General features: G+C 69.4%; 90 protein-coding genes and 1 tRNA gene. 21 read left to right on the top strand and 70 right to left on the bottom strand.

Annotation, left to right across the window (positions count from 1 at the left end; translation table 11 throughout):
* Nucleotides 1-144: 144 nt before the first annotated feature.
* Complete coding sequence (locus ACFQ91_RS10805) at nucleotides 145-1254, bottom strand: ferrochelatase (RefSeq protein WP_198498980.1); 1110 nt, start codon at nucleotides 1252-1254, stop codon at nucleotides 145-147.
* Between the two features lie 191 nt (nucleotides 1255-1445).
* Between ACFQ91_RS10805 and sepH the strand changes: the two genes are divergently transcribed.
* Nucleotides 1446-2582, top strand: coding sequence for a septation protein SepH (gene sepH / locus ACFQ91_RS10810; protein WP_198498981.1), 1137 nt, complete (start codon nucleotides 1446-1448; stop codon nucleotides 2580-2582).
* On the opposite strand, the gene cydC is transcribed toward sepH, so the two are convergent.
* Genes cydC through ACFQ91_RS10825 form a run of 3 tightly spaced genes read right to left on the bottom strand, consistent with a single transcriptional unit; the run spans nucleotide 2557 to nucleotide 8566 of the window.
* Nucleotides 2557-5961, bottom strand: coding sequence for a thiol reductant ABC exporter subunit CydC (gene cydC / locus ACFQ91_RS10815; RefSeq protein ID WP_198498982.1), 3405 nt, complete (start codon nucleotides 5959-5961; stop codon nucleotides 2557-2559). The two genes, sepH and cydC, sit on opposite strands and share 26 nt — an antisense overlap.
* On the bottom strand, nucleotides 5958-6980 hold the full coding sequence (gene cydB / locus ACFQ91_RS10820; protein ID WP_198498983.1) for a cytochrome d ubiquinol oxidase subunit II: 1023 nt from the start codon (nucleotides 6978-6980) through the stop codon (nucleotides 5958-5960). Before cydB ends, cydC begins: the two co-directional genes overlap by 4 nt.
* 14 nt (nucleotides 6981-6994) lie before the next feature.
* Nucleotides 6995-8566 (bottom strand): cytochrome ubiquinol oxidase subunit I, encoded by a 1572-nt coding sequence (locus ACFQ91_RS10825; protein WP_376872212.1) that lies wholly within the window; start codon nucleotides 8564-8566, stop codon nucleotides 6995-6997.
* Nucleotides 8567-8837: 271 nt separating this feature from the next.
* On the opposite strand from ACFQ91_RS10825, the gene ACFQ91_RS10830 reads away from it, so the two are divergent.
* Nucleotides 8838-9200, top strand: a complete 363-nt coding sequence (locus ACFQ91_RS10830; protein ID WP_198498984.1) for a BlaI/MecI/CopY family transcriptional regulator — start codon at nucleotides 8838-8840, stop codon at nucleotides 9198-9200.
* A 19-nt stretch (nucleotides 9201-9219) separates the two neighbouring features.
* Nucleotides 9220-10113: a M56 family metallopeptidase gene (locus ACFQ91_RS10835; protein ID WP_198498985.1), complete on the top strand. Its 894-nt coding sequence runs from the start codon at nucleotides 9220-9222 to the stop codon at nucleotides 10111-10113.
* Nucleotides 10114-10230: 117 nt separating this feature from the next.
* Here the strand turns inward: ACFQ91_RS10835 and ACFQ91_RS10840 are convergent, their stop codons facing one another.
* Nucleotides 10231-12342 carry a type IIA DNA topoisomerase subunit B gene (locus ACFQ91_RS10840; protein WP_198498986.1) on the bottom strand — a complete coding sequence of 704 codons (2112 nt, stop codon included), beginning with the start codon at nucleotides 12340-12342 and terminating at the stop codon, nucleotides 10231-10233.
* A gap of 97 nt (nucleotides 12343-12439) precedes the next feature.
* On the opposite strand from ACFQ91_RS10840, the gene ACFQ91_RS10845 reads away from it, so the two are divergent.
* Entirely contained in the window at nucleotides 12440-13276 is an 837-nt protein-coding gene (locus tag ACFQ91_RS10845; RefSeq protein ID WP_198498987.1) for an N-acetylmuramoyl-L-alanine amidase, read from the top strand.
* Nucleotides 13277-13364: 88 nt separating this feature from the next.
* On the opposite strand, the gene ACFQ91_RS10850 is transcribed toward ACFQ91_RS10845, so the two are convergent.
* Both ACFQ91_RS10850 and ACFQ91_RS10855 read right to left on the bottom strand, forming a co-directional pair.
* Entirely contained in the window at nucleotides 13365-14912 is a 1548-nt protein-coding gene (locus tag ACFQ91_RS10850) for an RNA polymerase sigma factor (RefSeq protein WP_344250651.1), read from the bottom strand.
* A gap of 750 nt (nucleotides 14913-15662) precedes the next feature.
* Entirely contained in the window at nucleotides 15663-16853 is a 1191-nt protein-coding gene (locus ACFQ91_RS10855) for a DUF4192 family protein (RefSeq protein ID WP_198498989.1), read from the bottom strand.
* 163 nt (nucleotides 16854-17016) lie between these two features.
* Between ACFQ91_RS10855 and ACFQ91_RS10860 the strand changes: the two genes are divergently transcribed.
* Both ACFQ91_RS10860 and ACFQ91_RS10865 read left to right on the top strand, forming a co-directional pair.
* On the top strand, nucleotides 17017-17808 hold the full coding sequence (locus tag ACFQ91_RS10860) for a spermidine synthase (protein ID WP_198498990.1): 792 nt from the start codon (nucleotides 17017-17019) through the stop codon (nucleotides 17806-17808).
* Nucleotides 17809-18040: 232 nt separating this feature from the next.
* On the top strand, nucleotides 18041-20251 hold the full coding sequence (locus ACFQ91_RS10865; RefSeq protein ID WP_198498991.1) for a UvrD-helicase domain-containing protein: 2211 nt from the start codon (nucleotides 18041-18043) through the stop codon (nucleotides 20249-20251).
* A 555-nt stretch (nucleotides 20252-20806) separates the two neighbouring features.
* Here ACFQ91_RS10865 and nrdR read toward each other — a convergent pair.
* From nrdR to mraZ, 22 genes are all read right to left on the bottom strand, one after another.
* On the bottom strand, nucleotides 20807-21304 hold the full coding sequence (gene nrdR, locus ACFQ91_RS10870; RefSeq protein ID WP_137826380.1) for a transcriptional regulator NrdR: 498 nt from the start codon (nucleotides 21302-21304) through the stop codon (nucleotides 20807-20809).
* 1 nt (nucleotide 21305) lies between these two features.
* Nucleotides 21306-22610, bottom strand: a complete 1305-nt coding sequence (gene hisD / locus ACFQ91_RS10875; RefSeq protein WP_376872227.1) for a histidinol dehydrogenase — start codon at nucleotides 22608-22610, stop codon at nucleotides 21306-21308.
* Nucleotides 22611-22650: 40 nt separating this feature from the next.
* Nucleotides 22651-26160, bottom strand: coding sequence for a DNA polymerase III subunit alpha (dnaE, locus tag ACFQ91_RS10880; protein ID WP_232623912.1), 3510 nt, complete (start codon nucleotides 26158-26160; stop codon nucleotides 22651-22653).
* Nucleotides 26161-26274: 114 nt separating this feature from the next.
* A complete protein-coding gene (locus tag ACFQ91_RS10885; RefSeq protein WP_198498994.1) occupies nucleotides 26275-27198 on the bottom strand; it encodes an RluA family pseudouridine synthase in 924 nt (307 codons plus the stop codon).
* Complete coding sequence (locus ACFQ91_RS10890; protein WP_198498995.1) at nucleotides 27191-27727, bottom strand: signal peptidase II; 537 nt, start codon at nucleotides 27725-27727, stop codon at nucleotides 27191-27193. Before ACFQ91_RS10890 ends, ACFQ91_RS10885 begins: the two co-directional genes overlap by 8 nt.
* A 217-nt stretch (nucleotides 27728-27944) precedes the next feature.
* Entirely contained in the window at nucleotides 27945-28748 is an 804-nt protein-coding gene (locus ACFQ91_RS10895; RefSeq protein ID WP_198498996.1) for a DivIVA domain-containing protein, read from the bottom strand.
* Nucleotides 28749-28951: 203 nt separating this feature from the next.
* Nucleotides 28952-29251, bottom strand: coding sequence for a YggT family protein (locus ACFQ91_RS10900; protein ID WP_137826374.1), 300 nt, complete (start codon nucleotides 29249-29251; stop codon nucleotides 28952-28954).
* An 89-nt stretch (nucleotides 29252-29340) separates the two neighbouring features.
* Nucleotides 29341-29859, bottom strand: a complete 519-nt coding sequence (locus ACFQ91_RS10905) for a cell division protein SepF (RefSeq protein ID WP_198498997.1) — start codon at nucleotides 29857-29859, stop codon at nucleotides 29341-29343.
* A gap of 116 nt (nucleotides 29860-29975) precedes the next feature.
* Nucleotides 29976-30707, bottom strand: a complete 732-nt coding sequence (gene pgeF, locus ACFQ91_RS10910; RefSeq protein ID WP_198498998.1) for a peptidoglycan editing factor PgeF — start codon at nucleotides 30705-30707, stop codon at nucleotides 29976-29978.
* Nucleotides 30708-30710: 3 nt separating this feature from the next.
* A complete protein-coding gene (ftsZ, locus tag ACFQ91_RS10915) occupies nucleotides 30711-31901 on the bottom strand; it encodes a cell division protein FtsZ (RefSeq protein WP_198498999.1) in 1191 nt (396 codons plus the stop codon).
* A 165-nt stretch (nucleotides 31902-32066) separates the two neighbouring features.
* On the bottom strand, nucleotides 32067-32813 hold the full coding sequence (locus ACFQ91_RS10920; RefSeq protein ID WP_198499000.1) for a cell division protein FtsQ/DivIB: 747 nt from the start codon (nucleotides 32811-32813) through the stop codon (nucleotides 32067-32069).
* Between the two features lie 5 nt (nucleotides 32814-32818).
* Complete coding sequence (gene murC, locus ACFQ91_RS10925) at nucleotides 32819-34219, bottom strand: UDP-N-acetylmuramate--L-alanine ligase (RefSeq protein WP_198499001.1); 1401 nt, start codon at nucleotides 34217-34219, stop codon at nucleotides 32819-32821.
* A 2-nt stretch (nucleotides 34220-34221) separates the two neighbouring features.
* Nucleotides 34222-35325: a glycosyltransferase gene (locus tag ACFQ91_RS10930; protein ID WP_198499002.1), complete on the bottom strand. Its 1104-nt coding sequence runs from the start codon at nucleotides 35323-35325 to the stop codon at nucleotides 34222-34224.
* Nucleotide 35326: 1 nt separating this feature from the next.
* A complete protein-coding gene (gene ftsW, locus ACFQ91_RS10935) occupies nucleotides 35327-36940 on the bottom strand; it encodes a putative lipid II flippase FtsW (RefSeq protein WP_198499003.1) in 1614 nt (537 codons plus the stop codon).
* Nucleotide 36941: 1 nt separating this feature from the next.
* The gene (murD, locus tag ACFQ91_RS10940; RefSeq protein WP_198499004.1) at nucleotides 36942-38477 is read right to left on the bottom strand and encodes a UDP-N-acetylmuramoyl-L-alanine--D-glutamate ligase; all 1536 of its coding nucleotides are present in this window, start codon (nucleotides 38475-38477) and stop codon (nucleotides 36942-36944) included.
* The gene (gene mraY / locus ACFQ91_RS10945; RefSeq protein ID WP_198499005.1) at nucleotides 38467-39558 is read right to left on the bottom strand and encodes a phospho-N-acetylmuramoyl-pentapeptide-transferase; all 1092 of its coding nucleotides are present in this window, start codon (nucleotides 39556-39558) and stop codon (nucleotides 38467-38469) included. Before mraY ends, murD begins: the two co-directional genes overlap by 11 nt.
* On the bottom strand, nucleotides 39555-41021 hold the full coding sequence (gene murF, locus ACFQ91_RS10950) for a UDP-N-acetylmuramoyl-tripeptide--D-alanyl-D-alanine ligase (protein ID WP_198499006.1): 1467 nt from the start codon (nucleotides 41019-41021) through the stop codon (nucleotides 39555-39557). The genes mraY and murF overlap by 4 nt, the downstream gene beginning before the upstream one ends.
* Nucleotide 41022: 1 nt before the next feature.
* Complete coding sequence (locus ACFQ91_RS10955; RefSeq protein WP_198499007.1) at nucleotides 41023-42564, bottom strand: UDP-N-acetylmuramoyl-L-alanyl-D-glutamate--2,6-diaminopimelate ligase; 1542 nt, start codon at nucleotides 42562-42564, stop codon at nucleotides 41023-41025.
* Nucleotides 42561-44327, bottom strand: coding sequence for a penicillin-binding protein 2 (locus tag ACFQ91_RS10960; protein WP_198499008.1), 1767 nt, complete (start codon nucleotides 44325-44327; stop codon nucleotides 42561-42563). The genes ACFQ91_RS10955 and ACFQ91_RS10960 overlap by 4 nt, the downstream gene beginning before the upstream one ends.
* A gap of 62 nt (nucleotides 44328-44389) precedes the next feature.
* Nucleotides 44390-44932 carry a hypothetical protein gene (locus tag ACFQ91_RS10965; protein ID WP_232623619.1) on the bottom strand — a complete coding sequence of 181 codons (543 nt, stop codon included), beginning with the start codon at nucleotides 44930-44932 and terminating at the stop codon, nucleotides 44390-44392.
* Entirely contained in the window at nucleotides 44929-45891 is a 963-nt protein-coding gene (rsmH, locus tag ACFQ91_RS10970) for a 16S rRNA (cytosine(1402)-N(4))-methyltransferase RsmH (protein WP_198499009.1), read from the bottom strand. The genes ACFQ91_RS10965 and rsmH overlap by 4 nt, the downstream gene beginning before the upstream one ends.
* Nucleotides 45892-46096: 205 nt before the next feature.
* Nucleotides 46097-46528 carry a division/cell wall cluster transcriptional repressor MraZ gene (mraZ, locus tag ACFQ91_RS10975; protein WP_040342214.1) on the bottom strand — a complete coding sequence of 144 codons (432 nt, stop codon included), beginning with the start codon at nucleotides 46526-46528 and terminating at the stop codon, nucleotides 46097-46099.
* A gap of 397 nt (nucleotides 46529-46925) precedes the next feature.
* On the opposite strand from mraZ, the gene ACFQ91_RS10980 reads away from it, so the two are divergent.
* Genes ACFQ91_RS10980 through ACFQ91_RS10990 form a run of 3 tightly spaced genes read left to right on the top strand, consistent with a single transcriptional unit; the run spans nucleotide 46926 to nucleotide 51638 of the window.
* Nucleotides 46926-47915 carry a MoxR family ATPase gene (locus ACFQ91_RS10980; protein ID WP_198499010.1) on the top strand — a complete coding sequence of 330 codons (990 nt, stop codon included), beginning with the start codon at nucleotides 46926-46928 and terminating at the stop codon, nucleotides 47913-47915.
* 4 nt (nucleotides 47916-47919) lie between these two features.
* Nucleotides 47920-49068, top strand: coding sequence for a DUF58 domain-containing protein (locus ACFQ91_RS10985; RefSeq protein WP_198499011.1), 1149 nt, complete (start codon nucleotides 47920-47922; stop codon nucleotides 49066-49068).
* Nucleotides 49065-51638, top strand: coding sequence for a DUF3488 and transglutaminase-like domain-containing protein (locus ACFQ91_RS10990; RefSeq protein ID WP_232623620.1), 2574 nt, complete (start codon nucleotides 49065-49067; stop codon nucleotides 51636-51638). The genes ACFQ91_RS10985 and ACFQ91_RS10990 overlap by 4 nt, the downstream gene beginning before the upstream one ends.
* Before the next feature lie 816 nt (nucleotides 51639-52454).
* Here the strand turns inward: ACFQ91_RS10990 and ACFQ91_RS10995 are convergent.
* Nucleotides 52455-52868 (bottom strand): DUF3040 domain-containing protein, encoded by a 414-nt coding sequence (locus ACFQ91_RS10995; RefSeq protein ID WP_198499012.1) that lies wholly within the window; start codon nucleotides 52866-52868, stop codon nucleotides 52455-52457.
* A gap of 295 nt (nucleotides 52869-53163) precedes the next feature.
* Nucleotides 53164-54399, bottom strand: coding sequence for a DNA polymerase IV (dinB, locus tag ACFQ91_RS11000; RefSeq protein ID WP_198499013.1), 1236 nt, complete (start codon nucleotides 54397-54399; stop codon nucleotides 53164-53166).
* Nucleotides 54400-54457: 58 nt separating this feature from the next.
* Here dinB and ACFQ91_RS11005 point away from each other — a divergent pair, with 58 nt between their 5' ends.
* Entirely contained in the window at nucleotides 54458-54976 is a 519-nt protein-coding gene (locus ACFQ91_RS11005; RefSeq protein ID WP_232623621.1) for a hypothetical protein, read from the top strand.
* A complete protein-coding gene (locus ACFQ91_RS11010) occupies nucleotides 54973-56151 on the top strand; it encodes a polyprenyl synthetase family protein (RefSeq protein WP_198499014.1) in 1179 nt (392 codons plus the stop codon). The genes ACFQ91_RS11005 and ACFQ91_RS11010 overlap by 4 nt, the downstream gene beginning before the upstream one ends.
* A gap of 5 nt (nucleotides 56152-56156) precedes the next feature.
* On the opposite strand, the gene ACFQ91_RS11015 is transcribed toward ACFQ91_RS11010, so the two are convergent.
* Nucleotides 56157-56507: an Rv2175c family DNA-binding protein gene (locus ACFQ91_RS11015; RefSeq protein WP_137826473.1), complete on the bottom strand. Its 351-nt coding sequence runs from the start codon at nucleotides 56505-56507 to the stop codon at nucleotides 56157-56159.
* A 128-nt stretch (nucleotides 56508-56635) separates the two neighbouring features.
* On the opposite strand from ACFQ91_RS11015, the gene ACFQ91_RS11020 reads away from it, so the two are divergent.
* The gene (locus tag ACFQ91_RS11020; RefSeq protein WP_232623622.1) at nucleotides 56636-57751 is read left to right on the top strand and encodes a LysM peptidoglycan-binding domain-containing protein; all 1116 of its coding nucleotides are present in this window, start codon (nucleotides 56636-56638) and stop codon (nucleotides 57749-57751) included.
* Nucleotides 57748-59967: a PASTA domain-containing protein gene (locus ACFQ91_RS11025; RefSeq protein ID WP_198499015.1), complete on the top strand. Its 2220-nt coding sequence runs from the start codon at nucleotides 57748-57750 to the stop codon at nucleotides 59965-59967. The genes ACFQ91_RS11020 and ACFQ91_RS11025 overlap by 4 nt, the downstream gene beginning before the upstream one ends.
* A 154-nt stretch (nucleotides 59968-60121) precedes the next feature.
* On the opposite strand, the gene ACFQ91_RS11030 is transcribed toward ACFQ91_RS11025, so the two are convergent.
* The 4 genes from ACFQ91_RS11030 to gcvH are packed head-to-tail and all read right to left on the bottom strand — an operon-like array spanning nucleotide 60122 to nucleotide 63269.
* Nucleotides 60122-61516, bottom strand: coding sequence for a class II 3-deoxy-7-phosphoheptulonate synthase (locus ACFQ91_RS11030; RefSeq protein WP_198499016.1), 1395 nt, complete (start codon nucleotides 61514-61516; stop codon nucleotides 60122-60124).
* 13 nt (nucleotides 61517-61529) lie between these two features.
* Nucleotides 61530-61982 (bottom strand): bifunctional nuclease family protein, encoded by a 453-nt coding sequence (locus ACFQ91_RS11035; RefSeq protein WP_232623623.1) that lies wholly within the window; start codon nucleotides 61980-61982, stop codon nucleotides 61530-61532.
* A gap of 40 nt (nucleotides 61983-62022) precedes the next feature.
* Nucleotides 62023-62865 carry an FHA domain-containing protein gene (locus ACFQ91_RS11040; protein WP_332839526.1) on the bottom strand — a complete coding sequence of 281 codons (843 nt, stop codon included), beginning with the start codon at nucleotides 62863-62865 and terminating at the stop codon, nucleotides 62023-62025.
* Nucleotides 62865-63269: a glycine cleavage system protein GcvH gene (gcvH, locus tag ACFQ91_RS11045; protein ID WP_198499018.1), complete on the bottom strand. Its 405-nt coding sequence runs from the start codon at nucleotides 63267-63269 to the stop codon at nucleotides 62865-62867. Before gcvH ends, ACFQ91_RS11040 begins: the two co-directional genes overlap by 1 nt.
* 232 nt (nucleotides 63270-63501) lie before the next feature.
* On the opposite strand from gcvH, the gene ACFQ91_RS11050 reads away from it, so the two are divergent.
* Nucleotides 63502-63575: transfer RNA gene (locus ACFQ91_RS11050), tRNA-Pro, on the top strand.
* Nucleotides 63576-63757: 182 nt separating this feature from the next.
* Here the strand turns inward: ACFQ91_RS11050 and ACFQ91_RS11055 are convergent.
* Nucleotides 63758-64960, bottom strand: coding sequence for an MFS transporter (locus ACFQ91_RS11055; protein WP_198499019.1), 1203 nt, complete (start codon nucleotides 64958-64960; stop codon nucleotides 63758-63760).
* Between the two features lie 338 nt (nucleotides 64961-65298).
* Here ACFQ91_RS11055 and ACFQ91_RS11060 point away from each other — a divergent pair, with 338 nt between their 5' ends.
* Entirely contained in the window at nucleotides 65299-66720 is a 1422-nt protein-coding gene (locus tag ACFQ91_RS11060; RefSeq protein ID WP_198500992.1) for a sugar porter family MFS transporter, read from the top strand.
* An 82-nt stretch (nucleotides 66721-66802) separates the two neighbouring features.
* Here the strand turns inward: ACFQ91_RS11060 and ACFQ91_RS11065 are convergent, their stop codons facing one another.
* Together ACFQ91_RS11065 and ACFQ91_RS11070 are read right to left on the bottom strand one after the other, a co-directional pair.
* Nucleotides 66803-67486: a DedA family protein gene (locus ACFQ91_RS11065; protein ID WP_198499020.1), complete on the bottom strand. Its 684-nt coding sequence runs from the start codon at nucleotides 67484-67486 to the stop codon at nucleotides 66803-66805.
* A 119-nt stretch (nucleotides 67487-67605) separates the two neighbouring features.
* A complete protein-coding gene (locus tag ACFQ91_RS11070; RefSeq protein WP_198499021.1) occupies nucleotides 67606-68820 on the bottom strand; it encodes an amidohydrolase family protein in 1215 nt (404 codons plus the stop codon).
* A 199-nt stretch (nucleotides 68821-69019) separates the two neighbouring features.
* Here ACFQ91_RS11070 and ACFQ91_RS11075 point away from each other — a divergent pair, with 199 nt between their 5' ends.
* Both ACFQ91_RS11075 and ACFQ91_RS11080 read left to right on the top strand, forming a co-directional pair.
* Nucleotides 69020-72955: a Pls/PosA family non-ribosomal peptide synthetase gene (locus ACFQ91_RS11075; RefSeq protein WP_198499022.1), complete on the top strand. Its 3936-nt coding sequence runs from the start codon at nucleotides 69020-69022 to the stop codon at nucleotides 72953-72955.
* Nucleotides 72903-74273: a M1 family metallopeptidase gene (locus tag ACFQ91_RS11080; RefSeq protein WP_232623624.1), complete on the top strand. Its 1371-nt coding sequence runs from the start codon at nucleotides 72903-72905 to the stop codon at nucleotides 74271-74273. Before ACFQ91_RS11075 ends, ACFQ91_RS11080 begins: the two co-directional genes overlap by 53 nt.
* Here ACFQ91_RS11080 and ACFQ91_RS11085 read toward each other — a convergent pair.
* From ACFQ91_RS11085 to ACFQ91_RS11220, 28 genes are all read right to left on the bottom strand, one after another.
* The gene (locus tag ACFQ91_RS11085; RefSeq protein WP_198499023.1) at nucleotides 74244-74948 is read right to left on the bottom strand and encodes a GNAT family N-acetyltransferase; all 705 of its coding nucleotides are present in this window, start codon (nucleotides 74946-74948) and stop codon (nucleotides 74244-74246) included. The genes ACFQ91_RS11080 and ACFQ91_RS11085 overlap by 30 nt on opposite strands.
* A complete protein-coding gene (locus tag ACFQ91_RS11090) occupies nucleotides 74945-76261 on the bottom strand; it encodes an MATE family efflux transporter (RefSeq protein ID WP_198499024.1) in 1317 nt (438 codons plus the stop codon). The genes ACFQ91_RS11085 and ACFQ91_RS11090 overlap by 4 nt, the downstream gene beginning before the upstream one ends.
* Nucleotides 76262-76311: 50 nt before the next feature.
* Nucleotides 76312-77511, bottom strand: a complete 1200-nt coding sequence (locus ACFQ91_RS11095) for an acetyl-CoA C-acyltransferase (RefSeq protein WP_137826483.1) — start codon at nucleotides 77509-77511, stop codon at nucleotides 76312-76314.
* A gap of 90 nt (nucleotides 77512-77601) precedes the next feature.
* Nucleotides 77602-78345, bottom strand: a complete 744-nt coding sequence (locus ACFQ91_RS11100; RefSeq protein ID WP_198499025.1) for an SDR family oxidoreductase — start codon at nucleotides 78343-78345, stop codon at nucleotides 77602-77604.
* A gap of 590 nt (nucleotides 78346-78935) precedes the next feature.
* A complete protein-coding gene (locus ACFQ91_RS11105) occupies nucleotides 78936-79562 on the bottom strand; it encodes an L-threonylcarbamoyladenylate synthase (RefSeq protein ID WP_198499026.1) in 627 nt (208 codons plus the stop codon).
* A gap of 279 nt (nucleotides 79563-79841) precedes the next feature.
* Nucleotides 79842-81047 carry an AI-2E family transporter gene (locus tag ACFQ91_RS11110; RefSeq protein ID WP_198499027.1) on the bottom strand — a complete coding sequence of 402 codons (1206 nt, stop codon included), beginning with the start codon at nucleotides 81045-81047 and terminating at the stop codon, nucleotides 79842-79844.
* Nucleotides 81048-82559 carry a ribosome biogenesis GTPase Der gene (der, locus tag ACFQ91_RS11115; RefSeq protein ID WP_198499028.1) on the bottom strand — a complete coding sequence of 504 codons (1512 nt, stop codon included), beginning with the start codon at nucleotides 82557-82559 and terminating at the stop codon, nucleotides 81048-81050.
* Complete coding sequence (cmk, locus tag ACFQ91_RS11120) at nucleotides 82556-83215, bottom strand: (d)CMP kinase (RefSeq protein WP_198499029.1); 660 nt, start codon at nucleotides 83213-83215, stop codon at nucleotides 82556-82558. Before cmk ends, der begins: the two co-directional genes overlap by 4 nt.
* A complete protein-coding gene (locus ACFQ91_RS11125; protein ID WP_198499030.1) occupies nucleotides 83212-84309 on the bottom strand; it encodes a prephenate dehydrogenase in 1098 nt (365 codons plus the stop codon). The genes cmk and ACFQ91_RS11125 overlap by 4 nt, the downstream gene beginning before the upstream one ends.
* Nucleotides 84306-85154: a pseudouridine synthase gene (locus ACFQ91_RS11130; RefSeq protein ID WP_198499031.1), complete on the bottom strand. Its 849-nt coding sequence runs from the start codon at nucleotides 85152-85154 to the stop codon at nucleotides 84306-84308. The genes ACFQ91_RS11125 and ACFQ91_RS11130 overlap by 4 nt, the downstream gene beginning before the upstream one ends.
* A gap of 9 nt (nucleotides 85155-85163) precedes the next feature.
* Nucleotides 85164-85775: an SMC-Scp complex subunit ScpB gene (scpB, locus tag ACFQ91_RS11135; protein WP_198499032.1), complete on the bottom strand. Its 612-nt coding sequence runs from the start codon at nucleotides 85773-85775 to the stop codon at nucleotides 85164-85166.
* Nucleotides 85772-86644, bottom strand: a complete 873-nt coding sequence (locus ACFQ91_RS11140) for a ScpA family protein (RefSeq protein WP_232623626.1) — start codon at nucleotides 86642-86644, stop codon at nucleotides 85772-85774. Before ACFQ91_RS11140 ends, scpB begins: the two co-directional genes overlap by 4 nt.
* Nucleotides 86645-86727: 83 nt before the next feature.
* Entirely contained in the window at nucleotides 86728-87585 is an 858-nt protein-coding gene (locus ACFQ91_RS11145; RefSeq protein WP_198499033.1) for a ParA family protein, read from the bottom strand.
* A 40-nt stretch (nucleotides 87586-87625) separates the two neighbouring features.
* Nucleotides 87626-88573 (bottom strand): site-specific tyrosine recombinase XerD, encoded by a 948-nt coding sequence (xerD, locus tag ACFQ91_RS11150; RefSeq protein WP_198499034.1) that lies wholly within the window; start codon nucleotides 88571-88573, stop codon nucleotides 87626-87628.
* Nucleotides 88574-88579: 6 nt separating this feature from the next.
* Nucleotides 88580-89296 (bottom strand): NUDIX hydrolase, encoded by a 717-nt coding sequence (locus ACFQ91_RS11155; RefSeq protein ID WP_198499035.1) that lies wholly within the window; start codon nucleotides 89294-89296, stop codon nucleotides 88580-88582.
* Between the two features lie 12 nt (nucleotides 89297-89308).
* Complete coding sequence (locus ACFQ91_RS11160; protein WP_198499036.1) at nucleotides 89309-90988, bottom strand: CTP synthase; 1680 nt, start codon at nucleotides 90986-90988, stop codon at nucleotides 89309-89311.
* Nucleotides 90985-92133, bottom strand: coding sequence for a group 1 glycosyl transferase (locus tag ACFQ91_RS11165; RefSeq protein WP_198499037.1), 1149 nt, complete (start codon nucleotides 92131-92133; stop codon nucleotides 90985-90987). Before ACFQ91_RS11165 ends, ACFQ91_RS11160 begins: the two co-directional genes overlap by 4 nt.
* A 19-nt stretch (nucleotides 92134-92152) precedes the next feature.
* Nucleotides 92153-93307: a glycosyltransferase family 4 protein gene (locus tag ACFQ91_RS11170; protein WP_198499038.1), complete on the bottom strand. Its 1155-nt coding sequence runs from the start codon at nucleotides 93305-93307 to the stop codon at nucleotides 92153-92155.
* On the bottom strand, nucleotides 93304-95046 hold the full coding sequence (murJ, locus tag ACFQ91_RS11175) for a murein biosynthesis integral membrane protein MurJ (protein ID WP_198499039.1): 1743 nt from the start codon (nucleotides 95044-95046) through the stop codon (nucleotides 93304-93306). The genes ACFQ91_RS11170 and murJ overlap by 4 nt, the downstream gene beginning before the upstream one ends.
* The gene (locus tag ACFQ91_RS11180; RefSeq protein ID WP_198499040.1) at nucleotides 95043-95930 is read right to left on the bottom strand and encodes a hypothetical protein; all 888 of its coding nucleotides are present in this window, start codon (nucleotides 95928-95930) and stop codon (nucleotides 95043-95045) included. The genes murJ and ACFQ91_RS11180 overlap by 4 nt, the downstream gene beginning before the upstream one ends.
* A gap of 1 nt (nucleotide 95931) precedes the next feature.
* Nucleotides 95932-96882: a copper transporter gene (locus ACFQ91_RS11185; protein WP_198499041.1), complete on the bottom strand. Its 951-nt coding sequence runs from the start codon at nucleotides 96880-96882 to the stop codon at nucleotides 95932-95934.
* Nucleotides 96879-98129: a putative cytokinetic ring protein SteA gene (gene steA, locus ACFQ91_RS11190; protein WP_198499042.1), complete on the bottom strand. Its 1251-nt coding sequence runs from the start codon at nucleotides 98127-98129 to the stop codon at nucleotides 96879-96881. Before steA ends, ACFQ91_RS11185 begins: the two co-directional genes overlap by 4 nt.
* 15 nt (nucleotides 98130-98144) lie before the next feature.
* A complete protein-coding gene (gene recN, locus ACFQ91_RS11195) occupies nucleotides 98145-99848 on the bottom strand; it encodes a DNA repair protein RecN (protein ID WP_198499043.1) in 1704 nt (567 codons plus the stop codon).
* Nucleotide 99849: 1 nt separating this feature from the next.
* Nucleotides 99850-100791 (bottom strand): NAD kinase, encoded by a 942-nt coding sequence (locus ACFQ91_RS11200; RefSeq protein ID WP_198499044.1) that lies wholly within the window; start codon nucleotides 100789-100791, stop codon nucleotides 99850-99852.
* Entirely contained in the window at nucleotides 100788-101591 is an 804-nt protein-coding gene (locus tag ACFQ91_RS11205; protein WP_198499045.1) for a TlyA family RNA methyltransferase, read from the bottom strand. The genes ACFQ91_RS11200 and ACFQ91_RS11205 overlap by 4 nt, the downstream gene beginning before the upstream one ends.
* Complete coding sequence (locus ACFQ91_RS11210; RefSeq protein ID WP_198499046.1) at nucleotides 101588-101839, bottom strand: hypothetical protein; 252 nt, start codon at nucleotides 101837-101839, stop codon at nucleotides 101588-101590. The genes ACFQ91_RS11205 and ACFQ91_RS11210 overlap by 4 nt, the downstream gene beginning before the upstream one ends.
* Complete coding sequence (locus tag ACFQ91_RS11215; protein ID WP_198499047.1) at nucleotides 101832-102938, bottom strand: HAD-IIA family hydrolase; 1107 nt, start codon at nucleotides 102936-102938, stop codon at nucleotides 101832-101834. Before ACFQ91_RS11215 ends, ACFQ91_RS11210 begins: the two co-directional genes overlap by 8 nt.
* A complete protein-coding gene (locus ACFQ91_RS11220; RefSeq protein ID WP_198499048.1) occupies nucleotides 102935-103879 on the bottom strand; it encodes a hypothetical protein in 945 nt (314 codons plus the stop codon). The genes ACFQ91_RS11215 and ACFQ91_RS11220 overlap by 4 nt, the downstream gene beginning before the upstream one ends.
* 12 nt (nucleotides 103880-103891) lie before the next feature.
* Here ACFQ91_RS11220 and ACFQ91_RS11225 point away from each other — a divergent pair, with 12 nt between their 5' ends.
* The 3 genes from ACFQ91_RS11225 (at nucleotide 103892) to ACFQ91_RS11235 (ending at nucleotide 108607) form a co-directional block, all read left to right on the top strand.
* Nucleotides 103892-105142, top strand: coding sequence for a hypothetical protein (locus tag ACFQ91_RS11225; protein WP_198499049.1), 1251 nt, complete (start codon nucleotides 103892-103894; stop codon nucleotides 105140-105142).
* 406 nt (nucleotides 105143-105548) lie between these two features.
* Complete coding sequence (locus tag ACFQ91_RS11230) at nucleotides 105549-107033, top strand: aldehyde dehydrogenase family protein (RefSeq protein ID WP_198499050.1); 1485 nt, start codon at nucleotides 105549-105551, stop codon at nucleotides 107031-107033.
* Nucleotides 107030-108607 carry a GMC family oxidoreductase gene (locus ACFQ91_RS11235; protein ID WP_198499051.1) on the top strand — a complete coding sequence of 526 codons (1578 nt, stop codon included), beginning with the start codon at nucleotides 107030-107032 and terminating at the stop codon, nucleotides 108605-108607. Before ACFQ91_RS11230 ends, ACFQ91_RS11235 begins: the two co-directional genes overlap by 4 nt.
* 390 nt (nucleotides 108608-108997) lie before the next feature.
* On the opposite strand, the gene ACFQ91_RS11240 is transcribed toward ACFQ91_RS11235, so the two are convergent.
* Entirely contained in the window at nucleotides 108998-110791 is a 1794-nt protein-coding gene (locus ACFQ91_RS11240) for a BCCT family transporter (RefSeq protein ID WP_198499052.1), read from the bottom strand.
* Between the two features lie 325 nt (nucleotides 110792-111116).
* On the opposite strand from ACFQ91_RS11240, the gene ACFQ91_RS11245 reads away from it, so the two are divergent.
* Complete coding sequence (locus tag ACFQ91_RS11245) at nucleotides 111117-111968, top strand: IclR family transcriptional regulator (RefSeq protein WP_198499053.1); 852 nt, start codon at nucleotides 111117-111119, stop codon at nucleotides 111966-111968.
* Here ACFQ91_RS11245 and ACFQ91_RS11250 read toward each other — a convergent pair.
* Entirely contained in the window at nucleotides 111880-112935 is a 1056-nt protein-coding gene (locus ACFQ91_RS11250) for an amidohydrolase family protein (RefSeq protein WP_198499054.1), read from the bottom strand. The two genes, ACFQ91_RS11245 and ACFQ91_RS11250, sit on opposite strands and share 89 nt — an antisense overlap.
* A 68-nt stretch (nucleotides 112936-113003) precedes the next feature.
* Nucleotides 113004-114251, bottom strand: coding sequence for an MFS transporter (locus ACFQ91_RS11255; protein WP_198499055.1), 1248 nt, complete (start codon nucleotides 114249-114251; stop codon nucleotides 113004-113006).
* Nucleotides 114252-114627 lie beyond the last annotated feature (376 nt).

Genomic DNA, 114627 nt, shown 5'->3' on the forward strand with positions numbered 1-114627 from the left:
CCAGCCGGCACCCCCCCAACCCCACACAAGCGGCCCCCCGCCCCCCCGCCCCCACCCACCCACCCCACCCACACACCGCGGGCCCCCCTCCCGAAGCGCTTCGGGAGGGGCCGCGTCCGTGTGTGCAGGGCTGCTGCGCCGGGCTTACACCGAGGGCCAGTTCGGCAGGGTCGGGCGCTCGACCCGGCCCCGGCAGCAGTCGATGCTGCACGCCCCGCTGCCGGGGGTCAGCGCGCGTGTGCCGGGGATCGCCGGCGTCTCCGGGGTCTGCCCGGACAGCTGTGCGAGGCGCTCCTCGACGAGGTCGACGAGGCCTGCGACGAACGTCGGGTGCGTGCCGACGGTGGCCACCCGGGTGAACGCGAGGCCGAGCTCCTCCGCCGTCTCCTTCGCCTCGGTGTCGAGGTCGAAGGCAACCTCCATGTGGTCGGAGATGAAGCCGATCGGGGCGAGGACGACACCGGTGACGCCCTCGGCGGCGAGCTCTTCCATGCGGTCGTTGACGTCGGGTTCGAGCCACGGCACGTGCGGTGCACCCGAGCGGGAGCAGTAGACGAGCTCCGCGGGCAGCCGGTCCGCCTCGGTGAGGCCGCCGAGGAGGAACTCCATGAGCTCCTCATGCTGGGCCTGGTAGCCCACGGTCGCCACCGCCGAGGCCTCCTGCATGACGTCGGGGATCGAATGCGTGACGAAGAGGATCCGGTGACGGGCCGGGTCGAGGGCGCCGACCTGGGCCCGGAAGTCGTCGAGCCCCTCGCGCAGCAGCGTCGCGCACGCCTCGGCGTAGCCGGGATGGTTGAAGAACTGGCGGACCTTGTCGAAGCTCACCTCGATGCCCTCGTCGGCGAGTCCTGCGACCGTGCCGGCGAAGTCCTCACGGTACTGCCGGCACGAGGAGTAGGAGGAGTACGCCGAGGTGTCGATCGCGAGGAAGCGGGAGCGTCCGGCCGCCGCCTCGGTGCGGGCGACATCGGTGAGGTAGGGCTCCCAGTTGCGGTTGCCCCACACGAGCGGGAGGTCGAGGCCGCGCCGCTCGAGCTCGGCGCGCAGGGCCGCCAGCAGCGCCTTGTTCTGGTCGTTGATCGGGGACTTGCCGCCGAATCCGTAGTAGTGCTCCCCGACCTCCTCGAGGCGCTCGTCGGGGATGCCGCGCCCCGCAGTGACGTTCTTGAGGAACGGAACGACCTCCTCGGGCGATTCCGGTCCGCCGAAGGACATGAGGACAAGGGTGTCAATGGGGGCTGTCGTATTCACGTCAGAGATTTTACAGCGTGTAGAGATCGCTCGCCCGTTGTCCGCACCCTGAGCACGTTCGACTCACTTTCGCCGCCCACCGCTGCCCGCGCGTGCCCCGGCCTGCCGAATTCGCGACTCGCGAGCAAATCTGCGGGGCTGAGCGGTGCGGTCGTGACACGATTCTTCATGAGAAGCGATAAAGGAGCGAAATGCGTGAACTCATCTTGCACGGGGTCGATGCCGACGGCACTCATCTGCTCCTCGGCGATGACTCCGGGGCACAGTATCGACTGAAGCTCGACGAGTCCCTCTATGCGGCTGTGCGCAAGGACAGGGCCGTCGTGCGCTCCGACTCCCCCATCCGCCCGCGCGACATCCAGGCGATGATCCGCGGCGGGATGAGCGCCGAGGAGGTCATCGCGGCCACCGGCGCCGACCCCGACCAGGTGCGCACGTACGAGCGCCCGGCCCTGGCCGAACGCGCCCACATGGCGCACACCGCGAGCCGGCACCCCATCTATTCCGATCACGACCCCAACGGCGACCCGACCCCGCTCGTCGAACTCAGCCAGACCCGTCTGGCGATGCGCGACGTCGACATCGAGACGATGGACTGGGACGCGTGGAAGCAGCAGGACGGCAACTGGTACATCGAACTCAGCTTCATCGCCGCCGACCGCAAGCGCACCGCCGGGTGGAACTACTACCGCGGGTCGCTCACGGCCCTCGACGATGAGGCGAAGTGGCTCGCGGACTCCGGTCCCACGGACACCGGTCCGATCCCCGGCTACAGCTCGAGCCGTCGCACCACCGAGGAGATCGACACCCCTGACCCGCAGGCTTCGGCGCCGGAGCGGCCGGCCGAGCAGCCCGCGACGCTCGGCGATCACCAGGCCGAGACCGGGCGGATCCTCGAGAACCTCCGTCGTCGCCGTCGCGACGACGACGAACCCCGCGGTCGCCTCCGCGCCGTCACCGAGGACCCCGAGACCCACCCGCAGGGCGCGCACACCGCGCCCGGGCGTCCCGCCGATGCCACCGACGATGAGGTGTTCGCATTCGAGGACAGGATCGCCGAGGCGGCGAGCCGTCACAGCGCGGCGAAGGCCGGCGATCGCGGGCCCGCGCAGGCGGAGGCCTCATCCGATGCCGCTGACGAACCGCAGGAGCCGACTCAGGAGGTCGGCACGTTCGACGACGACAACCAGCTCTCCCTGCTCAACGAGCCCGGGGTGAGCGACGGGGTCGAGACGTCGAAGGACACCGAATCGAAGGCGAAGAAGAAGAGCAGCCGCGCCTCGGTCCCGAGCTGGGACGAGATCATGTTCGGATCGAAGCGGGACTGACGTCCGTTCCCAACCGCAGCACGCGGTCGCCTCCGTCGATGAGGCTCTCATCGTGGGTGACCATGATGACCGTGTGATCGGGGAGGTTGGCCCGCAGATCCGCGACGAGGCGGTGGGCCGTGGCCGCATCGAGGTGCGCGGTGGGTTCGTCGAGGACGATGACCTCGGCCCCGCTGAGCAGGGTGCGCGCGACGGCGAGGCGCTGTCTCTCCCCTCCTGAGATCTCCGTCCCGTGGTCCCCGACCCACCGGTCGAGGCCCTCGGGGCTCGCCCAGTGACCGAGTCCGGCGGCGGTGAGCGCGGCGAACATCTCCTCCTCGTCCGGCACATCCCGGCGCGCCAGGGCGAGGTTGCCGCGCACCGTCGACCGGAACACGTGCGCCTCCTGCGGGCACCACGCGATCCGACCGGCGAGCTCGTCGGGGTCGAGCGCGAGAACGTCGACGCGCTGCCCGTTCCGCTCCTGTGCGTCATAGCGCCCGCGCCACGGGGTGAGGAACCGCAGGAGGACGCTCACCGTCGTCGTCTTCCCGCTGCCGCTCTCCCCGCACACGACCGTCCACCTGTCCGCATCCGCAGCGAGGTCGAGGTCGTCGAGCACGGGCACGCCGTCCCAGCCGACGGTGACATCGGCGAGTTCGAGAGCGGTGAGCGCCGAGGCGGCCGCCGGGTCGTCGTCGGCCTCATCGTCGTCGTGGCGGGAGTCCGCGGTGACGGGCGGCAGGCGGTCGAGGGCGATCCCGAGGGCGGGCATCTGCCGCCACGCGGTGAGCGCCGAGGCCAGTGGGTCGACGAGACCGAAGGTGCTGAGGACGACGACGGCGAGGATCTCCGTGGGCGCCGGGGAGATGAGGGCGATGACGATCGCGGCGAGCACCGTCGTCACCTCGACCCACAGCTGTGCGGCGCCGAAGTTCCGCGCCGAGGCGCGCTGCGCGGCCTCGAGGTCGTCTTCGGCCGCGGTGAGCCGGCCGAGGACGGCGGCGTTCGCGCCGTTGGCGCTGAGGTCGGTCTTCGCCCCGAGCGCACGGGCGAGGAGGGAGAGGATCCGTGCCTGTCCTGCGCGGATCCGCCGCGCCCACGGCGCCTCGGCACGGACGAAGACGAGCGGGACGACGACGAGGTTGACGAGCGCGAGCGCGACGAGGACGGGCACCGACCCCGGATCGAGGATCGCGGTGGCGATGATGACGGCGACGATGACGAGGGCGGAGACGACTGGCGGGAAGAGGGTGCGCGGCACGAGGTCGCGGACCTCGTCGGCGTCGGCGACCATCGTCGTCAGCGCCGTGTCCGAGGTGAGCATCGTGCGGTCGCTCATGCCCGCGCGCTCGAAATGCGACCACAGCACCGAGCGCAGGCGCCCGAGCGCGGAGAAGATCGCCGAATGGAGGTTGAGTCGGCTGACGTAGAGGAAGATCGAGCGGCTGAGACCGAAGAAGCGCACCCCGACGATCGCGACGAGCAGCGTCATGATCGGCGGCCCGTACGAGGCCTCGACGATGAGCCACCCGGAGAGTGCGGTGAGCGAGATCGCCGCGAGGCTCGAGGCGCATGCGGTGAGGAGGGCGATGAGCATCGTCCACCGCATGAGCGGCAGCGCGGTGCGCAGCGTCGCCGCGCGCCGGCGCAGACTCCCGGGTGCGGGCACGTCGCCGGAGCCGCGTTCGGGAGACACGACCGCGGTGTCTCCGGAGCGGTCACCGACTGTTGGGGCACCAGCTGACACCGCGGCACCAGCTGAGGCCGGGGCCAGGTTCGGGGCCGCCACGGTCGCCGTCGTTCCCGCGGTCGTCGTGCCCGCGGTGTCATGCGAGTCGTCCGTCGCGGTGTCCGCAGTGCCCTCCTCGACCGGTGCGGTGGAGGCGGAGACCGGGGCCGCGGTGACGCGCGGGGTGATCGTGTCGGTCGCGAGCGCGAGCACCCGCGGGTCATGGCTGGCGAGGACGATGCGGGTCGCGGCGGCCGCCTCGGCGAGCATCGCGATGATCAACTCCGCATTGTCGTCGTCGAGGTGGGCCGTCGGCTCATCGAGGATGAGGAGGTCGGTGTCCCTGCCGCGCACCCGCACGAGGGCGAGACGGCGCAGCTGCCCGGGGCTGAGCGCGCCGGTGGGCAGGTCGAGGGTGGGCGGAAGGCCCGCGGTGAGCAGCGCGGCCTCGGCTGCGCCACCGGTGAGTCCGAAGGTCGCGAGCTCCTCGCCCAGGGTCGCCCCGAAGGTCCGCGGGGTCTGCGGCACGAGCGCGGCGCGGGCGGGTGCCAGCGTCGTCGTCGCCCCGGCCGCGAGGCTGCCCGAGAGCGCCGCGAGGATCGTCGACTTCCCCGCTCCGGAGGGGCCGAGGACCGCGGTGATGCCCGGGGTCGTCGGGATGGAGCCGTCCCAGGCGACGGTGGTTCCGTCGGCGTAGGTCACGGCGTGGTCCGCGTGCGCAGCCGCCGAGGCGGGACCGGCTTCCTCGTCGTCACCTGCGGCGAGGAGGGCCTGGGCCCGATCGTAGGACTCACGGCCGTTCTCACTGGCGTGGAACCCGGCGCCGAGGGCGCGCAGCGGCATGAAGCACTCGGGAGCGAGCAGCAGCGCGAGCAGTCCGTCGCTCAGGTCCATCGTGCCGTAGACGAGGCGGACGCCGATGACGACGGCGACGAGCGCCACGGAGATCGTCGCGATGAGTTCGAGGGCGAGGCTCGAGAGGAACGCGATGCGCAGCGTCGCGAGATTCGCCTGGTGGTAGTCGGTGCTCAGCCTGCGCAGGGTGCGGGCGTGCTCCCGGGACCGGCCGAGCCCGATGAGGACCGGCAGACCCTCGGCGAGTTCGGCGAGGTGGTCGGACATCCGCTCGAGCGCACGGGTGCTCTCTGCCGTCGTCTCCTCGGTGTAGCGGCCGATGAGGACCATGAACAGCGGCACGAGCGGCAGGCACGCGATGATGATGACCGCCGAGAGGAGGTCGGCGAAGAGGATCCGCACGAGGAGCACCGCGGGCACGACCGCGGCCTGGGTGAGTGCGGGCACGACCGTCGTGAAGTAGTCGTCGAGGTCATCGACCCCGCGCGTCACCGTCACCGCGGCCTTGGCCCGGGGCATCCCCCGCCTGCCCAGCAGCGTGGAGAGGATGCGGGCGCGCAGTCCGCGCTTCGCCTCGGCGGCCAGCCCGGTGCCGAGGCTGTGGTCGGCCCACAGGCTCGCCCCGCGCAGTCCGGCGCCGAGGAGCCCGAGGACGATCCACAGCGGGAGCGATCCGAGGTCGAGGATCGTGCGCACGAGCGCCTCGGCGATGAAGACGATGCCGACGGCCCGCGCTGCCGCGCTCGTCACGGAGAGGACGAGGCCCCTCCTGCCGGCGGGCAGCGACAGGAGGATCCCCAGTGGCGAGCTCACGAGCGGATCGCCGCCGGCACCTTGTGGGCGTCGGGGATGTGCGACTCGGTGAGGCGGTTGAGGTACTGCCGGTAGCTGAAGATCTGGTAGCCGAGCACGATCGGGAAGAAGATCGCGGTGACGACGAGCATGACGCCGAGCGTGTAGTCCGACGACGATGCGGTGGCGATCGTCAGCGAGAACGCCGGGTCGAGCGTCGAGGGCAGGACGTTCGGGAACACGCCGGCGAAGACCGCGCCCATCCCGGCGAGGAGGAAGACGCCGTGGAGGAAGAACGCCTTCTTCTCCGCCCCGGCCCGCAGCGCGACGAACGAGGCGATGAGCGCGATGAGGGCGATCGCGACCGGCACGATCAGCCATGCGCTGTGGCGGATCGAGAGGGCGAACCAGATGAGGAAGGGAATCGCGAACGGCAGGGTCGTCGCCAGTGCCCAGCGGCGGGCCTTGGCCCGCAGCTCGCCTTCGGTCTTGAGGCAGAGGAACATCAGACCGTGGACGAAGCTGAAGCCGACACCGCCGAGTCCGCCGAGGAGGGCGGGCCAGCCGAGCCACGCGAAGGGACCGCCGACCATGTCGCCGTTCTCGTTGAGCGGCAGACCCGTCGTCGTGATGACGAGGAGGGCGCCGATGAGGAACGCGACGACGGTCGAGCCGATGGCCATCGCCCAGGTCCAGAACGTCAGCCAGCGCTGCGTGTGGCCCTTGCCGCGGTACTCGATGGCCACGGCGCGGAAGATCAGCCCGAGCAGGCACAGGGTGAGCGGGATGTAGAGGGCGCTGAACAGGGAGGCGTACCAGTGCGGGAACGCCGCGAACATCGCGCCGGCCGCCGTGATCAGCCACACCTCGTTGCCGTCCCAGACGGGTCCGATCGAGTTGAGCAGGACGCGCTTGCCGCGCTCGTCCTTCGTGAAGATCGGCATGAGCATGCCGACTCCGAGGTCGAACCCGTCGAGGAACAGGTAGCCGATCCACAGGACGGCGATGAGGACGAACCAGATCGTTGCCAGGATTTCCATCTGTCTTCTCCTCCTCAGTACGCGAACGACAGAACGTCGTCGTCGTTGCCGGTGATCGTGGGCTTCTTGTTGGACTCGGCGAGTTCGGGCATCGCCGAGGCGACCCCTCCTCTGGTGTATTTGATGATGAGTTTGAGTTCGACGACCATCAGCCCGCCGTAGACGAGGGTGAGGCTGATGAGGGAGAACAGCAGCATCGCCGGGGTCAGCTGCGGTGAGAGCGCGGCCTGGGTGAACATGTAGACGCCGTCGAGCTGTGCCGGGTTGGGGGCGACGACGAAGGGCTGGCGACCCATCTCGGTGAAGATCCACCCGGCCGAGTTCGCGATGAACGGTGCGGTGATCGCCAGAAGCGCACCGCGCATCATCCAGGGCGAGGCCGGCACCGTGCCCTTGCGCGTCAGCCACAGGGCCAGCGCGCAGACTCCGACCGCGACGAAGCCGAAGCCGATCATCGCGCGGAAGCCCCAGTAGGTGACGATCATGATGGGCTGGTAGTTGATCGGCTCACCGGCGTGCTCGCCGTAGCGCGGGTCGTCGGGCAGGTTCGTCCCGTACCGCTCCTGGTACTCCGGCAGCAGGGTGTTGACGCCGTGGACCGGGGTGGTGAAGTCGCCGTTGGCGAGGAACGAGAGCAGGCCGGGGACCTCGAGCACGGACTGGACGTCGGAGCAGTTGTTCGACTGCAGGTCGCCGACGGTGAGCACGGAGAACTCCGTGCCGTCGTGGCAGGCGCCCTCGGCCGAGGCCATCTTCATCGGCTGCTGCTCGAACATCAGCTTCGCCTGGATGTCACCGGTGATCGAGACGCCGGCGAAGGCGATGATGCCGGAGATCGCGCCGATGCGCAGGCACTTGATCCACACGCGGTAGTCGATCGCGTCGCGACCGGGCACATCGGGGGCGCTGCCGACGATGACCTTGCCGTCCTTGCCGACGGTGTCGATGCCGTCCTTGCGGCGCCGGTAGAGGTGGTACCACGAGATGCCGACGAGGAAGCTGCCGCCGACGGCGACAGCGCCGAAGAGCGTGTGGGTGTAGGCGGCGATGGCCGTGTTGTTGCCGAGCACCGCCCAGACGTCGGTCATCACCGGTCGGCCGTCGACGAGTTCGACGCCGACGGGGTGCTGCATCCACGAGTTCGCGACGATGATGAAGAACGCGGAGATCCACGAGCCGATGACGGCACACCACAGCACGGTGAGGTGGACGGGCCGGCTGAGCCTGCCCCAGCCGAAGATCCACAGACCGAGGAACGTCGATTCGAGGAAGAACGCGATGAGCGCCTCCATCGCCAGCGGTGCGCCGAAGACGTCGCCGACGAAGCGGGAGTACTCGCTCCATGCCATGCCGAACTGGAACTCCTGGACGAGACCGGTGGCCACGCCCATGATGAAGTTGATGAGGTAGAGCTTGCCGAAGAACTTCGTGGCCCGCAGGTAGACCTCGTTGTCGGTGCGGTGGTACATCGTCTGGAGGATCGCGACGAGCATGCCGAGCCCGAGCGTGAGGGGAACCATCCAGAAGTGATAGACGGTGGTGATGCCGAACTGCCAGCGTCCGATGAGCACCGGATCCAGTTCCATGGGCTTCTCCGTTCTAGTCGTCGAGGGGAAACTTTCTACAACACGTAGAATTCTACGCCTGGTAGAACTCTGAAAGCCACTGTCTCACATTCCAGCCCGGACCATCCCGGCATCCGTGTCCGCGCTGGTCAGCACCCGCAGACCGGAGATCAGGCGAGACTGACGCAGAGGCGCGTCTCACATGGAATTCGACACCATGTAGAGGTAGAATGGAGGCTCCAGCCGGACCAGCGCCGCAGGCGGCGCGGTCACTACCGAGGACAAGGACATCGTGGGAACTCTGGGCGAACTCGAACGCAGCGTCATGGACGCCATCTGGGCGCACGACGACGGCCTCAGCGCCGCTGAGCTGCGTGACGCCCTCGCCGACCGCGACCTCGCCCTCACCACGGTTCACACCGTGCTCACGCGTCTGGAGAAGAAGGGCTTCGTCACCCGCGATCGGAGCATCCGCCCCCATCGCTACCTCGCAGTCTCGACCCGTGAGGACCACGTCGCCGAGCTGATGACCGAGGTGCTCTCGCAGGCCCCGGATCGTCAGGCCGTCCTCGCCCGCTTCCTCGGCACCGTGTCGGAAGCCGACGAGAAGACCCTGCGCAGCCTTCTGGGGCGCAACCACTCGACGCGCTCCTGACGGCGGGCCGAGTACCACCATGAGCATCGTCGGGTGTCTCCTGGGAGTGTTGGCGTTCCTCCTCGCCTGGCCGGTTCCCGCACTGCTGCGCCGCTTCCGCAGCGACCCGATCTCCGAAGTCATCCTCTGGCAGGCCGTCGGACTCTCTGGTGGACTCTCGCTCATCGGCGCTGCCTTGGCCTTCGCCGTCGACCCCGGGGCACCGAATCTTCCCATCGGACTGTGGGATCTCATCCGCGGCGAATCGCACGCACGGCTGTCCGTCCTCGCGTGGGTCTTCCTCGTCATCGCGCTGGTGCTCATCGGGCGCCTCCTCGGCTGCCTCGCGCTGACGTTCTATTCAGCGCGGAGAACTCGACTTCGCCATGCCGAGATCTTACACCTGCTCAGCGAGCCGTCGCAGAATTATCCCGACACCCGCATCATCTCCTCGAACGAGCCCGTCGCCTACTGTCTGCCCGAGGGGCCGCGCAAGGGCACGGCGGTGCTGTCGACAGGCCTCCTTGAGGTTCTCAGCGAGGCCGAGCGCACCGCGGTCATCGCGCATGAGAAGGCCCATCTCGACTTCCGCCACGACATCCTCGTCATCCCGTTCGCGGCGTGGCATCGGGCGCTGCCGTTCTTCTCGGCCACCGCGATCGGGCTCAACTCCGTCAATCGCCTCATCGAGTTCATGGCCGACGACCAGGCTCGTCAGACCGTCGACCCGGCGGTGCTCGCGCGCGCCGTCGCTGCCGCCGCGGCGATCAGTCCCGAGCATCGGGAGGGTCTGAGCGCCGAGCGCATCGCACGCCTGTCCCAGGCGCGCCATCCCGCGCGCACGATGGTGCGCCTGTGCGCCTGCCTCGTCGCCGCGGGCCTCCTCCTCATCCCGACGGTGCTCCTCTTCGTGCCCGTCGCTCCCCTGCACTGATCCGCGGGAGCTGCGCTGAGCACCGCGCCCGGCACCGCTTCCCGCCGGGCACCGCGTCGCGCGCGGTCACAGCACTGCTGTCCCCCGTGCCGAGGTGGCCCCGGCGCGGGTTGGTCCTCAGCTGTCGATGCGCTCGGCGTCGAGCACGGCGGCGCCGGAGACGATGAACTCCTTGCGCGGGCCCACCGAGGAGCCCATGAGGAGTTCGAAGGTCCGCTCCGCCGCCTCGGCGTCGGCCATCGTCACCCGCCGCAGGGTGCGGTCGGCGGGATCCATCGTCGTCTCCGCGAGCTGATCGGCGTCCATCTCCCCGAGGCCCTTGTAGCGCTGGATCGGCTCCTTGTACGTCTTCTTCGACTTGTCGAGCTTCTTCAGCAGCGCGTGGAGTTCGGCCTCGGAGTACGTGTAGACGATCTCGTTCGGGGTGCCGCGCTTCGTCACGACCTCGACGCGGTGGAGCGGCGGCACGGCGGCGAAGACCCGGCCCTCCTCGACGAGCGGCTTCATGTAGCGGAAGAAGAGCGTGAGCAGCAGCGTGCGGATGTGCGCGCCGTCGACGTCGGCGTCGGTCATGATGATGACCTTGCCGTAGCGGGCCGCCTCGAGGTCGAAGCTGCGGCCGGAGCCGGCCCCGATGACCTGGATGAGGGCGGCGCATTCGACGTTGGCGAGCATGTCGGCCAGCGAGGCCTTCTGGACGTTGAGGATCTTGCCGCGGATCGGGAAGAGCGCCTGGTGGTCGGAGTTGCGCGCCGACTTCGCCGTGCCCATCGCCGAATCGCCCTCGACGATGAAGAGCTCGGTGTTCGCGACGCCGCTGTCACGGCAGTCGTAGAGCTTCGCCGGCAGCGAGGAGGCCTCGAGCGCGGTCTTGCGGCGCTGGTTCTCCTTGTGGGTGCGCGCCGAGATCCGCGACTTCAGCTCCGCGACGACCTTCTCCATGAGGACCGCGGCCTGCTGCTTCTCCGCGCGCTTCGTCGACGAGAGGATGCCGCCGAGCTGGGCTTCGACGGTCTTCGCGACGATCTGGCGGACCGCGGCGGTGCCGAGGACCTCCTTCGTCTGCCCCTCGAACTGCGGTTCGGCGAGCTGGACGGTGACGACGGCGGTGAGACCGGCGAGCACATCGTCCTTCTCGAGGCGGTCCTTGCCGAGCTTGAGCTTGCGGGAGTTCGCCTCCACGGCCTTGCGCATCGCCTTGAGCGTCGCCTGTTCGAAACCGGCGAGGTGGGTGCCGCCGTGCGGGGTGGCGACGACGTTGACGAAGCTCTTGATCTTCGTGTCGTAGCCGGTGCCCCAGCGCAGGGCGACATCGACGCCGACCTCGCGTTCGACCTCCTTCGACACGAGATGTCCCGAGGAGTCGAGGACGGGCACGGTCTCCTTGAACGATCCCGTGCTCTGCATCCGCCATGTGTCGGTGATCGGCGGATCGATCGAGAGGTGGTCGACGAACTCGGTGATGCCGCCGTCGAAGCGGAAGTCCTCGACGCGTTCGGCGATGACGGCGCCGGTCTCGTCACGGGCGACGCCGCGGCGGTCGACGATGGTGAGTTCGAGGCCGGGGACGAGGAACGCCGTCTGGCGGGCGCGTTCGACGAGGTGCTGGTAGTCGAACTGGGCGCTGCCGAGGAAGATCTGCGGGTCGGCCCAGTAGTGGACCTTCGTGCCGGTGACTCCCCGCTTGGCCTTGCCGACGATCTCGAGGCCGGTGGCCTCGTGGAACTCCTCGAACGGGTTGTCCGGGCTCGGCGCCTTCCCCTTGTCGTCGAAGCGACCGGGCACCCCGCGCCGGAACGACATCTTGTGGATCTTCGAGCCGCGGGTGACCTCGACGTCGAGGCGTGAGGACAGCGCGTTGACGACGGAGGCGCCGACCCCGTGGAGTCCGCCGGAGGCGGCATACGACGAGCCGCCGAACTTGCCGCCGGCGTGGAGCTTCGTCATGACGACCTCGACACCGGTCAGACCGGTCTTCGGTTCGATGTCGACGGGGATGCCGCGACCGTGGTCGGTCACGGCCACGGAGCCGTCGGCCTCGAGTTCGATGAGGATCGAGGAGCCGAACCCGCCGAGCGCCTCGTCGACGGCGTTGTCGATGATCTCCCACAGACAGTGCATGAGCCCGCGCGAGTCGGTCGTTCCGATGTACATGCCCGGACGCTTGCGCACCGCCTCGAGCCCTGAGAGCACGGACAGATGCCGTGCGCCGTAGCTTTCCTCTTCCACACTCTTCCTCTCGTTCGATTGAATTCTAATCGCCGTGGTCCCCCGTGCCCGGGTGCGGGGTCGCCGTGTCGGGCAGGTTTGCTGGAACAATGGCCCCATGACCCGCCCACGTCTCCCTTTGCGCGCCGCAGCCCTGCCCGCAGCCGCCGTGCTCGGCGCCGTGCTGCTCGGCGCCTGCGCCGCCCCCGACCCCGCGCCGAGCCAGCGGTCGACGACGGTCGCCGCCGAGCCGCTGCCGCCGGGGTCGTCCGGAAGTGCACCGCCCACCTCGGCGCGGGTCGTCGATGAGGACCTCACGGGAACGACGATCGCCATCGACCCCGGTCACAACGGCGGCAACGCGAAGGATCCCGCCGCGATCGCGAGCCCTGTGCCCGACGGACGGGGCGGGGAGAAGGCGTGCAACACGACGGGCACCGCGACCGACTCCGACTACTCCGAAGCGGAGTTCGCGTGGGAGGTCAGCGGACTGCTCACCGCTGATCTCGAGGCCGCCGGCGCCGAGGTGGTCCTCAGTCGCGACGACAACGACGGAGTCGGGCCGTGCGTCGACGAGCGCGGCACGTTCGCCGCCGACGCCGATGCGCTGGTGAGCATCCACGCCAACGGCAGCGAGTCGACGTCGGCGAAGGGCTTCCACGTCATCGTCGCCGACCCCGGGACGACACCGGAGCTCGAGACCGCGTCGACGGAGCTCGCCGAGGCGATCAGCGCGGCGCTGGCCGGGCCGTTCACCCCGAACCCCGCGTACGGGAAGGAGGCGATCAGCCCACGACCGGATCTGGCGGGACTCAACAACGCCTCGGTGCCGGCCGTCATCGTCGAATGCGGGGAGATGCGCAATCCCGAGGAGGCGAAGGCGATGGAATCCGCGGACGGTCGGAAGGAGTACGCCGAGGCGATCGCCCGCGGGGTCGCCGACTGGCTGGGCTGAGCCCTCCCGCACGGATCGCAGCGCAGACGACAGCGACGCCGGGTCCGCGGTCGGATGACCACGGGCCCGGCGTCGTCGGTGAGGCGTCTCAGTCGAGGTAGTCGCGCAGCACCTGCGAGCGCGAGGGGTGGCGCAGCTTCGCCATCGTCTTCGACTCGATCTGGCGGATCCGCTCACGGGTGACGCCGTAGACCTTGCCGATCTCGTCGAGGGTCTTCGGCTGTCCGTCGTTGAGCCCGAAGCGCATCGAGACGACACCGGCTTCGCGCTCGGACAGGGTGTCGAGCACCGAGTGCAGCTGCTCCTGGAGCAGGGTGAAGCTCACCGAGTCCGAGGGCACGACCGCTTCGGAGTCCTCGATGAGGTCGCCGAACTCGGAGTCTCCGTCCTCGCCGAGCGGGGTGTGCAGGGAGATCGGCTCACGGCCGTACTTCTGCACCTCGACGACGCGTTCGGGCGTCATGTCGAGTTCCTTCGCGAGCTCTTCGGGGCTCGGCTCCCGGCCGAGGTCCTGGAGCATCTGGCGCTGGACGCGGGCGAGCTTGTTGATGACCTCGACCATGTGGACGGGGATGCGGATCGTGCGCGCCTGGTCGGCCATGGCGCGGGTGATGGCCTGACGGATCCACCACGTCGCGTAGGTCGAGAACTTGAAGCCCTTCGTGTAGTCGAACTTCTCGACGGCACGGATGAGGCCGAGGTTGCCCTCCTGGATGAGATCGAGGAAGAGCATGCCGCGACCCGTGTAGCGCTTGGCGAGCGAGACGACGAGGCGGAGGTTCGCCTCGAGGAGGTGGTTCTTCGCGATCCGCCCGTCGTGGATGATCCACTTGTAGTCCATCGTCAGCCGCGGGTCGGTCACCTCGCCCTCGTCGAGGAGGTGCTCGGCGTACATGCCGGCTTCGATGCGCTTGGCGAGGTCGACCTCCTCGGCGGCGTTGAGGAGCGCCACCTTGCCGATCTGCTTGAGGTAGTCCTTGACCGGGTCGGCCGTGGCACCGGCGGAGACGACCTGCTGCGCGGGTGCGTCGTCCTCGTCGGCGTCGGAGACGATGAAGCCGCCGGCCTCGGTGACCGCGGCGTTCTTCTCCTTCTCCTCGGAGTTCTTCGTCTCGGTCGCCTCGGAGGGGCTGAGCTCGGTGGCGAGCGCGTCCGCGGTCGGTTCGACGTCCTCGGTCGAGTCGACGTCGGAGTCGGACTTCTTCTTCGTGCTCGCCGGCGCGTCGTCGGCTTCGGCGGACTTCTTCGTCGTCTTCTTCGCAGCGGTCTTCTTCGCCGCCGTGGTCGTCTTCGCGGCTGCGGTGGTCTTCTTCGCCGTCGTCTTCTTCGCGGGAGTCTTCTTCTCGGTGGTCTCCGAGGTTTCCTGGGTCTCCGCGGCCTCGGCCGTCTCTGCCGCCTTGCTCTTCGCCGCGGTGGTCCTCTTCGCCGTCGTCTTCTTCGCGGCAGTCGTCTTCTTCGCCGCGGTCGTCTTGGCACGCGAGGTCGACGACGTCTTCGTCTTCGTTCCCTTCGCCGCTGTGGTCGTCGATCCACCCGACGAAGTGGCCTCCGACTCCTCAGTCACTGTTTTCCTGTCGACTGTCGGCACGTGTTCACCTTTCGCGAGCGCTGATACTTCCCAGTTGCACCAGGACATTACTAAGACCCTTGTCAAGGGGGCGCAAGGGTCGTGTGCCCAAGGGCGAGCGCACAGCTCTCCCAATATGCAATGACAGGGTCAACGCACAAGTCTGGCACGTTATTCCCCGCTTGGCGAATCGGCGGGAAGCCGCGTCCACGCACCGAAACGCCCTGTCCGGACACGGTCAACGCCGGCACCGTTGCAGAGATTCCCGCCGTCCCCCGCCCACCTCGGCGGCCCTCCCCGGACGTCCTCTTGCCTCCCCCGCCCCGCGCACCTCGGCGCATGAAAAACTACCCCCAGCCGCACAAGCACCGTTCCACTCGCCGAGAGGCACCCGCAGCTGCACTCCCTACGCCTGCACGGGTAGGAAGTGACGCTCAGGGTAGTGATCGAGCCAGCGCCCACCTCGGCGCGCATGAACAACTCGCAGCCACCTCGGCGCATGAAAAACTACCGGCAGTCGCACACACACCGTTCCGCTCGCCGAGAGGCACCCGCAGCTGCACTCCCCACGCCTGCACGGGTAGGACGAGAAGCTGCGGGTAGCGGTCGACCCAGCACCCACCTCGGCGCGCATGAACAACTCGCAGCCACCTCGGCGTCGTAAAAACTACCCGCAGTCGCACAAGCACCGTTCCGCTCACCGAGAGGCACCCGCAGCTGCACTCCCTACGCCGGCACGGGTAGGACGAGACGCTGCGGGTAGTGGTCGACCCAGCACCCACCTCGGCGCGCACACACCACCTGGACGCGACCAGGGACTCAGAACGGCGCCCGCGTCATCAGCCACCGTGGCAGGTAGCCGTGGCCGACGGCGGAGACGAGGAGCTCGGCGAGCGAATTGCGCTCATCGACGGCGAGCGCGGCGAGTCCGTACTGCTCGGCCATCGTCGAGCCGCCCAGCGACCATTCGAACCAGGCGATGACCGCGTACGCCGTCGACAGAGTCCGCGGGCTGCTCCACGGCACATAGCTTCTGAGGAAGGCGATCGCGAGCAGGACGTCGTACGGCGTGGGCGCGCGGTCGGAGAGTCCGATCATCTGATCGGCCGCGGCCCGCGACTTCCCCGCCCGGCGCGCCCACTGCACGAGCTCACCGGATTGAGCCCGGCACACCCGACGCGGCAGGAAATCGGGATGGTCGAAGCCGAGGATCATCTCGAGTGCGTCACGCGACCACTTCTCGGCAAGGATCCGGTCGAGGGCGCGGACCACCCGCGGTGTCATCAGCGCGGTGAGCTCCTCGCGATCGAAGGCCTCCGTGCGTCCGCGCTGGGCGAGGAGACCAGGGTAGACCTCGCCGAGGATGTCGAACGCCTGCGTCATCGTCGTCGGTTCGCTCGGCTCATCGGTGAAGAACGCCGCTCTCTTAGCCGCGTCGGCCGGCAGGACGATGAGGTCGCTCGGACCCTCCGCGGGCGCCGACCCCGTCGAGACGAGTTCAGTGGCGCACGCCGAGGACTGCGCTGCGGCGAGATCGGTGCCGGGATCATCGCGGTCGTCGATACGGCCGAAGCGCCCGTCGGAGACCCACCACGCGCTCAGGGTGTCGATGCCGGCGCGGCCGAGGGCGCGAGCCATCTCGTCGGTGGCGGCCCGGATGAGGCTGCGGCGCATCTCCGAATACTCGGCATCGCCGCGGGTGACGAGGTCGTCGGGGCCGACGAAGACGTACTCCTCGTCGGGCGCGTACTCGTCGTCGTAGAGGACGAGGAACACCCCCGAGGGCCGGCAGGCGCGGCACACGAGCTCGCACAGCCACTCCCCTCCCTCCGCCGCTGTCGCCGCCGCCCGCTCGAGGTCGAAGTCGACGCGCAGGGTCGTCGCGCACGACTGCGCCCCGTGTCCGTCGGTGACGACGAGGATCGCGACGAGACTGTGCGCGGGCGTGTAGCCCAGGGTGTGGGGAACGATTCCGATGATGTCCTCTGCGGTCTTCGCTGGCGTGTCCATGCCGCCAGTCGACTCCACCTCGGCCCCCGCGCGCCAGACCTCGCGCAGCCCCTGTGGACGGGACCAATCCGTCCACAGGACGATGGCGCGCAAGTCACGTGCGCTCTCCCCACGCATCCGCGCACGAATTGCCCTGAGATGAGAACTGACATAGAAGTGAGTGGTGGCGAAGAGACGGATATTCACAGCACCCAGCGCGCAAGTCGTCGAGATCTCGACGGGCACCGCCCGGCTGGAGAAGGTCGCCGGAGAACCCGACAGCTATGTGCTCCATGTCAACGACGTGCCCTCGTCGTCGATCACCCTGAGCGATCCCGCCCGCCTCGACTTCGAATACCTCGACTGGATGGCGCGGATCATCGAGGCGACTCTGCCGGCCGGCACCGTGCGCGCCATCCACATCGGCGCCGCCGGCTGTGCGCTGGCGAGGGCGCTCGACGCCCGCCGGCCCGGATCGCGGCAGACGGCCATCGACATCGACCCGCTGCTCATCGACTACGTGCGCACGTGGTTCGACCTCCCGCGCTCTCCGGCCCTGGCGCTGCGTGCCGGGGACGGCGCCGAGGAGATCGCCGGCTTCCGCGACGACACCGCCGACGCCATCGTCCGGGATGCCTTCTCCCACGACTCCGTGCCCACCGCACTCCAGACGGCCGAGTTCTACGCCGAGTGCGCCCGCGTGCTCAAACCCGGCGGGCTCTTCCTCGCCAATGTCCCCGATTCCGGCGACCACCGGGTGCTGCGCGACGAGCTCGACGCCGCCGCCTCGGCGTTCCCGCACCTCGCCGCGGCCTCGGAGTCCGGTGTGCTCAAGGGACGCCGGCGCGGCAACGTCGTCGTCGCCGCCTCGGCGCGGCCGCTGCCCGACGCCGCCCTCGATCGGGTTCTGCGCACGGCACCGACGATGGCTGCCTGGCTGACCGGGGAGACGCTTGCGGCCCGGCTCGGCCGCTGACCGCACCTCGACGGACCGAGACCCTGCCAGACCGGCGACCTGACTGACCGACGACCCGACAGACCGATCTCCCGGAGAGTCGGACACCGTGGTGGGCCCCGCCCGTGGCGTGTCGGAGCGTGTCGGCTGGTGACGCGCGCGACCGGTTCGATCGGCACCGTCCGTGTGACGGGCCCGACTACTCCCGTCCGGGAAAGTTCGGCATAATTGATTGCCGACCCAAGAAGGTGAGATGACCGAGACTTCAGAAATCGCCGTCGAACAGGCCAAGCTCGACGAACTCTATGCCCGACTCGACGAACTGCGGGACGAGACCAGTGCCCGACTGGGAACCGTCAGGATCTCCGAGGTCGGCGGCAACCATCAGCACCGCAGCGAACGCGACGCCTTCGCGACCCTCTACGAGGATCAGCTCATCCGCCTCAACAGCGCCGAGGAGGGGCTGTGCTTCGGTCGACTCGACTTCAAGGACGACGTCGAACCGAGCTACATCGGCCGCATCGGACTCACCGATGCCGACCGCAAGCAGATCCTCATCGACTGGCGCGCCCCCGCCTCGGAGCCCTTCTACCAGTCGACCGCGGCGAACCCCGAGGGCGTCGTCCGCCGGCGCCACCTCGTGACGAAGAACCGGAAGGTCACCGATGTCGAGGACGATGTGCTCGACCTCGACGCCCTCGATGACACCCAGCGCTCGGCCCTGCAGGGCGAGGGGGCGCTCATCGCGGCGCTGACGAGCCACCGCACCGGCCGGATGGGCGACATCGTCGCCACGATCCAGGCCGAACAGGACGCGATCATCCGGCAGCCGCTGCAGGGCGTCCTCGTCGTCCAGGGCGGACCCGGCACCGGCAAGACCGCGGTCGCCCTCCACCGCGCAGCGTACCTTCTCTACCGGCATCGGGAGCGGATCGCGAAGTCCGGCGTCCTCCTCGTCGGCCCCTCCCCCGTGTTCCTCAAGTACATCGAGAAGGTGCTGCCCAGCCTCGGCGAGACCGGTGCCCTCCTGCTCACGCCCGGCCAGCTCTACCCGGGTCTCGACACGGAGATCTCCGATGATCCGCGGGTCGCCGAGATCAAGGGCCGGTCGGTCATGGCGACGGTGCTCGCCAACCACATCGCGAACTACGAGCGCGTGCCCGAGGAGGACGAACGGCTGCGCGTCGGCGCCCACACGGTGCTCCTGCGTCGCAAGGACGTGCGCTCGGCGAGAGATCGGGCGCGGCGCAGCGGAGACGCCCACAATGCCGCGCGCACCGGGTTCGTCGCCGGGCTGCTCAAAACGCTCGCCGAGGATCTCGCCGGGCAGATGGGCCTCGACGGCGCCGGTGAGCGTCTGCCCGAACTCCTCGACGAGCTGCGCTCGAGCGTCGACGTCCGGCGCGCCCTCAACCTCGCGTGGTTCCCCATCAGCCCCGCCGATGCGCTGCGCGCCCTCCTGTCGAAGCCGCACAAGCTCCACGCCGCGGCGGATCGCGTGCTCCCTGCCGCCGAGCAGGAGCTGCTCATCCGTCCCGCGAACGCGCCGCTGACGATCGAGGATGCGCCGCTGCTCGACGAACTCGCCGAACTGCTCGGATCGACGCCCCAGCAGACCGCCGCCCGTGACGAATCGGCCAGAGAGTACGCCGAGGCGGTCGTCGACATGACCGAGACCTCGGCGATCGTCAGCGCTGAGACGCTCGCGGCCCGGTGGGAGGAGGCGGGACCGGCGACGACGCTGGCCGAGCGTGCCATCGAGGACCGCGAATGGACGTACGGCCACCTCGTCGTCGACGAGGCGCAGGAGCTCTCCCCCATGCAGTGGCGAGTGCTCTTCCGGCGGGTGCCCTCGAAGTCGGCGACGCTCGTCGGCGACCTCGCGCAGTCCTCGCACAGCGACAGCGCCCGGACGTGGGAGTCGATCCTCTCGGAGTTCGTCGGCGACCGGTTCTCCCTCGAGGTGCTCACGGTCTCCTACCGCACGCCGCAGGCCGTCATGGACCTGGCCAACCGCTACCTCCACCGGCATTTCCCGCAGCTCGAGCTCGTCGAGTCGGTGCGGCAGGGCGGTCCCCCGCCGACCCTCGAGGTCTTCGCCGATTCCGCGGCGGTCATCGCCGCGCTGCCGGCCGCCGCGGCGGCTGAGGTCGACGCGGTCAGCGGCGGCAAGATCGCCGTGATCGCCCCGGAGGAGCTCATCGATCCCGTCACCGAGGCGCTCACGGGCTTCGACATCGGACGCTCGGTGCTCGGTCTCGACCATCAGATCGCCGTCATCACGCCGCAGCAGGCGAAGGGACTCGAGTTCGACTCCGTCCTCATCGTCGAACCCGGGCTCATCGCCCCGGTCGGCGGGGATGACGGGGTCGGCGCGCTCTATGTCGCGCTCACCCGCACGACGGATCGCCTCGGCGTCCTCGCCTCGGCTCCCACGGAGCTCTCGGACCTCGGCATCGGCTGAGCGGCTCGTTCAACAGTTGGCGTGAATATGCGCTCTTCGAAGACGACATCTTCACGCCAACTGTTGAATGAGAGACGGTCGAGTCGGCGAACCGGTGGATTTCACGCGAACTGTTGAACGACAGTGCAGGCGCAGGAGGCTTCGGGAGCGGACCTCCGGTGCGCCGTGCACAAGCTGCCGTGCACGGTCGTCGTGAGCGGTTGGGGAGGGCGGATTCCGCCCTCCTGCACGGACCCGACGAGGCGAGCTTTCGGCGACTGTCCCCGGGAACGTCGAAGGCCGCTTGACGGTTCGGCTTCCCCTCCGAACCGCAAGCGGCCGCGCACCGAAGCGCGCACTCATAATGGTACACAACTATTGCCGTGATCGACGACTTTCGGACAAGTTTTCGCGAGAAGATTTCCGCAACCTCGGCTGACCCGAGGACGAAGGCTGCTCGCCCACCAGTCGACGAGGTATCCGAGTCCGCAGGTCGCCCGGTCCGGGCCTCTCCAGACGTCGACGTCGAGCGATCCCAGCGGCCTCAGACCTCGCTGGCCCTCGGCCCCACCGCCCTCAGGCCTCGAAGTCCTCGGGCGTCGCCTCGCGGGAGTCCCCGGAGCGCAGCGCGGCATCGGCGCGCAGCGAGTCGATCGCGGCCTCGAAGTCCTCGAGCGAATCGAAGCCCTGGTAGACGCTCGCGAAGCGCAGGTAGGCGACCTGATCGAGTTCGCGCAGCGGCTCGAGGATCGACAGGCCCACCTCGTCGGCGTCGATCTCGGCGATGCCCTTCGACCGGATGTCCTCTTCGACCTTCTGCGCGAGCTTCGCGAGATCGTCGTCGCCGACGGGTCGGCCCTGACAGGCCTTGCGGACTCCGGACATGATCTTCTGGCGGGAGAACTCCTCGGTCACTCCCGAGCGCTTGATGACGGAGAGGCTCGTCGCCTCCATCGTCGTGAATCGGCGCCCGCAGTGGCGGCACTGCCGCCGGCGGCGGATCGCCGCCCCGTCCTCGCTCGTTCTCGAATCGACGACCCGTGAATCGGACTCACGGCAGAATGGGCAGCGCATGTCACTCCTCGAAGCGGATGCTCACGGCACGTCCGTGGGCGGGAAGCTGTTCGACCGTCGCGAGGGCGACGATGTGCTCGGCGACGTCGCCGAGAGCCGGCCGACCGTAGTCGATGACCTGGCTGACCTTGAGGAACGAGTGCACGCCGAGTCCCGATCCGTGGGCGGCGGTGCCCATCGTCGGCAGCACGTGGTTCGAGCCGGCCGCGTAGTCGCCGAGGGCGACGGGCGCATAGGGTCCGACGAAGACGGCTCCCCCGTTGACGATGCGCTCGGCCACCGCGGCGTCGTCGGCGGTGTGGATCTCGACGTGTTCACCGGCGTAAGCGTTGACCACGGTGACGGCGGCGTCGAGGTCGTCGACGAGGACGAGGGCCGACTGCTCACCGGCCAGTGCGGTGCGGATGCGCTCGACGTGCGCGGCTTCGGGCACCTGACGGTCGAGTTCGGCGGCCACGGCCTCGAGCAGCTCGGGTGAGTCCGTGACGAGCACCGAGGCGGCGAGTTCGTCGTGTTCGGCCTGGCTGATGAGGTCGGCGGCGACGAACGCCGGGTTCGCCGTGGCATCGGCGAGGATGATGATCTCCGTGGGACCGGCGACCGCGTCGATGCCGACGTGCGAGCGCACAAGGGACTTCGCGGCGGCGACATAGGCGTTGCCGGGTCCGGTGATGAGGTCGACCGGCTCGCACACCTCGGCGTCGTCGAAGCCGTACGCCAGGGCTCCGATGGCCTGGGCGCCGCCCATCGCCCACACCTCGTCGACGCCGAGGATGTGCGCGGTGGCGAGGACGACCGGATGGGGCAGCCCCGACTCCTGCGGGGGGCTCGCGATCGCCAGCGACTGGGCACCCGCGACCTGCGCGGGCACGACGTTCATGATCACCGTCGACGGGTAGACGGCGAGTCCGCCGGGCACGTAGAGCCCGACGCGCTCGATCGGCAGGCTCCGGGTCGTCACGACGGCGCCGGGGGCGAGTTCCGTGACGACGTCGGCGGGACGCTGATCCTCGGCGACCTTGCGGGTGCGGGCGATCGTCTCGACGAGCGCGGCCCGCACCTGCGGATCGAGCTCGGCGGCGGCCCGGGCGAGCTCGGCGGCGGGCACGCGCAGAGTATCGGGACGGACCCCGTCGAAGCGCTCCGTGAGGTCCTTCACCGTCGACGATCCTCCGCGGGCCACCTCGCCGAGGAGGTCGGAGACCCGGCGTTCGACGTCGGCATGCGTGGCTGCCGCCCGCGGCAGCCGCTGCCGGAGGAATCGTCTGCTCAGGGTCTCATCGCGGAAGTCGAGAATGTTCACCAGACCATTCTAGTCCCGGCGCACGTGTCCCCCCGGACCCGCCTCAGGCGCTCAGGCAGCGCGACCCCAGCAGGGCCTTGAGATCACCGTAGAGGCTCGGGTTGGGGTCGACGCGGATCGACCGGTCGAGCCGCATCACGGTGTGCTTGCCCGGCTGGGTGAGCACGAGATGGACGTCGGTCTGGCCCTTGTTCGCCTCGAGGATGCGACGCAGCTTCTCCGCCATCTCCTCGGTGGCCTTCTCCATCGGCATGATGAGGTTGAGCGGACGATCCCCCGGGTCGGTGATGTCGGGAATCGTCATCGACATCGCCATGAGCGAGGTCGGCCGGTCATCGGACTGGCGGATCCGCCCGGTCAGGGAGATGACGAGGTCGGTTGCGAGCAGGCTCGCCACGGGTTCGTACGTGTCGCCGAAGAACATGACCTCGACCTCGGCGTCGAGGTCCTCGAGCGTGACGATCGCGTACGGCTTGCCCGAGTTCTTCGACACCTTGCGGGTGACCTGCGTGATCATCCCGCAGACCTTGATCTGCGAACCGTCGGGGCGATGCGATTCGGGGTCGACCACCTCGGCGATCGAGGCATCCGACTCCGCGGCGAGCACCCCTTCGAGACCGTTGAGGGGATGGTCGGAGACGTAGAGGCCGATCATGTCGCGTTCGAACGCGAGCTTCTCCTTCTTCTCCCATTCGGGGCGATCGGGGATCGCCACGGAGAAGCTCGGACCGTCGTCGCCGCCGTCGAGGCCGGCGAAGAGATCGAACTCGCCGATCGCCTCCTTGCGCTTGACGCCGATGACGGAGTCGACGGCCTCCTCATGGATCTCGACGAGGGAGCGGCGGGTGTGTCCGAGGGAGTCGAAGCCGCCGGCCTTGATGAGCGATTCGATCGTGCGCTTGTTGCACACGTGGCTCGGCACCTTGTCGAGGAAGTCCGTGAACGAGGTGTACGCGCCCTTCTCCTCGCGGGCCGCGACGATCCCGTCGACGACGTTGGCCCCGACGTTGCGCACCGCACCCATGCCGAAGCGGATGTCCTCCCCGACCGGGGTGAAGTGGAGCGCGGAGTCGTTGACGTCGGGCGGCAGCACGGTGATGCCGAGCCGGCGGCACTCGTTGAGGTAGATCGCGAGCTTGTCCTTGTTGTCGCCCACCGAGGTGAGCAGGGCGGCCATGTACTCGGCCGTGTAGTGGGCCTTGAGGTAGGCCGTCCAGTAGGAGACGACGCCGTACGCGGCCGAGTGCGCCTTGTTGAAGGCGTAGTCGGAGAACGGCAGGAGGATGTCCCACAGCGCCTGCGCTGCGGCCTCGGAGTAGCCGCGCTCCTTCATGCCGCCGAAGAAGCCGACCTGCTGCTTGTCGAGCTCGGACTTCTTCTTCTTGCCCATCGCGCGACGGAGGATGTCGGCCTGACCGAGCGAGTACCCGGCGACCTTCTGCGCGATCGCCATCACCTGCTCCTGGTAGATGATGAGACCGAAGGTCGTGTCGAGGATCTCCCTGAGCGGCTCGGCGAGCTCCGGGTGGATCGGCGTGACCTCCTGGAGGCCGTTCTTGCGCAGCGCGTAGTTCGTGTGCGAGTCCGCGCCCATCGGGCCGGGACGGTAGAGGGCCAGGGTCGCCGAGATGTCCTCGAAGTTGTCCGGCTTCATCATCCGCAGGAGGGCGCGCAGGCCGCCGCCGTCGAGCTGGAACACGCCGAGGGTGTCACCGCGGGTGAGCAGCTCGTACGCGCCGCGGTCGTCGAGTTCGAGGTGTTCGAGGTCGAGTTCGAAGTCCCGGTTGGCCCGGATGTTCTCGACCGCGTCGGAGATGATCGTCAGGTTGCGCAGCCCGAGGAAGTCCATCTTGATGAGCCCGAGGCCCTCGGACGTCGGATAGTCGAACTGGGTGATGACCTGCCCGTCCTGGAACCGGCGCATGATCGGGATGACGTCGATGATCGGGTCCGAGGACATGATGACGCCGGCGGCATGGACGCCCCACTGCCGCTTCAGGCCCTCGAGGCCCTTCGCGGTTTCGAAGGTCTCGCGAGCGTCGGCTTCGGAGTCGACGAGCGCCCGGAACTCTCCGGCCTCCTTGAACCGCTTCGCGTCCGGGTTCTCGATGTCGGCGAGCGGGATGTCCTTGGCCATCTCCGCCGGCGGCAGCGCCTTCGTCAGCCGCTCGCCGAGGGAGAACGGCTTGCCGAGCACGCGGGCGGAGTCCTTGAGCGCCTGCTTCGTCTTGATCGTGCCGTAGGTGACGATCATCGCCACGCGCTCGTCACCGTATTTGCGGGTGACGTATTCGATGACCTCGCCGCGGCGGCGATCATCGAAGTCGACGTCGAAGTCGGGCATCGAGACGCGGTCGGGGTTGAGGAAGCGCTCGAAGTAGAGGCCGTGCTGAAGCGGGTCGAGGTCGGTGATGCGCATCGCGTACGCGACCATCGACCCGGCGCCGGAGCCGCGGCCGGGTCCGACGCGGATGCCGTTGTCCTTCGACCAGTTGATGAAGTCGGCGACGACGAGGAAGTAGCCGGGGAAGCCCATCGAGATGATGATGTCGAGCTCGTAGTCCGCCTGCTTGCGGACGTCGTCGGGGATCCCGTTCGGGTACCGGTACTCGAGCCCCTTCTGCACCTCTTTGACCAGCCACGACGTCTCGTCCTCCCCGGCCGGGGTGGGGAACTTCGGCATGTAGTTCGCCGAGGTGTCGAAGGAGACCTCGCACATCTCCGCGATCGCGAGCGTGTTGTCGCACGCCTCGGGCATCTCCTTGAAGAGCTCCCGCATCTCCGCCGGCGTCTTGAGGTAGTAGCCGGATCCGGAGAAGGCGAAGCGCGAGCCGCCCTGATCGTAGGTCGGCTCGATGAGCTTCGACCCCGACTGGATCGCGAGCAGGGCCTCATGGGCCTTCGCATCGGATTCGTGGGTGTAGTGGAGGTCGTTCGTGGCGACGAGCGGGATGTCCATCTCCTTGGCCAGCCGCAGCAGGTCCTGCGTCACCCGCCTCTCGATCGAGAGACCGTGGTCCATGAGCTCGCAGAAGTAGTTCTCGGCCCCGAAGATCTCCCGATACTTCCCGGCCGCGGCCTTCGCCTCCTCGTACTGGCCCAGTCGCAGCCGGGTCTGGATCTCCCCGGACGGGCAGCCGGTCGTGGCGATGAGTCCCTCGGAGTAGGTCTCGAGGAGGTCCTGGTCGAGGCGCGGCCACTTCGCCGTCACCGAATCGAGAGAGGCCACCGAGGAGGCCTTGAAGAGGTTGCGCATGCCCGTGTTGTTCTTCGACAGCAGGGTCATGTGCGTGTAGAGGCCGCCGCCGGAGAGGTCATCGCTCTTCTGCGACTCCTCGGTCCGCCACTTCACGCGGGTCTTGTCGTCGCGGGCGGTGCCGGGGGTGACGTAGGCCTCGACGCCGATGATCGGCTTGATGTCGGCCTTCGTCGCCTGCGACCAGAAGTCGAAGGCACCGAAGAGGTACCCGTGGTCGGTCGTCGCGATCGCCGACATGCCCGACGCCTTCGTCGCGGCCATGAGGTCGCCGAGGCGGGCCGCCCCGTCGAGCATGGAGTATTCGGTGTGGACGTGAAGATGGACGAAATCGTCGTTCGGCACGCTCTGCCTTCCCTTGCGGATCCCTTGCCAATGACCTGCGATGCCCACTCAGCTTAGACCATGGGCTCAGCCCTCCCGGATCCGGTCGAGGGCCTGCTGGAGGTCGTCGGGATACTCGCTTTCGAACTCGACCCACTCCCCCGTCTCCGGGTGGTGGAAACCGAGTCGCAGCGCGTGCAGCCACTGTCGGGTCAGCCCCAGCTCCTTCGCGAGGACGGGGTCCGCGCCATAGGGCAGGTCCCCGGCGCACGGGCGTCCCAGGGCAGAGAAGTGCACGCGGATCTGGTGGGTGCGGCCGGTCTCGAGGTGGATCTCGAGGAGGGCGGCGCGGCGGTGCGCTTCGATGACCTCGTAGTGGGTGATCGCGTGCTTGCCCTCGCTGTGGACGGCGTAGAGGCCGTCGTGGCGGGGGTGGCGGGCGATGGGGGCGTCGATCGTGCCGACGACGGGGTCGGGCAGGCCCTGGACGAGGGCGTGGTAGGTCTTCTCGACCGTGCGCTCCTTGAACGCCCGCTTGAGCACGCTGTAGGCGTATTCGCTCTTCGCGACGACCATGAGCCCCGAGGTGCCGACGTCGAGACGCTGGACGATGCCCTGCCGCTCGGGCGCCCCCGAGGTCGCGATCCGGTAGCCGGCCGCGGCGAGACCGCCGACGACGGTCGGTCCGGTCCAGCCGATGGCCGGGTGCGCGGCGACCCCGACGGGCTTGTCGACGACGACGAACGAATCGTCGTCGTAGACGATGCGCATGCCGGGCACGGGGTCGGCGACGACCTCGAGCGGACGTTTGGGTTCGGGCAGCATGACGTCGATGCGGGCACCGGCGACGACACGATCGGATTTGCCGACGACGCGGCCGTCGAGCTGGACTCCCCCGTCGGCGCAGATGTCCGCGGCGGCGGTGCGGGAGAGGCCGAGCAGCTTCGACAGCGCCGCATCGACGCGCTGGCCCTCGAGCCCCTCGGGAACGAGGATCGAGCGTTCAGTCATGGGAATCCTCCTTCTCCGCGGTGGCGGCCACTCGGTGCGAACCGTCGAGTTCGATGCCGCGCAGGCTGGCGATGATGAGCGTCACCGCGGCGGCGGAGATCGCGACGTCGGCGAAGTTGCAGATGAAGAGCGAGAGGTCGATGAAGTCGACGACGGCACCGTTGGGGAACCCCGGCTGCCGGAAGAGCCGATCGACGAGGTTGCCGAAGAGGCCGCCGAGCAGCAGGCCGAGTCCGATCGCCCACCCCCGCGAGCCGAGCTTGCGGGAGAGGACGAGGATGGCGATGAAGACGGCGACGGCGATGAGCGGGAAGACCCACGTCATGTTCGCGCCGAGGCCGAGGGCGGCCCCGGGGTTGCGGTAGAAGGCGAATCCGGCGAGGTCCCCGATGACGGGGATCGAGGGCCGGCCTTCGAGGAAGGCGATCGCGAGCTGCTTCGTCAGCTGGTCGAACGCGAGGATCGCTGCGGCGATGCCGAACAGTGTCCAGAGCAGCTTCGGTCGACGCCGTACCGGGTCTTCATTCATTCGGATCATTCTAGCCGACCGCGACTGCGGCGATTCCCATTCCACGCGCAAGAACGGCGCACGATCAGGGCGTCAACCGCACGTGGCCGTGCCCTCGGCAAGTAGCGTGACCGGGCGCGTGACCGGGGGCGTCGGCGACGGCCTCCGGGCCGCCGACGACGACGGGGCCGGAGGACTCGAATGAGTCCTCCGGCCCCGTGGGACGCGGCGCGTCAGATCAGAGCTTGTTGCTCGAGGATCCGAACGAGTTGCCGTCGAGGGTCTCGGGGGCGAGGCTCGTCGAGTTCTCGAGGTCGCGGAGCTGATCGTTGAGGTAGCTCTTCAGGCGCGTGCGGTACTGGCGCTCGAAGTTCGAGAGCTGGTCGATCGAGCGCTCGAGCTGCGACTTCTGCGTCTCGAGGCTCGACAGGGTCTCGTCGCGCTTGGCCTCGGCCTTGCCGACGATGTCCTGAGCTTCCTTCTCGGCACCCTTGATGAGCTCGGCGCGCTTGCGCTCGCCTTCGGCGACGTGCTCGTCGTGGACGCGCTGGGCCAGCGCGATGAGTCCGTGCGAGTCGTTCTCGCCGGCCGAAGCCGCGGCAGCGCCGGCTCCGGCAGCGGGAACGGCAGCCGAGACGGCGGGAGCCGAGTCGTTCTGCTTCGGAGCGGGAGCCGCTTCCTTGACGACGGGAGCCTTGGGCTCCTCGGCGGCAGGGGCGGACGGGGCAGCGGGGGCCTGCTCGGCCTTCGGTGCAGGAGCGTCCTTCGAGGTGTCCGGCGCCGGCACGGCGGCGGGCATCGCCTGGGTGGCGTCGATGTCCTGGGCGGGGGCGGCCTTCGCGGCGCCACCGGATTCGAGCTCCTTGACCCGCTGTTCGGCAGCGGAGAGCTTCTGACGCAGTTCGTCGTTCTCCTGGTAGAGGCGTCGAAGTTCGACGACGACCTCGTCGAGGAAGTCATCGACCTCATCCTGGTCGTATCCGTCGCGGAACTTCACATGCTGGAACCGCTTGTTTACTACGTCTTCAGGCGTGAGCGCCATGAGGTCACCTTTGGTCGATCTGCATTCATTTCACTGCCGTCCGCACGGGACGGCTTCAACGTCACAATAGCGTAACACCAGAGCATTTGTCGTGCAGAAATGCTCCGCCACGCCGGGTCGAAGCGGAAATTCCGCGAGGCGTCCTCGCAGATCACGTCGCTGACCGACGGAGCGGCTGACCGTGACGGCCGGCCCCGGGAGTCTCAGACGGAGCTCTGCGAGAGGCTGAAGAGGACCGAGGCGAGGATCTGGATGCCGATGAGGAGGACGATGAAACCGAGATCGAGCGAGATCTGGCCCAGGCGCAGCGGCGGAATGACCTTCCGCAGGAGCTTGAGCGGCGGATCGGTGAGCGTGTAGACGATCTCGGCGAGCACGAGGAAGAAGCCCTTGGGCCTCCACTCGCGGGAGAACACCTGGACGAGGTCGAGCACGACCCGAGCCAGGAGCACGTACACATAGAGGCTGAGCGCCGTGCCGAGGATGTAGAAGATGATGGCCACGTGGGATCCTCGCGTCTTTCGTCGTTGCTGATCTGACTGCAGGCCCCAGCCTATACGCTCCAGCTGAGGAACCGCTCAGACCGGATCCGTCAGCTCTGGTTGAAGAAGCTCGCCTGCGAGTCTCCGTCGGCTTCGCTCTCACCGCTGACTTCGATGTTCTCCGGCGTGAGGAGGAACACCTTGTTCGTCACGCGCTCGATCGATCCGTGGAGTCCGAAGATCAGACCCGCGGAGAAGTCGACGAGGCGCTTCGAGTTGTTCTCGTCCATCTCGGAGAGGTTCATGATCACGGGCGTGCCGTCGCGGAACGCGGCGCCGATGACCATGGCGTCGTTGTAGCTGCGGGGATGGATGGTCTTGATGCGATTCATGGAGCTCCCTGGCGCCGGAGTGTCGACTGGACGAATCGGAGTCGGGTGAATGGGGGTCACCTGTGCCGGCGGCCGCTCCTCCCGGGCGACGGGCTCCTGCTCGGGCTGTTCGAAGGTCTCGATGACCTCGCGTCCGCGGCGCTCCTCACGACGGTCGTCCCGGGTCTGGCGCTCGACGGTCTCGTCGTCCTCTTCGACGAATCCCAGGTACTCGAGTGTTTTCTTGATTGCTGACATTCTCAACGCTCCTCGGCCTTCAGCGGTTCCACATCTGCGGCAAAACTATCGCACCGGAGGGCACGCGTCCCGGTGCCCCGCCGGTGTGTCGCCGGGAAATCTCCCCGACTTCCGGCTCACTGGAGCCAGATGACTCCCGCGAACCGACCGGTGCGCTGCTGGCGGCGGTAGGAGTAGAGGTCCTCGGATTCCTTCGTGCACGTCCGGGAGAAGTGGTCGATGACCGCTCCCTCCCGGCGCAGCTGCTCGGCGACCGCGCCGGCGACGTCGAGGGCGGGAGTCCCCGACACCGACACCGAGGCGGCCACGGGTTCGACGGCGGCCACCGCGTCGCGCAGCTCGGCGGGGACCTCGTAACAGCGCGGGCAGACCGAGGGCCCGATGATCGCATGGATGGTCTCGGCCCCGAGGGCGCGCATCCGCGCGAGCGTCTCCGGGACGACGCCGGCGGCCATGCCGGGGCGCCCGGCGTGGACGGCACCGATGACCCCTGCGTCGGTGTCGGCGAGGAGCACAGGTGTGCAGTCGGCGACCATGATGACGAGCCCGATTCCCGGCTGGGCGGTGACCTGGGCGTCCGCCTCGGCGCCGGCGCGGGCGTCGGCGAGTTCGGCGACCTCGTGGACGGCGGTGCCGTGGACCTGGGAGACGAAGCTCAGGCGCTCGGCGCTGAGGCCGAGCACCTGGGCGAGCGCCGACCGGTTGGCGGCGACGAGCTCCTCGCCGTCACCGACGTGCCGGGCGAGGTTGAAGGAGGAGAAGTCCCCGCTCGAATATCCGCCGTGCCGGTCGGTGAAGGCGACGTGAGCCGTCTGCCGACCGGGCACGACGAACCTCGAGTGCAGCATGGCTTACTTGAGGAAGTCGGGGATGTCGAGGTCGTTGTCGAGGCTCGAGGTGCTCCGCTCGTTCGGCAGCGACGTGGGGATCTGGTGCTCCTCACGACGCGGCTCGGGAGCGGCGGCGGGCTCGGGCTCGGTGACCTCGACGCTCTCGGATTCCGATTCGATGACCGGCGAGGACGACGCGGCACCGCCGGAGACGGCACCGACCCCGGCGGGCACGGCCTCGACGACGTTGCCGTCCTGGCCGGGCACGGTGTTGTCGAAGCCGGCGGCGATGACGGTGACACGGCACTCGTCGCCGATGTTGTCGTCGATGACGGCGCCGAAGATGATGTTCGCCTCGGGATGGGCGGCCTCCTGGACGAGGCGCGCAGCCTCGTTGACCTCGAAGAGGCCGAGGTCGGCGCCGCCCTGGATGCAGAAGAGCACACCGTGGGCGCCGTCGATGCTCGCTTCGAGCAGCGGCGAGGCGATCGCGGACTCCGCGGCCTGCACGGCGCGGTCGTCGCCGGTCGCGGCGCCGATGCCCATGAGCGCGGTGCCCGCGTCCTGCATGACGGACTTGACGTCGGCGAAGTCGAGGTTGATGAGTCCCGGCACGGAGATGAGGTCCGTGATGCCCTGGACACCGGAGCGCAGGACCTCGTCGGCGGAGCGGAAGGCCTCGACGACGGAGACGCTGCGGTCGGAGATCGAGAGCAGGCGGTCGTTGGGGATGACGATGAGGGTGTCGACCTCTTCGCGCAGCGCGGCGATGCCGGCTTCGGCCTGTGCCGAGCGGCGGCGGCCCTCGAACGTGAAGGGGCGGGTGACGACGCCGATCGTCAGGGCGCCGAGCGAGCGGGCGACCCGGGCGACGACGGGTGCCGCACCGGTTCCGGTGCCGCCGCCCTCACCGGCGGTGACGAAGACCATGTCCGCGCCCTCGAGGGCGTCGCGGATCGCGTCCTCACTCGATTCGGCGGCCTTGCGGCCGATCTCCGGGTCCGCGCCGGCGCCGAGCCCGCGGGTCTGGTCGCGGCCGATCTCGAGCTTGACGTCGGCATCGGAGAGGACGAGGGCCTGCGCATCGGTGTTGATCGCGATGAATTCCACGCCCCGCAGGCCGACGTCGATCATCCTCTGGACAGCGTTGACACCGCCGCCGCCTGTGCCGGCGACTTTGATATCCGCTCCGGATTGTGGGAATTCAGCCAAGTCGGTTCCTCTTCTCACGCGCATCGTCCACGCGGTCTCAAGCGTGCATTGTTCGACGTCTCTCATCCTTCAGGCTAGTGGCCCAAGGCGATGACACTGCAACCATTCTCCCCGGAGTGTCGGAGTTCGGCCAGTTTCCTCCCCGGTGTGTCGGAGCCAATCGGGTCAGTCGGTGACGGGCACCGAGGGCACGGAGACGTCGATCTCGGTGCGGCCCTCGGCGGCGAGCTGGAGCGCGGTGCGCATCTTCAGGCTCGCGTCCTCGCTGTCGCCGAAGACGACGGAGGCCTCGGTGTCTCCGGTGTCGATCGTCCCGGACAGCCCCTGCTCCCTGTCGGCCCGCACCGTCGTCAGGCTACCGCGCAGGTCAGCGCCGAGGGTCGACATGAAGCGAATGACCGCGCTCACGGTCTCCTCGTCGGGGGCATCGGCTTCGAGGACGGTGAGACCCTCAGGGGCCGTGTCGACGGACCCGAGGTCGACCGCCTCGGCGTCGTAGAGGACGAAGCCGCCGGCCGAGGAGATCGCGACGACCGGGGTCCGGTCGGTGATCGTGATCCGCAGGCTCCGCGGTCCCGCGTAGTGGACGGAGGCGTCCTCGGCGCGGGGGAACTGCGTCTCGACCTCGGTCTCGATCGTGCCCGGGCGCAGCTGCGGCAGCGGCGTGCCGCCGTGTTCGGTCAGGACGAAGTCCGAAACCTGCGCACCGGTGACGAGCTCGGTGTCCTCGACCTCAACGGTCGACAACGCGAGGACGGGCGAGAACCAGGCCACGGCCGCCAGCGCGAGCACCGCGACGACGATGCCGATCGCGGTCAGCCGTTTGGCCCACACCTTCCGGCGGCGGGCGCGGATGATCCCGGTGAGGTCGGCCGTCGAGTCGTCGCCGACTCGTGGGGGTGCGAGCGGCACGGGTCTCACTTCTCCAGGGCGGCGAGGATCTCGGGGCCGAGGATCGTCACATCGCCGGCGCCGACGGTGAGCACGAGGTCGCCGGGGCGCACCCGCTCGGCGACGAAGGGCACGGCGTCGGCGAAGGATTCGAGGAACGTGACATGCGAGTGGGGGACGCGTTCGGCGATGAGGTTGCCGGTCACCCCGGGCACCGGGTCCTCCCGGGCCGGGAAGACGTCGAGGACGACGACCTCGTCGGCGAGTCCGAGGGCCTCCCCGAACTCGGCCTTGAACTCCGCGGTGCGCGAGTAGAGATGGGGCTGAAACACCGCCCACACGCGTCCCTCGTCGGTGACGACCCCGCGGGCGGCGGTGAGCACCGCGCGCAGCTCGGTCGGGTGGTGGGCGTAGTCGTCGATGACCCGGACGCCGGCCGCGATCCCCCGCTCCTCGAAGCGGCGGCGGGTGCCGCCGTAGCCGGCGAGTCCGGCGGCGGCCTTCTCGACGTCGGCGCCGAGCGCGTGGGCGACGGCGACCGCGGCGGTCGCGTTGCGGGCGTTGTGGGCGCCGGGCTGGCGCAGGGTGATCGGCAGCGGAGTCCCCCGACCGGCGATGACGAGCCCGAACTCCGAGCCGAGGCCCGAGACGAGGTCGACGATGCGGATGTCGGCGTCGTCCGCGGTGCCGTAGAGGACGACGGCGGTGCCCTGCCGGCGGGCCTCCTCGGCGACGTCCCGGGAGCCGGGGTCGTCGGCGCAGGCGATGACGGTGCCGCCGCGGGCGCCGATGCCGGCGGTGAAGTCGACGAAGGCCTGCCGGACGTTCTCCGCGGTGCCGTAGTGGTCGAGGTGGTCGGCTTCGACGTTGGTGAGGATCCCGATCGCCGGTTCGTAGAGGAGGAACGAGCCGTCCGATTCGTCCGCCTCGGCGACGAAGACGTCACCGGTGCCGAGGTGGGCGTTCGTGCCCGTCGTCGAGAGCACCCCGCCGATGACGAACGAGGGGTCGAGCCCGCAGGCCTGGAGCGCAACGGTCGTCATCGACGTCGTCGTCGTCTTCCCGTGGGTGCCGGCCACGGCCACGGCGGTCCGCCCGGCCATGAGGGAGGCCAGTGCCCCGGAGCGGTGGAGGATCCGCAGGCCCCGCTGGCGGGCGGCGACGAGTTCGGGGTTGTCGGCCCGGATCGCCGAGGACACGACGAGGGTGTCGGCATCGCCGAGATGGTCGGCATCGTGGCCGATGTCGACGCGGGCGCCGAGGGCGCGGAGGATGTCGACGACGGCGGACTCCTTGGCGTCGGAGCCGGAGACCGCGACGCCGTTCATCGCCATGATCCGGGCGATCCCGGACATGCCCGACCCGCCGATGCCGATGAAGTGGACGGCTCCCAGTTCGGTGACGGGGACGATCTCGGTCTGGCTCATGGTCATCCTCTCAGGGCGGCGGTCGTGATGTCGGCCATCGTGGCCGCGGCGTCGGTGGGGTAATGGAGGCCTCTGGCGGCGCGGCTCATCTGCGTAAGGCGCGCCTCATCGGCGATGAGCGGAAGGACGACGTCGGTGACCGTCGCCGCCGTGAAGTCGGCGTTGTCGACGATCTGCGAACCGCCGGCGGCCGCGCTCGAGGCGGCGTTGAGCCGCTGTTCGCCGTTGCCGATCGGCAGCGGGACGTAGATCGCCGGGACCCCGACGACGGTCGTCTCGGCGACCGTGGCGGCCCCGGACCGGGCGACGAGGAGGTCGGCGGCCGCGTAGACCTTCTCCATGCCGTCGACGTAGTCGACGACGTGGTAGTCGGGCAGCTCGGCCGTGGCCTGCCGCAGGGCCTCGCCCTTGCCGGCGCCGGTGATGTGGAGGACCTGGATGCCGGCGGCCTGGCATGCCGCGGCCGCCTCCTCGAATGCCTCGTTGATCCGCTGGGCCCCCGAGGAGCCGCCGGTGACGACGAGGACGGGCAGGTCGGGCCGCAGGCCGAGCGCCGACCGGGCGGCGGCGCGGACGCCGGGGTCGCTGCGATCGAGGGTGGAGATCTGCGCGGGCATCGGCATCCCGACGAGTGCCGAGTTCCTCAGCGTCGTGTCGGGGAACGTCACCCCGACCCGTCCGGGCTTCGTCAGCATCGCGCCGAGGCGGTTCGCCATTCCCGGCTTCGCGTTCGCCTCGTGGATGATGATGGGCACCTTCGCCTGCTTCGCGGCGAGGTAGGCCGGCGGGCACACGTAGCCGCCGACGCCGACGACGGCGTCGACACCGCGCTCGGCGATGATCCGGCGCACGGCGGCGATGTTGTCGGCGAACGACTTCGGGAAGCGCAGGAGACCGGGGGTGAGCCGCCGCGGCATCGGCACCTTGTCGATCGTCAGCAGCTCGAACCCGGCGGCGGGCACGATCGAGGTCTCGAGTCCGTCGGCGGTGCCGAGGGCGAACACGTCGGCGCCGTCGAGGCGCTGCCGCAGTTCCTCGCCGATGGCCAGCATCGGCGAGATGTGGCCGGTGGTGCCGCCACCGGCCAGCAGGATGCTCGTCGTCATCTCACTCCTTCTTCTTCCGGCCGGGAGCTCTCCTGGCCAGGACGGCGAATGAGGACCGCACGCGGTCCTTGTGGGCGCGGATCGCCTCGGCGGCACCCTTCTCCGTGCGCGCGAAGGAGAGGATGACTCCGACGGCGAGCAGGGAGGCGATGATCGAGGATCCGCCGTAGGACACGAACGGCAGGGGCAGCCCGATGACGGGCAGGAGTCCGGCGACGACGCCGACGTTGATGGCCGCCTGGCCGATGAGCCATGCGAAGAGGCCTGCCGTGGTGATCTTCGCGAACAGGCTCTCAGCGCGCAGCATGACGCGGATGAGGCCGAAGGCGAGGACGGTGAAGACGAGGAGGACGAGAATCGTGCCGACGAGGCCGAGCTCCTCGCCGATGATGGCGAAGATGAAGTCGTTGTGCGCTTCGGGCAGCCACGACCACTTCTCCCGGCTCGCCCCGAGGCCGACGCCGAACCAGCCGCCGGAGGCGAGGGAGAAGAGCCCGTGGTTGGACTGCCATGCCTGACCCGTCGTGTCGATCGCCGCCTGGTCGGCGTGCCCGGTGATCGCAAGGGCGAGGCGATTGAGCCGGTTCTCGGAGCTGAGCACGTAGAACGCGGTGACCGCCCCGAGGCCGCCGATGAGGAGGAGGAAGTATTTCATCGGGAAGCCGCCGATGAAGAGGCAGGCCAGGGCGATGGCCATGAGGACGAGCGCGGTGCCGAGGTCGTTGCCGGCGACGACGAGGCCGATGGCCACGGCGATGCCGGGCACGACGGGGATCATCGCGTGCGTGAACGTCGTCATCTTCCCGAACTTGTTCGCGAGCACGCAGCCGAGCCACACGGCCAGGGCGATCTTGAGGAACTCGGAGGGCTGGAGCTGGAAGGAGCCGATCTGGATCCAGTTCGCGTTGCCCTTCGTCTCCTTGCCGAAGCCCGGGATGAACACGGCGGCCTGCATGAGCACCCCGAGCCCGATCGCCGGCCACGCGAGCTTCTTCCACAGGCTCAGCGGCACGAAGGACGCGGCGATGAGAAGGGCGAAGCCGACGGCCGCGAAGCCCGCCTGCTTGTTGAAGTACTCGAACGAGGAGCCCTCTCCCCCGTCGTACGACGTGATCGAGGAGGCCGAGAGCACCATGACGAGGCCGAGGCCGGTCAGCGCCACGACGGAGATGAGGATGAGGTAGTACGTCGCGAGCGGGTTCGCGGAGATCGTCCGGTATTCGGCGACGACGGCCCGCAGCAGCTGCTTGCCGGGGATCCCGCGTCGCCATGTCGTCTCCGCCGCCGAGGCGGTCCCGGAGACGGGTGCGCCCGTCACGTGTGCCTGCCCGCCGGTGGTCGTCTTCGCGCTGGACTTCTTCGCGCTCGACTTCTTCGCCCAGGGCATCGCCGCTCGGGGCTTCTTCGCGGCAGACTTCTTCGCGGCGGGCTTCTTGGCTGTGGGCTTCTTCGCGGCAGGTGTCTTCGCGGCAGGCGATTTCGCACGCGGTGTCCCGCTCGGCGCCGTCCCGCCCGCGGAGGTCGTCGGCGCGGACGTCGGGTCGGTCCTGGTCGGGGCGTCGACCGGAGCCGAAGCCGCGCTCGGCCGGCGTCGCGTCGTGCTCTGCCGTCCCATGTCAGCGTCCCGGCAGCTGCTCGACGGCGTGGGCGAAGAGCTCGCCTCGGGTGCTGTAGTTGAGGAACTGGTCCATGCTCGCCGCGGCGGGGGCGAGCAGGACGGTGTCACCGGGGACGGCGATCGTCGCGGCGGCGGCGACCGCGGCGTCCATGACGGCGGCGCCGCGCACGGCGGGGTCGGCCGCCGCGTCCTCGGGCAGCGGGTCGATGCGGACGATGTCGAGATCGGGGGCGCCTGCGGCGGCGGCCGCGCGGAACGCCGCGTCGTCGACGCCGATGAGGATGAGCGCCTTGAGCCGGTCGGCGTTGGCGGCGAAGAGCTCGGTGAAGTCCGCGCCCTTGGGCAGGCCGCCGGCGATCCACACGATGGGGTCGAAGCTCGCCAGCGACGCCGCGGCGGCGTGGGTGTTCGTCGCCTTCGAGTCATCGACCCAGCGGACGCCGTCGGTCTCGGCCACGGTGACCATGCGGTGGGCGCCGAGGGCATGGTTCTTAAGGCCCGCGGCGATCGCCTGGCCGGGCACGTCGATGCTGCGGGCGAGGGCGGCGGCGGCCAGCGCATTGGCGATCTGGTGGTCGGCGGGACGCTGTCCGGGGGTGCCTGCGGCCCGGGCGACGTCGGCGAGCGAGGCGATCTCGGCGGCAGCCGTGTAGCGCTGCGGGATGAACGCGCGGTCGACGAGGAGGTCGTCGACGACGCCGAGCTCGCCGGGAGCGGGGATCCCGGTGGTGAAGCCGATCGCCCGGGCCCCGGCGACCACCTCGGCGTTCTCGACCATCGTCTTCGTCGCCGCATCGGCGACGTTGTAGACGCAGGCATCGCGGACGTGCTCGTAGATCTTCGCCTTGTCGCGGGCGTAGGCATCGACGCTGCCGTGCCAGTCGACGTGGTCGGGGGCGAGGTTGAGGACGACCGCGGAGGTCGCCGACATCGAGAACTCCCAGTGGAGCTGGAAGCTCGAGAGCTCGATCGCGAGCACCTCGAGTCCGGGTTCGAGGACGGCTTCGAGCAGCGGGGCGCCGATGTTGCCGCATGCCTTCGCGCGCAGTCCCGCGGCGAGCAGCATCGATTCGAGCATCGTCGTCGTCGTGGTCTTCCCGTTCGTGCCGGTGATCGCCAGCCACGCCGCGTCGTTCGTCCCGCGGATCCGCCACGCGAGTTCGACCTCCCCGATGATGGGGATGCCGGCGGCGATCGCCGCGGCGAGCACCGGCTGGTCCGGGGTCCATCCGGGTGAGGTGACGACGAGGTCGAACGTGCCCTCGGGCAGTCCGGCCACGGCCTCGGGTCCGCGGCGGATGTCGACGTCGAAGACCTCGAGGATCGCGGTCTTCTCCGCCATGTCCTTCGTCGCGTCACCGTCGACCAGCACCACCTCGGCGCCGCGTTCGGCGAGGTGGACGGCGGCGGGGAACCCGGTGACGCCGAAGCCGGTGACGAGGATCCGCAGCCCGGCCAGCGACGACGTCGGTCCGCTCAGGGCCGCGGGGATCCGGTCGGCCAGCGGGTAGTCGGCTGCGAGGTCATCCGCCAATGCGCGCCACCCATTCGGCGTAGAAGAGGCAGACTCCGGCGATGACGAAGAGCGCGGCGATGATCCAGAACCGGACGACGATCGTCACCTCGGCCCAGCCCTTGAGCTCGAAGTGGTGCTGGAGGGGCGCCATGCGGAAGACGCGCTTGCCGGTGGTCTTGAACGAGGCGACCTGGATGATCACCGAGAGGGTGATGATGACGAAGAGGCCACCGAGGACGACGAGGAGCAGCTGGGTCCGGGACATGATCGCCAGGCCGGCGATGGCGCCGCCGATCGCCAGCGACCCGGTGTCGCCCATGAAGATCTTCGCGGGAGAGGTGTTCCACCACAGGAAGCCGAAGCAGGCCGCGGCCATGGCGCCGGCGACCATGGCGAGGTCGCGGGGGTCGCGCATGTAGTAGCACGCGTTCGTCGCCTCGGACATGAGATTGCAGTTCTGCGTCGACTGCCACGTGCCGATGACGACGTAGGCGGCGAAGACGACGGCCGAGGCGCCGGCAGCGAGGCCGTCGAGGCCGTCGGTGAGGTTGACGGCGTTCGACACGGCGGTGACGATGAGGTTCGCCCAGATGATGAAGAGGACGAGGCCGACGGCGCCGCCGGCGAAGGCGAGATCGAGGTTCGTGTCCCGGATGAAGGAGATCTTCGTCGACGCCGGGGTCTCCCCGAACGAGTTGGGGAACTGGAGGGCCATGACGGCGAACGAGATGCCGACGAAGGCCTGGCCGAGCAGCTTCGGCACGGGGCGCAGACCGAGGGAGCGCTGCTTCCTGATCTTGATGAAGTCGTCGAGGAAGCCGACGATCCCGAGGCCGGCGGCCAGCCACAGGACGAGGAGTCCCGAGGCGGTGGGCACCGAACCGGTGACCAGGTGGCCGAGCAGGTAGGCGATGATCGCGGCGCCGATGATGACGACACCGCCCATCGTCGGGGTTCCGCGCTTCGTCGCGTGCGTCGTCGGACCGTCGTCACGGACGAACTGACCATAGCCGCGCTTGACGAGGACCCGGATGAAGAGCGGGGTCCCGACGAGCGCGAGGACGAGTGCGACACAGGCCGCGAGCAGCACCGCGATCATTGGGCCCCCGAGACGCCGGCGATGTCGTCCCCGAGATACCGCAGGCCGGCATCACGTGAGGACTTGAACAGAACGATGTCGCCGGCGGCGAGCTCTGCGGTGAGCAGGTCCTTCGCCTCGGCGACCGTGGCCACCCACGTCGCCTCGTTGCCCCACGAGCCCTCGAGGTTCGCGGCGTTGAAGATCGGCTTGGCGCCCTCGCCGACGACGATGGTGCGGGTGATGTTGAGACGGACGACGAGTTCGCCGATGTCGGCGTGGGCGCTGATCGACTCGTCGCCGAGTTCGAGCATCTCCCCGAGCACGGCGAAGGTCCGCCGGGGGCGGGACTCCTCGTCGCCGCGGCCCATCGCCGCGAGCGCCTTGAGCGAGGCGCGCATCGATTCGGGGTTGGCGTTGTAGGCGTCGTTGAGCACGGTGACGCCGGTCGGCGAGTCGATGAGCTCCATCCGCCACCGGCTCGCTGCCGAGGAGGTCGCGAGCGTCGTGACGATCGACTTCACGCCGACGCCGCAGGCGGACGCGACGGCCGCAGCGGCCAGGGCGTTGCCGACGTGGTGTTCGCCGACGAGGGCCAGGCGCACCTCCTGCGGTTCCTCACCGGGCAGGTGGAGGAGGAACGAGGAGTGGCCGGAGGCGTCGGTGGAGACTCCCGTCGCCCGCACCACGGCGTCGTCGGTCCCGACCCAGTCGGGCAGCGACTCGCGCTGGGAGAACCACAGCGTCTCGACGTCAGCGGCGAGCACCTCGTGCATCGCCGCGACCCGGGGGTCATCGGCGTTGAGCACGGCCGTCCCGCCGGCGATGAGGGATTCGACGAGTTCGGCCTTCGCCCGGGCCGTGTTCTCGATCGACCCGAACACACCGGAGTGGGCGGTGCCCACGGCGAGCTCGACGGCGATGTCAGGACGGACGAGGCTCGTGAGGTAGGCGAGGTTGCCGATCGAGCGGGCGCCCATCTCGAGGACGAGGAAACGGGTCTCCTCATCGGCGCGCAGGGCCGTGAGCGGAACCCCGACCTCATTGTTGTACGAGTTCGGGGGCCACACGGTCGGGGCCTCACCGGCGAGGAGATCGGCGGCGAGGTCCTTGACCGTCGTCTTCCCGACGGAGCCGGTGATCGCGATGACGGTGAGCTCACCGGAGGCCCGCAGCGCCTCGACGCTCGCACTCGCGAGCCGCCCGAGCGCCTCGGTGGCGTCGGAGACGAGGACGGTGGGCAGGGGCTGGTCGTCGACGGTGGGCACGGATTCGCCGATGATCAGTGCGGAGCCGGCCTCGACGGCAGCGGCGGCGAACTCGATGCCGTCGACGTTCTCGCCGCGGCGGGCCACGTAGATGTCGCCGGGTCCGACTTCGCGGGAGTCGGTGACGACTCCGGCACTCAACAGGGATTCGGGGTCTACGCCGTACAACTCGCCGTTGACGGCGGTTGCGATGTCGGCTGCACTCAGTCGCTTCATATCAACTGTGAACTTTACCCGTTTCCGGACCGCCGAGTCGCGCAGTCAGCGCCGAGCGTGTCCGGGTGCGGTCGTCGAATTCGGTGACGACGGCGCCGATGGTCTGGCCGGTTTCATGCCCCTTGCCCGCGATGAGCACGGTCGTTGCAGGGTCTGCTGTCGCAATCGCCGAGTCGATGGCCTCGCCCCGATCGGCGATTTCGATGACCTTCTTCACACGCGCGTCGCCGGACGCGACAGCCGCATCGATTCCCTCCCGCACGGCCGCTCGGATCGCGGCGGGATCCTCGGTGCGCGGGTTGTCGTCGGTGAGAACGATCACATCGGCTCCGCGCGCCGCCGCCTCACCCATGCCGTAGCGCTTGCCGGGGTCGCGGTCGCCGCCGGCGCCGAAGACGAGGACGAGCTCATCGCTGTCGGCGTCGAGGGAGGCCAGGGCCTTCTCGATGGCATCGGGGGTGTGCGAGTAGTCGACGATCGCCCGGGGCAGCCCGGTCGCCGGTGCCTGGTTGACGTCGATGATCTCCATGCGCCCGGGCACGGCGGCGGTGAAGGTCCGGCCGATCTCCGCGATGTCGGCGGGGGCGAGACCGGCTTCGACGAGCATGGCCGCAGCCAACGCGGTGTTCGTCACGTTGAAGTCACCGGGCAGCGGTGAGCGCAGGGGGATCTGCGTCCCGTCGCCGAGGCGGAGGGTGAAGTCGGACTCCCCCGGCACGTGGTCGATGCGCAGTTCGCTGCGGTCGTCGCGGCCGAGCGTGCGCACGGGGATCTGCGCGGCCTCGGCCATCCGCTCCCCCCAGGCGTCCTCGATGACGATGACGGCACGGTCGGAGAAGGCGCGGGTGAAGAGCAGGGCCTTGGCCGCGAAGTACTCGTCCATCGAATGGTGGAAGTCGAGGTGGTCCTGGGAGAGGTTCGTGAAGCCGGCGACGGCGAAGTGGGCGCCGTCGACGCGGTGCTGGGTGAGCGCGTGCGAGGAGACCTCCATCGCGCACGTGTCGACGTCAGCGGCGCGCATCTTCGCGAACAGGGCGTGGAGTTCGGGAGCCTCGGGGGTCGTGCGGACGCTCGGCACCGCGGTGCCGGCGATGAGGGTCGCGACGGTGCCGATGACCCCGGTGCGCCGGCCGAGCGCCTCGAGCAGACCGGCGAGCAGGTACGTCGTCGTCGTCTTCCCGTTCGTCCCGGTGACGCCGAGGAGCTCCGGGGTCACCGAGGTGCCGTAGATCGCGGCGGAGACGTAGCCGAGCACGCCCCGGGGGTCATCGACGACGAGCCCGGTCACCTCGGCGAGCTGGTCGTCGGGCACGTCCGTGCCGATGATCTCCCAGCCGGCGGGGTCGGTGAGGATCGCCGTGACCCCGCGGGCGACGAGGTCGGCGGCGAACCGGGCGCCGTGGACGTTCGCGCCGGGCAGGGCGGCGTAGAGCTGGCCCGGGGCGACGGTGCGCGAGTCGTGGGAGACCCCGGCGACCTCGCGTTCCGGGTCGCCGTGGATCGTGCCGGGGGCTGCGGGGAGCAGCTGGGAGATGCGCATCATTTCCATTCTCGTGGCGGGAGCTGGGGCTGTTCCGTGGATGGGGGGATCTTGTAGTGCCGCATCGCGAAGCCGGCGACGTCGGAGAACACGGGCGCGGCGGCGGTACCACCGTAGTAGCCGTCGCGGGGACGCTGCAAAGTCACGGAGATCGCGAACTTCGGGTCCTCGGCGGGGATGACGCCGACGAACGAGGCCGTGTAGCCGTCGTAGCCGCTGCCGTCGGCGGCCGGTGCCTGGGCGGTGCCCGTCTTGCCGGCGACCCGGTAGCCGGACACGGCCGCCGACTTGCCGGTGCCCTCGGCGACGACGCCCTCGAGCATCGCCAGGGTCTGGTCGGCGGCCTTCTCGCTGACGACCCGCGTGGGCTCTCCGGCGGGCACCGGGATGGTCCTGCCCGACGGCGAGATCGTGCCGTCGACGAGGCGGGCGGGAACGCTCACTCCCCCGTTGGCGATCGTCGCGATCACCGAGGTGGTCTGCAGGGCGTTCGCGGCCATGCCCTGTCCGAACATCACCGTGTACTTCGTCCGTCCGTCCCAGTCCGCGTAGGGGTGGAGGATGCCGCCGGTCTCGCCCGGGAAGCCGACCGCGGACTTCGAGCCGAAGCCGAACTTCTTCAGGTACTCGTAGCGCTGGGCCTCGGTGAGCGCCTGACCGGCGAGGATCGTTCCCGTGTTCGAGGATTCGGCGAGGATGCCGGCGAACGTGAGCTTCTGATCGGGGTGCGGGGAGGAGTCGCGGAACTCCTCGTCGTTGGGCGCCTTCCACGTGTCGGGGACCGTGAACTCCTGGTCGGGAGTGACGAGTCCCTGGTCGAGGAGGGCAGCGGCGGTGACCATCTTCGCCGTCGACCCCGGCTCGAAGACGTCGGTGAAGATCCGCGAACCGCGATCATCCCCGTCGACCTTGCCGGGGTTGTTCGGGTCGACGGTCGGGGCGTCGGCGGCGGTGATGATCCTGCCGGTGCCGATCTCCTCGATGACGATCGAGCCGGATTCGGCCTTGCGGGCCTTGACCTGCTCCTCGATCGCCTGCTGGGCGTAGTACTGCACCGCGGGGTTGATCGTCGTGCGGATGCCGGAGCCGTCGACGGCGTTCTCGATGTTGTTGTCGCCGAGCGGGATGATCTCCCCGCGTGCGCCGCGCTCGTACTGCTGCTTGCCGTCGCGGCCGCTGAGCTCCTCGTCGAAGGAGAGCTCGAGTCCCGCCTGCGCCTGGCCGTCGGAGCTGAGGAACCCGACGAGGTTGCCGGCGATCGCCCCGGACGGGTACGAGCGCACCGCGTACTCCTCGGCGGAGATGCCGAGGATGCCGAGGTCGTCGATCTCCCGCCACGTCTCCGAGGTCAGGCCCTTGGCGACCGGGTTCCATCGTTTGTCCCCGACGAGTTCGGGATAGAGGAGACCCGGGTCGGTGTCGAGAGGGCCGGCGAGCGCCTCGGCGGCCCCCCACGCGCCGACGAGCTTGCCGTCGACCTTGTACTGGGCGACGTTCTGCTGATCGGCGACGACCTGGTAGCGGGAGACGCTGTCGGCGAGCACGGTGCCGTCGGAGGCGACGATCTGACCGCGGTCGGCGGGCAGGGTGCGGGTGACGAGGCGGTTGGCGAGTGCCTGTTCGGCGAGCTTCATCGAATCCATGCCCTGGATCGAGATGAGGCGCACGCCGGTGATGACGAGGACGAGAGCCGAGAAGGCTGCGATGACCGCGACACGGCGACGGAGGTTGGGAGTCTTCTTCGCCTTGCGTGTCCGCGGGGCCATACTTCGTCCTTACCTCATCGGCTCAAATCTCTGTCACTGCCGTCGCCTGCCGTACGTGCCGCTCACTTGGGAGCGACCTGCGCGGGAGGCGCGATGTCCTTGCTCGGGCTGCCGCCGACGACGGGCAACGTCTCATCCGATCGTAGATTGGGCCGGAGGTCATCCCTGGTATCGGCGCGCGGGCCGGGCACAACTGCCGGCTCCTTGTCTCCGCTCTCGTCGATCGGCGGGGCGTCGATGACCTTCCCGGTCTTCGCGTCGAGGAACTCCGGGGAGGTGTCGCGGACGAGTCCGAGCTCCTCGGCGGCCTTCGCGATGTTCTGCGGGGACTCGCGGTAGGAGTTGTCCTCGACGAGGCGGTCCTTCTCCTCGGCGAGCTGCTCCTTCTGCGCCCCCAGCTGATCGATCTGGTACGAGGTGTTGGAGATGTAGATATTGAGCAGGAGGACGGCGACGAGAGCGGTGACGAGGATGCCCAGGCACAGCAGCGAGAAGGGCAGCTTCGACTTCGGCAGCTCGAACTTCAGCAGCCGCAGGCGCGGGGCCGGCGTCGTCGTCGCCGGTGTGCGGTGCTGTGGCCGGGTGACGGCTGGGGCGTGACTCACGGCTGTGCCTCCCTGATCTTCTCGACGGCGCGCAGGCGCACGCTCTTGGCGCGGGGATTGCTCTCCGCCTCTTCCTCATCGGCGACTTCGGCGCCGCGCACGATCTCCCGCAGCCACGGCTGCATGTGCTCGGGCACGACGGGCAGGTCCGGTGGGGCCTGGGTGTGGGTGCCGGCGCGGAAGATCTTCTTGACGATCGTGTCCTCGAGCGACTGGTAGGACTCGATGACGGCAACGCCGCCGAGGTGGAGGGCCTCGAGCGCTGCCGGCAGCGCGGTGCGCAGCACCCCGAGTTCGTCGTTGACCTCGATCCGCAGCGCCTGGAACGTCCGCTTGGCCGGGTGGGAGCGCTTCTTCGTGTCGGGCAGGACGCGGGTGAGCATCGCCGCGAGCTGATCCGAGGTCGTCCACGGCGTCTCCGCGCGGTCGGCGACGATGATCTTCGCGATCTTCCCGGCCATCTTCTCCTCGCCGTAGTCCTTCAGGATGCGACGGAGGTCGGCTTCGGAGTAGGTCGCGAGCACCTCGGCGGCGGTCAGTGCCTGGGTCTGGTCCATCCGCATGTCCAGCGGCGCCGGACGGGAGTAGGAGAATCCGCGCTCGTCCTCGTCGAGCTGGAGGGAGGAGACGCCGAGGTCGAGGAGGATCGCGCTGATCGCCTCGATCCCGAGGTCGTCGAGGACGCTCGGGAGCTCGTCGTCGACGGCGTGGACGATGTCGGTGCGGTCGGCGAACGGCTGCAGGCGAGCACTCGCGATCGCGATGGCGTCCCGGTCGCGGTCGAGGCCGACGAGGTGGACGTCGGGGAAGGCCGTGAGCACCGCCTCGGCGTGACCGCCCATGCCGAGCGTGCCGTCGACGACGACGGGGGTGATGCCCTGTGCCCGGGCCGCCGCGACGCCGACGCCGATGAGCTCGACCACGCGGGCCAGGAGCACTGGCACATGCTGTGCGTTCATGGTCGGGCCCTTCGTGCGTGGTCGTCGGTGTGCGTCGGCGGCTGGCTGCGTCGACCGGCCTGCCGGCCGGGCGTCCTGCTGGAGCCGGAACCTTGTCCGCCGTGGCCCTGGCACCGGGGAAGTGTGTCAGGACTGGTGTGCTTCGGAACCGGGGAAGTGCCCCGAAACCCCATGCACGGCGGGCAAGGATCGAGCCCGAGCAGAATCAGATCACTCCGGGGATCACCTCGTTCTCGCGTTCGGCGAAGGCCTGCTGCGCGCCGACGAGGTACTCCTCCCATGTCGGGGCATCCCAGATCTCGACTCGGTTTCCCATGCCGATCACCGCGACTTCCCGGTCGAGTGATGCGTACTGCCGCAATATGTGCGGAACGGTGATCCGTCCCTGCTTGTCCGGCTGGTCTGCGAAGGCCGCTGACAGGAACACGCGCTGGTAGTCGCGTGCCTCCTTGTTCGTCTTCGGCGCGTTCTGGATCCGCTCGTGCTCGGCTTCGAACTCCGTGGTGGGGAACAGGGTGAGGCAGTTCTCCTGGCCACGTGTGAGAACGAGTCCGGGCGAGAGCTCGTCGCGGAACTTCGCGGGCAGGATGAGGCGACCCTTGTCGTCGAGCTTCTGCATATGAGTGCCCAAGAACATGTCGTCTCACCCCTTTCGAAACCAATCGGCTCCGATAGCAACCACAGTACTCCACTTCCCTCCACCCATTCCAGCACCTGACCCCACTTTCGCCTGTGAACCCTATAAAAGCCCAGGTCAGACCCGTGGAGGAAAGTGGAAGAAATCTCCCGTCCGCGCGTCTCCGGGGGTCCTGAACTGGGCGATCTCGGACTCGGACGACCGCCTCGGCGCGCACCTCTGCCCCGAGAATCCGGGGATCGTCGCCGAGGTGGGGCGACGTGGGGAGGAATGTGGGGAATCCGGTGGGGCGAAGTGGAGGAGGTGGTGGAGGGCGGTGGGGAGGGAAGTGGGGAGGCCGGAGATCCTGAGAGGCGCCCGTGTGCGGACCGGGCCCCTAATAAGGGACAATGGACGCATGTCGACGAGCCAGGAAGCCACACAGACCAATTCAGTCATCGGTGCCGAGCACATCGAGTGGGTACAGCAGCTGACATCACGGGCGCGCACTGCGATGAACTCAGTGCTCGAGGGCAAGGACGAGGCCGTGGGCCTCTCCCTCATCGCCCTCCTCGCCGGCGGCCACGTGCTGCTCGAGGATGTGCCGGGCGTCGGCAAGACCCTGCTCGCGCGGGCGATGGGCAAGGTCGTCGACGGCTCGGTGCGCCGCATCCAGTTCACTCCGGACCTGCTGCCCACCGATGTCGTCGGCGTCAACCTCTTCAATCAGGAGACCCGGCACTTCGAGTTCCGCCGCGGTCCCGTGTTCGCCAACATCATCATCGCCGACGAGATCAACCGCGCGTCCCCGAAGACGCAGTCGGCGATGCTAGAGTGCATGGCCGAGGGCCAGGCGACGATCGACGGCGAGACGCACATGATGCCCTCGCCGTTCATCGTCGTCGCCACTCAGAACCCCATCGACATGGAGGGCACGTACGCTCTGCCCGAGGCCCAGCGCGACCGCTTCATGACGCGCATCTCGCTCGGCTACCCGTCGACGGCCGATGAGGTCGACCTGCTCGACAACCAGATCGAGCACGATCCGCTCACCGCGGCGCAGGCGGTGACGAGCCTCGAGCAGATCAAGCAGGCCCGCGACATCGTCCGCCACGTCTCGGCGAGCCCGGCGCTGCGCGAGTACATCGTCGCGATCCTCCAGGCGACGCGCAATGACCAGGCGATCGTGCTCGGCTCCTCGCCGCGCGGCGGCGTCCACCTGCTGCGCGCCGCGAAGGCCAGGGCCGCCCTGTCGGGTCGAACCTTCGTCACGCCCGACGACATCCAGGCGCTCGCGCCCTTCATCCTCGCCCACCGCATCATCCCGCGCGACGGCGACGACTCGGAACTCGCGGCCGACCTCATCGCCCGCGTGCTCGCGCGAGTGCCCGTCTCGACGAATCAGTGACGGCATGCGGCTTTCGACCTCGGGAATCATCTTCATCATCGCCGGAGCCGCGCTCATCGTCGGCGCCTACCGGTTCGCTCTGCCCGGCCTTCTCCCGGCGGGACTGCTCCTCATCGGGCTCGTCGGCCTCTCCGCCGCCCTCATCGGCTGGGGCACGCGCCGGATCTCGGTGACCCTGCACACTCCCCTGCCCGAGGTCCGGCTCCAACCCGGAGACGAGCGCTACCCGCTGGCGCCCGAGGGCAAGGAGGTCGAGATCGACGCCGTCGTCCGCAACACCGGTCACCTCGCGGTGCCTGCGTCGACGATCGACTTCGTCGCCGCCGACGGCTTCGGCGACTCGACCGTCGGCGAGGTGCCGCCGCTGGCCGGGGGCCGCTCGCAGAACGTCGTCACCTCCTTCACCCCGAACCGTCGCGGCCTCAGCGGCATCGAGGCGGTGCTCGTCACCGTCGCCGGTCCCTTCAGCCTCGTCACGGCGAAGAAGAAGGTGCTCGGCGCGCAGCCGATCGCCGTGGCCGTGCCCTCCCTCGGCGCCCGGATCCCCGGGGACACCGCGAACCGACCGGCGCGCCTCGACGAGGGCAAGATCCGCTCGGGCCACACGACCCGCGACTTCCACACCCGGGAGTACGTGCCCGGCGACGATCTGCGCCACGTCCACTGGCCGACGACGGCGAAGTCGGGTGAGCTCATGGTCCGCCACGAAGCCGAGGAGGAGACGCTCCACGCGCTCATCGTCGTCGATCTCGTCGGCGCCGAGGAGCCCCCGGACGACCTCGAGCAGGAGTTCCTCCTCGCCGCGGCGGCCGCCGCCGGTGTCGCCTTCCTCCGCGCGGACTACGAGGTCTGCATGATCACCCCCGGCCATGAGCTCCGGTTCCGGGGCCCGCGCGACGTCGACCGCCTGCGCCTGCTCACCGCGCTCGTCGAACCGGGACCGGCCCACCTGCCCTCCCACGACAACCCCAACCACGTCGTCATCTGCGCCGCCGATGACGCCCGCGCCCAGGCGATGGCCGCGCAGTTCACGCGCCGGATCCCCATCACCGTCCGCAGCCTCTCGGAGATCGATGACATGACGATGCTCGGTTTGAGCGAAGACCTGCCCGAATCCTGGACGACCTTCGACTCGAAGCGGGTCGTGCGATGAGCGCCGACGTCATGCAGCCCGACGTCGGGCAGCCCGGTGCTGTGCAGGAGGAGCGGCAGCGCTCCTCGACGTGGCTCGAGTCGCTGTCGGTGTTCGTCGCCATGGTGCTCACCGCCATCGGGCTCTCCGCGGTCTTCTCCGACTTCGACTGGCTGCTGCCGGTCCTCGTCGCCGTCTTCCTCATCGTCCTCGTCGGGGCGGTCTTCCGCAGCATCCCGGGGCTCAAGGCCACCGGCACCGCGGTCATCGCGCAGTGCATCGTCGGCGTCATCGCCGTCCTCGTCCTCTGCGCGCCCGACACACTGCTCGCAGGGATCATCCCGACCGGTGAGTCGTTCGTCGCCGTCATCGACCTCCTCTCGGCCGGGGTGAGCGACCTCTACGCCTCGACCCCGCCGGCGGAGAGCACGCCCGGCTTCACGGCGATGCTGACGATCGCGTTCACGCTCATCACGATCCTCATCGACGGACTCGTCTCCGACCTCGGCGCCCCGAAGGTCAGCGGCGTCCTCCTCCTCGTGCTGTGGATGATCCCGGTGTTCTTCGCCCCCGCCCAGGTGCGGTGGTGGCACATCGCGGCGATCCTCGCCGCGTTCCTCCTCCTCATGCTCAGCCCCTACTTCCCGCAGGCGAAGTGGCGGGGTGGGCTGACCGCCGTCGTCGCCGGCGCGGTCGCGATCATCCTCGGGATCGCCCTGCCGATGCTCCTGCCGCAGGTCCCGACGCTGCCCAACCGCGCGTCGAACAACCAGGGCGACCTCACGGTGACGAATCCGTTCCTCGACCTGCGCGCCGACCTCGGCGCCCGGGACGATTCGACGCTGTTCACGTACACGACGACGGCGGAGAACCCCGAGCCGATCCGCCTGACGTCGATCAACTCCTTCGACGGGCAGACCTGGGCGCCGACGCCGTTCGGGCTCGACCAGTTCGCGATCGCCGCCGAGGGCCTGCCGTGGCCGCAGGGTCTGCCGCGCAACCAGGGCTACTCCGAGCAGCGCATCGACTTCTCGATCGGCCAGTACGATCAGCAGTACCTGCCGACGCCCTACGCCCCGCAGCAGCCGGAGGGACTCGACCGCCGGTGGATCTACGACGAGTCCTCGCTGACGATCGTCGGCAACGGGGAACGCTCGGGCGGGCTCGACTACTCGATGGACTACCTGTCGATCGAACCCGATGTCAGCGTCATGCAGTCGGCGACCCCGGTCAACTCCGCGGAGTTCGAGACCGAGCTCGAAGTGCCCGAGACCCTGCCGCAGAGCGTGCGCGACACCGCCGACGAGGTCACCGCCGGGGCGAGCAACCAGTGGGAGGCGGCCGTGCTGCTCCAGGCGTACTTCCGCAGCGGCGAGTTCGAGTACTCGCTCGACGCCCCGGAGGAGGCCAGCGGGGACGCGATCTCCGACTTCCTCGTCGACAAGCGCGGGTACTGCGTGCAGTTCTCCTCGGCGATGACGATCATGGCCCGGACCCTGGGCATTCCCGCCCGGATCGGCGTCGGCTTCGCCTCCGGCACGGAGAACGGCGGCGAGTACCAGGTCTCGATGCAGGATTCCCACGCGTGGCCCGAGCTCTACTTCGACGGTGTCGGCTGGGTGCGCTTCGAGCCCACTCCGGGCGGACCGGCCGGGGCTCCCCCGGCGTGGACCGTCGCCGACGGCAGCGCCGATGAGGCGAACGAGGAGACCACCGAATCCGCCACCCCGACCGCGGAGCCGACGGAGAGCGCGTCCGAGGCCGCCCCGGCGACCGAGGAGGGACAGACCACCGAGGCGACGGATGCGGCGGCGGAGCCGGCGAACTCGAATCTCGGCACCGTGATGTGGGCCGTCATCATCGCCGTCCTCATCCTCCTGCTGCTCGCGATTCCCGCGCTGTGGCGGGTGCTCCAGCGCCGTCGCCGCACCGGTTCTCCGGTCGACCTCGAGAACGTGTGGACGGAGATCAGGGCACTGGCGACCGATTACGGTCAGAGCCTCGATCCGAGCCGCACCCTCCGCCACAACGAACTCGTCCTCGCCGGCGGTCCTGCCGTCGCCGAGGCGGGTGCTCGCGCCGCCCGCGGCGAGACGGGTGCCGGGACTTCCGGTGGGGCTGGGGACACCGGGTTTGACCGGGCCGGGGTTGCCGGGGTCTCGAGCGCCGGTGCTGCAGGCGCCGGTGCCGATGTCGGAGCCGGTGCCGGGACGCTGGGACCGTCTGGTCCGGGTCACGGCCGCACCGAGGACGGGCGCGTGCCTGCAAGTCAGGCGGCGGCCGGTTCGGACAGCGCAGGCGCGCCCGGCGGCTCGGCTGCGGGACGGCCCCCGTCGGCGCTCGGCCTCGACGCTCTGCGCAGCCCGGTTCCGTCAGCTTCCGGCATCCGCCGCCACGACGACACGGCGCTGTCGGCGTTCATCGACGCCCTCGAGGCGCAGCGCTACGGGGCGCAGGCCACGGACCTCTCCCCCGCCGAGGCGCAGGCCGTCATCGACGAGGTGCAGACGGATCTGTCCGAGCATGCGACGCCCGGCAGCCGGATCACCGCGAAGATCTGGCCGGCGAGCATCTTCACTCCCCCGAAGTGACCGCCCGCCGCGCGTCGACCGACCATAACGGCGATCGACCACTACCCGGAGCGCCGAATCATCCCTGTGCACGGCGATGATTCGGCGCTCCGCGGAGGTCAAGCGCAGCCGCGCGGAGTCCACGACGCTCCGCAGCGGACAAGCCGCTCCGCGTAGGGGTCAGCGCTTCCGCGCCGCCGCCCGCCTCCCCGCCGTTCGGCCTGCCCCGTCCGGCTTCCCGCCACCGTTTGGGCTCACCTGCGTTTCGAGGGCTCAGTTCTTTACCTGAGCCCTCCGGCCCGGACAGAGCTGCCGACGAAAGTCAGCGTGTCGGACCAGCGGCATCTGTGCGCGGAGTCGGCGGCATCTCTCCGAGACCTCCCCGCAGCCACTCGACTCGCCCACCTCGACTTTGCGCCAGGCCAAACCGAGATGGCCATGACAAGGACTGGCCATTTCAGCCTCAACTGGCGCACACCGCGGTTCGGCCTGACCCGTCCGGCTTCCCGCCACCGTTTGGGCTCACCTGCGTTTCGAGAGCTCAGTTCTTTACCTGAGCCCTCCGGCCCGGACAGAGCCCGAGTCCGCCGGGACCTGCATGAGGGCGGTGAGTATTCGTGCGCGCCGGGCGACGGAACGCACTGTGCGCTGGCGGCGGTGCGTTCCACCGCGGGCGGGTCGGGTAGGTCCATCTGCCCACGGGCGGCGACACGTCAAACTGCATGCGAGAGGGCAGGCGACGGCGAGTGGGGGCATGCGAAAGGGCACCGGGATGATTGCTCATCCGCAGTGCCCTTCGAAACTCAGAGGCTCACGACACTCACTGGTGCCGGACGCTCATTCCCCGCGCTGGCGCTTCTCCCAGCGGTCCTCCATGCGACTCATGAAGCCACCGGAGCTCTTGCCGTTCGACTTCGGCGCCGCCCCCGATCCCGAGGAGCTCTTCGCGCCATCGCCGACGCGTCCGGGACGGCTGAACGCCCAGTACATTCCCGCGACCATGAGGCCGAAACCGACGACGCCGAGGGCGATCCACGCGACCGCCTGATTGACCATCGAGATCGCGAAGATCGTCGCGGCGAGGCCGGCGAGGGCGACGAGGATGCCGACGACGAAGCGCTTCGCCGAGAAGCCCGGACCGCTCACGGCCGCCTGGGATTCCGAGATGTTGCGTGCGAATCGGGGGTCTTCGCTGCGCAGCTGCTTCTCCAGCTGATCGAGAAGCTGCTGTTCGTGATCGGAGAGTGGCATGTCGAACCCCCGTTTCCTTACTCTGGCCTATTGCCCCAATCATAGTCTCTGAACACTGAAAAAACATCTTCGGAACGGGGCAGGCGGGGGTATTCCCACCCCGTCCTCAGACTCACTGAGCGCGGCTGAACGCGCGCCCTGTGCGCAGTCCGTGACGCAGCCTCCGGCTCCCGTCCCTCCGGGCGAACAACGGCCCTGGCCAGAGCCCCCGCGAGGGGCGATGACCTCCCTCTCACGCCATGTCCGAAACCCGCTGGTCGCGCCTCGGCGCCCCCGTCCCGGGCTCCCGTGAACGTCAGCGCTTGGGGTGCCGGCGCAGGAGGGAGGCCTGTGAGATCGCCTCGGTGCCGAACCGGCGCCGCACATCATCGAGGGCCACCTCTGCTTCGCGTCCGGCGTGCTCGGGTTCGTCCAACCGGGCTTGCCGGCCGCTGACGGCGAAGTCCATGAGCCCGGCAGCGCGGACTCCGAGCAGCCGGACGCCCTTGGTCCGCTGCGCCCGCAGTCCGCGCAGCGCCGGGCCGAGCGCCTCGTACATCTCCCGGGCCAGATCGGTGGGAGCTTCGAGGGTGATCGACCGGGACAGCGTCGTGAAGTCGTCGAGTCGGTACTTGAGCCCGAGCGTCGTCGCGACCTTCCCCTCGGCCCGCACCCGGTGCGCGACCTTGTCGCAGAGCCGCAGCAGCTCATGCTCGAGCTCCGAGAGGTCCCAGACGTCAGCGCCGAACGTGTGCTCGGCGCTGATCGACCGGTCCTTGACCTGCCGATCCATGCCGTGGGAGTCGAGTCCGTGCGCGCTGCGCCACAGGTGGTGCCCATGCGCCCCGAACACGCGCCCGACCCATGCTTCGTCCATCGCCGCGAGATCGCCGATGAGGCGGATGCCGTACTTCGCGAACCCCGCCTGCGTCTTCTCCCCCACGCCGGGCAGCGCCTCGATCGGCATCGGGTCGAGGAAGTCCCGGGTCGCGGCGAGCGGAACGAGCAGCTGGCCGTGCGGTTTCGCCCGCGCCGAGGCGAGCTTGGCGACGACCCGCGACCCGGCGATCCCGACGGATGCGCTCAGTCCCGTGCGCTCCTCGATCTCCGCGCGCAGCTGTGTCGTGATGTGGACCGGGGACCCGAGCCTGCGCACCGCCCCGGAGACGTCGATGTACGCCTCGTCGACGCTGACCTGGAGGACATCGGGGGTGACCTCGGCGACGAGGTCGAAGACCTGCTTCGAATACGCGGAGTACAGGCCATGGGAGGAGGGGATCACCTCGGCGATCGGACACAGACCGATGGCCCGGGACATCGGCATCGCGGCGTGGACCCCGAACTCACGGGCCTCGTAGCTGGCGGAGACGACGACGCCGCGACCGGCCCTGCCGCCGACGATGACGGGCCTGCCGACGAGTTCGGGACGCGAGAGCAGCTCGACGGAGACGAAGAACGAATCCATGTCGAGATGGAGCATCGTCGCTCCCGTGTCATCCGTTCCCAGGTGCTCGAGGTCACCGCCGGAACGGGCCAGCTGCTTGCGGCTCATGTCCCACCCACGGATCGAACTTTTCGGCTCCCGCACGGTCTGCGGGTAATCTGTGACCATGGTATCGCGCAGCACTGTCACGACGATGACGCTTGCCCTCGGCCTTGTCCTCGCCGGATGTTCGGGACCCAGCGACCCGACGTCCCAGTCGACGTCGACCCCATCGGAGTCCGCGACGCAGACCGACGCCACTGCCGCTCCCAGCGATGCGGGAACCGAGAGCCCGACCCCCACCGAGGCGGCCCCCACGCAGGCCGAGCTCCCCGACTTCATGGCCCCCTATGAGGGCGCCGAGGTGATCTCGAGTTCGCGCGCGCAGGCGGAGTCCGGCACGCTCGACCAGGTGAGCATCGTCATGCGGGCGGAGGCCGAACCCGACGACATCGTCAAGTCCTACACCGAGAAGCTGGAGCAGGCCGGGTTCGAGACGTTCGGCGACGGGTCGCTGACGAAGGCAGCCCAGGTCGTGAACTTCCGTCACAAGGACAACGACGGCATGCTCGTCCTCACCGTCAGCGACGACCCCGCCGACCCGAAGGCCTCGATCGTGTCGCTCGGCGGGACCATCGCTCCGTGACCTCGCCCGACCGCGTCGAGTCCCTCGACGCTCCCGCGGACATCGCCGCCGAGGTGGCGGCCGGCATCTCCTCCTTCCTCACCGCGAAGGCGGCTGAGTTCGAGGCGATCTCGCCCGATACGGCGGAGATCGGCACCGCGCTCATAGACTTCACCCGGGGCGGCAAGCGGATCCGCCCGGTCCTCCTGTGGTGGGGCTATCAGCTCGCCACCGGAGGCGGGCGCCGTCTCGGTGACGGGACGGACACCACGCGTTCGGCACTCGCCGAGGCGGCCGCCTCCCTCGAGCTCCTCCACGCCGCGGCCCTCATCCACGACGATGTCATCGACCACTCGGACACCCGGCGCGGCGAGCCGGCCCTCCACCGCCGCTTCGAGTCCCTCCACGCGGCGCTGGGCTATCAGGGCGAGGCGGAGCCGTTCGGGGTCGCCGCGGCGATCGTCATCGGCGACATCTGCCTGGCCCTGAGCGAGGAGATCTACGAGACCGCGTGCGACGCCCTCTCCGGGTCGGTCACGGCGCAGGCTCTGCGCGCGCAGATGCGCCGGGACGTCATGGTCGGACAGTTCCTCGACGTCCGCGCCGAGGTGATCCCCCTCGACGATGACCGCATCAGCGAACGGGCGTGGGAGGTGCTGAGCTTCAAGTCGGCGAAGTACTCCGTCGAACAGCCGCTCCTCCTCGGCGCGGCTCTCGGCGGGGCGAGCGACGAGCAGCTCGCCGCGCTCTCCCGCTTCGGCCTGCCGCTGGGACAGGCGTTCCAGCTGCGCGACGACGTCCTCGGCATCTTCGGCGACCCGGCAGCGACCGGCAAGCCCGCCGGCGACGACATCCGTGAGGGCAAGCGCACCGTGCTCATCGCCGAGAGCCTGCGCAGGATGCCCGCCGAACGGCGGGAGATCCTCGCCGCGCGCCTCGGGGTCGGCGACCTCAGCGACGCCGAGGTGGCCGAGACCGTGACGATGCTCGCCGAGGCGGGCGGACTCGCCGCCGTCGAGGAGCTCATCGCGATCAAGCACGGGGAGGCGCTGAGCGAGCTGCGCCGGTGGTCCGACGATGGGCAGGCGCTCGACGCCGCAGGGTCAACCGGTGCCGGGACGGCGTTCCGCCTCGGCGAGGGTGCCGTCGAACGGCTCGAGGACTTCGCGACGAAGCTGAGCTATCGGCAGCGCTGAGGCAGTCAGAACGCGAGCGCCTGGGCGCGGCGGCGGACTTCCTTGCGGTTGCCGGCGCGGAGCAGGTCGATCGGGCGTCCCGGCAGGGAGTCGTCGGGGGTGAAGAGCCATTTGATCGACTCCTCGGCGTCGAAACCGGCGTCCTTGAGAGTGCTCAGCGTGCCCTTGAGCGGGGTGAGCACCGCGCCGTCGACGAAGAACGCGGACGGCACCCGCAGCACCTTGGGGTCGCCGTGCTTGTACCCGCAGATCGCGCCGTCTTCGAGGAGTCTGCGCACCTGGGAGATGCCGAGACCGGTTGATTCCGCGATGTCCGGCAGGGTTTCCCAGTCCTGGACGAGTTCTTCCGTATTCACCCCTCAAGCCTAGCAAAATCGGGAAGAAACACGCCGCCATGCGGGCGGCAATCCCGGGTCCGGAGCGGGGTACTCGATACGCTGGTGGTTGAAACTTCCCCAGAGAAATGAAGCCGAACAGGTGACAGATGACTAGCACGCGACGGAAATCGCAGATTCCCATCACCGCCGCCCCTGACATCCGTGCTGCCTCACGCGTGAGTTCGACCGGCCCGATCCCCCGCCCTGCGGGAGCGGATGCCGACACCGCCGAGGCGGCCCCGACGCCTGCCCCGGAAGCGCCGTCCCAGCGGGGTGCGTCCCAGACGGGCACCGCAGCACAGGCTTCGACAGCGCCGACTTCGGGACCGCAGTGGACCGCGGGCACGCAGAGCGAGACCGTGCCCGTCACCCACGGCGGTCGCACCTACAAGGTCAAGCAGGGCGACACGCTCTACGCGGTCGCGAGCCGTCACGGCGTCTCCGTGCCCGCCCTGGCCGACCTCAACCGGATCTCGCCGCGGCAGAATCTCAGCCAAGGGCAGGTCCTCTCCCTGCCGGAGAAGAACGAACTGCCCGACACCGACCCGTCCCACGTCGTCACCCCGGGCGAGACGCTTGCCGGGATCGCCGCGACCCACGGGATCTCCCCGGGCACGCTGCGCCGCGCGAACGCGATGAGCGATGACTCGCTCATCCGCGTCGGCGAACTGCTCCTCCTGCGCGACGGCGCAGCGCGTCCGCGCCGCCACGCACCGGACGTCCCCAAGGCGCTGCCGCAGGTCGCCGGTGCCGAGGGCATCCGCCCGAGCGTCGTCCATGCCGCCCGCCTCAACAAGGCCACTCTGCTCGCCCGCACCCATCCGACCCCGGAGCAGGCGCGGTTCCTCGTCGCGCAGATCGCCGAGGAGCTCGGCGCCGACCCGGCCCTCATGCAGTCCGTCGCCGCCCAGGAGTCCGGTTTCCAGCACGCCACGGTCTCGGCCGGGAACGCGATCGGGATCATGCAGGTCACGCCCCGCTCCGGCCGGTGGGCCAGCGACATCGTCGGACGCAGCCTCGACCTGCTCGACATCGCCGACAACATCGTCGCGGGAACCGTCATCCTCGGCTGGCTCGTCGAGACCGCCGAATCCGAGACCGAAGCACTCGCCGGCTACTACCAGGACCTGCGGACGGTGCGCGAGGACGGACTGCTGCCGGAGACGAAGGCCTTCGTCCGCGCCGTGCAGATGCAGCGGGGCCGCTGGGAGGAGGCACGATGAACGCGCTGCCCGATCCGCTCATCGGCGTGGTCCTCAACGACCGCTACCGGATCGACGCTAAGATCGCCCGCGGCGGCATGGCGATGGTCTACCGCGGAACCGACCTGCGCCTCGACCGCGAGATCGCGATCAAGGTCATGCACGAGCACCTCATCTCCGATGAGACGTTCGTCGAGCGGTTCCGCCGGGAGGCGATCAACGCCGGTCGCCTCACCCACCCCAACCTCGTGGCCATCCACGATCAGTCACGCGACGGCGACATCGTCTACCTCGTCATGGAGCACCTGCCCTCGGTGACGCTGCGCCGGGAGCTCAAGCACCGCGGATCGTTCACCCCGCGGCAGGCGATCGTCGTCCTCGACGCGATCCTCGCCGCCCTCGAGGCGGTCCACTCCACGGGCATCATCCACCGCGACCTCAAACCCGACAACGTCCTGCTCGGCACCGACGGCCAGGTCAAGCTCGCCGATTTCGGGCTCGCCCGCGCCGTCACCTCGGCGACGACGACGAAGACCCTCATCGGCACCGTCGGCTACGTCGCCCCCGAGCTCGTCACCCGCGCCGGTGCCGACGCCCGCACCGACCTCTACACCGTCGGCATCATGTTCTACGAGATGCTCACCGGGACGCAGCCCTACACCGACGACGTGCCCATCCAGGTCGCCTACCGGCACGTCCACGACACGGTGCCGCCGCCGTCGGAACGGGTGCCGGGGCTGAGCCCCCGCCTCGACGCCCTCGTCCTCTGGGCGACGTCGAAGGACCCCGACGACCGGCCCGCGGATGCCGCTGAGTTCCGCAGCGCCCTCGCCGAGGCACGAGCCCACATGAGCGATGCCGAGCTCGATTTCGGTGACCCCGAGGCGGTCGCCGGGGAGCACTCCCCCGCCCTGACCGCGAGCATCGACCTCGGCTCGGATGTGCCGAAGGAGAAGAAGTCCCGCACCGACGAGATCCCCTACCTCGAAGACGACGAAGCCGACGAGGCCGCCGAAGAGGAGACACCCGACGAGGCGAGGGCCGGATTCGACGAGACCGCGAACCGACGCACTGCCGTCGGTGCCGGAGTCGCAGCCGGTGCCGTCGCCGCATCCGGCAGCGCAGGATCGGCCGGTGCCGGCGGTACCGCCACCGCACTGCGCGATGAATCGCCGACCGGTGGCGACGAGGCCTCCGGGGAGTCGTCCGCTGGGGACTCCTCCGATACGCCCGACCACGAGACTTCCGACGCCGACACCCCTGACCGCGACGCTGAGTCGACGGCGGCTCCTGTCCGCACGTCGAAGACGAAGAAGTCGAAGACCGGCGCGAGAACTGCGGTCGCCGCTGTGGCCGGATCCGGGTCCGGCACCGGCACCGCGTCTGCGCAGGCCGATCCGTCCGGGGGCGACGCGGACGAGGCGGGTGCCCCCGTCACGGCGGCGGCCGCCTCGACGGATCCGAAGCGCCGCAGGCGCCGTCGCCTGGCCACGACCCTCGTCGCCGTCGCAGCGGTCATCGTCCTCGTGGCCTGGCTCGTCATCGCCAACCTGCCGACCCCGACGTCGATCGTTCCCGGTCAGCTAGCCGGCAAACCCGTCGCCGAGGCGACCGCAGCCGTCGAGGACAGCGGGCTGACGACGGAGCGGCAGGAGGTCTTCGACGACCAGGTCCCGGCCGGCACCGTCGTCGGGTCCGAACCGGTCGGAGGCACGGAGCTCTCCCCCGAATCGACGGTGACGCTCGTCGTCTCGAAAGGCGTGGAGATGTTCGCGGTCCCCGAACTCGTCGGCCAGACCGGCGATGAGGCGAAGTCGGCGCTCGAGGACACCGGCCTCGCCGTCGGCGACGTCAGCGAGGAGTACAGCGACTCGGTCGACAAGGGGCGCGTCATCAGCGCCTCGGAGGACCAGGGCAAGGAGCTCACGCACGACACGGCCGTCGACCTCGTCGTCTCGAAGGGCCCCGAACCGATCGCCGTGCCCAACGTCGAGGGCCTGTCTTACGATGCGGCCTTCGCCACGCTGACGAAGCGCGGATTCCGCGTCGGCAAGGAAGAGGTCTTCTCCGACACCGTCCCCAAGGGCGACGTCGTCTTCCAGTGGCCCAAGAGCACCGAGGCGAAACCGTACAACTCCCTCGTCATCGTCCGCGTCTCGAAGGGCAAGGAGGAGAAGCCCGCCGACGAGAACAAGGACGAGAAGCCGCAGGACGAAGCCGACAAGGACGGCAAGTGACCGAAGCCCTGGCACAGCTCACGGGCTGATCCGGCGGCGACACAACAAGGGCGCCCCTCGCAGATGGTGATTGCGAGGGGCGCCCTTGTGTCCCGCAACCTGAGGTTGGGACGGGCCCGCGTCGGCTGGGCCCCGCGGTCGAGACCGCGCGGACTCAGCCCCGGCGCGTGAGGTACTCCGCGACCTGGAACGCCATCTCGAGCGACTGGTCGTGGTTGAGGCGCGGGTCGACGAGCGTCTCGTAGCGGCGGCGCAGGCCTTCGTCGTCGATCTCCGTCGCCCCGCCCATGATCTCGGTGACGTCGTCACCGGTGAGTTCGATGTGGAGACCGCCGGGGACCGTGCCGGCTTCCTGGTGAGCGGCGAAGAAGCCCTCGACCTCGGCCATGACGTCTTCGAAGCGCCGGGTCTTGTATCCCGTGCTCGAGGTGATCGTGTTCCCGTGCATCGGGTCGCTGACCCAGGTGACGTGCGGCAGCTGGTCGCCGATGCCGGCGAGGAGCTCGGGGAGGACGTCGTTGATCTTGCCGGCGCCCATGCGGGTGACGAAGGTGAGGCGTCCGGGCTCTGCGTCGGGGTCGAGCTTCTCGGCCAGCGCCATGGCGTCGGCGGCGGTCGCCGTCGGGCCGAGCTTGACGCCGATCGGGTTCTGCACCTTCGAGAGGAAGTCGACGTGGGCGCCGTCGATCTCCCGGGTCCGCTCCCCGATCCACAGGAAGTGGCCGGAGACGTCGTAGGGCAGTCCGGTGCGCGAGTCGATGCGGGTCAGTGCCCGTTCGTACTCGAGCAGGAGCGCCTCGTGGGCGGAGTAGAACTCCGTGGTGCGCAGCGCATCGAAGTCGGCGCCGCAGGCGTCCATGAACCGGATCGCCCGATCGATCTCCCGCGCGGTCTGCTCGTAGCGCTGGTAGCCGGGGTTCGACGTGAGGAAGCCGCGATTCCATTCGTGGACGAGCCGCAGATCGGCGAAGCCGCCCTGCGTGAAGGCGCGGATGAGATTGAGCGTCGAGGAGGAGACGTGGTAGCCCTGGAGCAGGCGGTTCGGGTCGTGCCGGCGCGACTCCTCGGTGAACTCGTAGCCGTTGACGATGTCGCCGCGGAACGACGGCAGCGTGACGCCGTCGCGGGTCTCCATGTCCGCGGACCGCGGCTTGGCGAACTGTCCGGCCATGCGGCCGATCTTGACGACTGGCATCGAGCCGCCGTACGTGAGCACGGCCGCCATCTGAAGCACGGTCTGGACGCGGGCACGGATCTTGTCGGCCTGGGCACCGGCGAAGGATTCGGCGCAGTCGCCGCCGGCGAGGACGAACGCCTCACCACGGGAGGCCGCGGCGATCCGCTGCTTGAGCACGTCGGCTTCTCCGGCGAAGATGAGCGGCGGGTAGCTGCGCAGCTTCTCAAGGGAGTCTTCGAGCGCTTCGGCATCGAGATACGTCGGCTGCTGCTTCGCATCCATCGTCCGCCAGTCGTCGAGACCGCTGAGGTCGTCGGTGCCGGCTGCGGCGATGTCGGTGTGGGCGAAGACCGGATCGATATGAAGGCTCACTGCAGTTCTTTCGTTACGTTTCTTCACCGGTCTCGAAGTCCTCCGCGGAGACGTTGTCGAGGAAGTCGCGGAACTGGGCGACTTCCTCTTCGTCTGCTTCGGGAGCTTCGATGCCGGCGTCTTTGAGGAGATCGGAGTCGACGTAGACCGGGCACTCTGCCGTCAGGGCCAGGGTCACGGCGTCCGAGGGGCGCGCGGAGATCGTCTTGCCGTCCTCGGTGTGGAGTTCGGCGAGGAAGATCTGTCCGTCGCGACCGGTGATGGTCACATCGGCGAGTTCGTCGTCATGGGCGGCGAGCACGTCGAGGAGCAGAGCATGGGCCATCGGCCGCGGCGGGGTCAGGCCCCGCTGCGCGATCGAGAGCGCATTCGCTTCGATCGCACCCACCCAGATCGGCAGGTAGTAGGCGGGCTCATTGGCCTTGAGCAAAAGGATCGGTTGGTTGGCGGGCATTTCGATGCGCACACCGACAACCTCAACTTCGACGTTTGACATTATCCCCCGGTCAGGAGCGCGGGCGCTGCTGGAAGATCATTCTGAACTTCCCGATCTGCACGTCCGCGCCGTTCTGCAGTTCGATGGAGTCGATGAGCTGACGACCGACATAAGTGCCGTTGAGCGACCCGGTGTCGCGCAGGGTGAATCCGCTCGGGGTGCGAATGAACTCAGCGTGCTTGCGCGACACGGTGACGTCGTCGAGGAAGATGTCGGCGTTCGGGCTGCGGCCCACCGTGACGACATCCGTGTCGAGGAGGATCTGCGAACCGGAGTCCGGTCCCGACACAACGACGAGGAGGGCGTCGGTGTCCTGGAGTCCGTCGAGGTCCGGCACGGGGTGGATCTCACCGGTGTGCGGGTCGAGGATTCCCTGGAACGGCTGCTGACCCGAGTCGCCGGCATTCTGCGCGCCCGGATACTGCTGGCCGCCCTGGTACTGCTGACCACCCTGGTTCTGCTGGTCATAGCCCTGCTGGTCGTAACCCTGCTGAGCGTACTGACCCTGCTGGTCATAGCCCTGCGGCTGATACTGACCCTGCTGGGTGTAGTCGTCCTGCTGGCCGTATCGGCCGGGAGGCTGCTCACCTGTGGGGTGATCGGCGTGCCGGCCGTGTCCGCCGTCGCCCTGGTTCTGCTGCGGCTGGTTCTGTCCGAAGTTCGGCGCGGCAGGCGCATCCTCAACCGGCGGCTGCCCGTAGGCAGGCGTGTTGCCACGACCGTCACGGCCCTGATCCTGGTCGGCGCCATCGTTTCCGGTGCCGAAGGGGAACTTCTTCGACTGCGGAACTTCTCCGTTGTCGTACCACGGCTGCGAGGGATTCCGGCGCCCTTGGTCATTGTTCTGCGACATTATGCCTCCTCGCTCTGCACGAGCTTATGGTACTGCTCCTCGTCCAACAGGCCCATCACCTGTTCGGGATCGCTCGCCTCGACGAGGTACATCCAGCCGTCCTCATAGGGAGAGGAGTTGACGGTCTCAGGTTTGTCGGAGAGCGCCTCGTTGATCTCGGTGACGGTGCCGGACAGAGGCGCGATGAGATCGGAGACGCTCTTCGTGCTCTCCACCTCTCCGCAGGAGTCGCCCTGGGTGATCGAATCTCCGACTGCGGGCAGGTCGACATAGACGACGTCGCCCAGCTGGGACTGGGCGAAATCGGTGATACCCACACGGTAGACGACGTTGTTCTCCGTGGTGTGGACCCACTCGTGGTCCCGTGAGTATAGGTAAGAGACTGGAAAATCCAGTTCCGCCATGTCGACTCCTCCAGCTTGTCGGTGTTCCAAGCATAGCCGCCTGGAGTGCTTACATAACAATCACGAAACAGAAATGTTACTGACCCTCTGACGACAAGTCAGCAGACCCCTGTCTCTCAGGTGACTACCTGGGATGATACTAGTTTGTCGAAGGTCACGAACCGCAATTTTGGAAGTTCGGGAGCGATCGTTATAGGCTTGACCACGTTGCCCCGGCACGGGTGCTGAGCAACGGGCTATGGCGCAGCTTGGTAGCGCGCTTCACTGGGGGTGAAGAGGTCGTGGGTTCAAATCCCGCTAGCCCGACCGATCGAATGTGTCGCGACTGATGTCGCGGCACATTTTTCATTTCCTTTCGATTCCCGCAGCACCCTCGCCGCCTGGTGCGCCCTCGGTGCGCCGCCCGGTGCCCCCTCGGCGCCGTGTGCGCAGCGATGCCGGGTCCGTTCTCGGCGTCGCCGGAACCGCGAACGAGCTCTCCTGCGCGGTCAGTCCTCCCGCTGCCGCTCACCGTCGAAGCGGCCGGCGAAGACGACGGTCGCCGCCCCGATGACCACGAGCAGCCCGAGGCCCCAGCGCAGGTTGGTCGCGGTGGCGATGACCCCGACGAGCGGACTCGTCGCCATGAACCCGATGCGCATGATCCAGTTGACGAGCGTCACTCCGGCCGCCCGCCCGGCACCGGGAAGGCGCGAGGCGGCACTGAGCGCCCCGGGCACGAGCGTCGCCGAGCCGTATCCGAGCGCGGCGAGCGAGACCAGCAGCTGCACCGGCTCGACCGCGGTCGCCGCCCCGAGACCTCCGAGAGCGATGAGGACGCCGCCGAGGCGGGCGATCCGTCCCGCCCCGAACCGGCCGACGAGGACATCGCCGGTGAAGCGGCCGACGCACTGGCTGCCGATGACGATGCTGAATCCGATCCCGGCCATCGTCACCGGCAGACCCGCGATGTCGACGGCGGCGAGCGCCGCCCAGTTGTTCGCGATGTCCTCGACCGCGGTCCCGCAGACCGCGACGATCGCCAGCGGCAGCGCGGCGATGAGGATCCGGCGCTTGCGCCCGGGTCCCGGGGCCGGTGCACGGGCCGCCTCGGCGTCGTCGATGATGTGCCTGCCCCACTGCCGGCCCTCTCCCCCGATGAGCCACCGCCCGACGATGACGAGGACGAGGCAGCCGACCGCGACGAGGAGGAGATGCAGCCGGATGTCCATGCCCGCCGCCGCGGCCGCTGTGGCCAGGGCACCGCTGAGCAGACCGCCGAGGCTCCACAGCGCATGCATCGAGGAGAGGATGATCCGCGACCGGTTCTCCTGGACGCCGATACCGACGACGTTCTGTGCGACATCGACGATGGCGTCGCAGACTCCGACGAGGAAGAGGCAGCCGGCCATCATCCAGCCGCTCGTCGACCATCCGGTGAGCGCGACGAACGCGACGAGGAGGACGGTGCCGCCGACGACGACCGCGTTCGCGCCGAAGCGGCCGATGAGCCGGGCCGGCAGGATGGAGGAGGCGATGGCCCCGACGGCGAAGGAGGCGACGACGAGCCCGAACTCCCACGCGCTCAGACCCAGCCGGGTGATGAGGAGCGGGTACCACGGCAGGAGGGCGGCGAACGCGGCGCCGTTGGACGAGAAGTAGATTCCCGCTCCCGCAACGCCCGCGAATCCCGGCGTGCTCCGCTGTCCCATCGTCTCTCCCTCCCGTGCTCTCCGGACTGCTGCGCCTCGGCCTGCTGTGCCTCGGCACGCTGTCCTCCGGGACCTCGGCGGTGCCGGGCGAGTCGCTGCGGTCCGTCACCGGCCGGCACAATGGTCCCCACCCTATCGATCCTGTCCGCCCGCGATCGCGAGCCACGCGTGCGGCCAGGTCGGCGGACACGGCAGCGCGGCAGTCGCCCGTGCCCGCCGACCTGGCGTACCCTGGGTGACGCACAGCACCCGGGATGATCGGTTCCGGGCGACCGAATCACCCAAGGAGACCTCCCGTGTCCACGTCTCAGAACCCAGCCGACAACCGGCTGCACGGAATGGAGCGGGTGTCCTCCCGCATCATCGGCATCTCGATCGCCGCCGCCCTCGGCGGGTTCCTCTTCGGTTTCGACACGGCGGTCATCAACGGCGCCGTCGACGCCCTGGCCACCGACTTCGGTCTCGACGCGTTCCTCAAGGGCTTCGCCGTCTCCTCGGCGCTCATCGCCTGCGCCGTCGGTGCATGGTTTGCGGGATCGCTCGCCAACCGCTTCGGTCGCCTTCCCGTCATGGTCGTCGCCGCGATCCTCTTCTTCATCTCCGCGATCGGCTCGGGACTCGCCTTCGGCGTCACCGACCTCATCATCTGGCGCATGGTCGGCGGCCTCGGCGTCGGCGCGGCCTCCGTCATCGCTCCCGCCTACATCGCCGAGGTCTCCCCCGCCCGTGTGCGCGGACGCCTCGGATCCCTCCAGCAGCTCGCGATCGTCTCCGGCATCTTCGCCGCACTGCTGTCCAATGCGCTGCTCGCCACGGTCTCCGGTGGCGCCTCGGCCCCGTTCTGGTTCGGCATCGACACGTGGCGGTGGATGTTCATGGTCGAGGCGATCCCGGCCCTCATCTACGGTCTCTCCGCCCTCGGACTGCCGGAGTCCCCGCGCTTCCTCGTCGCCCGTGGCCGCGAGGAGGAGGCGGCGAAGGTGCTCCGCGACTTCACCGGCGTCGTCGACACCGACGCCCTCATCGACCGCATCCGCCAATCGCTCAAGCGCGAGGAGCGCGAGTCGTTCCGCGACCTCATCGGCAAGCGGTTCGGCCTCAAGCCGATCGTGTGGATCGGCATCCTGCTGTCGGTCTTCCAGCAGTTCGTCGGCATCAACGTCATCTTCTACTACTCGACGACCCTGTGGAGGTCCGTCGGCTTCGACGAGTCGAGCGCCCTGCTCACCTCCGTCATCACCTCGGTGACGAACATCGTCGTGACGATCGTCGCGATCCTCCTCGTCGACAGGGTCGGGCGCCGCAAGATGCTCCTCGCCGGCTCCCTGCTCATGGGCGTCTCACTGGCGATGATGGCGATCGCGTTCTCCTTCGCCGAACTCGTCACCGCCGCCGACGGCACGACGAGCGCCGAGCTCGGTGCCCCCTGGTCGGTCATCGCCCTCATCTCCGCGAACGTCTTCGTCGTCGGCTTCGGTGCGACGTGGGGTCCGCTGACCTGGGTCCTCCTCGGCGAGATGTTCCCCAACCGGATCCGCGCCGCCGCCCTCGCCGTCGCCGCGGCAGCGCAGTGGGTCGCGAACTTCGCGATCTCGACGACGTTCCCGATCTTCGCCGACATCAGCCTCACCTTCGCGTACGGCTTCTACGCGTTCTTCGCCGTCCTCTCCTTCTTCTTCGTGTGGTGGAAGGTTCCGGAGACGAAGGGCATCGAACTCGAGGACATGAGCGAGGACGTCTCCCCCACCCACAAGCCCTGACCCGACCGCTCTCACCTCTCGCCGTAGGCGGTCGGTGGTCACCCGCGCCGAGGCGGTCGGAGCGTCACCTGCACCGAGGCGGTCAGGCGTTGTCGTCGGAGGCGCGGGACGACCGTGCCTGCCCGGCGCGCGCCTCACCGGAGCTGCCGGAGTCACTGAAGTCGCCGACGTCACCGGCGCCGGCGGCACCGGCATCAGCATCGCCGACGTCACCAGTGTCGGCGTCGGCACCGTCGGCGTCCGCGGCATCACCGGAGTCGGCCGCGTCAGGGTCGCTGGCATAGTCCATCTGAGCAGGGTCGTCCTTGCGCTTGAGGCCGATGATGAGACCGGCGACCGCGAGCGCGAAGCACGCGACGAGTCCGACCGTCAGGCCGGGGGCGAGCGCGTAGGCCTTCGCCAGCGCCTGGAAGCCGAGGAAGCCGACGGTCGAGTAGACGAGCGCCCACGCCGAGCCGCCGATGATGAGCGCCGGAATGTATCGGCGCGCGCTCATCCCCGAGGTGCCCGCAGCGAGGTTGAGGACCGTCTGGAGCCCGACCGTGAGGAAGCTCAGCGCGATGACGGGAGAGCCGTAGCGGTTGATCATCGCCTCCGCCTTGCGGTACTTGCGTCCCGACATGAGCCGGTCGACGCGGTCAATGCGGCGGATGCCGTTGCGGGCGAGACGCCCGAGCAGGTAGGTGCCCCCGGCGCGCGCGAGGATGATGCCGAAGAGGATGAGCCACGTGACGGCGACGGGGAACGACCAGTCGAGGGGGTTCATCGGCGCTGCGCCTCACCGTTCCGGGTGCTCTTCGTGCTCACCCTTCGAGTCTACGGCATCCCAGGTTAGTCCGCCCTAACCTGGGATGCGGCGAGACGAGGAATCTCAGCCGCACCCGCTCACACGCGCACGCCGCCGAGCCACACCTGGCTGACCCGGTCCTCGATGCCGCGGACGTCGTCGGTGCTGAGGTCCCCGTCGATGAGGACGAGGTCGGCGAGGAGGTCGGGAGCGATGCGCCCGCGGTCCTCGTGGCCGAGGAGGTCGGCGGCCACCGAGGTGCCGGCGGCGAGCGCCTCGGCCCCGGAGAGCCCGGCCCCGGCGAGCAGGCTGATCTCCTCGAGGTTCTCCCCGTGCGGGCCGACTCCGGCGTCGGTGCCCATCGCGATCCGCACCCCCGCCTCGTGGGCGCGCACGATCGAATCGTGGTGGGCGTCGATGACGGTCTTCGCCTTGTCGATGACCGACTGCGGCATGTTCGCCCCCGCCTCGGCGGCCTTGATGACGGCCCGCGGCGCCTGCAGGGTGGGGACGAGGAACGTGCCGTGCTCGAGCATGAGGTCGATCGCCTCGTCGTCGAGGTAGATGCCGTGCTCGATCGAGCGGACACCGGCGCGCACCGCGGCCTTGATGCCCGGTGCGCCCTGCGCATGGGACATGACGTGCGCTCCCTGGGCGGCCGCCTCGGCGACGATCATCGCGATCTCAGCGTCGGAGAACTGGGAGTGGCGCGGATCGTCCCGCGGGGAGAGGACCCCGCCGGTCGAGCAGATCTTGATGTGGTCGGCCCCGGCCCGGAGCAGCTCACGAGCCTTCCTCTGCACCCCCTCGACACCGTCGGCGACGCCCGAGGGGCGACCGGGGTGGGCGGCGAGGAACGGGGACTCGGCGCCGGAGACGAGGTGGTTGTCCCCGTGCCCGCCGGTCTGGGACATGATGTTGACCGCGATCGTCAGCCGCGGCCCGGGCACGACCCCGGTCTCGACGGCCGTCTTCGTCCCGAGGTCGGTGCCCCCGGCGTCGCGGACCGTCGTCACCCCGCCGGCGAGCGTGTCGGCCATGTGCCGCACGGAGTTGTAGAACTGGAGGGAGAACGGGTCGTGGAATGCCGAGACATTCGCCGCGCCCGCGCTCATGAGATGGACGTGGCAGTCGATGATGCCGGGCACGAGCGTGCGGTCGGTGGCGTCGACGAACTCGTCGCCGGCGTTGTGGGACCCCTGCCCCTCCTCGGTGATCGCGGTGATCCGATCGCCGTCGACGACGACATCGCGCCGTCCGGGGACGAACCGGGTGCCGTCGAAGACCTTCGCGTTCGTGAAAACCGTGACCATGGGCGCTCTCCTCAGCATCGTGGATGGGTGTCGCAGCGGGACCGGCCGACCGATCCCCGTGATCCTTCACATCTATCACGTCACCGTGTGCCACGTCATACCGGCGTTCACGTGCCCGACACCTTCTCCGGCTAAGATCATCAGCGAATACTCAGTCGGCGCTCACGGCGTCGACCTGGCAGCTCGATCCGGAAGTACTGTGACAGAACACGCCGCGCAATTCCCTGCCCAGCCCCGCCCCCGCGAGGATCGCACCCTCATCGATGTGCTCCTGGAGACCGCGGGCGCCCACGGCGACCAGCCCGCGATCGACGACGGCAGGACCGTGCTCAGCTACTCCGAGCTCATCACCGACATTCGCGACCTCGCCCTCAGCCTCGCCGAGGCGGGCATCGGTCCCGGTGACAAGGTCGGGGTGCGCGTGCCGTCGGGCTCCGTCGATCTCTACGTCGCGATCCTCGCGACGATGATGCTCGGTGCCGCCTACGTCCCCGTCGACGTCGACGATCCCGATGAGCGGGCCCGCACCGTGTTCGCCGAGGCGGCCGTGACCGGAGTGATCACCGAGGGCCGGGCGATCGAGGCCCGCACCGCGCGGGGGCCGCTCGAGCGCTCCGAGATGCGCGGGCCGACCCCCGACGACGACTGCTGGGTGATCTTCACCTCCGGGTCGACAGGCACCCCGAAGGGCGTGGCCGTCTCCCACCGCTCGGCTGCCGCGTTCGTCGACGCCGAGGCGGCCCTCTTCCTCACCGAGGAGCCGCTCGGTCCCGGCGACCGCGTGCTCGCCGGCCTCTCCGTCGCCTTCGATGCCAGCTGTGAGGAGATGTGGCTGGCGTGGCGGCACGGCGCCTGCCTCGTCCCCGCCCCGCGCGCGCTCGTCAAGTCCGGCATGGACCTCGGGCCGTGGCTGTCCTCGCGCGGCATCACCGTCGTCTCGACGGTGCCCACCTTGGCCGCCCTGTGGCCGGCCGAAAGCCTCGACGCCGTGCGCCTCCTCATCTTCGGCGGCGAGGCCTGTCCCCCCGAACTCGCCCGCCGCCTCAGCGACGAGGGCCGCGAGGTGTGGAACACGTACGGCCCCACCGAGGCGACCGTCGTCGCCTGCGCCGCCCTCCTCGACGGGACCGAGCCGATCCGCATCGGCCTGCCGCTCGACGGCTGGTCGCTCGCCGTCGTCGACGCCGCCGGCACCCCCGTGGCCGAGGGTGAGACCGGCGAGCTCATCATCGGCGGCGTCGGCCTGGCCCGCTACCTCGATCCGGCCAAGGACGCGGAGAAGTACGCGCCCATGCCGAGCCTCGGCTGGGAGCGGGCCTACCGGTCCGGCGACCTCGTCGTCAACGATCCCGCCGGCCTCATCTTCGTCGGCCGCGCCGACGAGCAGATCAAACTCGGCGGTCGCCGCATCGAACTCGGTGAGATCGACGCCGCCCTCCAGGCGCTGGCCGGCGTCGAGGGCGCGGCGGCCGCGGTGAAGACGACCCCGGCCGGCACGGACATCCTCGTCGGCTACCTCGCGAGCGCCGCCCCCGACGCGCAGGATCGGATCCCGGCATGGGAGGAGGCTCTGCGCGTCGAACTGCCGGCCGCTCTCGTCCCCCGCCTCGCCCTCATCGACGAGCTGCCGACGAAGACCTCGGGCAAGGTCGACCGCGCCGCCCTGCCGTGGCCGATGGGCGGGGAAGCGGAGACCGCGGACAGCACCGAGGTGTTCGACCCCGCCACCGAATGGATCGCCGACCAGTGGACGGCGGTCCTCGGGTCCCGCCCGGGTGCGGACACGGACTTCTTCACCGTCGGCGGCGGCAGCCTCGCCGCCGCCCAGCTCGTCTCCCGGCTGCGCGGCCAGCACCCGAGCGTCACCGTCGGCGACATCTACGCCCACCCGCGCTTCGGTGCGCTGGCCACCCTCTGCCTCGGCGATGACGGGGCCGCCGCCCCCGGACCGATCCGGGAGATCGGGCGGACGTCGAAGGGCATGCAGGCATTCCAGACGCTGCTCGCGATCCCCGTCCACATCCTCGGCGGGGTGCGGTGGGTCGTCATCGCCATGGTCCTCGCCAACCTCGCGAACCTCCTCGGGGCCGACGTGCCGCTGACGCCGTGGCCGGTCGTCATCACGCTCTTCCTCGTCTTCGTCACCGCGTGGGGGCGGATGCTCATCTCCGCCGGTGCCGCCAGGCTGCTCCTCGCCGGGCTGAAACCGGGCGTCTATCCGCGGTCGGGCTGGGTGCACAAGCGGCTGTGGCTCGCCGAGCACATCGCCGACCTCGCCGCGGCCGTCTCCGTCGCCAGCGCCCCCTGGGTGGGGTGGTATGCGAAGCTGCTCGGCAACCGCATCGGACCCGACGCCGACCTCCACTCCGCCCCGCCGGTCACCGGGTTCCTCACCCTCGAAGGGGGTGCGGCGATCGAACCCGAGGTCGACCTCAAGGGCTGGTGGGTCGACGGTGACCTCCTGCGCATCGGCACGATCGTCGTCGGGGAGAATGCAACTGTCGGTGCTCGGTCGACGCTCATGCCCGGCACGCAGATCGGCGCCGGGGCGCTCGTCGAGGCTGGGTCCGCGGTGACGGGCAAGGTGCGCCGCAACCAGATCTACTCGGGCTCCCCGGCCGTGCGCATCGGCAAGGCGAAGAAGACGTGGCCTGCCCCGCCGCAGCGCCGTCGCCTGCCGTTCCTCTTCTACGCCGCCGGCTCCCAGTTCAACGCCGCCCTGCCCTACCTCGCCGCGGTGCCCGGGCTCCTTCTCATGGTCGCCGTCTCCGGGATCGCCGTCGTCGAGAACCCGTGGCTCGTCCTCGCGTGGTCACCGCTGCTGGCGTGCGTGTGGTTCGTCTGCACCGCCCTGTTCATCCTCATCTCCGTGCGCGTGCTCGCCATCGGCATGGAGGAGGGCGAGTTCCCCGTCCGGTCGGCCCGCGGCTACCGGGTGTGGGCGACCGAGCGGCTCCTCGACCTCGCCCGCGATCTCCTCTTCCCCCTCTACGCCTCGATGCTCACCCCGTGGTGGCTGCGGGCGCTCGGGGCCAAGGTCGGTCCCGGCACGGAGATCTCCACCGTCGTCTTCGTTCCGAAGATGACGACGATCGCCGCCGGCGCGTTCCTCGCCGATGACACGATGGTCGCGAGCTACGAACTCGGCCACGGGTGGATGCGCGCGGGCCGGGCGAAGGTCGGCAAGCGGGCGTTCCTCGGCAACTCGGGCATCGCCTCACCGGGCAGGCGGGTGCCGAAGAATGCGCTCGTCGCCGTGCTCTCGGCGGCCCCGGCGAAGGCGAAGAAGGGCTCCTCGTGGCTCGGGTCTCCCCCGGTGCAGCTGCGCCGGGCCGCCGTCGACGCCGACGAGTCGCTCACCTACGCCCCGAAGCTCGGCGTGAAGATCGCCCGCGGCATCTTCGAGACGCTGCGGATCACCTCGGTGATGGTCGGCGGCGCGCTCGTCGCCGCGGTCATCCTCACGATCATCGCCCTCCTCGGCGTCCCCGGCGGACCGGCCTCCCCGGCCGGCGGCTTCCTCGCCTCCGTCGGGCTCGCCCTGCTCACGTCCGGGGTCGTCATGATGGTCGCCGGCGCCGTCGCCGCGGGCCTGGCGGTCATCGCGAAATGGGTCTTCGTCGGCCGCATCAGCCCCGGGGACCACCCGCTGTGGTCGTCGTTCATCTGGCGCGGAGAGGTCGCCGACTGCTTCGTCGAACTCGTCGCCGCCCCCTGGTTCACCCGCAACGCCGTGGGCACCCCGGCGATCGTGTGGTACCTGCGCGCGATGGGGGCGTGGATCGGGCACGGCGTGTGGTGCGAGTCCTACTGGCTGCCCGAGGCCGACCTCGTGCGCCTCGACGACAATTCGACGGTCAACCGCGGCTGCGTCGTCCAGACCCACCTCTTCCACGACCGGGTGATGAGCCTCGACGAGGTCACCCTCGAGGCCGGGGCGACGCTCGGACCCAACAGCGTCATCCTGCCCGCGGCGACCCTCGGGGAGAACGCGACGGTGGGGGCGACCTCGCTCGTCATGCGCGGCGAGTTCGTGCCGCCCCATGCGTACTTCAGCGGCAATCCTGTCATACCCTGGGTGGATGCACCTGAACTCCCTGAGCGCGCCCCGGTCGAGCACCCCGTCGATGCTTGATCCCTATACGCCGGGCGTCGGCAGTGCGGATCTGCTCATCGACCACTACGACATCGACCTCGACTACCGGATCGGGCCCAACCGGCTGGCCGGGAAGGCGCGGCTGACCGGCCGGGTGCTCACGGAGACGTCGACGATCGTCCTCGACCTCACGGGGATGCGTGTGACGAAGGCGAGCGTCAACGGCCGCAAGGTCCGCTACTCGCTGCGCGGGAAGAAGCTGCGGCTGAGCACCGAGGCGCTGGGGAAGAACCAGCCGGTGCGCATCGACATCGCCTACGAGGGCAACCCGCAGCCGGCGATCGGCACGTGGGGCGACATCGGCTGGGAGGAGCTCGAGGACGGCGTCCTCGTCGCCGGTCAGCCCGTCGGCGCCTCGACGTGGTTCCCCTGCAACGACCATCCCTCGAACAAGGCGAAGTTCCGGATCAGGGTGCTCACGGAGTCCGAGTACACCGTCGTGTCCAACGGCGACCTCGTCGAGAAGGTCCGCAAGGCCGGGCGCACGGCGTGGACGTTCCAGTCGACGACGCCGCTGGCGACCTACCTGGCGACCGTGCAGATCGGCCGGTACCGCAGCGCCGAGCTGCCCGCCCCGCCAGGGGTCGCCCCGAGTCCCGTTCCGCTGACGGTCTTCGCCGGTGAGGCCTGGCACACCGCCGTCGCGCGCCTGCCCGTCCAGCACGCGATGATGACCCTCTTCGTCGATCGCTTCGGGCCCTACCCGTTCGACCGCTACGACGTCGTCGTGACGAACGAGGAGCTCGAGATCCCGCTCGAGTCGCAGCCGCTGTCCGTGCTCGGGCCCAATCACCTCGGCCCCGAATGGGAGGCCGAACGGCTCGTCGCCCACGAGATGGCCCACCAGTGGTTCGGCAATTCGCTCACCCCCGGCAGCTGGTCCGACATCTGGCTCAACGAGGGCTTCGCGTGCTACGCCGAGTGGCTGTGGTCGGAGGAGACGGGGCTGATGAGCGCCGACGAGTGGGCCCGGACGTGGCATCGGGCGCTCAGCGCTTCCCCGCAGGACATCGTCCTCGCCGATCCCGGCGGCCCCGACATGTTCGACGATCGCGTCTACAAGCGCGGGGCGCTCACCCTCCACGCCCTGCGGCTGACCCTCGGCGACGACGTGTTCTTCGCGTGCGTGCGCGAATGGACGACGCGGCACCGGCACGGCAACGTCACGACGCGGGACTTCATCGACAGCGTCTCGCGCACCTCCGGTCGTGACATCGCCGAGGTGGTCCGTCCCTGGCTGACCGAGACCGCGCTGCCCCCGCTGCCGCTACCCCAGCTGCCGCACGAGCAGGTCTGAGTCGCCGCTGCGGCCGACGGGTTCGAATCCGCGGCCGCGGTAGAGGTGGGCGGCCCCGTTGCCGTCCTCGACGGCGAGGCTGACCGCGCGGACCCCGGAGAGCCGGGCGAGCGTGAGGAGGACGTCGAGGAGGGCCCCGCCGATCCCCTGCCCCTGGTAGGCGGGGAGCACGGCGATCGCGAGCTCCGGGATGTCGGCGGAGACCCACCCGTAGCCGGCGAAGGGGGCGGGCGCCTCGTCACCGGCCTCGGCGACGAAGTCAGCCTCCCCGGATTCGTCCTCGACCACCTCGGCGACGATCTCCCCGTCAGCGGACTCCTCGTCGACGACGGTCGAGGCGATGACGGTGGAGTGCGGTTCGAGCCCGGCGATGAACGTCGCGTCAGCGGGTTCCTCCTCGTCGCCGGTGATCGCGGCGGGGTCGGCATAGCGCAGCCACGCGAGGCCGACGATCTCCTCCCCGGCTTCGTCGTAGCAGGCCACGGCGAGGTCGCCTCGGCGCCCCCAGTCCGCGAAGTACGCCCGCGCATCGGGCCGGTCGACGAGGTCGGCGCGGGGAATCGTCGGCTTGTCCATCGACCAGTTGAAGGCGAGGTCGACGAAGGGGACGAACACCTCGTCGGGGGTGTCGGCCGGCAGGGGCCGGATGCGGGTGGCCAGATCGTGCTCGCTCATGTCAGTCCCTTCTCTACCGCGGTGCGGATCCAGGTGTGGTTGCGCACGCGCCAGCCCAGGGTGAGTGCGCGCAGGCCGATGAAGCCGAGGCAGAAGGTCGCCCACAGTCCCAGCGCACCGGGCCACAGCGCGGTGACGGGGATGAGGAGGAGGGCGTAGCCGATGACGGCGAGGAGCTGGGCCAGGGCGAGGTAGCGGGCGTCCTCGGCGCCCATGAGGACCCCGTCGAGGACGAAGACGTACCCGGCGATCGGCATGCCGAGGGCGAGGATCGGCAGGAGCCCGGTCAGCGTCGCGATGACGGCGGGGTCGGAGGAGAAGACGCGCGGGATGAGGCCGGAGCCGGCGAAGAGGACGAGCCCGACGATGATCCCGAAGACGATGCCCCAGAGGATGAGGCGGCGGTTGATCGCGGCGACGGCGTCGACGTTCCGCGCTCCGAGTTGGAGGCCGATGAGGGCCTGCCCGGCGATCGCGAGGGAGTCGAGGGCGAGCGCGAGGGCGAAGAAGAGGCTCTGGGCGACCTGGATCGCCGCGAGCTCCGTCGTACCGGCCGCGGTGGCGAGGACGACGAGGACGATGAGGGAGGCGCGCAGGCTCGCGTTGCGCACGAGCAGCCAGCCGGAGGTCTTCGCCGAGGAGAGGACGCCTGCCCAGTGGGGGCGGAAGCTCGCGTGGAAGCGGCGGGCCGCGCGCAGGCTGATGAGGAGGTAGACGGCGCACATGCCCGCCTGTGCGACGACGGTGCCGAGCGCAGAGCCGGCGACGCCGAGGCCGAGGCCGTAGATGAAGAGGGCGTTGAGGCCGATGTTCGCAATGCAGCCGACGGCGGCGACGACGAGTGGGGTGCGGGTGTCCTGGAGTCCGCGCAGCAGCCCGGTCGCGGCGATGACGACGAGCATGAACGGCAGCCCCCACCACGAGATCGCCAGATACGTCTGCGCTCCGGCCGCGACCGCGGCTCCCGGTCCGAACGCGGCGATCGCGGTCGACAGCAGCGGCAGTCCGGCGACGAGGAGGAGCACCGAGGTGACGAGGGCGAGCCAGATGCCGTCGAAGCCGGCGCCGACGGCACCGCGGGTGTCGCCGGCGCCCATCCGCTTGGCGACCCGCGGAGTCGTCGCATAGGCGAGGAAGATCATCAGTCCGAGCACGGTCTGGAGGATCGTCGAGGCGATCGCGAGCGACCCGAGGGCATCGGCGCCGAGGTGGCCGACCATGGCCGTGTCGGTGAGCAGGAAGATCGGTTCGGCGATGAGCGCGCCGAGAGCCGGCAGCGCCAGCCGAAGTATGTCCCTGTCGATCGCTGCCACGCCTGCGAGTCTATCCAATCGCAGGCGCGGCGGCGATGAACGGGGCGGCCTCAGACGACTTCGAAGAGACCGGCGGCGCCCTGCCCGCCGCCGATGCACATCGTCACGACGACGTACTTGACGCCGCGGCGCTTGCCTTCGATGAGGGCATGGCCGACGAGGCGGGCCCCGGTCATCCCGTAGGGGTGGCCGACGGAGATGCCGCCGCCGTCGACGTTGTAGCGCTCCGGGTCGATGCCGAGCCTGTCCCGGCAGTAGAGGGCCTGGACGGCGAAGGCCTCGTTGAGCTCCCAGAGGCCGATGTCGTCGATCGTCAGACCGTGACGCTCGAGGAGCTTCGGCACGGCGAAGACGGGACCGATGCCCATCTCGTCCGGGGCCACCCCGGCCACGGCCATGCCCCGGTAGATGCCGAGCGGGCTGAGTCCGCGCCGGGACGCCTCGGTGTCGGACATGAGGACGGCCGCCGAGGCGCCGTCGGAGAGCTGGGAGGCGTTGCCGGCGGTGACGCTCGGATGCTGCGAGGCAACTCCCGGATCGAGGACGGGCTTGAGTCCGGCGAGCCCTTCGAGGGTGGTCTCGGGGCGGTTGCCCTCGTCCTGGGTGAGCGTGACCTCCTCGGTCGAGGTCTCCCCCGTCGCCTTGTCGACGACGACCTTCGTCGTCGGCAGCGGCACGATCTCCGCGTCGAAGCGCCCGGCGGCCTGCGCAGCGGCGGTGCGCTTCTGCGATTCGAGGGAGTAGGCGTCCTGCTCCTCACGGCTGACCCCGTAGCGTTCGGCGACGATCTCCGCGGTCGCGAGCATCGGGTAGTAGATGCCGGGGACGTTCTCCTCGAGCCACGGATCCTTCGCCCGGAAGGTGTTCATGTGCTCGTTCTGGACGAGCGAGATCGATTCGACGCCGCCGCCGACGGCGATCGACTGCCCGTCGACGATGATCTGCTTGGCCGCGGTCGCGATCGCCATGAGCCCGGAGGCGCACTGGCGGTCGACGGACATCCCGGCCACGGTGACGGGCAGGCCCGCGCGCAGGGCGGCCTGGCGTCCGATGTTCGTGCTCTGGCTGCCCTGCTGGAGGGCCGAGCCCATGATGACGTCGTCGACCTCCGCGCCGTCGACGCCGGCGCGCTCGACGGCGTGGGCGATCGCGTGGCCGGCGAGCTCCTGGGCCTGCGTGTCGTTGAAGGCGCCGCGGTAGGCGCGTCCGATCGGGGTTCTGGCGGTGGAGACGATGACGGCGTCGACCATGACTGTCCTGCTTCCCTCGTGGCGATGGATGGTGGGGTGGTGCGGTTGCTGTGCGAGTGCTCTGACTGCCGGGCGGTGGCGGGTGCCCGCTCAGTTCCGGGGGCCGCCGGCGACGTAGATGACCTGGCCCGAGACGAATCCCGCACCCTCGGAGACGAGGAACGACGCGGTGTTCGCGATGTCGTCGGGGGTGCCGGCGCGGCCGACGGGGATCTGGCTGATCGCCGCCTTCTTGAAGTCGGCGAAGTCGACGCCCACCCGCTCTGCCGTGGCCTTCGTCATGTCGGTCTCGATGAAGCCGGGCGCGATCGCGTTGGCGGTGACGCCGAACTTCCCGAGCTCGATCGCCCACGTCTTCGTCATGCCCTGGATGCCGGCCTTCGCCGCGGAGTAGTTCGTCTGGCCGCGGTTGCCGAGCGCCGAGGTCGACGACATCGACACGATCCGCCCGAACTTCTCGGCGACCATGTGCTCCTGAACCGCCTTGGCCATGAGGAACGCCCCGCCGAGGTGGACGGAGAGCACCTTCTGAAACTCCTCGTAGCTCATCTTGAACAGGAGGTTGTCGCGGAGGATGCCGGCGTTGTTGATGAGCACGGTGGGTGCGCCGAGGCGGTCGGCCACCTCGGCGACGGCGGAGTTCACGGACGCTTCGTCCGAGACGTCGGCGGCGAGTCCGATCGCCTCGCCCCCGGCTGCGGTGATCGCGTCGACGGTCTCGTCGGTCGGCCCCATGTCGAGGACGGCGACCTTGAGTCCGTCGGCGCTGAGCTTCTTCGCGATCGCGGCGCCGATGCCGCGTCCGCCGCCGGTGACGATTGCTGTGCGTGCCATGGATGACTCCTTCAGTGACGGAACATGGGACGGTCAGTGGCGCAGCGTGAGGCGATCGTGCGCTGTGATGCACACCTCACTGCCGCTTCCTCCCACTCTAGACCATCACTGAACGAATGATTGCTCACCGGTGGACCACCTCGGCGCATACAGGGTCGTGGAGGACGTCGACGCGAGCCCACCGCTCACCTGTCCCACCGACGCCCTGGACCGGCAATTACGCCGCCACCCGACAGCCGACAGCCGCCACGCCATCGACGCCCCGAACCGACAAATACGCCGTCACCCGACGGCCGCCACGCCATCGACGCCCCGAACCGGCAAATACGCGCTGAGCAGAGGGCGTATTTGTCGGTTCACCGCGTCGAAGCCCAGTACTGGCCCGCACCTCGCACCGAGGCGGCCGGACCGACGCACCGAACCGCCACCAACTCCCCGACCCGGCAATTACGCCGTCACCCGACAGCAGCCACGCCATCGACGCCCTCGACCGACAAATACGCCGTTAGCAGAGGGCGTATTTGTCGGTTGACCGCGTCGAAGCTCAGTGCCACGGCGACGCCACCGCCACCAGCTCCGGCCGAACGCGCCTATTCGTCGAGGAAGCGGGAGACGTCGCCGGCGCCGACGCGGGCGACCTCGGGGTGCTTGCCGGTGAAGTCGATGACCGAGGTGGGCACGACACCGGGGGTGCCGGAGTCGATGACGACGTCGACCTCGTGGCCGATCTGGTCCATGACGTCGGCGGCCTCGGTGAGCGGATCCTCGTCACCGGGCAGGAGCAGGGTCGAGGAGAGGATCGGCTCGCCCATCGCCTCGACGAGCGCGAGTGCCGTCGTGTTCTGCGGGATCCGCGCGCCCACCGAGTGCTTCTTCGGGTGCATCATCCGCCGCGGCACCTCTTTCGTCGCCTTCATGATGAACGTGTACGGGCCCGGCGTCATCGACTTGATCGCCCGGAAGTCCGAGTTGTCGACGATGACGAACTGCCCGAGCTGCGCGAAGTCATGGCACATGAGCGTGAAGTGGTGCTTGGAGTTCAGCTGCCGGATGCGGGTGATCCGCTCGATGCCGTCCTTGTTCTCCAGGGCGCACCCGAGCGCGTAGCACGAGTCCGTCGGATAGGCGATGAGTCCGCCGTCGCGCAGAACCTGCGCGGCGCGCTCGATGAGTCGGGGCTGCGGGTTGTCAGGATGGATCTCAAGAAGTGTCGCCATGCTTCATGGTAACCATGGCCGGCCGCCCGTGTGAACGGCGCGGTCGACGATGAGATGCCCATCCGCCGAGGTGACTGCCCGTATCCGCGGACGTGCAGTGCCCGTCCGGGTGCGAGTCCCGCCGAGGAGGCCGCCCATGTCCGCGACCGTGCAGTGCCCGCCCGGGAGCGACTCCCGCCGAGGCGGTCGCCCGTGTCCGCGGACGTTCACTGCCCGTCCGGGTGCGACGCGCGCCGAGGTGACTGCCCGTATCCGCGGGCGTGCAGTGCCCGCGGGCGTTCAGTGACCGGGCCGGGTCTTTCGCGACAGCAGCCGAGCGCCGGGATCCGTCGGCCGCAGCGTGTTCGGGGTCTTGCCTGCCTCCGGGGTCGCGCGCGGACCCATGACCGTGCCGGGGTGGGAGTCCTTCGCCGTGTGCGGATCGGAGGCCAGGAGGATGTTCACCCACTTCGCGCGCGGGTCCGCGTCGACGAGGAGGGCCTTGACGAGCAGGGTCGCCGGCAGGGCGAGCAGAGCACCGAGCCAGCCGAGCACCCACACCCAGAAGAGGAGGGAGAGGAACGACACGAGCGGGGTGACGCCGACGGATTCGCCCGTGAACTTCGGCTGGATGATCGCCTGGATGACGAAGTTGAGGACCGAGTACGCGGCGATGACCCAGAGCGCGGACTGCCACCCGCTGTCGACGAGGGCGAGCAGCGCCGGCGGGACGAGGCCGATGATGAACCCGATGTTGGGGATGTAGTTCGTGAGGAACGCGAGCACACCCCACACCCACACGAGCGGAACGTCGATGATCGCCAGTGCCACGACGTCGAGGATCGCGACGATGAGACCGAAGATCGTCGCCACCACCCAGTACCGGCGGACGCCGCTGGCGAAACCGCCGAGTGCGGCGGCCAGGGACGGCTTGGCGTCGGCGAGCATCGTCATCCGCTGACCGATGCCCATCGAATCCATCGCGACGAAGAACACGGCCATGACGACGGTCGTGAGCAGGCCGGCGACGACGGAGACGTTCGTCAGCAGCGGAGTGACCGCGTCGATGACCGACCGCGCGTTGAATCCCCGCAGCTGCTCTTCGAGGACGTTCGAGGTCACCCCGAGCTGCGACAGCAGCGACATGAGGCTGTGATAGGTCGTCGTGATCTCCGTGCTGTAGCTCGGGATGAGCATGACGAGTTCGGCGATCGACCAGGCCGTGAGCCCGAAGAACGCGACGATCATGCAGAGGACGAGGACGACGGAGATCACTGCGCCGATCGCCCCCGGAACCCGGTGCCGGGTGAGGAACTTCTGCAGCGGGTAGACGACGATGTAGAAGTTGAGCGCGAGGAAGACGGGCGCGACGATGTCCTGGAGTCCCCGGAAGAACGTCAGGGCGTACGCGATGCCCGCGATCGTCAGGGCGATGACAAGGGCTCTGGCCGGCGGGCGCGCATGCCATGGCTGCTGCTGACCTCGAGCCTGGGTGTCATCGCTCAACTACCGACCTCGTCTCTTCTCCCTGATGCGCATCGACAGCTCGATGGGGGTTCCCTCGAAGCCGAATGTCTCGCGCAGTCGCCTGATGATGAAACGACGATACCCCGGTTCAAGGAATCCTGTGGTGAAAAGCACGAATTTCGGCGGCCGGGACTGCGCCTGGGTGCCGAAGAGGATGCGCGGCTGCTTGCCGCCGCGGACCGGGTGGGGGTTCGCGGCGACGAGTTCGCCGAGGAACGCGTTGAGACGTCCGGTCGGGATCCGCTTGTCCCAGTTCTCCAGTGCCGTCTCCATCGCCGGAACGAGCTTCTCTGCGTGCCGTCCGGTCTTCGCGGAGATGTTGACCCGCGGCGCCCACGAGACATGGGCGAGGTCGCGTTCGATCTCGCGTTCGAGGTAGTAGCGGCGCTCCTCGTCGAGGAGGTCCCACTTGTTGAAGGCGAGGACGACGGCCCGACCCGCCTCGGCGGCGGTCGTGACGATGCGGACGTCCTGCTCGCTCAGCGGCTCCTGCGCCTCGAGGAGGACGACGGCCACCTCGGCGCGCTCGAGAGCCGTCTGCGTGCGCAGGGCCGCATAGAAGTCGGCCCCGCTGGCCTGGTGGGCCCGCCGGCGGATGCCCGCCGTGTCGACGAAGCGCCACTGCTTGCCGCCGAGCTCGATGAGCTCGTCGACGGGGTCGCGCGTCGTGCCCGCGACGTTGTCGACGAGCACGCGCTCGGAGCCGACGAGCTTGTTGAGCAGGGAGGATTTGCCGACGTTGGGGCGCCCGACGAGCGCGACCCGACGCGGACCGCCCTCCTCGACGCGCGTCTCGACGGCGGAGACCTCGGGGAGGGTGTCGATCGCCTCGTCGAGGAGGTCGGCGACACCGCGGCCGTGGAGGGCCGAGACCGACCACGGCTGTCCGAGGCCGAGACCCCAGAGTTCGGCGGCCATGAGCTCGCCGCGCTCGTCGTCGACCTTGTTCGCGGCGAGGATGACCGGTTTCTTCTTCTTCCGCAGCATCTTCACGACCATCTCGTCGGTGGCCGTCGGGCCGGTCGTGGCGTCGACGACGAGGACGACGGCGTCGGCCATGTCGACGGCGACCTCGGACTGGATGGCGATCCGCGAGGCCATGCCCTTCGAATCGGAGTCCCAGCCGCCGGTGTCGACGAGGGTGAAGTCCTTGCCGTTCCACTCCGCGCGGTAGCTCACCCGGTCGCGAGTGACCCCAGGGACGTCCTCGACGACGGCTTCGCGCCGGCCGAGGATGCGGTTGACGAGCGTCGACTTCCCGACGTTGGGCCGTCCGACGATCGCGAGGACGGGATCGGCGCCGCGCTCCTCCTCTTCCTCGATGTCGAAGCCGAGGGAGTCGAGCAGCGCCCGGTCGTCGTCTTCGAGCTCATAGCCCTCGAGCCCGGCCTCGAGCGCGGTCGCCCGCTGCTCGGCCTCCTCGTCGCTGATCTGCTCGAGACGCTCGGCCAGTGCCTCGTCGGGGGCCTCGTGGAATTCCTCTTCGGTCATCGTGCTTCCTTCACCAGGTCGAGCACGGTCGTGACGACCTGCTCGAAGTCGAGATCGCTCGTGTCGAGGGTGTGGACGCCGTCGGCGGCGGTGAGGAAGCTCGTCGTCGCCGAGTCCTTCGCGTCACGGCCGGTCACCTGGGACTGGGTCGCGGCGACCGCCTCGGCGTCGTCGCTGCCGTGGAGCTCCTTGGCCCGGCGGGAGACGCGGACGTCGTCGCGGGCGGTCATGAGGAGGCGGACCGCGGCGTCGGGCGCGACGACGGTCGTGATGTCACGGCCCTCGACGACGACGCCCGGGCTCGCGGCCGCGATGATGTCGCGCTGCCGTTCGATGAGCTCGCTGCGGGCGTCGGGGACGGCGGAGACTGTCTGGACGTTCTCAGAGACCTCGGGGCTGCGGATCTCCTCGGTGACGTCGATGCCGTCGACGGACACGGAGAAGTCGTCGGGGTCCGTGGAGATCTCGAGATCGGCGCCGCGGACCTGTTCGAGGACGTCGACGGGATCGGTGACTCCGCGGTTGAGCGCCAGCCACGCCATCGCCCGGTACATCGCACCGGTGTCGAGGTAGGCGTAGCCGAGCCGGCGGGCGACCTCCTTCGCGGTGCTCGACTTGCCGACTCCGCTGGGTCCGTCGATGGCGACGACGCTCATGTGGTTCCTTCCTTCTCGATGGCGGATTCGGGGATCCGCCATCCCAGTGACTGCAGTCCGTGTTCGAGTTCGTTCGCGTTCGCCGGCATCACCGAGACGTCGACGATGCCGAGCCGGCGCCCGGGCGCGTGGTCCATCCGGAAGTCCTCGACGTTGATGCCGAGGTCCCCGATGTCCTTGAACAGGGAGGCCAGCGTCCCCGGGGTGTCGGGGATGAGGACCGTGACGACAGCATATGCGGTCGGCGCCTGTCCGTGCTTGCCGGGGATCCGGTCGTGACCTTCGTTGCCGAAGGCGATCGTCCGCGCGATCACCCCGGTCGAGCCGGGACCGAGCGCGAGGGCATCGATGACGGCGTCGAGTTCGCCGCGCAGGGCGACGAGCACGGCCCGGACCTCCTCGGCGTTGCCGGAGAGGATCTGCGTCCACAGGCCCGGGTCGGAGGCGGCGATGCGGGTGACGTCGCGCAGTCCCTGACCGGCCAGGGCCACCTCGTCGAGCGGGGCGTGGCGCAGCTGGGAGGCGACGAGGGAGGACACGACCTGCGGGACGTGGGAGACCTTCGCGACCGCGGCATCGTGGATGCGGGGGTCGAGGTGGGTGACCGAGGCGCCGGTCGCCTCGGCCATCTCCTCGACGGCGGTCAGCCGGCTCTCCGGGGTGTCCTCATCGGAGCAGATGACCCACGGACGGGCGATGAAGAGGTCGGGCCGGGCCGCGATCGCCCCGGACTTCTCCCGCCCGGCCATCGGGTGGCAGCCGATGTAGCGGTCGAGGGCATCGCCGGTGACGAGCTCCCGGACGGTCTCGAGCAGGCGGGTCTTGATGCTCGCGACATCGGTGACGGTGGCGCTCGGGTACGCGGTCAGCGCCCCGGCGATGACGCCGGCGGCGACGTCGGGCGGAGTGGCGACGACGACGATGTCGGGATCGGGTGCCGTGCCGGGTGCGACCGGCTCACCGGCGCCGAGGTCGGAGGCGAGCTGCTGCGCGGTCGGGGACGTGTCCTCGAGCGTGACGCTGTACCCGCGCCCGCGCAGGGCAAGGCCGAGGCTCGCACCGAGCAGCCCGGTGCCGATGATGTGGATCCTCACAGGTCGACGGCTTCGAAGAGCTCCCCGACCTCGTCGGAGCGCAGCGGACGGATCTTCCCCTGCCGCTGTTCGGCGAGCGAGATCGGCCCGAACTTCGTGCGCACGAGCCGTTCGACGGGATTGCCGATCGCCGCGAGCAGGCGGCGGACGACGCGGTTGCGGCCCGAATGGAGGGTGAGTTCGACGACGGAGCGGCCCGGGGTGGAGTCGACGAGACGGAACTCGTCGACCTTGACGATGCCGTCGTCGAGTTCGATGCCGGCCTTGAGCCGGGCCGAGGCGTCCTTCGCGAGCTGCCCCTTGACCTGCGCGAGGTAGGTCTTGGGGATCTCGTAGCGGGGGTGGGCGAGCCGGTTCGACAGCTCTCCGTCGTTCGTCAGGAGGATGAGGCCCTCGGTGTCCGTGTCGAGGCGTCCGACGTGGAAGATCCGCTCGGCGCGGTTGCCGACGTAGTCGGCCAGGGACTTCCGCCCTTCGGGGTCCTTCATCGTCGAGACGACGCCTGCGGGCTTGTTGAGGGCGAGGTAGATCTTCTGCGGGCTCGTCGAGATCCGCAGGGTGTCGACGTAGACGGACTGGGTGTCCGGGTCGATGCGGGTGCCGAGTTCGGTGACGACGCTGCCGTCGACCTCGACGCGACCGTCGAGGATGAGCTGCTCGCACGCGCGCCGGGACCCCAGCCCCGCCTCGGCGAGGACCTTCTGCAGCCGCACTCCCCCGCTGACATGGGCGTCCGAGGTCTCCCCGCCGCCCTTCGCGCCGGTGCTGGCGCGCTGCTTGCGGCTCGGTCGGTTGCTGCGCCCGCCGGGCGCCCTGGGATCGCGGTAGGGACTCATGGGGTCCATTGTCTCAAATCAAACGTCGTCTGGTGACATCTCGTCGCCGACTGTGGCGAGGACCTCGGTCTCGTCGGCGCCGAGTTCCTCGAGGTCGGAGTCCTCGGGCAGGAACGGGGCGATGTCGGGGAGGTCGTCGAGGCTCTGCATGCCGAGCGCGTCGAGGAACTGGTGGGTCGTCGTGTAGAGGAGCGCCGAGGTGGTCGCCTCCTTCCCGGCTTCGACGATGAGTCCGCGCAGCAGCAGGGTGCGGATGACACCGTCGACGCTGACCCCGCGGATCGCGGCGATCCGCGGCCGGGAGATCGGCTGCCGGTAGGCGATGACGGCGAGCGTCTCGAGGGCGGCCTGGGAGAGCTTCGCGCTCTGCCCGGCGGTGAGGAAGTCCTTGACGACGTCGTGGTAGTCCCCGCGGGAGAAGATGCGGAACCCGCCGGCCACGGCCCGGATCTCGAAGCCGCGCTGCCGGCGCTGCCCGTCGCCGTCGTAGTCGCTCGAGAGCTCCTCGATCGCCGTCATCACGGTGTCCTCGTCGATGCCGAGGGCCGCGGCGAGCTCCGCGGGCGAGACCGCTGAGTCGCTGACCATGAGGACGGCTTCGATGCCGCCGAGGATCTCGTCGTCGATCATTGCTCGTCCTCGCCTTCGTCGTCCGCCTCGTCCGCAGCGTCGTCCTCGTCATCGTCCGCCGAGGCGGGGCCCGGCTCGTCGCCCTCGTCGGCGCTCCATGTCCCCTCGGTGCGCAGGTCGACCCCGTCCTCGGGTGTGTCGGTGCGGGTGATGAGGAGCCGGCCGAGCGGTTCGTCCTGCTCGAAGTCGCAGAGGCCGACCTTGAAGAGCTCGAGGAGGGCGAGGAACCGCGCGACGACGACGAGGGTGTTCTCCGCGGTGTCGAGGAGCTCCTGGAAGTCGAGCTCGCCGGCGCGCAGCAGCCCGAGGATGTGTCCGCGCTGTTCGGAGACGCTGACGAGCGGCAGGTGGATGTGGTCGACGGCGACCGTCGGCGGCGTGTGGTCGCGCTGGAGGACGGTGGCGAAGAGTCCGGCGAGCTCACCGGGACCGATGCGGATCTCCAGCGGCGGCAGCACGTCCTGGAACTCCGCGTCGAGTCCGACGTCGCGGGGCACGCGGATGGCCCCGGCGGTCATCGCCTCGGCTAAGTGGGCGCTGACGGACTTGTACGCCCGGTACTGGAGGAGCCGGGCGAAGAGGAGGTCGCGGGCCTCGAGGAGTTCGAGGTCGAGCTCCTCCTCTCCCTCCTCGTGCGGCAGCAGCCGCGCGGTCTTGAGGTCGAGCAGGGTGGCGGCGACGAGGAGGAACTGGGAGATCTCCGCAAGGTCGGCGGCCCCGTCGCGGTCCCCGCCGGAGCGCAGACTCGTCGTGTACGCGATGAACTCATCGGTCACCTCGGCGAGGGCGATCTCCGTGATGTCGAGACGGCGCTTCGAGATGAGACCGAGCAGCAGGTCGAAGGGACCGGAGAAGTTCTCCAGCTCCACCTGGAAGCCCGTGGGCGCGTCCTCGGCACCGGTTTCCCCGGGGAGGTGATCCCCGGGGACGGCGTCCGCGGTGACGGTCTCGCTCAGGGCGCGCCTCCGCGGGCGATGAGCTCGCGGGCGAGCCTGCGGTACGCCTCGGATCCGGGGTGCTTGGGGGCGAAGCTCGTGATCGGCTCGGCCGCGACGGAGGCGTCGGGGAACTTCACGGTGCGGTTGATGACGGTGTCGAAGACCTTGTCCTCGAACGCCTCGGAGACCCGGCTCATCACCTCTTTCGAGTGCAGGGTCCGCGAGTCGAACATCGTCGCGAGGATCCCGTCGACCTCGAGGGAGGGGTTGAGGCGGTCCTGGACCTTCTCGATCGTCTCGACGAGAAGGGCGACGCCGCGCAGGGCGAAGAACTCCGTCTCGAGCGGGATGATGACCCCGTGGGAGGCGGTGAGCGCGTTGACGGTGAGCAGGCCGAGCGAGGGCTGGCAGTCGATGAGGACGACGTCGTACTCGCCGGCGACCTTCGCAAGGACGCGGGAGAGGACCTGTTCGCGGGCGACCTCGCCGACGAGCTGGACTTCGGCAGCGGAGAGGTCGATGTTCGCGGGCAGGACGTCGATGTCGTCGAACTCGGTCTCGACGATGACGTCGTGCGGATCGAGTCGCGGGTTCATCAGCAGGTTGTAGATGCTGATGTCGAGGTCGTAGGGGTTGATGCCGAGTCCCACCGACAGGGCGCCCTGCGGGTCGAAGTCGACGAGGAGGACCTTGCGGCCGTACGCGGCCAGGGAGGCGCCCAGGTTGATCGACGACGTCGTCTTCCCGACACCGCCCTTCTGGTTGACCATGGCGATGATGCGTGCGGGCCCGTGCGAGTCCAGCGGGGCGGGTTCGGCGAAGTCGTCGACGCTCTTCGCTGTGGGGAGATCCAACGCCTGTTGCGGATTCATCACTCGGTCGGCCACCTTTCGTTGCGTGCTGTGCATAACCCTACCGCGCTCGGGGGTGCGAGGTGGCGTAGACCTCGCGCAATGTTTCCTCCGACACCTTCGTGTAGATCTGCGTCGTCGTCACCGAGGCGTGCCCGAGCAGCTCCTGGACGACGCGGATGTCCGCCCCGCCGTCGAGGAGGTGGGTGGCGAAGGAGTGGCGGAACGTGTGCGGGGAGACCTCGGTCTCCAAACCGGCGAGTTCCCCGGCGGCGACGACGATCTTCCATGCCGTCTGCCGCGACATCCGCGTACCGCGGGCGTTGAGGAAGAGGGCCCCGGCGGGCGCGCCGGAGGTCGCCTTCGCCGCCATCGTCGGGCGCACGCGGGTCACCCAGGCCCCGAGGGCGGCGGCGGCATGGGATCCGAACGGGACGATCCGCTCCTTCCCGCCCTTGCCGTAGAGGCGGATCAGCCCGGTCTCGAGGTCGAGGTCGTCGAGGTCGGCGCCGACGGCCTCGGAGATGCGGGCCCCGGTCGCGTAGAGGAGTTCGAGGAGGGCAGCGGCCCGCAGCTGCGCCGGCTCCTCCCCCGCCGTCGTCGCGAGCATCGCCTCGACCGCGGACACGGACAGGGCCTTCGGCAGCCGCAGACCCTCCCGCGGCGGACTGACCTCGGAGGCGGGATCGGCGTCGGTGAGCCCGTCGGCGTGGGCGAAGGCGTGGAAGCGGCGGACCGCGACGAGGGCGCGGGCCCGGGTCCGCGGGGCGAGACCCGAATCCTGGAGATGGAGCGCGAACTCCTCGATATGGGTGCGGGTCACCTCGCCGAGGCGGCCGATCCCCGCCGTCGCCAGCCACGTCCCGTACCGGCCGAGGTCACGGGCGTAGGCGTCGATCGAGTTGAGCGAGAGTCCGCGTTCGAAGCGCAGCGCGCCGAGGTAGCCGGCGAAGGCGCGCTCGAGCGCCGCGGGCAGTTCGGGAAGGAGTTCGGCACCGTGCCTGGCCATGCCGGCTCAGGACTCAGCCGAGGGCGGGGCGCCTGAGGCCGCCGCGTCCGACGGCGGGGCCGAGATCGACCCGGCCGGAGGTGCGTCGCGGCCGTCGACGAGGAGCCGGGGCGCGCCGATCGGACGCGTGTGCGCGTTCTCGCCTGCCGCCTCACGGCGAACGACGTCGGCGACCTGGAGGATCGCGAGCTGGGCCACGGAGTTCGTCAGGCGGCCGTCGGCGATCGCCGCGAGCGCCTCGTCGAGGTCGACCCAGCGGTAGACGAACCCGGCCTCCTCGTCGCTGCGCTCATGCCGGTCGGCGGTCGGCACCGGGGTGAGGTCGCGGGCGAGGTAGAGCCGCATCGTCTCGCTGCTGCCGCCCGGGGAGAGCACGGAGTCCGAGAGCACCCGCCAGGAGCCGGCGCGCAGGTCGGCCTCCTCGGCGAGCTCCCGCTGGGCGGCCGTGAGCGGGTCCTCGCCGGGAATGTCGAGGAGTCCAGCCGGGACCTCCCAGAGACGGGCCCGGACGGGATGGCGGTACTGCTGGACGAGGAGGATCTCGTTGTCCTCGTTCAGGCACGCCACGGCCACGGCACCCGTGTGCACCATGAGGTCGCGCACGAGTCCCGTGGCTTCGGGCAGGTCGAAGGTCTCGCGCCGGATCGACCACACGGCACCCTGGTACGCCTCGGTGGATGCGGTGATCTCCGGGGTGAACGGGATGTCGTGGAGGTCATTCACCGGCGCGGTCCCTCACCGGTTGGCCAGGGCGGCGGCGACGAGTCCGGCGAAGAGCGGATGCGGCTTCGTCGGGCGCGACTTCAGCTCGGGGTGCGCCTGCGTCGACACGTAGTACGGGTGGACGTCGGCGGGCAGCTCGACGAATTCGACGAGCTCACCGTTGGGTGAGGTGCCGGAGAACTGCAGCCCCGCCTCGGCGAGCTCATCGCGGTAGGCGTTGTTGACCTCGTAGCGGTGACGGTGGCGTTCGCTGATGTCGGTCGCCCCGTACGCGCCGGCGGCGACGCTGCCCTCGGTGAGCTTCGCCTGGTACGTGCCCAGGCGCATCGTGCCGCCGAGGTCGCCCTCGCCGTCGACGATCGACATCTGCTCGGCCATCGTCGCGACGACGGGGAACTGCGTGTCGGGGTCGAACTCCGACGACGACGCGCCCTCGATGCCGGCGGCGTTCCGGGCGTACTCGATGACCATGCACTGCAGGCCCAGGCACAGGCCGAGCGTCGGAATCCCGTTCTCGCGGGCGTAGCGGAGCGCACCGACCTTGCCCTCGATGCCGCGGACGCCGAAGCCGCCGGGGATGCAGATCGCGTCGAGACCCGACAGCGCCGCGGCCGCACCGGCCTCGGAGTCGCACTCATCGGACTGGATCCACTCGATCTTCACGCGGGCGTCGTTGGCGAACCCGCCGTGGCGCAGCGCCTCGGTGACGGAGAGGTACGCGTCGGGCAGGTCGATGTACTTGCCGACGACGCCGATGCGCACTTCGTGCGCCGGATTGTGGACGCGTTCGAGGACCCAGTCCCACTTCGTCCAGTCGACGTCGCGGAAGGGCAGGTTGAGACGGCGGATGACGTAGACGTCGAGACCGCCGTCATGGAGGACCTTGGGGATCTCGTAGATGCTCGAGGCGTCGACGCAGGGAACGACGGCTTCGAGGTCGACGTCGCTGGCCGAGGCGATCTTCGCCCGGATCGAGTCCGGCAGGTCGCGGTCGGAGCGGAGCACGATCGAATCGGGCTGGATGCCGATCGAGCGCAGGGCGGCCACGGAGTGCTGGGTCGGCTTCGTCTTCAGCTCCCCCGAGGGCCCGAGGTAGGGCACGAGGGAGACATGGATGAAGAAGACGTTGTCGCGGCCGACGTCGTGGCGGACCTGGCGGGCGGCCTCGAGGAACGGCTGGGACTCGATGTCGCCGACGGTGCCGCCGATCTCGGTGATGATGACATCGGGACGGTCCTCGGCGGGACGTTCGGCCTGCGCGCGCATCCGGGACTTGATCTCGTCCGTGATGTGCGGGATGACCTGGACGGTGTCGCCGAGGTAGGCGCCGCGGCGCTCCTTGGCGATGACCGAGGAGTAGACCTGTCCGGTGGTGACGTTCGCGGCACCATCGAGGTCGATGTCGAGGAAGCGCTCGTAGTGACCGATGTCGAGGTCAGTCTCCGCTCCATCCTCGGTGACGAAGACCTCACCGTGCTGGAACGGATTCATCGTTCCCGGGTCGACGTTGAGGTAGGGGTCGAGCTTCTGCATGGCGACCTTGATGCCGCGCTGAGTGAGCAGGTGTCCGAGGCTCGATGCCGTCAGACCCTTGCCGAGAGAGGAGGCGACGCCTCCGGTGACGAAGATGTGCTTGACTGTGTTCGGCTCTTGGGCCCCGATACGATTCACCACGGAATTTGATTCTATCAAACCGGCTGTCGGGAATTCGACGCGGCGTCGGCCTCGGCGTAGACGCCGAGGAGGCTCGAGGCGATCTGACCGGGGTTGTCGACGTCGATGACCCGCTTCTTCGCGGCGATCGCCTGCGCGCCGCGGGCGGCGGGGTCGTCGAGAAGATGATTGATCTCACGCAGCAGGCCGTCCGTGTCGTCGGGGGCGACGATCGGCGCCGAATCGCCCCAGATGCCGGCCCGACGCTCGTTGCCGATGAAGATCGTCGGCTTCGACAGCTGCATGAGGTCCTCATGGCTGAGCCCGGTCATGGACTCCGCGGCGATGACGACATCGGCGGCGGCGACGACGTCGACGAGGTCGTCGGCCGGGGCGACGATGACGCCGCGGTCGGCGAACGAGTTCGCCACGGTCCTCCGGTCCCGGCCGGTGCCGGTGAGCACGGTGACGGCGCGGCGGTCGCGGCGGCGGGAGTTGATCTGGCCGGCGGCGTCGAGGACGGTGGCCAGTGCCGTGTGGTCCTTGAGCGCGATCGGGCTCGCGATCATCCACGTGCCGTCCTTGATGCCCAGCTGCCTGCGCACCTGCGCCCGGGACATCGTCACCGTGAGGTCGGTGTCGATGTCGGGGGTGACGAGTTCGGCGCGTTCGACGAGCGGGACGGAGCCGGCGAACCATTCGACGACGGGTTCGGTGGTGCCGAGCACGGCGGTCGCGGTCCGGGCGACCACCTCGGCGCCGGTCTTCTCGATGACATCGGCGGGGTCGAAGTTCTCCACCGTGGCCACGGCCGTCGGGTGGAGCCGGGAGGGCAGTCCCGTGAAGCCGAGACCGGCCAGGGTGGCGGCGTGGAGGCCGTGGGCGTGGACGATGTCGACGTGCGGGTAGTGCTTGTGGAGGATGAAGGCCGAGTTCGGGTCCGAGGGGCTCAGCCGCCGCTTGGCCGTCAGCGGGATCTCCCGGTAGTTCTCCCGCAGGTCCGCTGGCACGTCGATCGTCTCGAGGAGGTCCGGGTGAGCGGCGAGTCCGACCTTGAAACCGGCCTTGAGATGGCCGATCACGGCGATCTTCGCGACCTCGGCGACGGGTCCCGTCGTCTCGGCGAGCACGTGGAGGATCCTCGTGGCGGTGCTCAGCGGCTGGATCTCGGCGGTGTGGCTCATTCCCTCATCCTCTTTCTACTCAGTTGCCTTCAAGCCTACCTGGGGCGACGGGCGCTTCAGCGTAGACGGCCAGGATCTCTGCGGCGACCGCGGCCTCGTCGGGGAGTTCGGCTCCCCGCGCCCGCGCCCGGTCCCCGAGCTCGGTGCGCCGGCCGGGGTCGGCGGCGAGGTCTCCGATCGCCTCGGCCAGTGCCGCGTCGTCGTCGGAGGCGATGAGGATCCCGGCGTCGCCGACGAGCTCCGGGGTCCCCCCGGTGGCGGTCGCGATGATCGCCTGCCCGGAGAGCAGAGCCTCCTGGAGGACGAGTGCGCGGGCCTCCCAGCGGCTCGTGAGGACGGAGATGTCGGCGGCGGCGATGAGTTCGGCGATGTCGTCGCGGGGTCCGAGGAAATGGAGGGCGGGCAGCGCCGAGGCGGTCGCCGCGGTCGCGTACTGTGCGCGGATCTCGGCGAGCACGGTCTCATCGGCGGCACCGGCGACGAGGACGACGAGGTCACCCGAGTGCTTCCCGAGGCGGGCGAGCGCGCGGACGAGCATGGCGTAGTTCTTCTGCGGGGCGACGCGGCCGACGGCGAGGACGATGGCGGCGTCGGCGGGGAACCCGTACTCGGCGGCGAGCGCCTCACGGGTCGCGGTCGCCTCGGCGGTGCTGACCTCGCGCACCGGCGGTGCGGCGGCGGGCGCGAACCGGGCGTCGCGGGCACCGAGGTCGTGGGCGCGGATGACGAGGTCGGTACTCGCGGCCAGCGTGACGTCGGCGCCGCGGGCGAGCAGCCGCTCAATCCCGGTCTCGATGCGGCCGCGCAGTCCCGTGCCCGCCGCCTGGTTGTGGAGGCTGACGATGAAGCGCGGGCGGGGGCGCAGCAGGCGGGTCGCGAGAAGGGCGAGGAGGCCGGCGCGGAAGCCGTGCGCGTGGACGACGTCGGGGCCGAAGCGGCGGAGGATCCTTCGCAGCGCGGTGACGAGCCCGGTGTCGCGGGGGCCGACCCCGGTGCCGACGTCGAGGGCGGCGAAGCGCACCCCGGGCAGCGCGGAGAACCCGAACTGCTCGTCGGTGGCGGCGGGGCCGACGACGCCGACCTCGTGACCGGCCGCGGCGACGTCGCGGGCCAGGGCCCGCACGTGGGTGCCGACTCCTCCGGTCGAGGTGCCGATGACGTAGACGATCCTCATGGGTTCTCCTCGTTCGGGGTCGGTGAGGCGCCGGGGACGTGGTCGGTGCCTGCGGGCGGACCGGTCACCGGCGGCGTGGGCGCGGTGGAGCGGCGGGAGGCGAGCAGGCCGCGCACCTCGGCGAGGTAGCTGCGGTCGAGGAGGACGATGAGTCCGAAGACGAGGCACCCGATGAGGGCGGCGAGGATGCCGACGACGACCGAGGGGGCTGCCGTGGTGCCGAGGAGCCCGGCGAGCCAGCGGGCGGCGAGCGTGCCGATGACCGACGCGATGCCGGCCGCGACGAGGGAGAGGACGCTGCGGCGCAGCACCCCGGTGAGTCCGCCGGGGCCGAGGACGCGGCGGATCGAGATGAGCAGGGACACGGCGGCGGCGGTCATGCCGAGGACGTAGCCGAGGCAGATCGCGACGAGGGTGCGGTCCGGGTTGCCCTGCGCGTTCGTCACGGCGATCGCGGCGATCATGCCGACGATGACGAGGACCCAGCCGATCGTCGTCGCCACGGCGGCGTGGCGGGAGCGTTCGAGGGCGTAGAAGATCCGCGAGCCCCACGCGATGAACGACCAGCCGGGCACGGCGAGGGCCATGACGACGATCGCCGCGCTCATCGCGGAGAACGGGGCGGAGTCCTCGCCGCCGACGGCGTCGATTGCGGTGAAGAAGTACTCGAGCGGTCCGGCCGCGCTCATGAGGATGACGGTGCCGAGCAGTCCGATGGTGATGATGACCGCCGAGGTGGTCGCCGTGAGCGAGTGCAGCCGGGTCCGGGCGGCCTCCCGGTCGCCCGCGGTCGCCGCGGGGTCGCCGGCGCGGCCCACCCACGTCGAGATCGTCGGGAACATCACCGTGACGACGGGGATCGCGAGGACCGCGTAGGGCAGGAGGTAGACGGCGTTGATGTAGTTGAAGAGGACGAACGTGCCGGTGCCGCCGGAGCGGTTGGACAGGAGCATCGTGACGAGCACGGCCCCCTGCTGGGCGAGCAGGGCCGCCATCCCGGCGCCGGCCAGGCGCAGGGCGCGCCGGGCGACACCGGGCGGGAACGTCCACGTCGGGCGGATCCGCAGACCCGTCGAGCGCATCGGCAGGGCCAGGGGCAGCGCGAGGGCGGCGACGCCGGCCGTCGTTCCCCAGCCGAGCCATCCGATGTGGGTCTGCCACGTCGCGTCCGTGCCGCCGACACCGGCGTAGGTGATGTAGGAGCCGATGACGACGAGGCTGGAGAGCAGCGGGGCGAACGCGGGCCAGAGGAACTTCCGGTGCGCCTGGAGGACGCCGGTGAGGACGGCGCCGATGCCGTAGAGGACGAGCTGCGGGGCGAACATGAGGAGGAGGACCGCCGTCGCCGTCTGCTGGGTGCCGGCGCCGTGGTCGCCGGGCGGGATGAGCACGGCGGCGATCGGCTGGGCGAAGACGGCGACGAGGAGCGTCAGCGGCAGCGTCACGCTCACCGCCCACGTCAGCAGCGCCGAGGCGATCCGGCTCGCCGTCTCCCGGTCCGCCCGGGCCAGGGGCACGGCGAGCAGGGGGATGACCGCGCCGGCCAGGGCGCCGCCGGCGACGACCTCGAAGAGGATGTTCGGGACCTGGTTGGCCGTCTGGTAGGCGGTGCCGACGGTGCCGGCGCCGACCGAGTTCGAGAAGACGAGCCAGCGGAGGAACCCGACGAGCCGGGTGATCAGGGTGATGATCGAGACGAGCAGCGCCGCCGAGGCGAAGAGCCGGACGAGCCTGTTCACTTCACCTCACGCCCGAAGGCGTCGATCTCCCGCAGTCCGGGGGTGGATTCGATGATCGACGTGAACGAGACCTTCTCGCTGAGCAGGGTGAGGCCGACGAGCACGCCGAGGACGACAGCGCGCTGACCGGCCGTCGAGTTCGCCGCGACCGTCGTGCCGAGGGCGGCGCCGAGGGCGTTGGCGCCGGTGTCGCCGAGCATCGCGGTCCCGCCGAGGTCGTCGGGCCAGGCCGCTGCGGTCGTTCCGGTGACGACGGCGGTCGGCACCCAGGTGACCCCGCGGCGGTGCGGCATGAGGCCCGCCACGAGGAGACCGGCTTTGAGCGCGCGTCCCGGACGGAGGTCGAGGAGGTTGAAGAGGTTCGCCGATCCGGCGATGACTCCCCCGGTGACGACGGTGTCGACGGTCGCAGCGATCCACGAGCGCTCGTGCGCCGGCTGCGCCCACTGCGGGAGTGCCGCGGCGACGATGTTCCGGCGGCGATGGGCGTCGGGGCCGAGGACGGCCGCGGCGATGATCGCGGCGGCCGGGATGCCGGTGACCTTGAGCGCCCCGGTCGTGACCTCCCCGCGGGCCAGAGCGCTGAGGTGACCGCGCAGGCCCTTCGAGCTGCCGGATTCCATGAAGTCGTCGACGGCGCCGAGGGCACCGGAGGCGGCAGTGGCGAGCAGGGTCGCCGCCCGCTGGCGGGGGTCCTCGATGAGGACGCTGCCGGCGAGCAGGCCTGCGGCCACGGCGGGGCCTTCGAGGAGGGTGACGTCCTCCCCGGCGTGGTTGGTGCGGACGACGCGCGGGTGCCTGCGCAGCGGGGAGGACAGCAGGGCCTTCGTCACGCCGTACCCGAGGAGTCCGGCGACGGCGGAGGAGACGATCGTGCGGATCATGTCAGACCTTTCCGGGCAGGACCGCTTCGGCGTCCGAGGCGAAGCCCCAGTGGCCGTGGGTGCCGTTGTTGGCCGCCGCGATCGCGCGGACGGTGATGATGGGTCCGGCGCCGAGGCCGAGGCCGTCGACGGTCGAGGCCCGGGACTTCTCGGTGCGCAGGACGTTGACGAGCCCGTTCTGGGCGGAGCCGGCGTCACCGGCGACGACGACGGCCTTCGATTCGGCGGTCAGGGCGTTGACGAAGTCGGTGATGACCTCGCGGGTGGCCTTGTCGCCGGTCGCCTCGGGGCTCGGCTGCGTCTCGTCGGCGAGCTGGGAGTTCTCGTCGTCGATGATGACGAAGAGCTCGGTCGTGCGGTGGTCGGTGTCGCTGCGCAGCCGGCCGGCGTCGATGAAGGCGTTGTAGAGGTCGGTGGCCTTCGCCTCGGCGTCGTCGCGCTCCTGGCCTTCGGTGATCATCGAGGCCCGGCCGGTGAGGGCGATGACGAGCGCCGAGCGCAGCGCGGTCGCATCGTCGGCGGGCAGACCCGGGACGATGCCGCGCAGGGTGGTGAGGAAGTCACCGGAGCCGTCGACGGTGAGCGTGTCCACGACGAAGGCGACGTCACCGGCGATCTGACCGCCGGCCTCCTGGATCCGGTTGGTCACCTGTTCGACCTGCTCGGCGTTCGCCTCGGGGCCGGTGATGACGCTGATCTGCGTGTCGTTGAGGGTGCCGCCGATGAGTTCGGGGGCCGCGGCGGAGACGAACTCGTTCTGCTTCTCGATGTTGCCGCCGGCGGCCTCGAGCTGGGTGCGCAGGTCGTCGCGGTCGGTGCGCAGGGCGTCGACCTGGCTCTGCAGGGACTCCCCGATGGGCTCCTTGAGGGGGCCGGCGCCGAGGACGATGCCGACGGCGAGGGCGAGGAACACCGAGACGAGGGAGACGAGATGGTAGCGGAAATCGATCACGAGGCAGTCCTTGAGTCGAGAACGGCGCGCAGGGCACCGGAGGATTCTGTCGCAGCGGTGGGGTCGCCGCCGAAGAGGGAGCCGATCCAGCCGAAGACGCCGTCGAGCTGCGCGGCGATGAGACCGAGGAAGGTCTGACCGGCCGCGGTGGCGGCCATCGCGACGCCGAGGGCGACGAGGCCGGCGATGATGAGGACGGTGAGCTGGAGGCTCGAGATGCGCTGGCGGTAGAGGAGGGAGACGCCCTTGGCGTCGATGAGCTTCGACCCGACACGCAGGCGGGTGAGGAACGTCGAGGCCATGCCCTTGCGGCCCTTGTCGAGGAACTCCATGAGCGTGTCGTGGGTGCCGACGGCGACGATGAGGTCGGCGCCCTTGTCGTCGGCGAGCAGCATCGCGATGTCCTCGCTCGTGCCCGAGGCGGCGAAGGCGACGCAGTCGACGCCGAGGGCCTTGACGCGCTCGGTGCCCGGGGCGTGGCCGTCGCGGTAGGCGTGGACGACGATCTCCGCGCCCGAGGTGAGCGCGGAGTCGGACACGGAGTCCATGTCGCCGACGATCATGTCGGGTTTGTACCCGGCCTCGAGGATCGCGTCGGCACCGCCGTCGACGCCGATGAGCAGGGGCCGGTATTCGCGGATGTAGGGGGCGAGGATCGCGAGGTCCTCTTTGTAGTGGTAGCCGCGGACGACGATGAGGGCGTGCCGGCCGTCGAAGTCGGTGCGGACCTCGGGGACGACGAGTTCGGCGGAGAGGAGGTCGGAGTCCTTGCGGATGTACTCGATCGTGTTGTCGACGAAGTCGACGAGCACGGAGTTCATCCCGGCTTCGGCCTCGTGCATGTCCTCGGCGATCGTCTCCGGGGTCTGTGCGACGCCTGCGGCGACCTCCTTGCCGTCGAGGTAGACGGTGCCGCCGTCGATGCTGATCTCATCGCCTTCGGTGATCGCGTCGAAGATCTCCGCGCCGGTGGCGTCGATGAGCGGGATGCCGGCGTCGACGATGATCCCGGGCCCGAGGTTCGGGTAGCGACCGGAGATCGACTTGTCGGCGTTGATGACGGCGACGGGGCGGCAGGCGACGAGGGCCTCGGCGGAGACGCGGTCGATGTCGGAGTGCTTGATGACCGCGATGTCACCGGCGGCCAGGCGCTTCGTGAGGTCCTTCGTCCGGCGGTCGAGTTTGGCCGGAGCCGGGTCCGATCGGGTCGGGACCGTGGGGGTCTCCCTCATTCTGCGCGCTTTCATGGTTCGCCCATTCTCTCACGAAGGCGTCGGCGCACCGGCTTTGACCTGCCGGGCGGAGTCGAGGAGCTCGGCGGCGTGGGCCTTCGCCGAGGCGGAGTCCTCCATGCCTGCGAGCATCCGCGAGAGTTCGCTCACACGTTCGTCCTCGCTCAGTTCGCGGACCCCGGAGCGCACGGTCTCCGCGTCGTCGTCCTTGACGATCGTCACGTGCGTGTCCGCCCACGCCGCGACCTGCGGGAGGTGGGTGACGACGATGACCTGAGCGTGGCGGGCGAGGGCGGCGAGCCGCCGGCCGATCTCGACGGCGGCCTTGCCGCCGACGCCGGCGTCGACCTCGTCGAAGACGTAGGTCGGCACCCCGTCCTCGGCGGCGCGGACGACTTCGATGGCGAGCATGACGCGGGAGAGCTCACCGCCGGAGGCGACCTTGCCGATGTCGTCACCGGGCGAGGAGTCGTGCGGGGCGAAGGTGAGGCGGATGTCGTCCATGCCGTGACTCGTCGGTTCCCGTTCGGAGATCTCGAAGGCCACGGCGGCCTTCGGCATCGACAGGGCGGTGAGCTCGCGGCTGACCGCGGCCGAGAACGTCTCAGCGGTCGCCTCGCGCAGGGCCCGCAGGGCCAGGCCCTTCTCCCGCATCGCCGCTTCGGCGGCGGCGAGTTCGGCATCGAGGTGGTCGAGGTCGGCGTCCTCGGTCTCGAGTTCGGTGAGTTCGGCGGCCGCGCGGGCCTCGAAGTCGAGGACCTCGGCGACCGTCTCGCCGTAGGGGGCGAGCGAGCCGAGTTCGGCGCGGCGGGCCTCGGTCTCCTCGAGCGAGGTCTCCCCCAGCTCGTCGAAGCCGGAGAGGTAGGAGCTCAGTTCCGCCGCGGCGTCGGAGAGGCGCAGCACGGTGTCGGAGAGGCCTTCGCGGATGCGGGCGAGCTCCGGGTCGGTGGCCTCGACGTCGCCGAGGCTGCTGATCGCCTCGTGGACGCGGTCGACGGCGGCCCCGGTCTCCTCGAGCTCGGAGCCCAGCAGGAGGTCATGGGCGGTGCCGACGGCGCGGGTGATGTCCGCTGCTGCCCCGAGCTTCGCCGCGAGCGCCGTCAGCGCCTCGTCTTCGCCGGGCACGGGCCGCACGGCGTCGATCGCGTCGAGGCAGCCGCGCAGCCAGAGGATGCGTTCGCGCCGGGCCGCGGTCGAGTCCTTGATCCGCGCGACCCGGGCGACGGTCTCGCGCCAGGTCTCGAACTCGGACGCATAGGCGGCGGCCGCCTCGGCGAGCTCCGTGCCACCGGCTGCGTCGAGGAGCCGGCGTTGGGCACCGGCGCCCTTGAGCCGCAGCTGCTCGGACTGGCCGTGGAGGGTGATGAGGTCGTCGGCGATCTCGGAGAGGACGGAGATCGGCACGGTCCGGCCGCCCGCGGTCGCCCGGGCCCGGCCCTTGGAGGCGACGGTGCGGGAGATGATCGCGTCGTCGTCGGCGCTGCCGCCGGCCTCCTCGATGCGGACCTGGACGGGGGCGGGGACATCGGTGAAGATGCCTTCGACCTCGGCCTTGTCCGCGCCCTTCCGGACGACTCCGGAGCCGACCTTCTCCCCCATGAGGAGGCTGAGCGCGGAGACGAACATCGTCTTGCCGGCACCGGTCTCACCGGTCACGACGGTGAAGCCGGGGGCGAGTTCGACCTCGGCTTCGGCGATGACGCCGAGGTGGGTGATGCGCAGTTCGGAGATCACGTCAGCCTCCTTCGATCGGTCCCCGCCAACCGGAGACGGGCAGGCGGAACTTCGCGACGAGCCGGTCGGTGAACGGTCCGGTGTGGAGGCGGGCGAGCTTGATCGGGGATTCCGAACGCTTCGCCTCGACGCGGGAGCCGGCGGGCAGTTCGAGACCGCGGCGTCCGTCGCTCCAGAGGACGGCGGCGAAGTCGGGGTTGGACGGGGTGATCTCGACGCCGAGGCGGGAGTTGGGGTTGACGACGAGCGGTTCGGTGAAGAGGGCGTGGGCGGAGATGGGGACGAGGAGGAGGGCTTCGACGTCGGGCCACACGATCGGGCCGCCGGCGGAGAACGAGTACGCGGTCGATCCGGTCGGGGTGGCGAGGATGACGCCGTCGCAGCCGAAGGAGGACACGGGTCGGGAGTCGACGCCGAGGACGACGTCGATCATCCGCGCCTTCGAGGTCTTCTCGACGGTCACCTCGTTGAGCGCCCACGCCTCGTAGATGATTTCGCCCTCGTGCCAGACGGCGACGTCGAGGGCGAGTCGCTCCTCGACGAGGTAGTCACGCGCTGCGGCACGGTGGACCGCCTCGTCGAGGTCCTCCTTCTCGCTCTCGGCGAGGAATCCGACGTGGCCCAGGTTGATGCCCATGAGGGGGACGCCGGAGCCGTGGAAGCGCTCGGCGGCGCGGAGGATCGTGCCGTCACCGCCGAGGACGATGACGAGTTCGCACTTCGCACGCCATTCGGGCAGGTCGCTGGCGTTGATGATGACGCAGCGGGAGAGGAGTTCCTGGTGAACCGCGGGATAGGAGCTGCGGGAGGCGATGTCGAGGATCTCCTCGTCGAGGACGACCGGCGTGATGCCGGCGTCGAGGAGGGCCTGACACACCTGGACGGCGGCGACGGCGGAGTCCTCGCGCTGGGGGTGGAGCAGCACCATGATGTAGCGGCTCACGACTCTCCTTCCATGATCTCATCGAGGCGGGCGGTGATGGCCGCCTCGTCGAGCCTAGCGGACTGGGGTGCACTCGATTCGGGTCGAACACGCAGGAAGTACTCGCGGTTTCCGCTGGGACCGGGAAGCGCCGAGGCGGCGATGCCGGTGACGTGTGCGCCGGTGGCGGTGAGCGCGGTGAGGACGGAGTCGAGCGCGCGCCGCCGGTCGGCTGTGCGGGTGACGACGCCGTGCTTGTCGAGGACGGAGCGGGCGAGTTCGAACTGGGGTTTGACCATGAGGAGGAGCTCGCCGCCGGGACGGACGGTGCGCAGCAGCGGCTCGAGGAGGAGGCGCAGGGAGATGAAGGAGACGTCGGCGACGACGAGGTCGACGGCGGGGACGTCTGAGTCGGCGAGGTCGCGGAGGTTGAGGCCTTCGCGGACGTGGACGCGCGGGTCGGTCCGGAGGGTCGGGGCGAGCTGGTCGTGGCCGACGTCGACGGCCCAGACCTCGGCCGCGCCCCTGCTGAGGAGGACCTGCGTGAACCCGCCGGTCGAGGCTCCCGCGTCGAGGGCGCGGATGCCGTCGAGGCGCTCGATGCCGAAGTCGTCGAGGGCGCCGAGGAGTTTGTGGGCGCTGCGGGCGACCCACGGGTCGGGGTCGTCCACGGTGAGCGTGTCGGTCGCTGCCACCTCGGCGGCGGGCTTCGTCACGGTGGTGCCGTTGACGCTCACTCGACCCGCGGCGATCTCACGCGCCGCGCGGGAGCGGGAGGCGAGGAGACCGCGGGCGACGAGTTCGCGGTCGAGTCGGCTCACAGGGAGCCCACCTGACCCTCGAGGTCGTCGAGGAGCTCGGAGATCCGGGCGTGACGGTCCGCGGCCGGGGCGTCGGCGGTCGCGGTGAGGTTCGCACGCCACGCCTCGGACGGCACATCCTTGTTGACGGTGCCCGGGGTGGGCCTCGGAGCGCCCAGGGTCGGCTTTGGTGTGCCCGCGGTCGGGATAGGTGTCGGGGAACCTTGTGTGGGCGGTTCCGGCGTCGTCGCGTGCTCGGCGTCAGTCATCGATCCTCCTCGGCAGGTTCCCCGGCGCAATCCTCTCACCGGAGTCGATGGCTGCCCAGGCGAGGCGCAGTGCGGCCTCGATCGCCTCCGGGGACGTCAGCGCCGCCTCGGCGAGCTGGAGCTTCCCGTCGACGATCTGCACTCGCCTGCCGGCAGCGTGAGTCCCCGGGCCTGGCTCGGCGGTGCGCTCTGCCCTGTTTGTGGTCACCGAACCGAGCGGATTCGCCGGATTCGGCCCGCCGACCTCGGTTCTGTGACCACAAACGGCGGCCTCGAGGACGCGCGGCAGGCCGGCAAGTGTCGGCAGCACGAATGCGGGTCGGCGGATCGGGTCGGCGGCGAGCGCATCGTGGAGGTCGTGGACGCCGGTGAGGACGAGCGCGGAGTCGAATCCCGCGCGATTTGCGCCTTCGATGTCCGTGTCGAGGCGATCGCCGACCATGAGGGGGCGACGCGCGCCGAGGCGGTGGCCTGCGTGCGTCATGACGTCCGGTGAGGGTTTGCCGACGATGTGCGGGGTTCGGCCGGTCAACTGCGCGAGCATGTCGACGAAGGCGCCGTTGCCGGGGACTCGGCTCGCGGGGCCGACCATCGAGAAGTCGGGGTTGGTCGCCCACCAGTCGAGTCCGGCGGTGATCGCTTCGGCGGCGCGCACGATGCCCGCGTAGTCGATGTGGGGGTCGAGTCCCTGCGCGAGGGCGACGGGTGAGTCGTCGAGTGAGCCGACGATCTTGAGGCCCTCGGATTCGAGGGCCTCTCGCAGGCCGGTGGTGCCGACGAGGAGGATGGGTGCGCCGGTGCCGAATTCCTCGGACAGGCGTGCCGCGAGCACTTGCGCCGAGGTGATGACCACCGTAGTCGCGGTCGGGATGCCGAGAGCGGAGATGTGGTCGGCGACGACCTCGGCGGTGCGGGTGGCGTTGTTCGTCACGTAGCCGACGGGGATGTCGCGTTCGTGCAGGTCAGCGATACCGTCGACGGCACCCGGGATGGCGTCGGGGCCGTGGTAGACGACGCCGTCGAGGTCGAAGAGCACGCCGTCGATCGGCGTCCCCGCGGGGACGCCGACCTCACCGGCGACGTCGACCGCCGGTGTCACCGGTCTCCGTTCGCCGAATCCGATCCCAGGGATTCATCGGCGATGTCGGCTGCGTCAGTGCCGGTTGCGTCGGACTCTGCACTTTCGCTGTCTGCGTCAGCACTGTCGGATTCAGCGTCGGCGAGGATCTCGTCGAGTTCGGCTTCGATCTCGTCGTCGGAGACCTTGACCTTCTTCAGTTCCTTCTCCGACACATGGGTCTTCGACTTCGGAGCCGCCTCGGTGGCTGTCGCATCGTCGGCTTGCGTCGGCTCAGTGCCTTCAGCGTCGTCTGCCGATGTCGCGTCGGCCGGGGCCGGAGCGCCGGCGTCGTCGGGAGTGACCGTCGCGGCCGGGTCCGCGCTGTCGTCGGATTCCGGGGCCTCCTCGGCGGCAGCGGTGTCCTCAGCGGCGGCGTCGCCGTCCGCCTCGGCGAGCTCTTCGTCGGGGATCTCTTCGATGGTCTCGATCTCGACGCCGAAGTTCGGGTCGGGCTCCTCGTCGCCGAAGAGCGTTCCCGTGGCCTTGGCCGTGCGGCGGGAGAGCTCCTCGTACTTATCGGCGAGTTCGGTCTCGCCGTGGAGACGGAGGACGTCGGCGTAGGCGGCCATGAGGCGCACGAGAGCGCCGGTCGGACGCTGCGTGAAGTCCTCGGCTTCGATGAGTCGGCGGGCGGCGGCGAGGTCGCCCTGGTCGGACTTCGCGCCGGCGGCGACGATGACGAGTTCCGTGCGGGTGTCGTTGTCGAGGTCGGCATCCTTGGCCCAGTCGAGGAGTTCGAGGGCCTTCTCCGGCTTGCCGCGGCCGCGTTCGGCGTCGGCGATCAGCGCGATGTTCTCGTTGGACCCGGAGATGCGGCGGTGTGTGCGCAGTTCGCGGACGGCCTCGTCGTACTTCTCGACGTGGTAGGCCGCGATGCCGAGGGCTTCGCGGACGAGGCCGACCCGGCCGGCGCGGGCCATGGCGGCTTTCGCGTGTTCGTAAGCGCGTTCGGGGTCGGTGTCGAGGAACGCGCCGGTGGCGACGAGGTGCTTCGCAACGGTCTCCGCGTTCTCCTTGTCGAGCGAGCGCAGCTGACCGCGGATCTCCTTGTCGAGTTCCTGACCGGTGATGCCCTCGGGAATCTCGGGTTCCTCGACGCGGGGGCGGCGAGCGCGCTGTTCGCGTGCGTAGTCGCCCGTGTCGGTGGCCCGGGAGGCGCGGCGATCGTTCGAGTTGCGGCCGTGTCCGCCGCGATCGTTGCGGCGGTCACCGTGGTAGGAACCGCGACGGTCATCGTCACGGCGGTCTCCGCGGTAGCCGCCCCGTCGATCGTCGTCTCGGCGGTTGCCCTGGTAGCCGCCCCGTCGATCGTCGTCTCGGCGGTCTCCGCGGTAGCCACCCCGGCGGTCGTCGTCACGGCGGTTGCCCTGGTAGCCGCCCCGTCGATCGTCGTCTCGGCGGTCTTCGCGGTAGCCACCCCGGCGGTCGTCGTCACGGCGGTTGCCCTGGTAGCCACCTCGACGATCGTCATCGCGGCGGTTGCCCTGGTAGCCACCTCGGCGTTCACCGTCGTTCGAACGACCTCCGCCGAAACCACCTCGGCGGTCATCATCATTCCGGCGGTTCCCCTGGTAGCCTCCGCGACGGTCGTCGTCGCGACGGTTGCCCTGGTAGCCGCCCCGGCGGTCACCGTCGTTGGATCGGCCGCCGCGGAATCCGCCCTGTCGATCATCGTCGTTCCGGCGATTGCCCTGGTAACCCCCGCGACGGTCGTCGTCACGACGGTTGCCCTGGTAGCCGCCCCGACGTTCACCGTCGTTGGAACGACCTCCGCCGAAGCCACCTCGGCGATCATCGTCGTTCCGACGGTTGCCCTGGTAGCCGCCACGACGTTCACCATCGTTGGATCGGCCGCCGCGGAATCCACCCTGACGATCGTCGTCACGGCGATTGCCTTGGTAGCCGCCTCGGCGGTCATCTCTGCGATCGGACTGACGTGGCCCGCGGGCTCCTCGCGACGACGGGGAGACCTGTCGACGATTGCGACTGCCTCCGCGGTTGTCGTCGCCCGAGCGGCGGTTGTGCTGGCTGTCTCGCGAATCCCCTTGGGCCACGATTCTCCCTATAAAGACTTTTCAATGATTCCGATCCATTCTAGTCCACGACCGGTCGCGGCACCCTGTGGTCGCGAACACGTCAGAGCAGGTCGGAATGCCGTTTTCCGTTCAGTGAAAGCGGGTTGAAAAACTCAGACCTACCAGGTGGTACGCGGTGCCCGCTCTGTTAGACTCTCTCGCGAACCGATCAGTGCGCCCCGATTCCGGGGCATCCACCCATGCGCATGCAGACAGTGGGGTATTCATGGCCGCAGGCACACCGACAGCTGCGAGCCTGCACACGGTTTCACATCACTCTCGCCATCGCGGGACGAATGCACTGGCAGCCGAACTCGGGGCATCGGAATCCACCCCCGTGCGGGAACCAGTTCGCGATCCATCATCCCCTCCTCCGGGCCGGTCGGAGTGACCGCCGGCAGGGGCCCAGGACAACGACACGAGGACACCCACTCATAGCGTCTGCCCACACCGCCCCAGGTCGTCGGCGCCGCTGATCGCAGCCCACGGATTCGAATCAGGAACAGGAGACATCGTGCCCAATACACTCTTCATCGATGGACAGTGGGTCTCGGCCCAGGACGGCGGAACCCGGGAGATCCACAATCCTGCCGACGACAGCCTCGTGGCCGTCGTCGACGAAGCCAGCCCAGCCGACACCGAACTCGCGATCGCCGCGGCCCGCCGCGCCTTCGACTCCGGCGTGTGGTCGAGCGTGCCGGCAAGCGAGCGCGGCGACTTCCTGCTGCGCTTCGCCGCCGCTCTGCGCGAGCGCAAGGAGGAGTTCGCCGTCGCCGAGTCGCTCGACACCGGGAAGCGGATCGTCGAGTCGCGCATCGACATGGACGACATCGCGAACTGCTTCGACTACTTCGGCAAGCTCGCCGCCAATGACGCCGGCCGCATCGTCGACGCCGGTGCCGACTCGGTCGTCAGCCGCATCTCCTACGAACCGGTGGGCGTGTGCGCGCTCATCACCCCGTGGAACTACCCGCTGCTCCAGGCGGCGTGGAAGATCGCGCCGTGCCTGGCTGCCGGCAACACCTTCATCCTCAAGCCCGCCGAGCTCACCCCGCACACGGCGATCATGACGATGCAGGTCATGGAGGAGCTCGGGCTGCCGGCCGGCGTCGGCAACCTCATCCTCGGCGCCGGAGCCGATGCGGGTGCGCCGCTGTCGACGAGCGAGGACGTCGACATGGTCTCGTTCACCGGCGGACTCGTCACCGGTCGTCTGCTCGCCGCCAACGCCGCGGCGACGGTGAAGAAGGTCGCGCTCGAACTCGGCGGCAAGAACCCCAATGTCGTCTTCGCCGATGCCGACCTCGATGCCGCCCTCGACAACGCCCTCAACGGCGCGTTCGTCCACTCCGGCCAGGTCTGCTCGGCCGGTGCCCGTCTCATCGTCGAGGATTCGATCGCCGAGGAGTTCGTCGACAAGCTCGTCGAACGCGCCTCCCAGATCCGCCTCGGTGGGCCCTTCGATCCCGACGCCGAGACCGGCCCGCTCATCTCCGCCGCGCACCGCGACAAGGTGACGAAGTACGTGGAGAAGGGTGTCGCCGAGGGCGCCCGCGTGCGCTGTGGCGGCAAGTGGGGCGAAGGCGACCTCGAGAACGGCTACTACTACCTGCCGACGGTCCTCGACAACGTCGAACGCGGCATGTCGGTCGTCTCCGATGAGGCCTTCGGACCCGTCGTCACCGTCGAGACGTTCTCGTCCGTCGACGAGGCGGTCGAGACCGCCAACGACACGATCTACGGTCTCGCGGGTGCCGTGTGGACGCAGGATGCCGGCAAGTGCCAGGAGGTCGCGGCGAAGCTGCGCCACGGCACGATCTGGATCAACGACTTCCACCCCTACCTGCCTCAGGCCGAGTGGGGCGGCTTCAAGCAGTCCGGCTTCGGCCGTGAGCTGGGCCCGACGGGCATGGCCGAATACCAGGAGGCCAAGCACATCTACCACAACCTCGAGCCCGCCGTCACCGGCTGGTTCCCCGTCCACACCGAAAGCGAATGAGGAGAGTTCCCGTGGATACCACGCACAGCTTTGACTATGTCGTCGTCGGCGGCGGATCGGCCGGCGCTGCCGTCGCCGCTCGCCTGAGCGAGGACCCGAACGTCACCGTCGGCCTCCTCGAGGCGGGCCCCACCGACGTCGACGAAGACGTCATCCTCCGCCTCAACCGGTGGATGGAGCTTCTCGAATCCGGCTTCGACTGGGACTACCCGATCGAGAAGCAGGAGCACGGCAACTCGTTCATGCGCCATGCCCGCGCGAAGGTCCTCGGCGGCTGCTCCTCGCACAACTCGTGCATCGCCTTCTGGGCCCCGAAGGAGGATCTCGACGAGTGGGAGTCGAAGTACGGCGCCGCCGGCTGGGGTTCGGCGGAGACCTTCAGCCTCTACAAGAAGCTCGAGAACAACGAGCTGCCCGGTGACCATCACGGCCACGACGGTCCCGTGCGCCTGATGAATGTCCCGCCCGTCGATCCGTGCGGCGTCGCCCTCCTCGAGGCGTGCGAGGAGGCGGGCATCCCCCGCGTCCAGTTCAACGAGGGCGAGACCGTCATCAACGGGGCGAACTTCTTCCAGGTCAACCGCAAGGATGACGGCACCCGGTCGTCCTCCTCGGTGTCCTATCTCCACCCGATCCTCGACCGTGAGAACCTCACGATCCTCACCGACACCCAGGCCAAGGAGATCGAGTTCGACGACGAGGGCAACGCCGTCGCCGTCCTCGTCGTCAACAACGCCTTCGGCAAGACCCACCGGATCGAGGCGACGAAGGAGGTCATCGTCTCCGCCGGTGCGATCAACACCCCGCAGCTGCTCATGCTCTCGGGCATCGGCCCGAAGGACCACCTCGCCGAGGTGGGGATCGAGGCCCGCGTCGATGCGCCGGGAGTCGGGGAGAACCTCCAGGATCACCCCGAGGGCGTCATCAGCTGGGAGGCCAAGCAGCCGATGGTCGAGGATTCGACCCAGTGGTGGGAGATCGGCATCTTCTCCCCCACCGAGGACGGACTCGACCGCCCCGACCTCATGATGCACTACGGGTCGGTGCCCTTCGACATGCACACGGTCCGGCAGGGCTACCCGACCGCGGAGAACACGTTCTGCCTGACCCCGAACGTCACGCATGCCCGCTCGCGCGGCACGGTGCGGCTGCGGTCGTGCGACTTCCGTGACAAGCCCTTCGTCGACCCGCGCTACTTCACCGATCCCGATGGTCACGACATGCGCGTGATGATCGCCGGCATCCGCAAGGCCCGCGAGATCGTCTCCCAGGACGCGATGAAGGACTGGGCGGGTCGTGAGCTGTTCCCCGGCACCGAGGCGCAGACCGACGAGGAGCTCGAGGACTACATCGTCCGCACCCACAACACCGTCTACCACCCGGTGGGCACAGTGAAGATGGGTGCTGCCGACGACGACTCCGCACCGCTTGACCCGCAGCTGCGCGTCAAGGGCGTCAATCGCCTGCGCGTCGTCGATGCCTCGGCGATGCCCGAGATCACCACCGTCAACCCGAACATCACCGTGATGATGATGGGCGAGAAGCTCGCGGAGATGATCAAGAACGGTCAGTGACCCGTCGGCTGGGGCCTGGATGATCGCCGAGGCGGCGGTCCAGGTCTGACGGACCCCTGACTCCCAGCGCACAAGGGCCGGTCGCACACTTTTCGAGGTGTGCGGCCGGCCCTTCGCGCTCCCCAACTGGTTCCTCGCGCTCCCATTGTCCGGACGCCCCTCGGCCCGGGACTCGGGCTCACCGCAGTTTCGAGGGCACACATAAGGACCTGAGCCCCCGAAACTGGAGTGAGCCCGAACAGCTTTGCGCCAGTTGAGTCTGAGATGGCCAAGGCTGCCTTGGCCATCTCAGACTCAACTGGCGCAAACTCGACGGAGGCCGGTGCCGACGGGGCGAACCCGACTGGTCACCCCACCGACCGTCCGCCCGTCCGACCTGCCCGCCGACCCTCAGTCAACGTTCGTCGGCGACCGGCTGCCGGTCCGGCTGGCCAGGGTGCTCTGCCGCTTGGGCTTCGGCTTGGACTTCGATTTCGGCTCGTCGACGTAGGGGTCGCGGAACTCCGGGGCGGGTTCGACGGCCTCGGGGGCGACGACGGTCTCGACCGAATCGTCGTACTCGCTGCTGAACTCGTCGGAGTCGTCCTCGCGGCGTTCGACCTCCTCGGGTGGCAGGACCTTCTTCCAGCGGCGCATGCGCACCCGCGGCAGTGCCCCTGCATCCTCGCGCAGCGCTCTCATCAGGGCGTAGATCTGGAAGTACGCGATGACGAAGAACGGCAGGCCGATGAGGATGATCGTCGATTGGAGCGCCTCGAGCCCGCCCGATCCGGAGAACACGAGCAGCGTCGCCGTGACGACGGCGATCGCGAGCGCCCAGAAGATCCTCTGCGGGAGCGGGTTGAAGTCCTCGTGCCCGTTGTTCATCGTGTCGACGACGAGCGCCGCGGAGTCGACCGAGGTGACGAAGAAGACGACGACGAGGAGGATCGCGACGATCGACACGGGGATCGCCAGCGGGTAGTGCTCGAGGAACGCGAAGAGCGCGCCAGGGATGTCGCCCTGATTGACGACGCGGTCGACGAGGCCGCCGCCCTGGTTGAACTCGATGTCGAAGGAGGCGTAGCCGAAGACGCCGAACCACAGGATCGAGAACGCCGAGGGAATGGCGAGGACGCCGATGACGAACTGTCGGATCGTCCGACCGCGGGAGATTCGGGCGATGAAGATCCCGACGAACGGCGACCACGTGATCGTCCACGCCCAGTAGAAGACCGTCCACGTCTTCTGCCAGCCCGTGTCGGCGAACGTGTCGTTCCACAGCGCCAGCTCGGGCAGCTGCTGGATGTACGTGCCGAGCGATTCGAAGATCCCCCGCGCCATGAACAGGGTCGGTCCGAAGACGATGATGAGGATGAGGAGCAGGACCGCGACGACGATGTTGATGTTCGAGAGCACCTTGATGCCCTTGTCGAGGCCGAGCGAGACGGAGATCGTCGCCAGCCCGCAGACGACGCCGATGATGATGAGCTGCCACAGCGCGCTCTCGGGGATCCCGAGGACCTGGGCGAGCCCGCCGTTGATCTGCAGCGTGCCCAGCCCGATCGACACCGCGACACCGAAGACGGTGCCGATGATGGCGATGACGTCGATCGTCTTCCCGATCGGCCCGTGGATCCGCTCACCGAGGATGGGCTGGAAGATCGAGCTCACCCGCGGCGGCAGGTTGCGCTTGTGGATGAAGTACGCGAAGCACAGCGCGGGCAGGGTGAAGATCGTCCACGTGTGGAGCGTGAAATGGTAGTACGTGAAGTTCATCGCGTCGGCCGCGGCCTCGACCGTGCCCGGCTCGATCCCGGTGCTCGCCCGCGGTGGATCGCCGAGGTGGCTGACCGGTTCCGCGACACCCCAGAACATGAGGATGGAGCCGATTCCCGCGGCGAAGAGCATCGCGAACCAGGCGCCGTTGGAGTGCTCGGGCGGTTCGTCGTCGGGACCGAGTTTGACCCGACCGTACCGGGAGGCCGCAACGTAGATGAGGAAGACGAGGAACACCGTGACGCCGACGATGTAGAACCAGCCGAAGTTCGTCAGCAGCCAGTCCGAGGCCGCCGAGACACCGGTGTCGAGGGCGTCGGTGAAGACGATCGTCCCGACGACGAAGAGGATGATCACCGCCGCCGAGGAGAAGAAGATGGCCGGGTTCGTCCGCAGCCTGAGGGCATCGTGCAGTCGCGTGAGCATGCGCAGTACCTTCCGTTGATCACTCCTGCCCACGTTACCGAAGATCACGATATTGACAACAAACTCACTTGTCACAATCAGATCAAGAACGCCCAGGTGGCGGCCCTCGATCCGCGAGTTCGACGGCATCGGAGCGGTTCGACGACGTCCCTGAGATCGTCACGAATTCTTCCCGAGTTCATCCTCAGCGCCGCCCCGCGCACCGGTCACCGGGACCGCGAACCAGGCGACCGCCTCGGCGAGAATTCATCTCCCGGACCTCTCAATCGAGACGTCATCGGCTCTTGGTCTCCCCGACGCGGCTGCATAGGGTTGTGGTGCACTGATGCGGGCCGGCGACGGGATGACGATCATGGAGAACCTCGACCTCCGGGCACTGCCGAGCACGTTCATCCAGTCGATCGACCGGGCGCTGCTGGTGCTCCGGATCCTGCGGGACTCCGCTCCGCTGCCTCTCCAGGAGATCAGCGCGCGGGCCGAGCTGTCGCCGTCGACGTGTCACCGGGTGCTTCAGATGCTCGTCTATCGTGATTTCGCCACTCAGCTCGATGACCGCCGCTACACGGTCGGGACCGCGGTGACGGCACCGCTCAACGTCTCCGACGAGCTCTTCGATCTCCAGCAGCGGGCTCGACGGCCGCTGCGGCGGCTGGTCGATGAGACCGGGGAGACGGGCAATCTCATGGTGAGGACCGGCAGCAGCGTCCGGGTCGTCATCTCCTATGCGGGGGCGACCGAACCGCACGTGGGCAGCCGGGAGAATGCCGTGCTTCCTGCCGCGACGACGGCGGGCGGGCTCGCGCTGCTCGCCCAGCTGCCCGACGAATGGCTCGTGCGGGTGTTCTTCAACGAGCAGATCGACCGGTCCTCCCCCGTGGGCGACCTCTTTCCCACGGCGGCGGACTTCATGCGGATGATGGAGCGGGTCCGCTTCGACGGCTTTGCCCAGGTGTCCGGCTTCACCGAACGCGGGGTCGACGCGATCGGACTCGCCCTGCGCGGCTGCGACAGTGTCGCACCGGTGGCCCTGAGCGTGGCCGCCCCGGAGGTCAGGGCGGCCACGCTCTCATCGCCGCGGGTCCGGGAGGCTATCGCCCGATGTGCTGCGGAGATCGAGCGGCGCTCTGCCCGGCCGGGCGATCGGCCGGGCGATCGGCCGGGTCGCCGCTCGGGCTGAATCCGAACAGGCGCTGCGCATTGCCGGCGGCGATCTTCGCCTTGTCACGGTCGTTGAGTTCGACGTCGTCGAACCACACGGAGGCCTCCTCCATCGACTCGAACGGGTAGTCGGCGGAGAACATGATCCGATCGGCGCCGACCTCCTGGATCGCGTTGAGGAGGGCCGGCGTGCGGAAGTTCCCGCTCGTCGTGAGGTAGAAGTTGTTGCGCAGGTAGTGCCCGAAGGAGTGCTCGACGTCGAGACCGCGCGGGGCGACGGCGAGACGATGATCGGTGCGCCAGATGTTGTAGGGCAGCAGCTCGCCGAGGTGGCCGATGATGATGCTGATGCCCGGGTGCCGATCGAAGAGTCCTGAGCCCATGAGCCGCAGGGCGTGCGTGCCGGTTTCGACGGAGAACGCCCACGACGAGCCGTAGAGCCAGGGGTGCCCGTCGTACTGTGGGCTCTTCGAGACGAGCGGATCGCGGGGGTGGAGGTAGATCGGGACGTCGAGCTCGGCGACCGTCGACCAGAAGTCCGCGTAGCGCGGATCGTCGAGGTAGACGACCGTGTTCTCGTCGTCGACCTGGGAGAAGCCGTTGATGAGAGCGCCGACGAGGCCGAGGTCGCTGACCGCGCGGGTGAGCTCCTTCGTCGCAGCGTCCGGATCCTGCATGGGAAGGGCGGCGAACGAGGCGAAGCGCTCGGGGTTGACCGCGACCTGGTCCGCTGCGTAGTCATTGAGCCGGTGCGCCCAGTCGACAGCCTCGGTGCGTTCGTAGAGCGATTGGATGCCCGGGGCGAGGAGGGAGAGGATGACCTTCTCGATGCCGAGTTCGTCCATCTTCTGCAGGCGCGTCTCGTGGATGTCGAGCAGCGCGGCTCGCCTCTCCGGCCAGGCGTCGGGCGTGAAGTGCTCGGCGGACTGTTCGACGATGTTGGGGTCGGTGGCGCCGAAGTGCTCTTCGAGGGCGATCTTCTTCATGGTGGTCTCAGTGCTCCTCTGCAATGACAGGTGAATGGGTGATGTGGTGCGGGCTGATGCGCGTGGCATCAGGAGGTGTGGGCGGTGTTCGCAGCGGTCGCGCCGGCACTGCTCGCCCCGGCGAGAGCGGCAGTGTCATCGGGCACGGAGAGCGCCGCCCGCCGGATGACGAGGATGAGCACCCCCATGACGGCGGCAGCGAAGATCGCTCCCCCGGCGAAGACGCCGTAGACGGCAGCGACACCTGCTGCGGTGCCGATGAGGAGCCCGCCTGCCTGCGGGGCGAGGACCGCACCGAGGCGGCCCATCCCGAGTGCCCAGCCGAGCGCCGTCCCGCGGATCGCAGCGGGGTACGTGTTGTTGATGGCGCCGATGATCAGGCACATCGACCCGTGCGTGCCGATACCGGCGACGATGAGCAGCAGGTAGGTGACGACGATGGGCAGCTGGTCGGAGATCATCGCGACCATGGCGAGGCCGGTCAGTGCGGTCGCCACGGCTGCCGCTGCCAGGGCGCCGTACCGGGTTCCCGCCCAGGCGGTGAGGATCGAGCCGATGACCGCGCCGATATTGAGGGTAAGGGCGAAAGTCAGCGCCGATCCGAGGTCGTAGCCCTGGGTCTCGAGAAGCCGGGGCAGCCAGATGCCGAGTCCGAACCAGACGAAGAGCACGGCCAGAGCGGCGATGGCGAAGAGCGCGGAGATGGGCGCATACGGCCCGGCGAAAAGGGAGCTCCGGTTCGTCCGATCGGCGCGGGCGCTGGCCTCCTCGGGCCCGCGGGAGGGCAGGTACTTGAGGGCGAAGGGGATGATGAGGAGGGAGACGAGGGTGAGGAAGAACATCCATCGCCAGCCGAGAGTGGGGATGACGATGAGGCCGGTGAGTGCGGCGAGGATACCGCCGACGGGGACGCCGGACATCATGATCGTCGCGACGGTGGCCCGCCAGCGCGGTGCGACGAGGCCGGCGACCAGGGCGTTCGAACTCGGCAGCAGACCGCCGAGGCCGACGCCGGCGAGGAATCGGAGCACCCCGAAGAGGACGGGGCTGTCGACGGCGCCGCAGAGGGCGTTGAGGCAGGTGAAGACGATGGTGCAGATGATGACGGTCCGCTTCTGACCGAACCGATCACCGAGGCGGCCCCCGAACAGGGCGCCGAGCATCATGCCGACGAACGCGAGCGACCCGAGGGTGCCGATCGATGCGTTCGTCAGTCCCCAGCCGGTGCTCTCGATGAGCGAGGACTGGACGGTGCCGAAGACGATGAGGTCGTATCCGTCGGAGACGACCAGTGTCCATGATACGAAGATCGCCATGATCGGCACGGCTTTGGCACCTGGCGACGAAGAGGCTGACGCAGACTGGTCAGGACTCCGATGTGTACTCATTTCGATCTCTTCTCGATCCTCACCGTTGAGGTGTGCAGCGCAGACTCTCTGCGGCTCCATGCACGCTACGGGGAGGACCACCGCCGGCACAGCGAATCGTTGATCAATTCCACACCGTGAAAATCCTATCGGGTGGTGAATGCGAAAAGGGGGACCTCACCGGTCCCCCACCACCACACCAGCCGACCCAACCAGGACCACCGGCACCCACAGTCGTGAATGCAAAAAGTGGGGGCACCCCCCATAAGGAGTGCCCCCACCAAAAAGAATTGCGGCAGTCACTTACTCTCCCACAACCACCAAG

It is taken from the genome of Brevibacterium sp. NPDC056726 (assembly GCF_042790515.1).
In the GTDB taxonomy this organism is placed as follows: domain Bacteria; phylum Actinomycetota; class Actinomycetes; order Actinomycetales; family Brevibacteriaceae; genus Brevibacterium; species Brevibacterium sanguinis.

Excerpts from the sequence above, each read along its gene's own strand:
- sepH (WP_198498981.1), top strand. The coding sequence starts at position 1,446 with ATGCGTGAACTCATCTTGCACGGGGTCGATGCCGACGGCACTCATCTG.
- cydB (WP_198498983.1), bottom strand. The coding sequence starts at position 6,980 with ATGGAAATCCTGGCAACGATCTGGTTCGTCCTCATCGCCGTCCTGTGG.
- ACFQ91_RS10825 (WP_376872212.1), bottom strand. The coding sequence starts at position 8,566 with ATGGAACTGGATCCGGTGCTCATCGGACGCTGGCAGTTCGGCATCACC.
- ACFQ91_RS10835 (WP_198498985.1), top strand. The coding sequence starts at position 9,220 with ATGAGCATCGTCGGGTGTCTCCTGGGAGTGTTGGCGTTCCTCCTCGCC.
- ACFQ91_RS10845 (WP_198498987.1), top strand. The coding sequence starts at position 12,440 with ATGACCCGCCCACGTCTCCCTTTGCGCGCCGCAGCCCTGCCCGCAGCC.
- ACFQ91_RS10850 (WP_344250651.1), bottom strand. The coding sequence starts at position 14,912 with ATGTCCTGGTGCAACTGGGAAGTATCAGCGCTCGCGAAAGGTGAACAC.
- ACFQ91_RS10855 (WP_198498989.1), bottom strand. The coding sequence starts at position 16,853 with ATGGACACGCCAGCGAAGACCGCAGAGGACATCATCGGAATCGTTCCC.
- ACFQ91_RS10865 (WP_198498991.1), top strand. The coding sequence starts at position 18,041 with ATGACCGAGACTTCAGAAATCGCCGTCGAACAGGCCAAGCTCGACGAA.
- nrdR (WP_137826380.1), bottom strand. The coding sequence starts at position 21,304 with ATGCGCTGCCCATTCTGCCGTGAGTCCGATTCACGGGTCGTCGATTCG.
- dnaE (WP_232623912.1), bottom strand. The coding sequence starts at position 26,160 with ATGCTCGACGGGGCGGCCCGCCTCGGCGACCTCATGGCCGCGACGAAG.
- ACFQ91_RS10885 (WP_198498994.1), bottom strand. The coding sequence starts at position 27,198 with ATGACTGAACGCTCGATCCTCGTTCCCGAGGGGCTCGAGGGCCAGCGC.
- ACFQ91_RS10890 (WP_198498995.1), bottom strand. The coding sequence starts at position 27,727 with ATGAATGAAGACCCGGTACGGCGTCGACCGAAGCTGCTCTGGACACTG.
- ACFQ91_RS10895 (WP_198498996.1), bottom strand. The coding sequence starts at position 28,748 with ATGGCGCTCACGCCTGAAGACGTAGTAAACAAGCGGTTCCAGCATGTG.
- ACFQ91_RS10905 (WP_198498997.1), bottom strand. The coding sequence starts at position 29,859 with ATGTCAGCAATCAAGAAAACACTCGAGTACCTGGGATTCGTCGAAGAG.
- pgeF (WP_198498998.1), bottom strand. The coding sequence starts at position 30,707 with ATGCTGCACTCGAGGTTCGTCGTGCCCGGTCGGCAGACGGCTCACGTC.
- murC (WP_198499001.1), bottom strand. The coding sequence starts at position 34,219 with ATGAGCCAGACCGAGATCGTCCCCGTCACCGAACTGGGAGCCGTCCAC.
- ACFQ91_RS10930 (WP_198499002.1), bottom strand. The coding sequence starts at position 35,325 with ATGACGACGAGCATCCTGCTGGCCGGTGGCGGCACCACCGGCCACATC.
- ftsW (WP_198499003.1), bottom strand. The coding sequence starts at position 36,940 with ATGGGACGGCAGAGCACGACGCGACGCCGGCCGAGCGCGGCTTCGGCT.
- mraY (WP_198499005.1), bottom strand. The coding sequence starts at position 39,558 with ATGATCGCGGTGCTGCTCGCGGCCTGTGTCGCACTCGTCCTCGCGCTC.
- murF (WP_198499006.1), bottom strand. The coding sequence starts at position 41,021 with ATGAAGCGACTGAGTGCAGCCGACATCGCAACCGCCGTCAACGGCGAG.
- ACFQ91_RS10955 (WP_198499007.1), bottom strand. The coding sequence starts at position 42,564 with ATGATGCGCATCTCCCAGCTGCTCCCCGCAGCCCCCGGCACGATCCAC.
- ACFQ91_RS10960 (WP_198499008.1), bottom strand. The coding sequence starts at position 44,327 with ATGGCCCCGCGGACACGCAAGGCGAAGAAGACTCCCAACCTCCGTCGC.
- rsmH (WP_198499009.1), bottom strand. The coding sequence starts at position 45,891 with ATGAACGCACAGCATGTGCCAGTGCTCCTGGCCCGCGTGGTCGAGCTC.
- mraZ (WP_040342214.1), bottom strand. The coding sequence starts at position 46,528 with ATGTTCTTGGGCACTCATATGCAGAAGCTCGACGACAAGGGTCGCCTC.
- ACFQ91_RS10980 (WP_198499010.1), top strand. The coding sequence starts at position 46,926 with ATGTCGACGAGCCAGGAAGCCACACAGACCAATTCAGTCATCGGTGCC.
- ACFQ91_RS10985 (WP_198499011.1), top strand. The coding sequence starts at position 47,920 with ATGCGGCTTTCGACCTCGGGAATCATCTTCATCATCGCCGGAGCCGCG.
- ACFQ91_RS10990 (WP_232623620.1), top strand. The coding sequence starts at position 49,065 with ATGAGCGCCGACGTCATGCAGCCCGACGTCGGGCAGCCCGGTGCTGTG.
- ACFQ91_RS10995 (WP_198499012.1), bottom strand. The coding sequence starts at position 52,868 with ATGCCACTCTCCGATCACGAACAGCAGCTTCTCGATCAGCTGGAGAAG.
- dinB (WP_198499013.1), bottom strand. The coding sequence starts at position 54,399 with ATGAGCCGCAAGCAGCTGGCCCGTTCCGGCGGTGACCTCGAGCACCTG.
- ACFQ91_RS11005 (WP_232623621.1), top strand. The coding sequence starts at position 54,458 with ATGGTATCGCGCAGCACTGTCACGACGATGACGCTTGCCCTCGGCCTT.
- ACFQ91_RS11020 (WP_232623622.1), top strand. The coding sequence starts at position 56,636 with ATGACTAGCACGCGACGGAAATCGCAGATTCCCATCACCGCCGCCCCT.
- ACFQ91_RS11025 (WP_198499015.1), top strand. The coding sequence starts at position 57,748 with ATGAACGCGCTGCCCGATCCGCTCATCGGCGTGGTCCTCAACGACCGC.
- ACFQ91_RS11040 (WP_332839526.1), bottom strand. The coding sequence starts at position 62,865 with ATGTCGCAGAACAATGACCAAGGGCGCCGGAATCCCTCGCAGCCGTGG.
- gcvH (WP_198499018.1), bottom strand. The coding sequence starts at position 63,269 with ATGGCGGAACTGGATTTTCCAGTCTCTTACCTATACTCACGGGACCAC.
- ACFQ91_RS11055 (WP_198499019.1), bottom strand. The coding sequence starts at position 64,960 with ATGGGACAGCGGAGCACGCCGGGATTCGCGGGCGTTGCGGGAGCGGGA.
- ACFQ91_RS11060 (WP_198500992.1), top strand. The coding sequence starts at position 65,299 with ATGGAGCGGGTGTCCTCCCGCATCATCGGCATCTCGATCGCCGCCGCC.
- ACFQ91_RS11065 (WP_198499020.1), bottom strand. The coding sequence starts at position 67,486 with ATGAACCCCCTCGACTGGTCGTTCCCCGTCGCCGTCACGTGGCTCATC.
- ACFQ91_RS11070 (WP_198499021.1), bottom strand. The coding sequence starts at position 68,820 with ATGGTCACGGTTTTCACGAACGCGAAGGTCTTCGACGGCACCCGGTTC.
- ACFQ91_RS11080 (WP_232623624.1), top strand. The coding sequence starts at position 72,903 with ATGCACCTGAACTCCCTGAGCGCGCCCCGGTCGAGCACCCCGTCGATG.
- ACFQ91_RS11085 (WP_198499023.1), bottom strand. The coding sequence starts at position 74,948 with ATGAGCGAGCACGATCTGGCCACCCGCATCCGGCCCCTGCCGGCCGAC.
- ACFQ91_RS11095 (WP_137826483.1), bottom strand. The coding sequence starts at position 77,511 with ATGGTCGACGCCGTCATCGTCTCCACCGCCAGAACCCCGATCGGACGC.
- ACFQ91_RS11100 (WP_198499025.1), bottom strand. The coding sequence starts at position 78,345 with ATGGCACGCACAGCAATCGTCACCGGCGGCGGACGCGGCATCGGCGCC.
- ACFQ91_RS11105 (WP_198499026.1), bottom strand. The coding sequence starts at position 79,562 with ATGGCGACACTTCTTGAGATCCATCCTGACAACCCGCAGCCCCGACTC.
- der (WP_198499028.1), bottom strand. The coding sequence starts at position 82,559 with ATGACCGAAGAGGAATTCCACGAGGCCCCCGACGAGGCACTGGCCGAG.
- cmk (WP_198499029.1), bottom strand. The coding sequence starts at position 83,215 with ATGAGCGTCGTCGCCATCGACGGACCCAGCGGAGTCGGCAAGTCGAGC.
- ACFQ91_RS11130 (WP_198499031.1), bottom strand. The coding sequence starts at position 85,154 with ATGGACCCCATGAGTCCCTACCGCGATCCCAGGGCGCCCGGCGGGCGC.
- scpB (WP_198499032.1), bottom strand. The coding sequence starts at position 85,775 with ATGATCGACGACGAGATCCTCGGCGGCATCGAAGCCGTCCTCATGGTC.
- ACFQ91_RS11145 (WP_198499033.1), bottom strand. The coding sequence starts at position 87,585 with ATGAATCCGCAACAGGCGTTGGATCTCCCCACAGCGAAGAGCGTCGAC.
- xerD (WP_198499034.1), bottom strand. The coding sequence starts at position 88,573 with ATGGCCAGGCACGGTGCCGAACTCCTTCCCGAACTGCCCGCGGCGCTC.
- ACFQ91_RS11165 (WP_198499037.1), bottom strand. The coding sequence starts at position 92,133 with ATGAGCCACACCGCCGAGATCCAGCCGCTGAGCACCGCCACGAGGATC.
- ACFQ91_RS11170 (WP_198499038.1), bottom strand. The coding sequence starts at position 93,307 with ATGAGGATCGTCTACGTCATCGGCACCTCGACCGGAGGAGTCGGCACC.
- ACFQ91_RS11180 (WP_198499040.1), bottom strand. The coding sequence starts at position 95,930 with ATGATCCGCACGATCGTCTCCTCCGCCGTCGCCGGACTCCTCGGGTAC.
- steA (WP_198499042.1), bottom strand. The coding sequence starts at position 98,129 with ATGAAAGCGCGCAGAATGAGGGAGACCCCCACGGTCCCGACCCGATCG.
- ACFQ91_RS11210 (WP_198499046.1), bottom strand. The coding sequence starts at position 101,839 with ATGACTGACGCCGAGCACGCGACGACGCCGGAACCGCCCACACAAGGT.
- ACFQ91_RS11220 (WP_198499048.1), bottom strand. The coding sequence starts at position 103,879 with ATGGCCCGCGCCGGCCGGGTCGGCCTCGTCCGCGAAGCCCTCGGCATC.
- ACFQ91_RS11235 (WP_198499051.1), top strand. The coding sequence starts at position 107,030 with ATGAGGAGAGTTCCCGTGGATACCACGCACAGCTTTGACTATGTCGTC.
- ACFQ91_RS11240 (WP_198499052.1), bottom strand. The coding sequence starts at position 110,791 with ATGCTCACGCGACTGCACGATGCCCTCAGGCTGCGGACGAACCCGGCC.
- ACFQ91_RS11245 (WP_198499053.1), top strand. The coding sequence starts at position 111,117 with ATGCGGGCCGGCGACGGGATGACGATCATGGAGAACCTCGACCTCCGG.
- ACFQ91_RS11250 (WP_198499054.1), bottom strand. The coding sequence starts at position 112,935 with ATGAAGAAGATCGCCCTCGAAGAGCACTTCGGCGCCACCGACCCCAAC.
- ACFQ91_RS11255 (WP_198499055.1), bottom strand. The coding sequence starts at position 114,251 with ATGGCGATCTTCGTATCATGGACACTGGTCGTCTCCGACGGATACGAC.